Genomic DNA, 115,343 nt, shown 5'->3' with positions numbered 1-115,343 from the left:
GCGCCTTCCCGCTCGACGCCGACGGCCTGCGGGACATGTACGCCGCCGCGCTGCGCCTGGCGGAGCCCGTATCGCTCCCGTCCCGCCTCGCCCTTTACGTGATGGTCGGCGAGTGCGACCCGCTCAACGCCGGGCTCACCCTGTCGGACCTGCTCGTCCGCCGGTACCGGCGGGCGGGGCTGACCGACGTCACCTACCGCACCTATCCCGGTGCGCGGCACCACCTGCTCAACGAGATCGGCAGCGACGAGATCACCGCTGATCTCGCCGCCTGGATCAGCCGGTTCACCGGCTGAGGGGAGATCGGCCATGCGGTCCCACTGGGAGCCCCCATGCTAGAAGTATCCGGCCTCACCGTACGTTTCGGAGGCATCACCGCGCTCGCCGGCGTCGGCTTCACCGTGCAGCCCGGCCATATGGTCGGCCTGATCGGCCCGAACGGCGCGGGCAAGACGACCCTGTTCAACTGCCTGACCCGGCGCTACCGGGCCGACGCGGGGACGGTCGGGTTCGCCGGCACCGACCTGCTGTCGGTGCCGCCCCACGCGATCGTGTCGCTCGGCATCGCCAGGACCTTCCAGAACCTGGGGCTGTTCCCCCAGATGTCGGTGCGCGACAACGTCCTGGTCGGCGCGCACGGCCGGGCGCGCGCGGGGTTCCTGTCGGCGGGCCTCCGGCTGCCGTCGGTGCGCCGCGAGGAGGCCGCGCTCCGCGCCGAGACCGACGCGCTGCTGCGCCGGCTCGACCTCGCCGACGTCGCCGGGCATCCGGCGACCGGTCTTCCGTTCGGGACGCTCAAGCGCATCGAGCTGGCCCGCGCCCTGGCGGCACGGCCGCGGCTGCTGCTGCTGGACGAGCCCTGCAACGGGCTCAGCCACGGTGAGGTGGGCGAGTTCGCGACGCTGCTGCGGGAACTGCGCGCCGAGCGGGACCTGACGGTGATCGTGGTCGAGCACCACATGGGGTTCGTCATGGGGACCTGCGACCGGGTCGTGTGCCTGGAGTTCGGGCGGAAGATCGCCGAGGGAACGCCGGCCGAGGTGCAGAACGACCAGGCGGTCCGGGACGCGTACCTGGGGAGCGCGGCATGACCGGGCGGGACGACGGCACCTTCCTCAACGTCGCGCGGCTGCACGCGGGGTACCGCGCGGGCCGGGTGCTGCACGGCGTCGATCTCGGCGTCGCCGAAGGGGAGATCTGCGCGATCCTCGGCCCGAACGGCGCCGGCAAGACGACGCTGCTGCGCGCGCTGTGCGGGATGATCCGCACCGAGGGCGTCCTCCGCCTCGCCGGCGCGGACCTGCCGCGCCGCCGGCCGGAGGCCGTCGCCCGGCTGGGCGTCGCGCACGTCCCCGAAGGCCGCGGCACGTTCGCGCCGCTGACCGTCGAGGAGAACCTGCGGCTGGGCGCCTACACCCGCCGCGGCCGCACCCGGATCGCGGCCGACATCGACCGGGTCTACGGCTACTTCCCCGTCCTGAAGGAGCGGCGCGCGCAGGCCGCCGGGAGCCTCAGCGGCGGCGAGCAGCAGATGGTCGCGATCGGCCGGGCGCTGATGTCGCGGCCGCGGCTGATCCTGCTGGACGAGCCGTCCCTCGGCCTGGCCCCGCTGGTCACCCGGGAGCTGTTCCACATCGTCAAGACCGTCAACGAAGAGGAGCGCACGACCGTGATCCTGGTCGAGCAGAACGCGCATCTCACCCTGGAGTTCGCGCACCGGGCGCATGTGCTGGAGACCGGGCGGATCGTGCTGTCCGGCTCGGCGCAGGAGATCCGCGACGACGAGCAGACCGCCCGCGCCTACCTCGGAATCGGGGTGGGCTAGCCATGGCGGGATTCGTGCAGCAGGTCATCGAGGGGCTCGGCACGGGCGCGATCTACGCCGGCCTCGCGCTGGCCCTCGTCCTCATCTACCGGTTCACCGGCATCGTGAACTTCGCCCAGGGCGAGCTCGCGATGTTCTCGACCTTCATCGCCTGGCAGTTCGTGCACGCCGGGGTGCCGTTCTGGGCGGCCCTCGCGCTCACGCTGGCGATCTCGTTCGCGGGCGGCATGCTCATCGAGCGGGTGCTCATCCGGCCCGTCGAGGGCGCCCCGGAGCTGACCCTGGTGATCGTCACGCTGGGGCTGTTCCTGCTGGTGAACGCGGCGGCCGGGTGGATCTGGTCGTTCCTCATCAAGGACTTCCCGAGCCCGTTCCCGGGCGGCGCGCTGCGCGCCGGCGGCGTCGCCCTCGGCTACTCCACGCTCGGCGTGCTCGGCGTGGTGGCCGCGGTCATGGGGCTGCTCTACCTGCTGTTCCGCTACACCAGGATCGGGCTGGCGATGCGCGCCGTCGCGAGCAACCCCGAGTCGGCGCGGCTGTCGGGGATCGGGGTGAGCCGGATGCTGGCGCTCGGCTGGGGGCTGGCCGCGCTCGTCGGCGCGGTGTCGGGGGTGCTGGTCGCGCCGGTGCTGTTCCTGGAGCCCAACATGATGGGCGGCGTCCTGATCTACGCGTTCGCCGCGGCGACGCTGGGCGGCTTCGACAGCCCGGTCGGCGCGGTCGCGGGCGGGCTGATCGTCGGCGTCGCCGAGACGCTCGCCGGCGCCTACGTGCACGCCATCGGCTCCGATCTGAAGGTCGGCGTCCCGCTGGCAGTGATCATCATCGTCCTGCTGTTCCGGCCGCAGGGACTCTTCGGACACGCGGCGGTGGAACGCGCATGAGCAGCACGCCCCTTTCCCTGAAGTCCTCGCCGGCCTCCGGCGGCCTCGCCCGCCACTGGCGCTGGGCCGCCCTGGCCCTGCTCACCGCGGCGGCCTGCGCCGCCCCGTTCCAGCTCGCGCCGTTCCGGGTGTTCCAGCTGACGATGGTCCTGGTCTACGCGATGGCGCTGCTCGGCCTGAACCTGCTGGTCGGGCACGCCGGGCAGATCTCGCTCGGGCACGGCTGCTTCTTCGCCCTCGGCTCCTACGCCGCGGCGATCATGATGGACCGCTGGGACGTCCCGTACCTGCTGACGCTGCCGGCCGCGATGGCGGTGACGTTCGTGCTCGGCTTCGCCCTCGGCGTCCCGACGCTGCGGTTGCGCGGCCTGTACCTGGCGCTGGTGACGATGACCATCGCGATCTTCCTGGTGCCGCTGCTGAAGCGGTTCGGGTCGCTCACCGGCGGATCCATGGGCCTCACCCTCGCCCACCCGGAGCCGCCGGCCTGGACGGGCCTGGCGCGGGACCAGTGGCTGTACCTCCTCGCCCTGGCCATCGCCGCGGCCTGCGGCCTGGTGGCCTGGTCGCTGCTGCGGTCCCGGGTCGGGCGGGCGCTGCACGCCCTGCGCGACAACGAGTCCGCGGCCGAGGTCATGGGCGTCCGGCTCGCCCGGTACAAGACGCTCGCGTTCGCGTGGAGCGCGATGTTCGCCGGGGCCGCGGGCGCGGTGAACACCTGGGTGATCGCGTTCGTGTCGCCCGACTCGTTCACCGTCAACCTGTCCATCATGCTGCTCGCCGGCATCGTCGTCGGGGGGCTCGGCTCGACGGCCGGGCCGCTGCTGGGCGGGGCGTTCGTGATGTTCGTGCCGACGTTCTCGCAGGGCCTGAACGAGGCGGCGCCCAACGTCGTCTTCGGCGTCCTGATCATCGCGGTCATGTACCTCGCCCCCACCGGGCTCGCGGGCCTGGCCGGCCGCGCGGGCCGTTTCGCCGCACACATCCAACGAAAGAAGTGAGCCCCATGTCCGACAAGACGCTGCGTGCCACGACGATCCGCTGCACCGCGGCCGCGGCCGCGCTGCTGCTCGCCGCCACCGCGTGCGGCGGCCGGGGCGCGGACGGCGCCGCCACCTCCGCCGAGGGCGCGTGCAAGGGCCAGCAGACCACCGGCATCACCGCCAAGAGCATCAAGCTCGGCGGCATCTACCCGCTGTCGGGCCCCACGTCCGCGTACGGCCAGATCCCCAAGGGCGTCAAGGCCTACTTCGACTACGTCAACGCCGAGAAGGGCGGCGTCAACGGCCGCAGGATCGACTTCACCGTCCGCGACGACGGCTACCAGCCGCCCAAGTCGGTCGAGGAGGCCCGCCGCCTGGTCGAGGAGCAGCATGTCTTCGCCCTGTTCCAGACGCTCGGCACGCCCACGTCGGCGGCCGTGATGCAGTACGCCAATCAGCAGAAGGTGCCGCAGGTGTTCGTCTCCAGCGGCGCGTCCAAGTGGGGCGCCGATCCGGTGAAGCACCCGTGGACGATCGGCTGGCAGCCCAGCTACTCCTCGGAGGGACGGGTCTACGCCCAGTACCTCAAGAAGGACAAGCCGCAGGCCAAGGTCGCGATCCTCTACCAGAACGACGACTTCGGGAAGGACCTGCGCAGCGGGTTCACCGACGAGATCAAGGGCAGCGGCGTGACGGTGGTCGCCGAGCAGAGCTACGAGGTCACCGACCCGAGCATCGACCCGCAGATGCGCCTCCTCGCCGGTTCCAAGGCGGACGTGCTCCTGGACATCACGACGCCCAAGTTCGGCACGCAGGCGCTCGCCGCCGACGCGAACAACACCGGCTGGAACCCGGTGCACATCATCAACAACGTCGCCTCGTCCGCGACGGTCCTGAAGCCCGTCGGGTTCGACCGGGTGCAGAACATCGTCTCCGCGGCGTTCCTCAAGGACCCCTCCGACCCGCAGTGGGGCGGCGACGCGGAGATGAGGCTCTACAAGGACAAGCTGGGGAAGTACGCGCCGGGCCTGGACTCCTCGAACGCCTTCTACAGCCTGGGCTGGGCCTCGGCGAGCGCCATGGACAAGGCGCTCGGCGCGCTGAAGTGCCCGACGAGGGAGGGCCTGATGGAGGCGGTCCGCGACCTCAAGGACGTCCACTCCGACCTGCTCCTGCCCGGCATCGCGATGAACACCACCCCGCAGGACGGCTACCCGCTGGAGACGCTGCAGCTCCAGCGGTTCAAGGGCGAGCGCTGGAACCTGTTCGGCGAGGCCATCGACACCCGGAAGGCCGGCTGATGAAGCTGACGAGCAAGAGCGTCCTGGCGGCGGGGATCGCCGCGGTCCTGTCGGCCGGCGTCCCGCAGGGCCCGGCCCTGGCCGGGACCACCGGCGCGCCGGTCGTCCACACCGACAAGGGGGCGCTGCGCGGCGCGACGACGCCGGCGGCCGACCGGTTCCTCGGCGTCCCCTACGCCGCACCGCCGGTGGGGGAGCTGCGCTGGAGGCCGCCGCGGCCGGCGGCCCGGTGGCGGGGCGTGCGCGAGGCGACGGCCTTCTCGCCCCGCTGCGTCCAGAAGACGACGGCGCCCACCTCCGAGGACTGCCTCTACCTGAACGTCTACACGCCCAAGGGCGCCTCGCGGAGCGGACGCCGCTACCCGGTGATGGTCTACATCCACGGCGGGGGGTTCGTGTCGGGGGCGGGCGGCAACTACGACCCGGCCAAGCTGGTCGAGCAGGGCACCGTGGTCGTCACCCTCAACTACCGGCTCGGTGCCCTGGGCTTCCTGGCGCACCCGGCGCTGGCCGCCGCCGACGGCTCCACCGGCAACTACGGCCTCATGGACCAGCAGGCCGCGCTGCGCTGGGTCCAGCGCAACATCGGCCGTTTCGGCGGGCAGGCGGGCCGGGTCACCGTCTTCGGCGAGTCGGCCGGCGGCGACAGCGTCCTCGCGCAGCTGACCTCACCCGGTTCCGCCGGGCTGTTCTCCGCCGCGATCAGCCAGAGCGGCGCCTACAACCTCAGGCTCCAGACGCGCGCGAGCGCCGAGTCCGACGGCGCGGCGCTCGCCGCCGCGGCCGGCTGCCCCGGCGGGCAGGCGGCCTGCCTGCGCGCGCTCCCGCCGTCGGCACTGCTCGGCAGGCAGCAGCCGCTCATGTTCCTGCAGACCGACGGCGCCGTCCTGCCCCGGTCGCTGGACGAGGCGTTCCGCACGGGCGCCTTCCACCGGGTCCCCGTGGTCAACGGGACGACGCACGACGAGTCCACCTACTTCGTCGCGACCGGCTACGACCTGGCCGGGCAGCGCGTCACCCCGGACACCTACCTGGCGGGCATCCAGGGCATGACCGGCGTTTCGGCCGCACAGGCCGCGCGGGTCGCCGAACGGTACCCGCTCGGCCGCTACCCGAGCCCGGCGTCCGCGCTGGCCGCCGCCGCGACCGACGCGAGCTTCGCCTGCCCCGCGCGCGAGCTCGACGGCTGGCTGTCCGAGCGCGTCCCGACCTACGCCTACGAGTTCAACGACCGGAACGCGCCCCAGCTCTACCTGCCGCCGGTGTCCTTCCCCTACGGCGCCTCGCACGCGTCGGAGCTGCAGTACCTCTTCGACGTGGGCAACGCGGTCTTCCCGGCACCGCTCGCACCGGACCAGCAGAGGCTGGCCGCCACCATGCGCAGGCACTGGACCGGCTTCGCCAAGAACCGGCGGCCCGCCGGGAGCGGGGAATGGCCCGCCTTCTCCGCCGCCGCACCGCACATGATCTCCTACGTCCCGCCCGCGCCGGGACGGGTCGCGGACTTCTCCGCCGAGCACAACTGCGACCTGTGGTCCGCGCTCCGATGACCGCTCAGCGCTGCTCGGTGAACCACGCCGCGATCTGAGCGCGCTTACGGAAGCCGAGCCTGTCGAGGATGTTCTGGACATGGGTGTCGGCGGTCCGCTGGGAGATCACCAGCTTGGCCGCGATGTCCCGGTTGGACAGCCCCTCGGCGACCAGCCCGGCGACCTGCCACTGGCGCCCGGTCAGCGATCCCGGCCGGGCGCCGGCGGCCGGTTCGCCGGCGCCCGCCGGATCGAGCGCGAACCGCGCCGCCTCCTCACCGCTCATGCCGCGCCCGGCGGCGAACGCCCTGGTGAAGCGTTCGCCGCCGAGCGCGGCCAGCGTGCTCGCCTTGTGCGCGCGGTGCGGGCCGGACACGGCGATCTCGGGCGCCGACCCGATCGCCTGCCACAGCGACGCCGCCGCGCCGAACAGCGTGGCGGCCCGGGCATGCTCGCCCTTGCGGTCGGCGATCCAGGCCAGATTGTCGAGCAGGTACGCGGTCCCCGACCCCGCACCGATCTTCATGAGATTGCGCAGCGACGCGCGGGCGAGCTCCTCGGCGACCCCGGCGTCGCCCCGCTCGACCTCCAGGTAGGCGAGCCCGAACTGGGCCATGGCGCGGTACCGGGTCTCGCCGCGGGCCTCGCAGAGCTCCAGCATCCGGTGCAGCGCCCGCCTGCCCTCGGCGACCTCTCCCTTCCGGTAGCCGCTGGAGACCCCGTAGATCCAGAGCGGGTGCAGTTCCCGCCGGACCTCCCCGTGCGCCCGGAAGGCCGCCGCCGCCTCGGCGGCGAGGTCGGCGGCGCTCACGTCCGTCCTGAGCTGCGCGACCAGGGCGCGGACGTAGGTCAGCAGGGCGCGCTGCAGCTCGCCCGGTGCGCCCGCCGCGAGCCGGTCGGCCTCGGCGAGCCGGTCGGCCGCGCCGTCCAGATCGAGGACCCAGGCGGAGTGCAGCGCGCAGAACGCCAGCGCCCGCGGCCGGTCGGGATGGTCGGCCGGCGTCGCGGCGAGCGCCCGGTCGAGCCACTGGCGGCACTCCAGGCTGTGGCCGAAGAACGTCCAGTACTCGTCCAGCCGGGACGCGATCCGCAGCACCGCCCCCGCCTCGCCCGGCTCGGTCAGCGACCACTCCAGGGCCGCGCGCAGGTTCGCCTGCTCCAGCCTCAGCCGGACGATCCAGCGCAGCTGCTCCGGCCCGGCCCAGGCCGTGTCCGCCGCCGCGGTCAGCCGGTCGATCCAGTCACGGTGCCGGCCGGAGACCGCGGGCCGCTCGCCCGCCGCGTCCAGGAGCTCGTGGCCGCGCTCGCGGATCGTCTCCAGCATCCGGTAGCGGACGATCTCGCCCTGCCCTTCCCGCAGCAGGACGGACTTGTCGAGCAGGCCGTCCACGGCGTCCAGCACCTGGTCGGGGGCGAGCCCGGGGCCCGCGCACACCTCTTCCGCGGCCGGCAGGTCGAACGTCCCCGCGAACACCGACGCCCGCCGCCAGACCGCCTGCTCGGTCGGCGAGCACAGCGAGAAGCTCCAGTCGATGGTGGCGCGCAGCGTCCGCTGGCGTTCGGGCGCCGTGCGCGGGCTGGAGGTCAGCAGGGGCAGCCGCCGCGACAGCCGGTCGGCCAGCTGCCAGGGCGACAGGGAGCGCAGCCTGGCCGCCGCCAGCTCGATCGCCAGCGGCAGCCCGTCCAGCTGCCGGCAGATCCGGACCACCGCGGCACGGTTGTCCGGGGTGAGGGCGAAGCCGGGCAGGATGGCCGAGGCGCGCTCCACCAGCAGCCGGACGGCGTCGTAGCGGGCGAGCTCGGTGAGCGGCGGATCGGCGTCGTCCGGCGGCACCGCGAGCGGCTGGACCTGCAGGACCCGCTCGCCCCGCACACCGAGCGACTGCCGGCTGGTGCCGAGGATCGCCACCCGCGGGCACTCGTCCAGGACCGCCGAGACGAACGCGGCCGCCTCGTCCACCACGTGCTCGCAGTTGTCCAGCACGAGCAGCGCCGCCCGTTCCCGCAGGTGGTTCAGCACGAGCCGCAGCGCGGGCTGCCCGGACCTGTTGTGCAGGCCGGACCGGGTGGCGACCAGGTCCGCCAGCAGCGCGCCGTCCCGCAGCTCGGTCAGATCGATGAAGACGGCGCCGCCGGCGAACCCGCGGGCGGCCTGCGCCGTGACCGCCTCGGCGAGCCGGGTCTTGCCCACCCCGCCGAGACCGGTCAGCGTCACCAGCTGCCCGGCCCGCAGCGCCGCCCGCACCTCGGCGGCCTCGCGCCGGCGGCCGACATAGCTGGTGGCGACGCGCGGCAGGTCCATGACACCAGCACGGTAGCCGATACCGATCTGCCCCGCTAGCGCGGTAACAGCAGGTCAGTCCGGGTTTGGCGTGGCGTGCCGCGCGTGCAGCAGCAGGTGCATGTCCAGCTGGACGCCGGGCTCGTAGAGCCCGTCGCCGAACAGCGACTCGAGCTTGCGGAGCCGGTAGCGGACGGTCTGCGGGTGGACGTGCAACCGCGTCGCCGCCGGGCCGGCGCGGAAGTGGCACTCCAGCAGCGCCAGCAGCGTCACCTCCAGCTCCCGGCGCAGCGACGGCCGGACGGCGGCCAGCGGCGCCAGCCGGTCGGCGGCCACGAGGTCCACCAGGTCGGCGCCCCACGATGTCATCAGCCGCGACAGGTGGTCGGCCGATCGGACCGGCCGGTCGTCCGGCCTGATCCGGCCGGACCTGACCAGCGCCAGCGTGCGGCGCGCCCACCGCAGCGAGCACGCCGCGTCCGTCACGCCGACGGTCGGGCCGATCGCCGCCGCCCAGCCGAGCAGGTCGGCCTCGAGCCGCCGGTGCCGCCCGGGACCGCCGGGGTCGGGCACGATCAGGCACGGCTCGTCCAGATGCAGGCCCGGGAGCGCGTCGGCCGGGACCACGGGCCACCCGTCGGCCGATCCGGACGGCCGCAGCGCGACGACGGCGACGGTGCGCGGCATCGGCCAGCCGGCCTGCCGCGCCGCCTGCTTGACCTCGGCGAGCCCGGGACGGGGGCCCAGCAGCAGATCCAGGAGCTCGCGCCGGCGCCTCTCGTCCTCGGCGAGCCTGCGCGCCCGGAAGCCCCCGTGCCCGGCGATGACGGCATCGGCGATGCGGTCGGTGCAGGCGAACGCCGACTGGGTGACCTTCCCGATCGTGCTGATCCCCACGCGGAAGCCGAGCCGCTCGGCGTGCTCGGTCAACCGCGCGATCGCTATCCCGGCGGCCAGCCTCGTCGCGGCGGGCAGCACGTCGAAGGAGCGTCCCTCGCCCGCCTCGCGGACCCCGGCCTCGCGTGCCCGCAGCAGGAACTCCTCGGACGGAGGGCCCGGCTCGGCCAGCAGGTCGACGAAGTGGTCGATCAGCTCCTCCATGAACGAGTCCAGATACCCGGCACCGCCGAGTTCCGGCATCCGCCTGCGGACCCGGACCGTGACCTCCGCCGCCACTTCCGGCACGCACGAGCGGAGCGCTCGGTCGAGCGTGGCATCCCCCTCAATGATCGTCACTTCGCCGCCTCCTCGTCCGCACGTCCCGCTGCAGCGCAAGGATCGGCCGAGCGGCCCTCTCCGCACTATCCGCAGAACTACGTAGCTACGGGTGCCCCCTCCTGGACGGCCTCGGTATCCGTAAGGCCCGAGCCGCCGCGGTGGCCGCCCTGGATCAGTGCGCGAGGACCTTCAGCGGGTCGTTCCCAGCCGCGGACGAACGGGCGAGCCAGGCGCTGCTGGAGTGGCGGATCTCTCCGGCGCCGGACCCGAGGCCGGACAGCGCCGCCGCCCACCCCAGGAGGGCCAGGGGACGGTGGGGCAGGCGGTGACGGTGAGGCCGGAGGCCGGGCAGGACTTCGCCCGCCCAGCCGCCCCGGTCAGCGGTGTTTGATGCCGCTTTGCGCGTAGGGGGCGAGGATCGGCCCGGTGACGGGCACGTCGCCGAGGGCCTGGTCGACGGCGGTCAGCAGGTCCTCGTCCAGTTCCACCCCGGAGGCGGCGGCGTTCGCGTGCACCTGCTCGGGGCGGGAGGCGCCCGTGATCGCGGAGGCGACCTCATTACGGCGCAGGACCCAGGCCAGCGCCAGGGTGGCCATGCTCATCCCCGCCTCCTCGGCGATCGGCACCAGGCGCTGCACCGCCCGCAGGGTCGCCTCGCTGTAGACCAGGTCCTGGGACACCGCCATCTCCGCGCTGGCGAACCGGCTCCCCTCGGGGACGGGCCGCCCGGGCTTGTACTTGCCGGTGAGGACGCCCTGGGCGAGCGGCGACCACACGATCTGCGAGATGCCGTTGGCCGCGCACAGCCCGAAGACCTCGGCCTCGGGGGCCTGCCACAGCATGGAGTACTGCGGCTGGGAGGACACGAACAGCCCGGGCCCGGCGATGTCGATGGCGGCCTGGATCTGCTCGGGGGTCCACTCGCTGAAACCGAGATAGCGGGCCTTGCCCTGCTCGACGACCTTCTGGAGCGCCTCGACGGTGTCCTCGATCGGCACGGCGGGATCGAAGCGGTGCGCCTGATAGAGATCGACGTGATCCGTCTTCAGCCGGACGAGCGAGGCGTCGATCTGCTTGGCGATCTGCGCCGGGGACAGGCCCCGGTCGGCCGGGTCGTCGGACATCTGCCCCCAGACCTTGGTGGCCAGGACGTAGGAGTCCCGAGGCCGGCCCGAGAGGATCTCGCCCCAGGCCGTCTCGGCGGCGCCCCGCCCGTAGACGTTGGCGGTGTCGAAGAAGTTGACGCCCGCCTCGAACGCGGCCTCGGTGCAGGCGCGGGTCGCGTCCGCCTCGATGCCGCCGGAGTAGGTGAGCCAGGACCCCAGCGAGATCTCCGAGACCTCGAGGTCCGAACTGCCGAGTGTGCGGTAGCGCATGGTCGCTCCCTTGCGTCGATGAGCCAGGTACGGCCGTCCTGCGCGACGGCCGGAGGCACGGTTCTTGTCACTCCTCGACGATCTTGAGGAGGTATGACCGTTATGTGATACTTCCTGTGATCACTTGCCGCCATGTTCGGGCGGCTCGACCACGAGGAGACGCCGACACCGATCCCGCCCTGCAGCGCCGGAATCCATCAACGATCTCATCACCCACCGACGAACCCCTGTTGTTGCGTAGCCGATGCGATTGCCAGTTTCCACGCGAGCAGTGAGGGATGCCTCCATGTCGATCGACGCACAAGCGCCCACCTTGTCAGCGGCCGCGCGGCCTTCGGTGCGTGAGGTGCCGCTCCGGCGCGTCATGTCGCTGGTGCGGCGCGGGGGACCGCTGGGACTGCTGGACGAGCTCGGCGAGGCGCAGGGTGAGATCACCCGGCTGCGGCTCGGCCCGTTCACCCCCTACCTGGTCACCCGGCCCGAGCACCTGCAGCAGATCCTGCGCACCAACGCCGGGAACTACCCGCGCGGTGCGGCGATGTGGCAGGCGCTGGGCCGGCTGACGGGCGACGGGATCGCGGGCGAGGGGCCGCAGTGGCACGCCAGCCGCGAGATCCTGCGGGGCGCGTTCTCCGGCAGCCAGCTGGCGCAGGCCGGTGAGCAGATGAGCGATTCGATCGTCGCCGCGGTGGAGGAGATGGCGGCGCGCAGCGGCCCCGACCGCCCGGTGGACGCGGGCGTGGAGATGACCCGGGTGGTGCAGCGGGTGGTCGACCCGGTGTTCTTCGGCCGGCTCATCCCCGAGGGGGAGGGCGACCGCCTGGGGGAGGCGATCGCGACCGCCATGGGTTCCCTGCTGTGGCGGATGGCGATGCCGTTCGTGCCGCACGCGATCCCGCTGCCCGGCGACCGGGCGTTCCGCCGCGCCACCCGGACGGTGCACGAGATCCTGCGGCCCGTGGTGGCCGCCGCCCGGAGCGGCCCCCGGGACGGCCAGGACGTGGTGACCCGCCTGTCCAACGGCGTCGGCGCGGACGGTGCGCCGCTGACCGACGACCAGGTGTGCCAGGACATCATCGCGCTGTTCGTCGCCGGCTCGGAGTCCAGCGCGATCGGGCTCACCTGGATCTGGGCGGCGCTGGCGGCCCATCCGCAGGTGGCCGAGCGGGTGCGGGCGGAGGTCGACCAGGTCATCGGCTCGGGCCGGCCCGGGCGCGAGCACGTGCGCAGGCTCGGCTACACCCAGCAGGTGCTGCGCGAGGTGATGCGGATCCACTCGGTGGGCTGGGCCGTCCCGCGCATGGCCACCGAGGACGACGTGCTGGGCGGAGTGCCGATCCCGGCCGGGTCCACCCTGGTGGTCTCGCCGTACCTGACGCACCGGCTGGCCGAGTTCTGGCCCGACCCGCTGCGCTTCGATCCCGGCCGGTTCGAGCGCGACCAGGTGCAGCGCCGCCACCCGCTGGCCTACCTGCCGTTCGGCGACGGCGTCCACAAGTGCCTGGGGGAGGCGTTCTTCTACCAGGAGGCCACGTTGATCGTCGCGGCGCTGCTGAGTCGATATCAGGTCAAGGTCGCCGATTCCGTCATGCCTAAACTGTCCCTGACGCTGCAGCCGCGCGATCCGGTGCGGCTGATCGTCACACCACGCTGATCCAGGCCCCGAGGAGCACCCATGGCCCCCTCCGCCCAGGGTCCGTCCGAAGCCGGCCGGCCCGGCGCGCTCAGGACGCGGCTCGAACGGGACCTGCGGGCCTGTATGGCCGAGTACCCGGAGCTGTTCAACGCCGCCCGCTTCCCCGACCGCCCCTTCCGCGCCATCGCCGACCTGGTCGCCCGGGCGGTCTCGGCGGCGGGGCCCGGCTGCACCCTTGAGCAGCTGCGCGTCCCGGCGCGGGCATCGATGTGGGTGCTGGCCGCCGACGCGCTCATCCACACCCAGTCGGTGTACCTGACCGAGATCCTCGCCATCGTGCGGCGGTGCATGGAGGTCGCCCACGGCGCCGAGCCCGGTCCCGACGACCCGCTCGCCCGGTTCCTGGCCGACCTGTACCGCGAGACGGCCGCCACCCCGGCCTTCGCCGAGCCGGGGCCGGTGGGGGCGGCGCTGGGCTCGGCGTGGCGCGAGGAGCTGCGGCGGATGCTGCACGCCATGGCGTGCGAGTGGGAATGGAAGGCGCTGCGCGGCATCGTGCTGGCGACCGAGCGCGACACCGGGCGCGACGCGGTGGACCGGCAGGTCGGCGGCCTGCCCCCGGTCACGCTGGAGGAGTACCTGCGCATCGCCCCCAACATGGGCACCTCCTGGGTCAACCTCACCTACTGGATCACCGTCGGCGATCCGCGTTCGCTGCGCCACCTGCCCCCGCTGCGCAGGGCCAGCGAGCTGATCCAGCAGATCCTGCGGCTGGCCACGGACCTGGCCAGTCACCGCCCGGGCCGGCTGTCGACCGAGGTGCACGCGCTGTTGCTCGCCGACGCCGGCGTGGTCCGCACCCGCGCCCGCGACCTGAGCCTGGAGGCGGACCAGATCCTGGGCTCGCTGGCCGCCGGCTGCCCGCGCAGCGTGGCCTACCTGCGCTGGCAGCTCGACTACGGCGCGGGACGCTACGGCGCGGTGCCGGATTACCGCGGCCAGCTCACGTACTGACCGCCGGATCGGTATCCGATGTTCAGCGGCATAACACCGGTTACACGATCTTTGGAACCCGGCCGTTGCTAAAGTGCTGCCGTGCTTTCGGCGGTCCAGGAGGGATGCCGTGCCCGTCGGCCTTGAGGACGGGCGCGCACCTGCGACCCGTTTCCCCCCCGCCCTCGTGAACGACTCTTGAGGATTTGTTGATGCGTCTGCGCAAGGACCGTCCCGCCCGAAGCCTGGGGCTGCGCTGGAAGATCACGGCGGTACTGCTGTCCCTGGCCGCGCTGTGGGGGTTCGCCGCCTGGGTGACCGTCCAGGACGGTGTGGACCTGCTGCAGACCAGCGAGGTCGACGACACCGCCGGCCGGCCGACCAAGACGCTGATCACGGCGCTGCAGGACGAACGGCGCCTGTCGCTGGTGCACCTGGGCAACCCCAAGGCGGGGCGGGCCCAGGAACTCACCGCGCAGCGGGCCCGCACGGACCAGACGATCGAGCAGTGGCGCCGCAAGTCGGCCCAGGCCCCCGGCCGCGTGATCCGGCACATCGCCGAGACCCGCAGGCGCCTGGAGACGCTCGACCGCGTGCGCGGTGCCATCGACATCAGATCGGCCTCCGCCGCCGACGCCGCACGGGAGTTCAACAGCACCATCGACGCCGCGTTCGGCATCCTGGCCGTCAACGCCGACGTCGACGACAACGACACCGCGGCCGACGCCCGCGGCCTCATCGCGCTGACCCGCGCCCGCGAGCTGCTCAGCCGCGAGGACGCCTTCCTGGCCGGCGTGCTCGCCCAGGGCCGGTTCGGCACCGGCGACGTCGCCCGCTGGACGCAGACGGTCGGCGTGAGCCGCCAGAGCATGGACGAGGCCACCGCACAGCTGGCGCCCGGCGACCAGGCCCGGCTGCAGGAGTTCATCTCCTCGCCCGCCTACACCGGCCTGCGCGCGACGGAGGACCGGCTGCTGGCCGCCAAGGGCCGGTCCGCCGCCCGGCCGAACCTCACCGCGGCGCAGTGGCAGGTCACCACCCGAACGGTCATGGCGCAGCTGGACAAGATGATCGACATCGGCGGTGACGCGGTCGTCAAGCGGGCCCAGCCGGGCGCCTACGGCGTCATCGCGCGGCTGGCGATCGTGGCCGGCCTCGGCGCGGCCGCGGTGCTGTTCTCCATCGTGCTGGCCCTCACCACCGCCCGCTCGCTGCTCGCCCAGCTGCGCCGGCTGCGGCTGGCCGCCGACGATCTGGCCGACAACCGGCTGCCCGCGGTGATGCAGCGCCTCAGCCACGGCGAGAAGGTCGACGTCGCCGCCGAGGCGCCGGGGCTGCGGTTCGGCGACGACGAGATCGGCCAGGTCGGCCAGGCCTTCAACCGCGTGCAGATCCAGGCGATCCAGGCGGCGGTGGGCCAGGCCGAACAGCGCCTCGGCTTCCGCGAGACGCTGCAGAACCTGGCCCAGCGCTCCCAGGTCCTGATCGCCCAGCAGCGCAGCGTCATCGACCGGATGGAACGCCGCAAGGACCTGGCCCGCGACGAGATCGCCGACCTGTACGAGACCGACGAGCTGAACACGCGCATCCAGCGCTACCTGGAGAACGTGCTCCTGCTGTCGGGCGGCCAGCCGAGCCGCGGCGTGCGCCGCCCCATCGACCTGTTCGACGCGATCCGCATCGCGCTCGGCCAGGTCGAGGGCTACCACCGGGTCAAGGTCCGCCAGCCCGCGCGCCGGTTCTGGCTGAGCGGCCGCGCCATCGACGTCACCCGCCTGCTGGCCGAGCTGATCGAGAACGGCCTGACCTACTCCGGCCCCGACACCCAGGTCGAGATCGACGTCCAGGAGACCAGCAACGGCGTCGCCATCACCATCGAGGACAAGGGCCTCGGGCTCTCCGAGGAGCAGCTCGCCGAGTACAACCAGATGCTCAGCCGCCCGCCGGGGTTCGAGAACTTCCCCACCCGGCTCGGCCTGTTCGTCGTCGCCTACATCGGGCAGCGCCACGGCGTGCACACCACGCTCAAGCGCTCGGCGTTCGGCGGAGTGCTCGCGGTGACGCTGCTGCCCTTCGAGCTGTTCGAGACCGCGGAGCAGGACGTCCCCGCCGCCGTCACCGGCCCGGTGAACCTCACCCCGCGCGACGGCTACGACGGCGCCGTGGCCGTGCTGCCGCACAACCGCACCTCCACCGCGGCGCTGCGCGCGGTACCGCCCATCGAGGCCCTGGACGCCTTCGCCCCCCAGGCCGTCGTCCAGGACCAGACCCGCGTCGAGGCCCCCCGCCAGGAGCCGGCCCCCGGCGTGCCGGCGCCGGCCGGCCCCGAGGAGCCCGCCGACGCCGCGGACGGCTTCACCCCGCACGGCCTGCCGGTCCGGCAGCCGCAGCAGAGCCTGAACCCGGCGCTGCGCGACGAGCCCGCGGGCGAGGCCGAGCAGGCCGAGAGCGACGACCGCACCCCCGAGCAGGCGCTGCGGATCATGGGGGCCTTCCAGCGCGGCACCCAGGCGGGCCGTGAGGCCGCCGCCCGCCCGGCGGACGAGCACACGGACGCGCCCGCGGCACCGGACCGCGAAGCCGGCACCGAGCTGTAGGACATGGCGGCGGAGGGGGACCGGTGACCGACGACGAGCACGGGCCGCTGATACGGCAGTACATGCGCGCGGCCCGTACTCATGTCGAGCCCGATCACGAACCGCTGGACCTGCTCACCATGGTGGCCTCCACCATGGCGCCGGGCGCCCTGCAGGACGAGGTCAAGGTGTACCGGGACGCCGGGGGCGTGGAGCGCGAGCACGCCTTCGGCCTCAGCCCCGACCACCTCACCCTGCTGCGCTGGTGCCACACCCCGCAGAGCATCGCCGACCTGGCGACCCGCCTCGCCCGCACCGGTGATCCCGGCGGCAGCCTGTCGGCCTCCTTCGGCGGCCCGATCGCGGTCCGCGCGCTCGTCGACGACCTCCTCGGCCGGGGGCTGCTGGTCATCGGGCCACCCGACGAACGGGACCTGCTGGACCCGCGCACCTACCGTGCGGTCCTCACCGCCTTGACCGACCTGTAGTCCCGGTGGCGCCTCAGTGGTGGCCCCAAAAGTCCGCCCCGCCGTAGAAGCCGGCGCAGAAGTCCATCTGGCGCTCCATGTACGCGCCCAGGACCGGCTCGTCCTCGCGCATCCGCCCGATGAGGCCCCGGGCTTCGCCGGTCAGGGCGGCGAGGCGCTGCTGCACCTGCTCGCGGTCCTCGTCCAGCAGCAGGACGTTCAGATCGTTGGTCCGCACGTCGCGCTCATAGGTCCCCAGGTCGTTGAGCACCCGGATCACCCGCTGAACCGCGGCGCTGGCCTCCCGGACCCGCTCGACGTCGCCCTCGCCGCCGCCGGTGATCCAATGGGCGGTCAGCACGAAGGAGAAGCCGAGATTGTCGGCATTGGCCAGATACTCGGCAACGGTGGGGTAGGCGCTGCGGCCCTGGGCGGACGCGGACGCCCAATCCCACTCGCGTGCCATGCCCTGCAGCATCCGCTCCAGGTCCTCAAGCCACACCGGCGCGAGCCTGGAGTAGGCGGGAGCCGCGGCGAGCTCGTCACGCAACCCGGCCAGGGCGTGGGCGAGCTCGTCCCCGGGGGCCGGCGCGTCGCCCTTGGCGGCGGCCAGGCACCGCGCGGCGACGGCGTCGACCTCGGCCCGGGTGGAGGCATCGCGGTCGATCGCCTTGTCCAGGGCGAAGGCCCACAGCGCCAGCAGGTTCGCCATCCGCAGATCCGCCGCCGGCAGGGCCGGCCCGCTGAACGCCGAGGCCAGTGACAACGTGTCGAACAAGGTGGCGTCGAACGCGTTCGCGTCCCCGTACAGGCCCGGATAACGGCGCGCCCAGGAGATCATCCCCCGCGCCCCTTCGCCGGCGGTGGCGCACACCCGCCCCGCCGCGAGCGCGGCGCCGTACCCACCGTCCGCCTGCTCGATGTCATAGGTCACTGATGTTCGCCTCTCGCCGACGTGCATGAGCGTCCGGTGGCGTTTCGCCTGGTTGCGAGTATTGCGTGGCCAGAAGTAACGATCAAGAAGTTGCGCCGCCGGCGCCTCATGCCCACGCGGCCGCCCCCGGTGACAGCAAGCACCGCCCCGAACAGTGCCGACAGATCAAACCCAAGGCCCCTGGCCAGTCGTAACGCGGGTCAGACCACCGCCCGAGGCGGCACCCTCACAGTCGTAGCGGGTGGCCACCGCGTACCGGGCCCGGTCATCGGTCGCGCAGAATGCCGGTGGCCGACTTGGCCGGCCGGACCGGACGCCGAGACGATCCAGGACCGGGGTCGGCGCGATGTTCCCAAGGAGGGAGATCGTCGCAGGCCACGAGCTGCCCGGCTGCTGGCCGCTTCCAGCCATCCCCGCCTTGAACTAAGGACCATGGGCGTGTCGACTAACTATGTGGCCGGGAGGTTGAACCCTCGGGCTCTCAGACGAGATAAAAGATCAGGCGATCGGACTGCGGAGGGGCATATGGCGACAGGTGAGATGGTCGCCGGGTTGGTGGGGGCCGTTGTGGGCGGGGGTGCCGCGCTCATCGCGCCATGGATCACCGGCCGGATGCAGAAGCGGAGCCGCGAGCGGGAATGGGAGCGCGAAGCCGCTCTGCGGGAGCAGGAGAACTCGGCACAGCGCCTTGAAGACCTCACGGAGCAGGCCGCTCATATGCGGGCGTTCTCAGCTCGTGCCATTGACGCGATCCGCGCCGCGGCCGAGCGCGTCAGTGCAGGATACGAAGAAGGCCTCTTGGCGCAGCCGGATGATCTCCGCGAGTTCCACTACGACACCGGGCATTTCGCCATTCACCGCATCGGTTCCAAAGACGCCTATGAGGCATACCGAAATCTGCTGAACTGCATGGACGAGGTCTGGGGCGATCTGGCCGCTGTGCAACGCGCCAGCCTGCTCGTGCCCGCAGAACAACGGGCAGCGCTGCTTGCGACCGCCGCCGAGCTGGGCCCTCGGTTCGCTGAACTCCGCGAACTCAGGAACGTCATGATGGGGCACATGCACGAGGTCCTCCAGGCGCACGGCGGCGCCCTCCTGGGATACGACCCAAGCCCCTCACCGCCAAGCCCCTGAGCAGCCGAGTATCCGACGCTGACGGGGGGATCTCGGTGGGACGTCGATCGGCCGGCGGGACGCCACGAGCAGGGCCGCGGAATGCGCTGCCGGTCGAGGAAACCCTGGAGCGCTGTTGGAGGTCGGGGCTGTGGTTCGCGACCAGGCGGATGCTGAGCGCAGATCCGTTCGACGTTGATCGCGGTCGCGGTGAGGACGTGGGCTTTGCCCATCTGGGCAAAGCTGCGGTGAGTACCCGCTCGCCTCGTCCTGGCAAGGTCCCGGCGACCGAGTGAACCTGCCGCATGGTCCCCAAGGGCGAGAACGACACCCAAGGCGGTGACACCAACAAGTTCTTCGACGCCAACCGGGTGTGGCGCAACCCGACCGGCAAGGCCGCCGAGGCCAAACATCGTGCCGGCCGGCCGACGGCCACATGAAACAAGGGATTCCTTTATGGCGGATCCGCTTCCGCTGAACGTCACCACCCGGCAACGCGACCTGATGACCGGTCACCTGGACAACCCTGAGCCTGCGCGCCAACGGGCATCCGGCCGAGGCGACCAATACCGGACCATGCTTCACCAGTTGTGGGCGTCCACCACGCCTGCCCTCACCGGCAGAGGAGCACGCCCGATCTCCTCGGTTGAGCTGTGGCGTGTCGCCCCTATGCGAGGCCGCACAAGAGCGACATGCCACGACTCAACGCTTGCGATGACGGACGGTTAGGGGAGGGTGGGGATCCTCGGGTCGCTGTCGGTCCAGCCGGCCCGCAGGTACAGCACCTTTTCGACCTTGCCGGGGACGTCGGGAGCGGTGCGCGACGTGCTCAGCACGAACGAGGAGTCCGGGTCGATGATCACGGTGTCGGCGACGCCGCGCCGGACCTGCACGTGCAGCCCGAATCCCTTGCGTCCGCGCTCGTCGGTGACCTCGCCCATGGCGGTGACGCCGGGCATGGTGGCGAGCATCCGGTAGGCGCCCGCGCGCACCTTCGGCGGTGCGGGAACGAAGCTGAGCAGGTCGGTCACGCAGTTCTTCACGACCTCGTCCGCGGTCCGGCCCGCGGTGGGGTGGTTGCGCGGGATCGCCCGCTTCAGCGCGCCCCTCAGCTCGCCGGGGTCGGCCGGCAGCGCCTGGACCTGCTTGAACGTCATCTCCCTGTCGCAGACCAGGAAGGTCTTCGTCCCGGTGTCCTTGGTGAACCTGGGGGAGATCGGGGCCGGGTCGGGCGAGCCGTCCCGCCGGAAGGCGGGCGCGTCCTTGGCGGTCATGGGCACGGCGCCGAGTCCCCGGTATCCGGTCCAGGAGCGGCCGTCCGGGCGGCTCCACTGCCCGATCAGCTGCCGCCCGAGCATCCAGTAGCCTCCACGCTCGTTGTGGAAGGCGCGCGACTGCACCCTCAGGACGTGCCAGTACTTGCCGGTGGCCGGTGCGGCCTCGGCGTGCCCGGCGGCGGTGAGCAGAACGGTCGTCGCCGACATCGGCTGCGTGGCGGCGGGCCCGCGGCCGGGATCGGGCGCGCGCGGGGTGGTCCCGGACGACAGGACGACCGTCGCCGTGACGGCGGCGGCGGTGGCGGTCAGGCCGAACCCGCTCCACAGGGCGGGACGGCGCCAGGCGCGGCGCGCCGGCCGCTCCGGCTCGCGCATCCCCTTGAGGAGGCGATGGCGGACGGCGGTCTCGGTTTCCGGCGTGGGCGGCTCGTCCAGCATCGTGGCGATCATCTGGAGTTCGTCCATGGTCACAGTCCTTCCGTGCAGGCGGGCAGTGCGGCGCGCAGCCTTTTGCGCGCCCGGTTCAGGCGGGAGCCGACGGTGCCGTACGGGATGCCGAGGACGTCGGCGATCTCCTCGTGGGTGAGCTGGGCCAGGGCCTTGAGCAGCACGACGTCGCGGTCCTTGGCCGACAGCGCGGCGAGCGCGCGGGCCAGCGACGGCTGGAGCCGTTCGGCCGACACCGAGGCCGCGACCCGGTCGTCGTGGCCGCCGGGGTGGCGGTCCACGCCGACCTGAGCGAGCGCCTGGTAGCGGCGGGTCTCGGTGCGGCGGTGCTGGGCGATGAGATTGGTCGCGATGCCGAACAGCCAGGGCCGGACGGACCCGCGGGACGGGTCGAAGGCGGCGCGGCTGCGGAACGCGGCGAGGAAGGTGTCGGCCACGACGTCGTCGGCCGCCTGCGGGCCGAGGCGTCCGGCGACGTAGCGATGGATATTGGCGTAATACCGGTCGTAGACGGCGGTGAAGCGGTCGCCGTCACGGACGGACGCGGTGAGCAGTTCCGCGTCCGTCGGGGCCGTGTCGGGTGGGGCGGTCAACCTGCCGCCCCTTCCGTTGAGTCCAGCATGGGCACCTCCGGGAGGATGGTCGTCACTTCTACTTCGCTCGCCTCCCGGATCGCTTTCACGCGGGCTCGCCAACCCCTCTCTCACCGCCGACGCGGTCGCACTGAAGGCCCGCGAAGCAGCCGAGGCCGCGCCGTCCCCGAGCCGGAAACCGCTGCCGATGCACTCTGGGCCATCGGTGTCCCAGGTGACGTCGTTGACCCAGCGCAGGCCGCCCGGCCGCTGCCTATGACCCACTCCTGCCCAACGAGTCCTACCGCCTCGCCCAAAGCCAGGCCCGAGCCACACGAACCGCTTCTTCCTGACCACCGGCAACGCAAGCGCTGTCACTTCTCACCGGCAATCCCAGGCTCCAAGATCGCTAGTGCTGCCCGAACACCCCGTCGAACGCTGTCGCAGATCACCTACGAAGCCAGCCCTTTGAAGCCGGCGATCAGCGAGGGGGCGGGCTCGGTCGAGGAGATGGCGTGCTGTTGAAGAGCACGGTGATCAAGCCGGCAGGTCGTCAAGGTGTCGGTTCGGCGATTTCCTGAGTGCCGATGACCGCGAGAAGGTCGAGCCGGCCGGCACTGTCCGTACCGGCCGCGGGAGTGAACCACAGCAGGCGCTGCCGGCCGTCCTCGCTGAACAGATTGAGGCAGTTGACCTCGATCACGCCGAGCGCGGGGTGGTCGAGGCGCTTGCGGTCGTCCCGCCGGAACGCCACGTCATGGTCGGCCCATAGCGCGGCGAATTCGGAGGAGGCGCCGAGCAGCGAATGGATCATCGAGGTCGCTTCGGTGTCCTTCGCGTCCCTGCGCGCGGCAGCAGCCCGTAGATCCGCGACGAAGGCACGCGACTGGGCTTCGTGATCGGATTCGGGGTAGAGACGTCGGGCATCGGGCTCGGTGAACCACCGGTGGAGGAAGCTGGCCCGAGCCCCTCGGAAACCGGACTGGTCCCCGACCAGGGCCACCGCGGCCGGGTTCTGCACGAGGGTGACGTGCAGGTCGGTGATGACCTGTGCCGGTGTCGACGCCAGCCGGTCGAGGAGATCGAGCATGCCGGGGTGCACGTGCGAGGCCGCTCCACCCTGTACGGGCACCGGGCGGTCCGCCAGGTGGAACAGGTAGTCGCGTTCGTCGGCGCTCAGGCGCAGGGCCCTGGCCAGCGCGGCGATCATTTGCCCGGACGGTTGGGACCCGGCTCCACGCTCGAGCTCGTTGTAGTAGTCCACCGATGCTCCGGCGAGCTGGGCGACCTCCTCGCGGCGCAGCCCGGGAACCCGGCGCCGGGGCCCGGCCGGGAGCCCGATGTCGGCCGGGCGGATGCGTTCACGCCGCGAACGCAGGAAAGCTCCCAGCTCGGTGTACTTCGCAGAACTCATGCCCTCCATTCTGTGCTCGGCCGGGCCGGTGGCCCAGGGGATGACGTCCCCTGGTTGCGCCGGTCAGAGCGGTGCATCGTGAAGACCATGACCACCAACCACCAAACTCATGAACCGGTGCCCGCGCGGGTCGCCGTCGTTACCGGAGGGTCACGCGGCATCGGCCGGTCGGTCTCCCGCAAGCTCGCCCAGGACGGCCTGGCCGTCGTGGTGAACTACGCCCGCGACGCGGCTGCCGCCGAGGAGACGGTGGCGGCGATCACCGCTTCCGGCGGGCAGGCGGTCTGCGTGCAGGCGGACGTGGCGGACGAGAGCGCGGTCGCCACGGTGTTCGACCGGGCGGAGCAGGAGTTCGGTGGCGTGGACGTCGTCGTGAACTGCGCCGGTCGGCTCGCTCTGTCGCCCATCGCCGAGCTCGACCTCGCCGTACTCGACGCCGTGCACCGCACCAACATCCGCGGCACTTTCGTCGTCGCCCAGCAGGCGGCCCGGCGCCTGCGTGCGGGCGGCTCCTTCGTGGGGTTCTCGACCTCCGTGGTCGGCACTCAGTTCCCCGGGTACGGCGCGTACGCGGCGAGCAAGGGCGCCATCGAGGCGATCACGCTGATCCTCGCCCGCGAGCTGCGCGGACGGGACGTCACCGTGAACACCGTCGCTCCCGGGCCCACGGCCACGGACATGTTCCTCGACGGCAAGACGGCCGAGCAGATCGGCCGGCTCGCCAAGGTCCCGCCGCTGGAGAGGCTGGGCACCCCGGAGGACATCGCCAACGTGGTCGCGTTCCTCACCAGCCCGGAAGGGCACTGGGTCAATGGCCAGATCCTGCGGACCAATGGGGGCATGGTGTGAGCGTGCGGCCGAAGGTCGTGGTGATCACGGGCGCATCCAGTGGCTTCGGAAACCTCACCGCACGCGCCCTGGCCGAGGCCGGCCACATCGTGTACGCCGGGATGCGCGCCACCACTGGCCGCAACGCACCCGCCGCCGCCACGCTCGCCCAGGTCGAGAAGGACCGCGGAGTGCAGCTCACCGCTGTGGAGATGGACGTCCAGGACCAGGAATCGGTCGACGCCGCCATCGACCATGTGATGGCCGAGCAGGGACGGGTCGATGTCGTGGTGCACAACGCCGGCCACATGGTGCTCGGACCGGCCGAGGCATTCACCGTCGCCCAGCTCGCCGGTGTCTACGACGTCAATGTGCTGTCCACACAACGGGTGAACCGCGCGGTGTTGCCGATCATGCGCCGCCAGGGACAAGGGCTGCTCGTGTGGGTCGGATCCACCTCGACCCGCGGCGGACATCCGCCTTTCCTGGCACCTTACTTCGCGGCCAAGGCCGCGATGGACGCTCTCGCCGAGAGCTACGCCGCCGAGCTGATCAAGTTCGGCATCGAGACCACCCTCGTCGTCCCCGGCGCCTATCCGAGCGGCACCGACCACTTCGCTCACGCCGGCGCACCGGCTGATACCGCCCGTTCCGCAGAGTATGAAGAGCCTTACGGCCGGCTCAGGGACACGATGGTCGAGGCCCTGAGCCGCATCTTCCCGCCGGGACGTGAGGCCCGGGAAGTGGCTGACGAAATCGTCCGCGTCGTCGGACTGCCCCATGGGGAACGACCGTTCCGCACCCATGTCGATCCCAGCCGCGACGGTAGCGAAGTGGTCTCCACCATGTACGACCGGATTCGCGCGGAGTTCTTCCACCGCGTCGGCATCGACGAACTGCTCACTCCGCGCGCCAGCCTCTGACCACGCCGGCACCAGCCGAGGGACGGCCATCGGCCTTCCCCCTCGAACAAAGACTTCCGACCCCACGGAAAAACCCACTCGAAGGAGAAAGACCCATGCCTTTCGCCAACTTCAAGGTTCCTGCGGGCACCATCACCGCCGAGGACAAGAAGAAAATCGTCGAGCGCACCACCGACCTGTACGCGGAGATCTTCGGTGAGCGGGCCCGTCCCACCACTGTCGTGCTCATCGACGAGGTCGTCGACGGCGGCTGGGGCGTCGCCGGCAACGTCCTGACCGCCGCCATGCTCAACGGCGACGCCTGACACCGACCATTAGCGTGGGGGCCCGGCGCAGCGCGCCGGGCCCCCACGCGGCCACTGGTCCGGGCCGCCCCGAACGCAACGAGGCTCCGGTTGAGCGGGACGACTGAACCACCGGAGCGCGTGTTCAGCAGACGCCCGCTCTTCGGAACATCTCGATCGACCGCATGGAGGTTCCCCATGGAGACCATGAAGTACAGCGACCTCGCCAAGCAGGGGCGCTTGCCCTGCTGTGTGATCAAGGTCGGCAGCCGCTACCGCGTCCCCACCGCCGAGTTGCTCGCGCTGCTCGGTGCCTCCCTGCCGGCCGGGGGAGTGTCGCCGGAGCGATGAGGCGACGCGCTGCGGGACGAGTTCAAGTGGCGTGCCGGGGGTTGCCGTGAGGTGACATCTCGTAGGCCTCATGTCCACTTGATCGCGTCGGATCCCAGTGATGAACGAGTGATAAAAGATCAAGGCCCTGGTCATCGCGAGGATGATCAGGGCCTTGACCTGGGGTTATGTGGAGCGGGTGACGGGAATCGAACCCGCGTAGCCAGTTTGGAAGGGGTAAATCCCGTCCAGTATCTTCACCTGCCGATCAAGGTGTTCCCTTGCTAAAGTGCAGGTCAGAGCCACAATTCCCCTGCCAGTCCCTGGCGGCCCGTATCGCCCTGTCACTCATGATCCAGTGACAAACGAGTGACAAACGATCTCCGTTTGCGAGGTGCTCGAAATGGGCTTCACTCGTCGGCGTCCCGGCAAGGACGGCCGAGTCGGCTACCAGGCTCTCTACGATGACGCGCGCGGCGTCCGCCAGACCGCCGGTACCTTCACCACCCGCAAAGCAGCCGACAAGGCGTGGCAGCGCGCCGAAGCCCGCATCGCCGAAGGCAAACCTGGGGATCCACGCCGGGGCAAACAGACCTTTCGCACCTACGTCGAAGACCGCTGGCTGCCCAACCACCGAATGGAGGCGACCACCCGCCAGGACTACGTCTACGCGATCAAGGCGCACATCATGCCCTACTTCGCGGACATGAAGATGCGCGACATCACCTCGGAGACCGTCCGCGAGTGGATCACCCACCTCAAGCAGAACGGCGTCTCCGCCCACCGGATCAAGTACTGCAAGACCTCGATCCTCAACGCCATCTTCACCACGGCCGTCAACGACGGCGTGATCATCTACCACCCCAGCCGCGGAGTAGCCACCGACCCCGTCCCCGAGAAACCCCGACGCACGATCACCCCGGAGCAGTTCGACCTCATCTACAACGCGCTTCCCGACGCCGACGCTCAGCTCCTCGTCGAGACCGACATCGAGAGCGGCCTGCGCTGGGGCGAACTGACCGAACTCCGCGTCAAGGACCTCGACACGCGAACCCGCGTCCTGACCGTCAGCCGCGCCGTCGTCGAACTCGTCCCCGAATACCACCCCGAGGGCAAGCGCTTCCTCGTCAAGGAATACCCCAAGGACAAGCGCACCCGCCGCTTCAAGCTCAGCCCCCAAATAACCACCAAGCTCAAAGCTCACATCGAAGCCCAGAACCTAACCTCGAACGACCTCCTCTTCGCCCGCCGTCACACCCCTCCCAAGCCACCCCTCCACCTCGTGGAACCAACCGACCCGACCTTCACTGCTCCCAACGGCCGCACCTACGCCCATGGCACGATCACCGCCTACAACCTAGGCAAATGCAAGTGCGACCACTGCCGAGGCGCCTATGCCGCCTACCGCGCGTCCCGCCGCGCTAAGGGCAAGGACAACCCCCGCAAGCCTCGCGTCGTCGACACCGACCCGCACATCTCCGCGAACTGGTTCCGCAAGCACTGCTGGCACCCCGCCCGCGACGCCGCCGCCCTCGACTGGTCACCCCGCATCCACGACCTACGCCACGCCCACGCCTCATGGCTCCTGGCCGGCGGCGCAGATCTCCAGGTCGTCAAGGAACGCCTCGGCCACCGCAAGATCTCCACCACCGAGCGCTACCTTCACACTCTCCCCACTGCCGACGAGACCGCCCTCGAAGCCCTCAACAAGATCCGCAATACCTTCGCCATCACAGACCTCGACCTCCAAGGCCAACTCCAGGAGGCCCAAGCCAAGATCGCCCAACTCCAAGCAGCCCTCGCCGACCAGCTCCTAGTCGAGCGCGCTAACCCCACCCGCAACCTGCGTTCGCTGTAGTGGACCATCCGACCATCCGACCATCCGACCATCCGACCATCCGACCATCCGACCATCTGCCGTCCGCCCCGTAGGGCATGATCTGGATCGACTTCGGAACCTCAAGTACCCATGAAATCCCTGGGAGGTTCCGAAGCGGAGACGACCGCAGTCGGGCATAAAACGGGCAGCCACTATGGCGAAGGGTGGGTACAAGCGGTAATCATGCCTGTTCAAACAGGCCGACACCGGCCCTCACGGACCGGTCCTCATTGCGGGTACGTATGCCACGTTCTGGCCCGGCCCGGGTGTGGCCGACACCGGCCCTCACGGACCGGTCCTCATTGCGGGACCCAGACCGAGGCACAGGCGATCGCCGAGACCCCCCGACACCGGCCCTCACGGACCGGTCCTCATTGCGGGCGCAAAAAGGTGTGGCGCGCGCTGCGCGCACTCCACCGACACCGGCCCTCACAGACCGGTCCTCATTGCGGGCTCTACGACGCCTACAAGGCCGTGCCCAAGCGCATCCCGACACCGGCCCTCACGGACCGGTCCTCATTGCGGGCGGGCGTGCTTCAACACTGTGGACATGGACAACCCCGCCGACACCGGCCCTCACTGATCGGTCCTTATTGCGGGAGGTGCCCGCTCATACGACGGGTCGACATGTGCGGCCGACACCGGTCCTCACGGACCGGTCCTCATTGCGGGTGGGTGGGCGGCGTCACCCAGGCTGTTACCACGACCCAGTCGACACCGGTCCTTACGGACCGGTCCTCATTGCGGCATGGAGATGAACGCGAACGCATAAATGCAGGCGGCGCCGACACCGGCCCTCACAGTCCGGTCCTCATTGCGGCAGGCCCGCGCCGCGCGGGCACTCCTGCTCGGCGGTGCCGACACCGGCCCTTACGGAGCGGTCCTCATTGCGGCCACATGTCGAAGACGGCACCTTCGGCCAGGCACCACCGACACCGGCCTTCGCAGACCGGCCCTCATTGCGGCTGTGCCGCGAGAGTGTCCTGGCGGGGGGAATTGAGTTCCCGACACCGGCTCTCGCCGACCGGTCCCTCTTCACAGTTGAAACCAACGGGCTTGGGCTCCAGGTGACGACGCCTTCTGCGTGAAGTTCGCTAAAAGTGTCGGCAGTGTGGCGTAGCGTCTCGTCGTGTGATCGACGCCATATTGAGCGGAGATGGTCTGATGGCTTCACGAATGGTTGAGCGGCTGCTGGCGGCCGTGGGTGAAGATCGGGTGGACGCAGGGATTGCGATCCACGGTGTGTACCGGGCAGCCGCCGACGACAAGATCATGCCGCCGACGTTCCCCGACGGGCCCTATCTCTTGGAAAAACGCCGCGTCGACGGGCAGCCGCGCGAGACGGTCGTGCTTGACCAAGTGCCCTCGCAGGCCAACCGGATTGAGGAAGCCCTTCTTGCCGCACGAGACAAGGGACGGATCGAACTTCCGCTCTTCGAGCTCCAAGCCGAGACAAGCCGCGGGCTGGTGCGGCTGACCTCGTTGGAGTTCCCACATCGCTACGCGGACGCCTACCTGCGCGACAGTCACGTGGACGGTGTTCGCTTCGACCGGAGCCCTGCCGGGCAGCGGCTGCGGCAGGTGTCCGCCGAAGACTCGCGTCCGCTGTTCGAGCGCGATCCCGGATCACTCATCTTCGGCGCCTGGGACTCGCACCGGAAGGGGCGGTGGCCTAAGTTCGCCCGGCTCTACACATCCACCATGTTCGGCCTCGACCCCCAGGAGGGCGAGCGCCGCAGCATGCGCAAGGACCCGATCAACATGTCCGGAGCCATCGACGACAAGACCAAGGCCGAAGGCGATTGGAAGTTCATTCCGATCAACGAGAAGTCGAAGGGCAAGCGACTCAGCGAGATCGGCCATGGCCACGTGCTCGGCAGCGTGCCCCCAGGCGGGATGTCCATCAGCGAGGCACGCCGGGACGCGTGGATCTCGCTCGCTGGCCTGGAGCGGCTGCGTTTCGGCGACGTCCCGGACGAGACGGCCTGCCTGGCGAGGGCGACGCTGCTCGCCCTCGCGATCGCCGGTGACCGGCTCTGTTTCGTCCGGCCCTCGGCTTGGCTGCGATCGGGCTGTGACCTGGTGCGCGTGCGGGAGACGCTGGCGTTCGAGCAGGACGGCGGCGCAGTGGAGGAGTTCTCTCTGACCTCTGCCGAGGCGATCGAGGTCTTCCATGAGCTGCGTGACCGGACGGCCAAGGCCGGCCTGGTGATGGCCTCCGACACGATCCTGCTGACGCCGATACCGAGCCTGGCCGAGGCGATCGAGCATGCGGTGACCAAGGCGACCGGCGAGGAGTGATCGGTGCCGTTGTCGATCGTGGTGGACCTGCGCGATGGCCGTTACGACGCCGCTGGACGGCGCCCCGACCAGGCTGAGTGGCCGCCTCACCCGGCAAGGGTGTTCTGTGCCCTGATGGCGTCCGCGGTGCACGACGAGCACTTCCACGCCCTGCGCTGGCTGGAGGCTGCCGGGACACCGGAGGTATGGGCCTCGGAGGAGCATACGACCGTACGACGCGACGGTTACGTGGTGGCCAATGCCACCGACAAGAAAGCGACCAGTCAGCATGCCCTGGGCCGTTCAGGCCGGAAGAAGACGCGCTTCAGCGCCGAGCCAGCCTGCCCCCGGTTCGCCATCGTCTGGCCGACTGCGACCCCGCCGCCTGAGACCCTCGGCACCCTGTCCCGGTTGGCGCGTAACGTCCCCTACCTGGGACGTTCGACGTCATCGGTCGTGCTCCACGTCTCTGACGCGGCCATCCCCATGCAGGATGAATGGGCGCGCTTCGTCCCTGCCCGCATCGGCGATTATGCGGAGTTCTCCTTCCGCGCGCCCTACCAGGGTTACGTTGACCGTCTGCGTGAACTGCACGAACGCGGAGACCGCTCCTGGAACGCCGATCAGGAGGTTCCCTACACACGCCCCGGAGCCGTCCCACCCGAGCCGCCGGCTCGGTCGCCCTTCAACGAGATGCTGGTCTTCGGCTTCCCGGCGGGAAGGGTGAAGCCGCCCGGCGACTCGCTGCTGGCGGTCACGTCCCTCCTGCGGGCGGCGGTCATGGCGCGGATCGGCACTGACATCCCCGCCGAGATCTCCGGGCACGGTGCGGACACCTCTGCACACGCCGCCTACCTGGCGCTGCCGAACGTAGGCAACCAGCATGCCGACGGCCGCTTGCTCGGCATCGCCGTCGCCGTTCCCGAAGAGCTGTCCCGCAACGCCTACGCGCGACTTTGGGGCGCGCTGATCGAACGCCCGCTACGGCGGCTGACGACCGACGGCGGACGCAGCCTGGACGTCGAGTACCTGTCCACCACCGCCCTGTCCTGGGGGCTGAAGCCCGAACGCTGGACCGCCGCAGACAAGGGCGGCTCCCGCACATGGATCACCGCCACACCGATGATGCTGGACCGCTTTCCCGGCCGCAGGCGGGCTGACGACGGCATCCTTAAAGACATCCACCGCTCATTGACCGCCCTGGGCTACCCCGACCCGGTCGAACTCGAGTTCTCGCCCGCCTCGATGGTCAAAGGGGCGCTGCACCGCCCCCGGCGCGACAGCATGCCGCCGAACCGGCCGATCAAGCCGATGGTCCACGTGAAGGTGACCTTCGACCGCCCGCTCATCGGCCCCTTCCTGCTCGGCGCGATGCGATATCTCGGGCTCGGGCTGTTCGTGCCCGCGAAGGAAGAGTGATGAGCGACCTGACTCCCGCCGACTTCACAGCCTTCCTGCAAGAAGTGCACGGACACGCACCGTTCCCATGGCAGCAGGCACTCGTGGACGAGGTCCTCCGTGCGGGTCGCTGGCCGGACGTCCTCAACGTCCCGACCGGGCTGGGCAAGACCTCGGTCATCGACGTCTTCGCCTTCGTCGCCGCGGCCCGACCCGACATTGCGCGCCGCCGGCTGTTCTTCGTCGTGGACCGCCGTCTCATCGTGGATGAGGCGTACGAGCACGCCACCCGCCTTGCCGAAGCGCTGACCGAACGCGCCGGCTCGTGGAGCGCACGCGTTGCCGAAGCCCTCATTCAGGACGGTGACTCCGTGCCGCTTCAGGTCACCCGGATGCGCGGCGGCGTCACCTGGTCATGGCGCTGGCTGGAACGCCCTGACCGGTTCGCCGTGGTCGTCGGCACCGTCGACCAGGTCGGCAGCCGCCTGCTGTTCCGCGGCTATGGCGTCAGTGAGCACCTGCGTTCCATCGATGCCGCGCTGGTCGGTACCGACAGCCTCATCGTGATCGACGAAGCGCATCTGGCCGAGCCCTTCCGCCGGACGGTCCGGACTATCCAGGCGCTGGAATCCGCCGACAGCGCCCCCACTGTCGTCACGATGTCCGCGACCATCCCCGACGAACCGTCCCTGTGGGTGCACAGCATCAGCGAGGACGACGAACGCCATGAACATGCCGGCAAGCGCCTGCACGCATCGCGTTACCTCCATTTGCTGGCCCCTACCGTCACCAAGAAGAGCGCGATGACGGTCCTACCGCGGACCATGGCCGACTGGGCGCGCCGACTGGCCGGGCCGGACGATTCGGGTCATGTGATCGGCGTCATCTGCAACACCGTGGCGCGTGCCCGAGCCGTTTTCGACCTTCTTGACGGTGCCGTTCTGCTCACCGGCCGCATCCGCCCGATCGACCGCGACTACTTGCTCCAGCGGTATTACGACCGGCTCCGTGCGGGCCGCCGCCGCGAACCGGGCGAGCCGCTGATCGTGGTGGCGACTCAGACGATCGAGGTCGGCGCGAACGTGGATTTCGACGCGATCATCACGGAATCAGCGGCACTGCCGGCGCTCATCCAGCGGCTTGGACGGCTCAACCGACTCGGCTCGCTGCCGGTAAGCCACGCCTTGGTCGTCCACGACACCAGCGTGGGTCAGGACGATCCGGTCTACGGAACCGCACGCGCCGCGACGTGGACATGGCTGACCGAGCAAGCGCCGCTGCTTCCTGCCAAGGCGAAAGAGCTCGCCGAAGGTCTCCTTGTTTCACCCGTGGCGCTGCGCAACCTTCTTTGGGACGTGGACGAGAGTGCGCAGGCGGACATGCAGCCGGCCGCGCCCTACATCCCCCATCTCACGGCGGAAATCCTCGACGTTTGGACCAGGACGTCACCCGTCCCCCGACCGGACCCCGCTGTACCGCCCTTCCTGCACGGCATCGACCACGGCCGCCCTGACGTCTCCATCGTCTGGCGTGCAGGACTGCCCGCGGACATCACTGAATGGGAGACCGCCTTAGCCGCGGTGCCTCCCACGGCTGAAGAGACGCTCGCGGTTCCCCATGTCGCCGCCCTCCGCTGGCTCACGGGTATAGCCGACACGAGCACATCCGACCTGGAGGGGCAGGCGGACGACAGCGAGACGACTCCGGCGGAAGATCTCGTCGCCGTCCGCTACCTCGGCCCGGCCGATCCGCCGATCCCCATTGCACCCGACGATCTGCGTCCGGGCGATCTCATCGTCGTCGCCGCTGAGCGCGGTGGCTGCGACCGGTACGGCTGGAACCCCGCTTCCACCGTGATGGTGACCGACGTCGCCGATCTCGCCGAACGACGCGGACGCCCCCTACTACGGCTGCGGCCAGAGCTGAAAATCACGCTGCGCGAATATGAAGAGGCGCTGCTGCCGGGCTTCATCGGGTTGCTCGACCTCCTGCAAAGTCCGGGCGATCAGCCCCCAGCACGTGCGTTCAAGGATGGGCTGCCGGGTGTTGGAGATGAGGAGACCCCCTTCGCGAGGAACCTGCGTCGTCTCAAGGCAAGCTGCACGGTGATCCCGCAGTACAGCGCCAACGATGGCCGGTTGGCAGCGGTGATCCTGGCAACCAAAGGAGGGGAGTTTCGCAGCGACGAAGGAGCGCTGGACTCGTCGGCCACCGCCCGCCGCCAAGTCGGCCTGATGGAGCATCAGGAAGATGTAGCCAAACAGGCGGCACAGTTCGCCATCAACCTCGGTCTTCCCGAGGAACAGCGAACCGCCGTGGAGAAAGCCGCGTTCATGCACGATGAGGGCAAACGCGATCCCCGCTTCCAGGCGATGCTCTATCAACGTCCACTACGGGCACAGCCGGATGACGCGCCGATCCTGGCCAAGTCCGGCATGGACCCGGCCGACCGCGCCGCTTTCCGCTGCGCCCGTCGCTTGGCCGAGTACCCCGGCGGCCTGCGGCATGAGGCGTTCTCGACGCGCGTCGCCCAGCAGCTCGACCAGCCCAGTGACCTGGTGCTGCACCTGATCGCCACCCATCACGGCCGGGCCAGACCACTGCTGCCACCGATCGACGACCCGGCCCCGCAACCGGTGCAGATCGGTGATCTAACCAGTACGGACCACAGCATCGACTGGGCCGCGCCGGAACGCTTCGCCGCGCTCAACCGCACACACGGACGCTGGCGGCTCGCCTTACTGGAAGCCATCGTCCGCCTGGCCGACATCTGGTGCTCCGAGCGAGACGGTGGCGAGGTTCTCGATGCCGGCCGTTGAACTCCCTGCACTTGATGGCCGGGACCCGCTGGGCTTCCTGGCCACCCTCGGCCTGCTCCACCTGCTGTCAGCCGAACTCGACGGCCAAGCCGAGCTCTCCTTCTCCGACTTCACGGGCCGAGCGGTGCTGCACAGCCCCCTGATCTCCATCGAGGAGATCACCGCCGTCCTCGTCAAAATCGTTGACCGGGCCGGTGACGACACGGCCATTGTCGGCGTAGACGACCGCTTCCCGCTCCGGCGTCCCGATCAGTCCGCCGCCCGCGCGGCGAAGGAGGCCGGAGGCGAGAAGGATCCGATGCGCGTACCACGGGACCAGTACCCCGTGCTCGCTGCGAAGGTCGCCGAACTCGGTGAAGAGGCTGGCCGCTGGCTCACCCACCTGGTCACCGACCTAGCTGTGGACGGCAAAGGACAGGCCGCCCTCACTCCGTATTGTGCGCCAGCGGGGAAGCAGAGCTTCCGATCGTTCTTCGCCACCCCCTTGCAAGAGGTGAGGAAGAATGCCAGCGGCTACCTTCGCGAAGCGCTGACAGGCTGGCGCCGCATCGACAACTTCACCGGTGAGTACCTCGACTATCGAGTTATTCGCGACGCCGCGGACCACCCCTTGGGCAAGTCCACCGAATCGGGAGTGCCTGGCGCCACGTGGCTGGCCACCCAATCCCTGCTGCTGTTCCGCCTGACCGGCGACGGCAATCGTGTCGCCGCGACGTTGTGGCACCGCCACGGTCGCCGCCAGGTGATGATCTGGCCGCTGTGGTCACAGCCGTTGAACGTGTCCGCCGTGATGACCCTGCTTGAGCACCCGGCCTTGGCCCCTGACCCCGAACCGCCGTTGGCTCTGTCCAAGCACCCTCTCCAAGCCCTGGGCGTCTTCGCTGTCGCGGCGACAGAGCGTAGACCTCTCCGGGAGACCAAGTCCGCCGGCGTCCTGCTGCCCATCCCCATCACATGGCGGCAGAGAACCGAAGTGACGAGCAGTTCATAGTCCCTGCGCGGAACTCACGAAGATCAGATAATGGTTCGGAACCCCAAGCGCCCATGAAATCCCTAGGAGGTTCCGAAGGACGAACAGTATCTCTGGGGGACGAGTCGCCCATCATAGGGAAGCGGATATGACTCCGCAGGGTAGTCATGCCTGTTCAAAAGCCGTGTCACTGGCCCGCAGGGGCCAGCCCTCATTGCGGCGACGACGACGAACTGCGCGCCGCGGTCACCGCCGTCGGTGTCACTGGCCCGCAGGGGCCAGCCCTCATTGCGGCATCGCGAACCTGACCACGCTGTCCGACCGCGGTTTCGTGTCACTGGCCCGCAGGGGCCAGCCCTCATTGCGGCACGCAGATTTACGAGCAGCTTGTAGAGGCGAACAAGCAGGTGTCACTGGCCCACAGGGGTCAGCCCTCATTGCGGCCGGTCGGTCAGGGTGCCGCCGTAGTCGACGGCCACGCGTGTCACTGGCCCGCGAGGGCCAGCCCTCATTGCGGCGTCCTGACCGCTGTCGCGTTGCTGGGTGTCACTCCGCGTGTCACTGGCCCGCGGGGGCCAGCCCTCATTGCGGCGCGCTACGGTGGGAACGTGTCGGGGTACAGGCACGTGTCACTGGCCCGCGGGGCCAGCCCTCATCGCGATCGCGAGACCAAGACGGACCAGCTCAGCGTACTGCTACGCGTCACTGGCCCTCGGGGGCCAGCCCTCATTGCGGCGTCTCCATGCGGGTCCCCGAGCCCGTCATCGTCGACGGTGTCACTGGCCTGCAAGGGCCAGCCCTCATTGTGGCCACTTGCCAACCAGCCATGCCGAGTAGTACGTGATCGTGTCGCTGGCTCACGAAGACCAGTCCTTATGGCGAAGTCCGCGATGAGTTCGGAGTGAGAGATCGCCGCGGTAGTGTCACCGGCCTTTGTTTGGACGATCGGCAGGCATAGAAGCCTGTGCGATGCCACCTGACGCCCCGCTGGCTCTTATTCGGCAGCAACGCGACGCAGTAGCCAGTTTGGGCGGCAAGTGCTACTGGCACTTAGTCGGTCATCTTTGTGACAGCCAGGTCGTCAGTGACTCGTGTCCGACCTGGCGGAGGCAGAGCCGAGCAAGCGCTGCAAGTCATAGGCGGTTGTGGCGGCGACGACGTGTCCGTAGGTCAGCGGCAGAGCGATGAAGTGGTGGGTGTAGGTGCCGTAGATGATCGCCCAGTCGGGGTAGCGGCGGTCGAGTTCGGCGGCGGTCTCCTCAGGAGTCATCGGTGACGTCCCGGGGGAGGGGGCCGAGTCGGGCCCAGACGGTCTTGCCGCGGGCCGGAGTCGTCGTGCAGCCCCAGGCCGTCGAGAGTTCGCGGACGATGTGCAGGCCGCGGCCGCTGGTCGCGCTGCTGTCGTCGATCTGCTGTTCGCGGGGTTCGCCAGGGGCGTCGTCCCACACCTTGATCTCGATCTCGCCAGATGGGTGGAGGATGAGCAGGAGGGCGATGGTGGGGGCGCGCAAGGCGGCGTTGGTGACCAGTTCGGAGGCCACGAGTTCGAGGTCGTCGCAGAGGGGCTGCATGCCCCACGCCTGTGCGGTCAAGGTGGTCAGTGTTCTTGCCAGGCGCGGGGCGAAGCTGTTGTCGCTGAGCAGGGCGGCGAAGCTGGGTCGGTCTGTGGGCTGGTGAAGAGGGAAGTGGCTCACGGCTGGTCCTTGGTGCAAGGCGCGGCACGGGTGGTGACGTCGTGCAGGTCGCGATGACCGTAAGCCGGGGGCGTTGCGGGAACCCCAACTCGCAGTTGGGGTTCGCCTCAGAGGAGTTGGAGGCGGCGGGCGAGGTCGAGCAGCCGGGCGTCGGGCCGGCGGCTCAGCGAGGCGAGCGAAGCCATGATGATCTCGCGGACGATGGGGTTGTAGAGGATCGTCTCCGCTGATGCGTGCTCGGATTCGTACAGGGAGTGCAGCGCGGCGGCCAGCTCGCCGCGGGTCCAGTGCCCGCGGGCGAGGTCGAGTTTGTGCTGTGCCTGCCGGTTCGTGGAGAGGACGCGGGACTCGTCGATGCTGTTTGCCCGGGTAAGCCCCGACTTTGCCTTGCCGCTCTCGATATCGATGGCTACCGCGTAGATCCCGACATTGCCTTCGCTGAACATCGTCAGGTTGTTGTGGTGGCTCGGGCCGAGACGGTCTGCTGCTTCGGCGGCGCGGTCCCAGAGGCGCCACGCGTCCGCAGGGCGGTTGTCGCGCGCGTATCCGATCGCCGTGAACAGGTAGAGGCTGCCGCACAGTGACAATGCATCAGAGGATCGGTTGCTCAGCGGCTGAAGATGACTGGTTGCCGAGCCGGTGATGTCCTCCACCTCATCGAAGCGGCCGCCGGCGAGCGCCGCCATGCAGGACGTCCAAGCCGAGACGCCCAGGAGGAGCGGGTCGTCAGCCTCCTCGGCGGCGACCATGGCACGGTCGGCGGCGCGTACGGCCAGTTCAGGCTCACCGACGCAATACAGGAAGCGCTGAGCCATCTGGAAGACCTCGGCCAGCAGCGCCCAGGTGCGGCGGCGGCCCGGCTCAGGAGTGGCACGGTGAAGGTCGATGGCATCGCGCAGCAGGTCGGGCACGATGATCCCGAGCGCTGTGTAGGGAGTACGCGATCCGTGCCAGGCGTGCCACGCCTGAGCGATGCGCTTCTCCACCTTGCGGATCTCGGCGGGCAGGCCGGGACGCGAGGCGCCGGGCAGCGTGGGTGCGGACAGGATGCGTCGCACCAGCGGCACGGCTTGATGGGTCGGGCGTCCTTTGGGAAGAACCGCGAAGGTCAGGACGCCTAGTTTCTCACCGACCAGGGAGCCCAGGTCGGTGACGCCCAAGACCTGTGCCAACTGCATGACGGTGGACAGCTTGTCCAAGGGCTGCTCGCCACGTTCGACCTGGCGCAACCACTCAGGTGAGCGGCCGCAGAGTTCGGCGCAGGCTCCGACTCCGAGGCCGCGTCGTAGGCGGAGGGCGCGGACGCGCAGCCCTACCCGGCGGTCAAGGTCGTCCTTCTCGTCAGCCATCTGCCTGGCTTTCGCTTCTGCGTATCCGCTGTCTCACTCATTGTTATCCGGATGCGGTGGTCTGGGTGGTCTTTTGGAGCGGGTGGGCGCAGGTTCGTGGCAGGGTGGTGCCGGAGTGGCGAGCGAGGGAGGGCCTCGTGTCCGACGGGCCGGTGCTGTATGTGATCGCGTGCGGTGGGCGTCCGGGCGCTGACCTTCCGGACTTCGTTCGGCGGTTGCAGAGCGAAGGCTGGATTGTGTGCGTCATTGCCACACCGTCCGGGACGAAGTTCGTTGATGCCGAGAAGCTGGCTGCGATCACCGGATACCCGGTGCGGTCGGACTACAAGCGACCCGAAGAGCCTGATGTGCTGCCGTCGGCCGATGCCTTCGCGGTCGTTCCCGCGACGTTCAACACGATCAACAAGTGGGCGCACGGCACGAGCGACACGCTGGCCCTCGGGCTGCTCAACGAGGCGATCGGGCTTGAACTGCCGATTGTGGCTGTGCCGTGGCCCAACGTGGCTTTGGCGCGTCACCCGGTCTTCGCGAGGAGCGTTGCCGAGTTGCGAGCGTGGGGCGTGGACGTCTTGCTGGATGTCTCCTGGCTGCCTGCTCCTGACTCTGGTGAGGCCGGGAAGGGGACCTTCCCCTGGGCGGAGCTCCATCAGAAGCTCTCGGCGGTTCGGCTGAGCCTCGGCTAAGCCTGCTTGCGGCCAGATTTTACCTTTGCCGCACGTCCTGGCACCTATTGGCACTTGATGACGGTGCCGAGTGGCCGAGCGCATTTACTGACATCTTCGATTGCGGCATTTGTGTGCCTGGTGAAAGGCTGCAAGATAGTCGGTGGGGTGCCACCTATTGTGGATAACTCCGTGTTCGGTTATCCATTGGTTGGACAAGACCGAGCGCGGTCTTGCTTGACGGGTGGGAGGTCCATGGCACACGATGACGATCATCAGTCCAGGTCACAAGGGCTGGAGCGGCGGGCGAAGCTGCGCGACGGGCGGAAGCGGACGCGGGAAATGCGCATCCGCGTCAGCAACGAAGAGCACGGCGAGATCAGGGCGGCCGCCACGCAGGCGGGAATGGCGTACAGTGCTTTTATCGTGAGGACCGTCCGGGCGGCGATCCGCGATCAGAAGCCGATCGACGGCGCGCTCTTCGAGCTGCACAAGGAGCTGCGGAACGCCAGCCGTCAGGTGAACGCCGTCGGCGTCAACCTCAACCAGCTCGCGCGTTTCGCCAACACGCACGGTACGACGCCCGAGGCGCTGGCCTGGCTGGCGGAGTACTGCTTCCGAGTGGTGCGCGAGGCCGAAGCGGTCATCATCAGGCTGGGCCGGCGGCTGCCTTGATCGGCAAGGTGACCAAGGGTGCCGACGTCCGCAACCTGATCCACTATCTGTACGGTCCGGGCAGGAGGAACGAGCACGTCGATCCGCATCTCGTCGCGGGATACCGGCACCCGATGGCGTTGGAGCCGGACATCGCACCGAACGGACGACGGGACCTCCGGTCGGTCGTAGATGCCCTTCGGTCCCCGGTGGAGACGATGCGCCATACGCCGCCGGCCAGTCCTGTCTGGCATTGCTCGCTGCGGAGCGCCCCGGACGACCGCTTCCTGACAGACGAGGAGTGGGCCGACATCGCCGAAGAGGTGATGCACCGGACCGGGATCGCGCCTCGCGGAGACCCCGATGCCTGCCGGTGGATCGCGGTCCGCCATGCGGACGACCACATCCATGTGGTGGCGACGCTCGCTCGGCAGGACGGCCGCAGAGCCGACATCCGCAAGGACTACTTCAAAGTGCGGGCCGCGTGCCAGGCCGTTGAGGTTCGGTACGGCTTGTCGCGGACCGCGCCTGCGGACCGGACCGCCGCGCCCCGTCCGACCCGGGCAGAGACCGAGCGGGCGCAACGTGAAGGACTGCGGGAGCCACCGCGCGGTGAGCTGCGCCGCCGAGTCGCAGCGGTGGCAGCCGGGGCGGCGGATGAAGAGATGTTCTTCACGGGCCTGCGCGAGGGCGGGCTGCTGGTCCGGCTGAGGTACAGCGCACGTGAGCCTGAACAGGTCACCGGCTACGCGGTCGCATCGCCCGACTACCGAAGTGCTGTGGGCAGGACGGTCTACTTCTCGGGTGGAAAGCTCGCTCCGGACCTGACGCTTCCCAAGCTGCGCCGCCGCTGGGCCGGCCCGTCCGGTATCAGACGGACGCTGGGCCGCGAGATGAACCACGCCGAGCGGGCCGCCATGTACCGGGACGCGGCGAACGTGGTCGCGGGCGCCGCCTGGAGAATGCGGGCGAGCGACGATCCGCTTGCGCAGGCCGACATCGCCTCGGCGGCCTCAGACGCCTTGCATGTGGTCGCGGCGTTCACGGGTGATCGACGACTGGCCGCAGCGGCGGACTCGTACGACCGCGCAGCTCGCGAGCCGTACGGATGGCGCGTGCCCCGAACTCGGACGGGCGAGGAGCTGCGCGCTGCCGCGCGGGGCATGGCGGCCTGTTTGATGCGGGCCGCGACTAGCGGGCGCAGGCGGCCGGATTGGACCGTCGAGCTGCTGATGCTCATCGGCGCGCTGGCTGTGCTGGTCGGGGCGGTGGCGTTCTTCCGGCTGGCGCAACAGCGGACGGCTCAAGCCGCGGCGGCCTCGCGTGCCGCCGATGAGCTGGAGGACATCAGTAAGAGCATGCAACCGACGCTCAGGCACGTGGCAGGGCCGAAAGCGGCGGTGCAGCTCGCCGCCAGGGACTTTCCCATGCCGTTCGGTGGCACGCCCTCGGCCGGGGAGTCGGCTTCACGTCCACAGCGTGGCGCAGTTCCGGACCGACATAGCCCCAGTAGGCGATGACGCGCGAGCCGTGCGAGGCGAAACACGCAGGGGTAACGATCATCGTGAATGGAGAGTTACGGAGCGTAGACATCGTCAAAGGGCTTCAGCTGTCCTGATGCTCTGCTCACAGGAAGGAAGCCGCATGGTTCGATCGATCTCTCTCGACCATGGTGCGAGTTCGACGCGCCACAAGGAGTACGCCGGTGAACCACGAGCACAACGCCCTCGGTGGCTTGATCCATGACATCTTCGGCCTGCCCTCTTCGAAAGGGCAGGGAAGCTCCGCGCTGGCCGCCGCCAGCGTTCGGCACGCCGCGAAGGCGGGCGGCCAGTGAACCTGATGAGCCAGGAAGAACTCCTCGCCCTGCCGACCACGACCAGCATCGAGATCGCCGCGCGAGCGATCGGGCTCGGCCGCACACGCGCCTACGAGCTGGCGCGGTCGGGTGACTTCCCCTGCAAGGTGATCCGCGTCGGGACGAGCTACCGTGTCGTCACCGCTGACCTCCGCCGCCTGCTCGGTGTCGAGGCGCCCGCCGCGTAGCGCGCCGGCCCAAGCCGGAAGAGCCGGGCTCCCGCATCAGCGGGAGCCCGGCTCTCGCCTCCGCACGACTGGTTCACCGCATGCTGTCGGCCTGTGATCGTCGGGGTCGGAAGATGAACCGGGATGCCCGCTGATCGCGTCAGGTTCGGGTGACAAACGAGTGACAAATGATCTTGAGCTCTGATCATCTTCACGGTGATCAGGGCTCTGACCTGCGGAAACTGTGGAGCGGGTGACGGGAATCGAACCCGCGTAGCCAGTTTGGAAGACTGGGGCTCTACCATTGAGCTACACCCGCGAGGGACCTGGACGGCCGGTGGAGCCGGCTCGTCGATCACCAAGCCGTAGCGTACAGGGTTTCGTGCGCGCTCGCGTTCCGGTTTGTTCCGGCCCGCTGTGCGCGGGGCCCCGGGACGTGCGGTCCCGGGGCCCCGGCCCTGCGTCGGGCTGGCCGGATTCGAACCGGCGACCCCCGCCACCCAAAGGCGGTGCGCTAGCCAAACTGCGCTACAGCCCGCAGCGCGCGCCAGTCTAGCCGCTCGGGATGATCTGTGCGGCGACCACGGGTTCCGGCGTCTCGCCGGGACGTGGGGTGGGTAGGCGTGAAGGGGGAGCACTCTGGCGGGGGGAAAGATGAAGGCTGTTCAGTATCGCGAGTTCGGTGCGGTTCCGGAGGTCGTGGACGTGCCCGAACCCGAGGCGGGGCCGGGGCAGGTGCTGCTGAAGGTGACCGCCGCCGGGGTCTGCCACTCCGACATCGCGGTGATGGAGACGCCCCCGGGCGCACTCGGCTTCGAGCTGCCGCTGACGCTCGGGCACGAGGGCGCCGGCACCGTCGCCGCGCTCGGCGCCGGCGTCACGGGCCTGCGCGTCGGCGAGCCCGTCGTGGTGTACGGGCCGTGGGGGTGCGGCCTCTGCGCGATGTGCGCGCAGGGCAAGGAGAACTACTGCACTCGCGCCGCCGCGCTCGGCATCCGCCCGCCCGGCCTCGGCGCGCCCGGCGCGATGGCCGAGTACATGCTCGTGGACGACCCCCGCCACCTGGTGCCGCTCGGTGACCTGGACCCGGTCGCCAACGTCGCGCTCACCGACGCCGGCCTGACGCCCTACCACGCGATCAAGAGGGCGCTGCCGGGCCTGCTGCCCGGCAGCAGCGCCGTGGTGATCGGCGCCGGCGGCCTCGGCCACATCGCGATCCAGCTGCTGTGCGCGCTCAGCCCGGCCCGGGTGATCGCGCTGGACGTGTCGCCGGAGAAGCTGGAGCTGGCCCGCGCGGTCGGCGCGCACGAGACCGTCATGTCGGACGAGCAGGCCGTCATCGGGGTGCGCAAGCTGACCGCCGGCCTCGGCGCCCAGGCGGTGTTCGACTTCGTCGGCGCGCCGCCCACCGTCGCGATCGCGACGGCCGTCGCGGGGCTGGAGGCGGACGTGGCGATCGTCGGCCTCGGCGGCGGCGCCGCGCAGGTCGGGTTCGGCATGCTCGCCTACGACGCGGCCGTCCGCGCCCCCTACTGGGGCAGCCGGAGCGAGCTGATCGAGGTGCTGGACCTCGCCCGCGCGGGCGAGGTGGGCGTGCATGTGGAGACCTACGGCATCGACGAGGCGCCGAAGGCCTACGAGCGGCTGCACGCCGGCCGGGTGAACGGCCGCGCGGTCATCCTGCCGGGCGGCTAGAGGGCGGCGGTGCGCCGGTCGAAGTCGGCGCGCGAGGCGTCGATCTCGTCCAGGTGCACCTCCGCCCAGGAGACCAGGGAGTTGACGGCGGTGAGCAGGGTGAGGCCGAGCGGGGTGAGGGCGTAGTCGACGCGCGGCGGCGTCACCGGCGTGACGGTGCGCGAGACGATGCCGTCGCGCTCCAGGCCGCGCAGGGTGACCGTGAGCATCCGCTGGCTGATGCCCTCGATGCCGCGGCGCAGCTCGGAGAAGCGGTACGGGCGCTCGCCGAGGCGGGCGATGACCTGCAGCGACCACTTGTCGCCGACGCGGTCCAGGATCTCGCGGGCGCGGCAGGCGCCCGGTTCCTTGGCCAGGGCGCGGGGTGTGTCCGGCATGGTTATCTCCAGGTGACCAACGCAGAAAATAGTGCCTTCTTGTGCCCGGCGGGCGGGTCTCGCAGGATGAAAGCGGTTCCGAAAGAGAACCTGCTTACTCCGCATAACCACTAGGAGACACGATGACCGCCGAACTTGTCGAGATCCCCGGCTACGTCGCCGGCACCTGGACCATCGACCCGGCCCACTCCACCGTCGGGTTCACCATCCGCCACCTGGCGATCAGCAAGGTGCGCGGCCGGTTCGGCGAGGTGCGCGGGACGATCGTCACCGGCGCCACGGCGCTGGAGTCCAGCGTGACCGCCGAGATCGACCTGGCCTCGATCGACACCGGCAACACCCAGCGCGACGAGCACGTCCGGACCGGCGACTTCCTCGACGTCGAGCACTTCCCCACGATGACCTACCGCTCCACCGCGCTGCGTCCCGACGGCGGCGACTTCGTCCTGGAGGGCGAGCTGACCCTGCGCGGCCGGACCCGGCCGGTCGAGCTGAAGCTGGAGCCCGGCGGCTTCGGCCCCGACCCCTTCCGCGCCGACGGCGGCGGCGCGCGGGCCGGGTTCACCGCGACCGGCGAGATCGACCGGCTGGAGTTCGGCGTCGGCGACGGCACCACCATCCCCGGCAGCGGCGGCCTGTTCCTCGGGCAGAAGGTGCAGATCGTTCTGGAGATCGAGGCGGCCCTAGCCGAGTAGGTCCGGCAGCTCGGCCAGCGAGGTGATCCGGGGGACGTCCGCCGCGCCGCCGCTGCCGGGCCGGTCGAGCCAGACGCCGTACAGGCCCGCCTCGGTGGCGCCGACCGCGTCGGTCGCGAGCCGGTCGCCGACGTAGGCGACCCGCTCAGGGGGCAGGCCGAGTTCCGCGCAGGCGGTGCGGAAGATCTCCGGAGCGGGCTTGGCGGCGCCGGCGGTGCTGGAGGCCAGCAGGTACGGCAACGCGCCGGCGAGCCCGAGCCGGCGCAGCTTGCCGCGCTGCTGCGGCTCGTACCCGTTGGTGATCACGCCGAGCCGGCGCCCGGCCAGCGCGGCGAGCGCCGGCTCGACGTCGGGGAAGGCGCGCCAGGCCGCCTCGTAGCGCGGGACGTACTCGGCGGCGAACCAGGCGTCGGCGCGGGCGGCGTCCCACTCGCCGAGGCCGAGCTCGCGGGCCAGCCGGGTGATCCGGTACCGGCGCTGGTCAGGCCAGGTGAGCTCGCCCGACAGGTAGCGGTCCACGCTTTCGTCGACCAGCTCGGTCCAGCGCGCGGCGAGCCAGGCCGGGCCGCCGGGGAAGGCGCCGGTGATCGCCGCCGCGGCGGCGCCGCCGTGGTCGAGCAGGGTGTCGTCCAGGTCGAACAGTACCGCGTCGATCGGCATCGGCGGCCCCCTTCCCTGGTCGATCAGAGCACGACGGGATAGGTCAGCGCCAGTTCCTCCGCCGGGACGCCGCGGATGCCCCAGTTGGGCTTCGGCATCTCCACGATCGTGATCTCCAGGTCGTCCGCGGCCAGCTCCAGCGCCGGCAGCAGCCGCGCGTACAGGTCGCGGACCAGCGCGCGCTTGGCGTCGTCGCTGCGGCCGGTGAAGCAGAGGATCTCCACGATCAGGTAGCGGTCGCCGCGCTGCGGGCAGATCCAGTCCTCGGCCTCCAGCAGCAGGAAGCGGTGGAAGCGCTTGTCGGCGGGGAGCTTCCAGGTCTCGTGCAGGGAGTGCTGCAGGAGGTCGGAGACCTCGCGCTGCCGGCCGGCCCACGCGTCGCGACGTCCGTAGATCTTGATCTGCGTCATGGCGGACGATCCTAGGAGGAGCCGAACCAGCCGGGTGTGTCCAGGCGCCACAACTCGGCGGGCGTGACCGCGCGCAGGTCCCGTTCCAGGGCGCGCAGCCGCTCCATGCCGAGCGTCTCGGCCCACTGGTTCCGGACGCGCTCGAAGCCGCGCGCGGAGCGGTCCAGGGCGTCCACGCCGTGCCCGGTGAGCCGGACGATCTTGCGCCGGGCGTCGTGCGGGTCGCGGGTGCGCTCCAGGTAGCCGAGCCGCTCCAGCGAGTCGATCATCTTGCCCGCGGCCTGCTTGGACACCCCGAGCCGCCGGCCGAGCTCGACGGCGGTGGCGCCCTGCGGCCCGATCGCCTGGAAGACCGTGCCGTGCAGCGGTTTCAGGTGCGGGTGGCCCTGCTCGGCCAGTTCGGCGTGCACGTCGTCGACGATCGTGCGGAAGGCCAGCAGCAGCCGCAGCGGCAGCTCGAAGCCCGGGGGATCACTTGACATGAAAGACAACCTCGTTGACTATATGGACAACCACGTTGACCATCTTAGCGGAGGAGTCCCCTCATGCCCGTGATCCGCGACACCGACCGCCGCCGCACCGAGACCCCGAACGGCGTCATGACCACCGTCGCCTCGCCCACCCAGGGCGGCACCGCCGCGCTGGCCGTCTGGCACGTCGACATGCACCCCGGCGCCACCGGGCCGCGGCACCTGTTCGACGCCGAGCAGGTGTGGACCTTCCTCACCGGCGCCGCCTCCGTCGAGCTCGGCGGGGAGACCCTGACCGCCGGCCCCGGCGACACCCTGCTGCTGCCCGCCGACGTGGAGCGGCAGATCACCGCCGGCCCGGACGGCTTCACCGCCGTCGCCGCCTGCCCGGCCGGCGCCCTGGTCTACAACCCGCCCGGCGTGGCGGGCGAGCCGTGCGACATCGCGCCCAAGCACGACGAGCGGATCATCGCGCCCTGGACCCGCTAGACCCCGCTCCTCTCCCCGCCGCGGCCCGGTTCGCGCCGTGAGGCGACAACCGGGCCGCGCACCCGGAACAATGCACAGCGACATCCAGGGGAGAAAGCGAATCGAACTCGTGACAGCGATCAACGACCAGACCGCCATCGACCAGGCCGCGGCCCCGCCGCCGGTCACCCAGCGGATCGCCGCGGAGCTCGGCGTCCGGGAGGCGCAGGTGCGCGTCGCGGTGGACCTGCTCGACGGCGGCTCCACCGTCCCGTTCATCGCCCGCTACCGCAAGGAGGCGACCGGCGCCCTCGACGACGCCCAGCTGCGCGCGCTGGAGGAGCGGCTGCGCTACCTGCGCGAGCTGGACGAGCGGCGGGACGCGATCCTGGAGTCGATCGAGTCGCAGGGCAGGCTCACCGCCGAGCTGCGCGCGCAGATCATGACGGCCGACTCCAAGGCCCGGCTGGAGGACATCTACCTCCCCTACAAGCCCAAGCGGCGCACCAAGGCGCAGATCGCCCGCGAGGCCGGCCTGGAGCCGCTCGCCGAGCTGCTGCTGGCCGACCCGTCGCAGGACCCGCAGGCCGCCGCCGCCCGCCACGTGGACGAGGGCAAGGGCGTCGCCGACGCCACCGCCGCGCTGGAGGGCGCCCGCGCCATCCTGGTCGAGCGGTTCGCCGAGGACGCCGACCTCATCGGCGCGCTGCGCGAGAAGATGTGGACGAGCGGCCGCATGGTCTCCAAGGTCCGCGCGGGCAAGGAGGAGGCGGGCGCCAAGTTCGCCGACTACTTCGACTTCGCCGAGCCCTTCACCAAGCTGCCCTCGCACCGCGTCCTCGCGCTGCTGCGCGGCGAGAAGGAAGAGGTCCTCGACCTCGACCTGCAGCCGGAGGAGCCGTCGGAGGACCCGCTGGCCCGCTCCTCCTACGAGGTGGAGATCGCGCGCCGGTTCGAGATCCGCGACCAGGGCCGTCCGGCCGACAAGTGGCTGGGCGACGCCGTCCGCTGGGCGTGGCGCACCCGCATCCTGGTGCACCTCGGCATCGACCTGCGCACCCGGCTGCGCCAGGAGGCCGAGGACGAGGCCGTCCGGGTGTTCGCCGCGAACCTGCGCGACCTGCTGCTCGCCGCGCCCGCCGGCACCCGCGCCACCATGGGACTGGACCCGGGCCTGCGCACCGGCGTGAAGGTCGCGGTGGTGGACGGCACCGGCAAGGTCGTCGCCACCGACACGATCTTCCCGCACGAGCCGCGCCGCAAGTGGGACGAGTCCATCGAGACCCTCGCCCGGCTCGCCCGCGCGCACAACGTCGACCTGGTGTCGATCGGCAACGGCACCGCCTCGCGCGAGACCGACAAGCTCGCCGCCGACCTGATCGCCCGGCACCCCGACCTGAAGCTCACCAAGATCATGGTGTCGGAGGCCGGCGCGTCGGTGTACTCGGCGTCGGAGTACGCCTCCCGCGAGCTGCCCGGCATGGACGTCTCGCTGCGCGGCGCGGTGTCCATCGCCCGCCGGCTGCAGGACCCCCTCGCCGAGCTGGTCAAGATCGACCCCAAGTCCATCGGGGTCGGCCAGTACCAGCACGACCTGTCGGAGGTGAAGCTGTCGCGCTCGCTGGACGCCGTCGTCGAGGACTGCGTGAACGCGGTCGGCGTCGACGTCAACACCGCGTCCGCGCCGCTGCTCACCCGGGTGTCGGGCATCGGCCAGGGCCTCGCCGAGAACATCGTCGCGCACCGCGACGCGCACGGCCCGTTCCGCAGCCGCCGCGGCCTGAAGGACGTGCCGCGCCTCGGCGCCAAGGCGTTCGAGCAGTGCGCGGGCTTCCTGCGCATCCCCGGCGGCGACGACCCGCTGGACGCCTCCAGCGTGCACCCCGAGTCCTACCCGGTGGTGCGCCGCATCCTGGACTCGGCCGGCAGCGACATCAAGGGCCTGATCGGCAACACCGCCGTGCTGCGGTCGCTGAAGCCCGCCGACTTCGTCGACGGCACCTTCGGGCTGCCGACCGTCACCGACATCCTCGCCGAGCTGGAGAAGCCCGGCCGCGACCCGCGCCCGGCGTTCCGGACCGCCACCTTCAAGGAGGGCGTGGACAAGCTCTCCGACCTGGAGAAGGGGATGCTGCTGGAGGGCGTGGTCACCAACGTGGCCGCGTTCGGCGCGTTCGTGGACGTCGGCGTGCACCAGGACGGCCTGGTCCACATCTCCGCGATGTCGGACAAGTACGTCGCGGACCCGCGCGACGTCGTCAAGCCCGGCGACATCGTCCGGGTGAAGGTGCTGGACGTGGACCTGCCGCGCAAGCGGATCTCGCTCACGCTGCGCCTGGAGGACGAGCCCGAGGGCGGCCGCGAGCGCCGTCCCGAGCCCCGCCAGGGCGGCGGCCGCGGCCAGGAGCGCCGCAAGGGCGGCGGCCGCGGCCAGAACGGCGGCGGGCGGGCCGGCCAGAACGGCGGCGGCCGCCGTGACCAGGGCGGCGGCGGTGGCGGCGCGGGCGGCGCGATGGCCGACGCCCTGCGCCGAGCCGGCCTCGACCAGGGCCTGCCCCGGCAGGACCGCAAGGGCCGTTAGAACGCCGAGGCCCCGCCGCCCGTGACCGGGCGGCGGGGCCTCGCGTACGGCTCAGCGCGCAGGCGGCTCGTTCGGGCCCTGCTGGCCGGGCTGCGAGCGCTGCGGCGGCGGCCGGTACTGGCCGAGCGGGTCCTGCGCGTACGGGCTGCGCGGCGGCGGGACGCCCCGCGACGACGGGTCGATCGGCGGCACGTCCATCGGCGTCGGCGCCGCCGCCAGCCCGTGGTCCAGCCGCGACAGCCCCGAGGTGGGACGGGCGCGCGGCGGCCCGCCGAACGGGTCCTGCGCGGGCGGCACCTCCTCGACGGTGTACGCCTCGTGCGCGGCGAGCGGCCGGTGCCGCGGGAACTGCACCACCGCGGCCACGCCGATCGCCAGCCCGGCGACCCGCAGCAGCGCGTGCAGCCCGTTCGACGGCCACGGCTCCCCGTACAGGAACGAGCCCATCAGCAGCAGGTAGGTCTTGGCGCTCACCGTCATCACGGCCGCCACGATCGTCACCCGGCAGCGCTGGAACGCGGTGACCAGGACGCCGAACCCGATCGCCGCGGCCAGCACGGTGATGTAGGGGTAGGGCGTGCTCAGGATGCCCAGGCCCAGGCCGCCGTGGTCGCTCCAGCCCTTGATCGCCAGCTCCGCGGTGCCGATCGGGAAGCCCGCGCTGAGGCCGTAGGCGATACCGGTCACCGGCCGGGCGTGCCGCCCCTCGGGCCGGTAGTCGTCGAAGATCAGCACCAGCAGGGGCACCACCACCGACGGGATCAGCGACACCGCCAGCTTCCACGCCGGCACGCTCACCGCCCTGATCGGCGGCGGGGTGCCCACCGACACCACCAGCAGCACGATGCCCACGCCGATCAGCGCCAGGCTGAGCCACTCGCGCGCGGTGAGCCGGTCGCCGAAGAAGAGCATCGCGATGACCAGCAGCGGTACCACGCCCGACATGAAGATCGGGACCGCCACGCCCAGGGAGAGCTCCGACAGCGCCAGGATCTGCAGGCTGAGCCCGCCGAGCACCAGCGCCAGGGCGACCAGGAAGACCCAGCTGGTGAGGATCGTCCAGATCATGTGCAGGATGCGGTTGCCGCGCAGCTCCGGCATCCGGTCCGCCGCCAGCTTGAAACCGGCGAACCCGACGTAGTAGAGCGCGGTAGCACCAAAGGCCGCAACTATCCCGTTCATCCCGGAAGAGTATGGGGGACACGGTGCCGCATGTCACACCCCCAGGTCGGAGCGTGATATCGCGGCGCACCCGCACCGGCGCCCCGCGAGGGGCAAAGCGCGGCCGATGTCCGCAGGAAGCTTCCGGACCCCATAGACTTGGCGCGCATGGCGCGGTGCCGTTCTTCGGCATGCCCGCGCCGGTCTGAGAGCCAAGAGAGATCTACTGGCTGAGATACGCGTCGAACGCCGCGGCCGAGACAGCGCCCGATCAAGGAGACACACCCCAGTGAAGACCGATGTCGAGGAGCTGACCCCCACCAGGGTCAAGCTCACCGTCGAGGTTCCGTTCGACGAGCTCAAGCCGAACCTCGACAAGGCGTACAAGGAGATCTCGCAGCAGGTGCGGATCAAGGGCTTCCGCCCCGGCAAGGTCCCCGCCCCGCTGATCGACAAGTACGTCGGCCGGGGTGCGGTCCTGCAGGAGGCCGTCAACGACGCCCTGCCCGAGCTGTACGGGCGCGCCGTCGAGGAGTCCGAGATCTTCGTGCTCGGCCAGCCCGACGTCGAGGTCACCGAGCTGAACGACGGCGAGCAGTTCGCCTTCACCGCCGAGGTCGACATCCGGCCGAAGTTCGAGGTGCCCGACTACGACGGCATCGAGGTCGTCGTCGACGACGCCGAGGTCACCGAGGAGCAGGTCGAGGAGACCCTCGGCAACCTGCGCGAGCGCTTCGCCTCCCTCACCACCGTCGAGCGGGCCGCCGCCGAGGGCGACTTCGCCACCATCGACCTGGCCGCCGCCATCGACGGCGAGGCCGTCGAGGACGCCGCCACCAGCGGCTACTCCTACGAGGTCGGCAGCGGCTCGGCCATCGAGGGCCTGGACGAGGCCGTGACCGGCCTGTCGGCGGGCGAGAACACGACCTTCACCGCGCCGCTGGCCGGCGGCGAGCGGGCCGGCGAAGAGGCCGAGATCACCGTCACGGTGCAGAGCGTCAAGACCAAGGACCTGCCCGAGGCCGACGACGAGTTCGCCCAGATGGCCTCGGAGTTCGACACGATCGAGGAGCTGCGCGAGGACGTGCGCACCCGCCTCGGCCGCCAGGTCAAGCTCCAGCAGCTGTCCGACGCCCGCGACAAGGCGCTGGAGGCCCTGCTGGCCAAGGTCGAGATCCCGCTGCCCGACCAGGTCGTCCAGGACGAGATCGACCGCCGCTACCAGCAGCTCGACCAGCAGCTCCAGATGGCCGGCCTCACCAAGGAGGCCTACCTGGCCGACGAGGAGAAGTCGGAGGAGGAGTTCGACGCCGACGTCCGCTCGGCCGCCGCGCTCGCGGTCAAGGGCGGCTTCGTGCTCGACCAGCTCGCCGTCCAGGAGGAGCTGAACGTCGAGAACGAGGAGCTCAGCGAGTACGTCGTCACCCAGGCGATGCAGATGGGCGTGGCGCCGCAGCAGCTGGCCCAGTACCTCACCGAGAACAACCAGCTCCCGGCGATCGTGTCGGAGGTGCTGCGCAGCAAGGCGCTGAACCTGGTCGTCGAGCACGTCACGATCAAGGACGAGTCCGGCAACGTGATCGACCCCGAGGCCGTGCAGCGCGAGCTGAACGGCGCCGCGGGCGAGACCGTCGAGGCCGCCGGCGAGGAGACGGCCGAGGAGGCGCAGGAGATCGCCGACGCGGCCGCCGACGCCGCCGCGGCCGACGAGGCCGACGCGCAGGCCGCCCAGGAGGCCAACGCGGCCGCCGAGGCCGCCGCCGACGCCGAGGACGCCAAGGACGCCAAGAAGGACGCCTGAGCGCCCTGACATCCGGCTCGCGACGCCCCGCATCCACCCGGTGGATGCGGGGCGTCCCCTTTGCGGGAAGGTTCATGCGCGGGTACGCCCCTGGCGAAAAGGCGGCCCTGCGGGCTTAAGCGGGTCCTGGGGCGCGTTAATGTCCAATCATCCGTACCGATTAAAGGACCGGAGGAACACCCGGTGAGCATGCCTCCGACTTTCGAGTCGTCACAGGTCCAGGCGCGGGTCGCCGAGGCGCCCCTGCTGCCCCTGGGCGACCAGCTCTTCCAGCGGCTGCTGCGCGAACGCATCGTCTTCCTCGGCCAGCAGGTCGACGACGACATCGCCAACCGCATCTGCGCCGAACTGCTGCTGCTGGCGGCCGACGACGGCAAGCGCGACATCACGCTCTACATCAACTCGCCCGGTGGCTCGGTCACGGCCGGCATGGCGATCTACGACATCATGCAGTACGTGCCGAACGACATCGTGACGGTCGGCATGGGCCTGGCGGCCTCCATGGGGCAGTTCCTGCTCTGCGCGGGCACGCCGGGCAAGCGCTACGCCCTGCCGCACGCGCGCATCATGATGCACCAGCCGTCGGGCGGCATCGGCGGCACGGCCTCCGACATCAAGATCCAGGCCGAGCAGATGCTCTACGTCAAGAAGACGCTCGCCGAGAAGATCGCCGAACACACCGGCCAGTCGCTCGACCAGATCGAGCGCGACTCCGACCGCGACCGCTGGTTCACCGCCGACGAGGCCAAGGACTACGGCCTGGTCGACCACGTGGTGCTCAGCGCCAACCAGGTGCCCTCCGCGGGCCCCGTCTCCTGACGACCCGAAGACATACGGAGGCACTGAAGTGAGCGAGCTGATCCGGCCCCAGATCCAGGCGGGCGGGACGCCCATGCCCCTGGACAACCGCTACATCATCCCGTCGTTCGTCGAGCGCACCACGTACGGGGTCAAGGAGATGAACCCGTACAACAAGCTGTTCGAGGAGCGCATCATCTTCCTCGGCGTGCAGATCGACGACGCCTCGGCCAACGACGTGATGGCCCAGCTGATCACGCTGGAGTCGATCGACCCCGACCGCGACATCAGCATCTACATCAACTCGCCCGGCGGCTCCTTCACCGCCATGACGGCGATCTACGACACGATGCAGTTCGTCAAGCCGGACGTGCAGACGGTCTGCATCGGCCAGGCGGCCTCGGCCGCCGCGGTGCTGCTGGCCGCCGGCACCCCCGGCAAGCGGGCGGCGCTGCCGAACTCGCGGATCCTGATCCACCAGCCGGCGACCGAGGGCACCTACGGCCAGTCCAGCGACATCGAGATCCAGGCCCGCGAGATCATGCGGATCCGCGAGCTGCTGGAGGACATCCTGTCCAAGCACAGCGGCAAGAGCCTGGAGGAGGTCCGGCACGACATCGAGCGGGACAAGATCCTCACCGCGGCCGAGGCGAAGGACTACGGTCTGATCGACGACGTCTTCAGCAGCAGGAAGCGTAAAGCCGAGGTAGTGTCGTCCTGAGACGGCAGAAGGATCCGGGTGATCCCCGGCCCGGTCGTCGTACTTCCGGGCCGGGCACCTACCTCGGGTCCTGTCCGCCGTGACAGGACGGGATCCAAGTAGGACGCCCTAGGGGCTTACCTAGTCCGTTGGAGGCGGTAACGTCGAATCCAACGTCGAGAGCCTTCGGGACGCAACCGAGCTGCGCCGCAACCTCTCAGGCGGGCGGCCCCACGAAAAGGAGACAGTTGGGTGGCACGCATCGGCGACGGTGGTGACCTGCTGAAGTGCTCGTTCTGCGGAAAGAGCCAGAAGCAGGTCAAGAAGCTCATCGCGGGTCCGGGCGTGTACATCTGCGACGAGTGCATCGATCTCTGCAACGAGATCATCGAGGAGGAGCTCTCCGAGACCTCCGACCTCAAGTGGGACAGCCTGCCCAAGCCGCGGGAGATCTACGAGTTCCTCGACGGCTACGTCATCGGGCAGGAGACGGCGAAGAAGGCCCTTTCGGTCGCCGTCTATAACCACTACAAGCGCATCCAGTCCGGTGACACCGGCCGGGACGACGCGGTCGAGCTGGCCAAGTCGAACATCCTGCTGCTGGGCCCCACCGGATCTGGCAAGACGCTGCTCGCGCAGACGCTCGCCAAACTCCTCAACGTCCCGTTCGCGATCGCGGACGCCACGGCGCTGACGGAGGCCGGATACGTCGGCGAGGATGTCGAGAACATCCTCCTGAAACTGATCCAGGCGGCCGACTACGACGTCAAGAAGGCCGAGACCGGGATCATCTACATCGACGAGGTCGACAAGATCGCTCGCAAGAGCGAGAACCCGTCGATCACCCGGGACGTCTCGGGGGAGGGCGTCCAGCAGGCCCTGCTGAAGATCCTGGAGGGGACCACCGCGAGCGTGCCGCCGCAGGGCGGCCGCAAGCACCCGCACCAGGAGTTCATCCAGATCGACACCACCAACGTGCTGTTCATCTGCGGTGGCGCCTTCGCCGGCCTGGAGAAGATCGTGGAGTCGCGGGTCGGCAAGCAGGGCATGGGCTTCGGCGCGGTGATCCGGTCCAAGACCGAGTTCAGCGAGTCGTCGGCGCACCTGGCCGAGGTGATGCCCGAGGACCTGCTGAAGTTCGGGATGATCCCGGAGTTCATCGGCCGGCTCCCGGTCATCACCAGCGTGCACAACCTGGACCGCGAAGCGCTGATCAACATCCTGACCGAGCCGAAGAACGCGCTGGTGCGCCAGTACCACCGCCTGTTCGAGCTGGACGGGGTCGACCTGGAGTTCACCGACGACGCCCTGGAGGCGATCGCGGACCAGGCCATCCTGCGCGGGACCGGCGCCCGGGGCCTGCGCGCCATCATGGAGGAGGTCCTCCTGTCGGTCATGTACGAGGTGCCGAGCCGGGTCGACGTGGCCCGGGTCGTCATCACGCGCGAGGCCGTCCTGGAGCACGTCAACCCCACCCTGGTGCCGCGCGAGCGCAGCAAGCGCGAACCGCGGGAGAAGAGCGCCTGACGGTGTGAACGTGGTGCAGCCCCGGCCGGATGCCCATCCGGCCGGGGCTGCACGCGTATCTGCGGAACTTTCGTCCCGGACGAACCTCGGCCACCGCGAGCGCGTCCGGAGGCTGCAGCGGGAACCGAAGCCGAAGGCGAGGTTCCCGCTGCAGATCGCGAAGCGATGCAGCGCTCGCCAAAAAGCCGGTTAGGCCGAGCCGCCAGGCGAGGCCGTAGGCCGGATTTTACGGAGTACCAGCGTTCTTCGTGGTCTCGCCGAGGCCGGCCTCGCGGGCCAGGACGATCGCCTGGGCGCGGTCGGCGACGTGCAGCTTCATGAAGATGTTGGAGACGTGGTTGCGGACCGTCTTCTGGCTGAGGAACAGCGTCGCGGCGATCTCGGCGTTGCTGCGGCCCTGCGCGATCAGCTCCAGCACCTCCCGCTCCCGCTCGGTGAGCTGGGGGAAGGCGGCCTGGCGCGGGTCGGGCATGTCGGTGAAGTAGGTGAGCACCCGGCGGGCGATCTCGGGGCCGTAGATGGCCTCGCCCGCGGCGACCGCGCGCACCGCGCGGGCGATCTCCTCGGCGCCCGACTCCTTCAGCAGGTAGCCGCGGGCGCCCGCGCGCATCGCGGCGAAGACCGAGTCGTCGTCGCGGAACATCGTCAGCACCAGCACGCCGATGCGCGGGCTGGTCCGGGTGATGGTGCGGGTCGCCTCGATGCCGTTGCCGCCGGGCATGTGCAGGTCCATGACGACGACGTCGGGCTGCAGCTCGGCCGCGAGCCGCACGGCGTCGGGGCCGCACTCGGCCTCCGCGACGACGTCGATCCCGCCGAGGGCCTGCAGCAGGCCCTTCAGGCCCTGCCGGAAGACCGGGTGGTCGTCGGTGATGAGGACCCGGATGGCATCGGTGCTCGTCGCCTCGCGTCCGTTTGCAGTCATGTTCGCCCGCCTTTTCCGTTCGGGGGCCGATGATACGGGGGAACGGCCAGCGGCAGGCGCGCCGAGACGATCGTCCCGCCGCCGGTGCGGGAGTTGATGACGCAGCCGCCGCCGACCTCGGCGGCCAGCTCGCGCATGGTCGCCAGGCCGCCGCCGGGCAGGGCGCGCAGCGGCTCGGGCAGACCGACGCCGGAGTCGGCGACCATCAGGTGCAGGTCGGCGCCGCGGCTCAGCAGGACGAGCGCGGTCGCGGCGCGCGCGTGCTTGCGGATGTTGGCGACGGCCTCGGAGACGATCCAGTACGCGGCGACCTCCACCGCGGCCGGCAGCCCGTCGGGATCGCCGTCGAAGCGGACGTCGACCCGGTCGCAGCAGCCCTCGGCGAGCGACTCGATCGCCGCGACCAGGCCGAGGTCGTCCAGCGCGGGCGGGCGCAGCCCGTGGGCCAGCTCGCGGATCTCCCCGACGGCGCCGGCCAGGCGGTCGCGCAGCTCCGACAGGACCGGCTCGATCCGCTCGGGCTCGCCGGCGAGGGTGAGCCGCGCGGCGTCCAGCGACATCGCCAGGCTGGCCAGGGTCGGGCCGAGGTCGTCGTGCAGGTCGTGGCGGAGCCGGCGGCGCTCCTCCTCGCGGGTGGCGAGGATGCGCTCGCGGGACCGCTGCAGGTCCGAGGTCAGCCGGAGCAGGTGCGGGATGCTCGCCAGGTGCGCGGCCGCCGCTCCCGCGGCGAACGCGCCCGCCAGCCCGGCGGCGCGCCCCAGTAGCGCTGCCCGCATCCCGCACCTCCTTCCGCCGTGGCCTCCAGCCTGGCGGGCGGGATGACCCGGTGTCAGGTGACAGGTGTCCCGATCACGGCGGGAACCGTTCGCCGCTCCGCTGCGTCGTCAGTCCTCCACGTCGGCGCGGATGCGCCGCATGATCGCGGCGACCGTGGTGGAGTCCCAGGTGCGCGACGTCGACAGCGTGCTGCCGTCGGGGACCGGCATGACGGTGCCGATCGAGGTGCCGGTCTCCCAGGCGCAGATGGCGCTGGAGTAGCTGCTGGAGGAGGTGACCGGGTTGCGGATCGTGGTGCAGACGGCCTTGCCGTCGCCGCCCGCGTCCGAGATCGGCAGCGTCAGCGTGTTGATCTTGCCTTCGACCTCGAGGTCCACCGCCGAGCGGAACCGCGAGTACAGGGTGTCGTCGTCGAACCCGGTGCCGGTGCCGCCGACGAACAGGTACTTCTCCGAGCCGCTGCCGTAGACCGCGGACTGGATGTTGCGGGCCCGGTACAGGGTGGTCCGCATGATGATCGAGCGCTGCGAGCTGATCTGCGACGTCGACTTGGTCTCGGTGTAGGTGTCGCGGGTCATGCCGCCCGCGACGGAGGGGGTGGAGATCTCGTGCTTGGCGTTCAGGCCGATCACCACCAGGACCACCACCACGATCAGCGACAGCACCACGATGCCGCCGACGACGAGCCCGGCGATCAGGCAGCCGTTGGACGAGCGGCGCGGGGGCGGGCCATAGGGGGCCGCCCCGTAGCCGTAGGGGGCGCCGGGCGCCGGCGGGGGGTTCCAACCGCTCACTTGCTCTCCTTGGTCGGCCGGGCGAGCGGCAGGGGGCTGGGCTCGGCCGGCGGGCTTGGATCTTTGACGCACACCGAAGGCGGCGCGTGCCACCGTCCGGATCCCCGTAGAATCCGGTCCCGTGACTCAGCCCAGCATGGAGCGCGGCCCGGGCGCCGCCGACGTCGACCTGCCCACCCAGTACCAACCGGCTAACGTCGAGGGCAGGCTTTACGAGCGCTGGGTATCGGCAGGTTACTTCACCGCCGATCCGGGAAGAAAGCCAGGTTCGCCCGCCTACTCGATCGTCATCCCGCCGCCCAACGTGACCGGCTCGCTGCACATGGGCCACGCACTGGACCACTCCATCCAGGACACCCTGGTCCGCCGCCGCCGCATGCAGGGCCACGAGGTGGCGTGGGTGCCGGGCATGGACCACGCCGGCATCGCCACCCAGAACGTGGTGGAGCGCGAGCTGGCCAAGGAGGGCCTGTCCCGCCACGACCTCGGCCGCGAGGCGTTCGTGGAGCGGGTGTGGCGGTGGAAGGGCGAGTCCGGCGGCCGCATCCTCGGCCAGATGCGCCGGCTCGGCGACAGCGTCGACTGGTCCCGCGAGGCGTTCACCATGGACGACGCGCGCGCCCGCGCCGTCCGCACCATCTTCAAGCGGCTGTTCGACGACGGCCTGATCTACCGCGCCGAGCGCATCATCAACTGGTGCCCGCGCTGCCTCACCGCGCTGTCGGACATCGAGGTCGAGCACGCCGAGCGCGACGGCGAGCTGGTCTCCATCCGCTACTCCGACGAGGTCGTGGTCGCCACCACCCGCGCCGAGACGATGCTCGGCGACACCGCGGTGGCCGTGCACCCCGAGGACGAGCGCTACAAGCACCTGGTCGGCACCGAGATCGAGCTGCCGCTGACCGGCCGCCGCATCCCGGTCGTGGCCGACGAGCACGTCGATCCCGAGTTCGGCACCGGCGCGGTCAAGGTCACCCCGGCGCACGACCCGAACGACTTCGAGATCGGCCGCCGGCACGCGCTGCCGTCGATCTCGGTGATGGACGAGCGCGGCGTGATCACCGCGCACGGGCCGTTCGAGGGCCTGGACCGGTTCGAGGCGCGGCCCGCCGTGGTCGCCGCGCTGCGCGAGCAGGGCCGGATCGTCAAGGAGATCCGCCCCTACGAGCACTCGGTCGGGCACTGCCAGCGCTGCGCCACCGTGGTCGAGCCACGGGTGTCGCTGCAGTGGTTCGTCAAGGTCGAGCCGCTGGCGCGGGCCGCCGGCGACGCCGTCCGCGACGGCCGCACCACGATCCACCCGCCGGAGATGGCGCCCCGCTACTTCGAGTGGGTCGACAACATGCACGACTGGTGCATCAGCCGCCAGCTGTGGTGGGGGCACCGCATCCCGGTCTGGTACGGGCCGGACGGCGAGACCGCCTGCCCGGGCCCGGACGAGGAGCCGCCGGCCGGCTGGACCCAGGACGGCGACGTGCTGGACACCTGGTTCTCCTCGGCCCTCTGGCCGTTCTCCACCCTCGGCTGGCCGGACCGGACCGCCGACCTGGAGCGCTTCTACCCGACGTCGGTGCTGGTCACCGGCTACGACATCCTGTTCTTCTGGGTCGCCCGGATGATGATGTTCGGGCTGTACGCGATGGACGGCGTGGTGCCGTTCGAGACCATCGCCCTGCACGGCATGGTCCGCGACCAGAACGGCAAGAAGATGTCCAAGTCGTTCGGCAACGTCGTCGACCCGCTGGACTGGATCGACCGCTACGGCGCCGACGCGACCCGCTTCACGCTGCTGCGCGGCGCCAACCCCGGCGGCGACGTCCCGGTCGCCGAGGACTGGGCGCAGGGCTCGCGCAACTTCTGCAACAAGCTGTTCAACGCGACCCGGTTCGCGCTGCTGAACGGCGCGCACACGCGCGGCGCGATGCCGGCGGAGATCTCCACGGTCGACGCCTGGATCCTGTCGCGGCTGCAGACCGTCATCGCCGAGGTCGACGGGCACCTGGAGTCCTACGAGTTCGCCAAGGCGTGCGAGACCCTGTACCACTTCGCGTGGAACGAGGTCTGCGACTGGTACGTCGAGCTGGCCAAGGTCCAGCTCGCCGACGAGCGCGGCGACGCGACGCGCCGGGTGCTCGGCGAGGTGCTGGACAAGCTGCTGCGGCTGCTGCACCCGGTGATCCCGTTCGTCACCGAGGAGCTGTGGACGTCGCTCACCGGCGCCGAGACCGTCGTCACCGCGGCGTGGCCCGTCCCCGAGGACGCCTGGGCCGACAAGGACGCCGAGGCGGTCGTGGAGTCGCTGCAGCGGCTGGTCACCGAGGTCCGCCGGTTCCGCGCCGACCAGGGCCTGAAGCCGGGCCAGAAGGTCGCCGCCGCGCTGGAGTGGGGCGGCTCGCCGCTCGCCCACCACGAGGAGGCGGTCCGCTCGCTGCTGCGGCTGACCGCGCCGGGCGAGGGCTTCGCCGCCACCGCCTCGCTGCCGGTCGAGGACGCGGTCGTCCGCCTGGACACCGCCGGCGCCATCGACGTGGTGGCCGAGCGCAAGCGCCTGGACAAGGACCTGGCGGCCGCCCGCAAGGAGGTCGAGCAGACCCGCAAGAAGCTCGGCAACGAGGCGTTCATGGCGAAGGCCCCGGAGGCCGTCATCACCAAGAACCGCGACCGCCTGGCCCAGGCCGAGGCCGACATCGAGCGCCTGCAGGCGCAGCTGGCTGTGTTGTCTTGATCCTCGTCAAGGGGCCTCGCCTGGCGGCTCGGCCCCTTGACCGTGCTTTGGGCGAGTGCGAATCGCTTCGCGATCGGCCTGGGCGGGGCTCGTCTCCGGCGTCGCCCCGCCCAGGCCGGTAGCGCACTCGCGTGACTATTGAGGTCGCCGGCGCAAAACCCTAGGATCCGTCCGATCGGGACGGTCTGACGAGCCAGGAGTGCCATGGGCGATGCGCCGACCGGGCTGTCCGAACCCTCGCACGACGAATCGGCAGGCCCGGCCTCCTCTCTGTTCGCGTCCGCACCGCCCTGGTGGTCGGCGGAACCGGCGGCGGTGGCGTCCGGGCCCCACCTTGTCGTGACCGACGAGCCGCAGTGGGTTCCGGCACCACAGCCACCGGTGGGCGAGCCGCAGCCCGTCCCGGCACCGCGGCCACCGGCGGCCGAGCCGGGCTCCGTTCCCCTTCCGGTGCCGCCGGTGGGAGAGGCCGCGCCCGCAGGGCGGCCGGGCCTGGTCGTCGCGCTCGGCGTGGTGCAGGCCCTGGTCCTGGTCGCCGGGGTCGGTGCCGCCGTTCAGGTGCATCTTCGCGGCGAACCCGGCTATCGGATCACCGCCCCGGCAGCCGCCGGGGGCCTGCGCCGCGTCCCCGACAGGCCCGTCGCCAGCGCCGCCTATCCGTTCGTCGCGCCCGTCGTTCGCGCGACCGGCCTGCCGCGGACGACCGCCGTCTACGCCGGCGGGAACGGCCGCAGCCTGCTGTTCGTGGGCGGGACGGGCGCGATCGGCGATCCGGCCGCGTTCCTGGAGCGGCTCCGTCCCCGCACCGTGATCACCGAGCACCGCGCCGACCCCGGCGCGCCCGGCGGGCAGGCGGTGTGCGGCCGGTTCGCGGTGCTGGCGAGCGTCCACCTGTACTGCGTGTGGGCGACCGACGGCTCCTACGGCGTGCTCGCCTCCAACGTCCCGGCGCGCGGGACACGGCCCGGCGAGCTGTCGGAGCTGCTGCCGAAGTTCCGCGCGGCGGTGGAGAAGCGGCATTAGGGGGAGAAGAGCCGTTCGGTGTCGGCGTCGGCCAGCTCCAGCACCAGCCCGATGAAATAGACCGTGCCGAGGGCGACCACGCGGCGGCCGAGGCCGTCCAGCGTCAGGTCGGCGGCGTCGACCGTCCGCCAGTCCGCCGGCAGCGGCCGGGTGAAGCGCAGGTGCGCCTGCGGCAGCCGGACGAAGGTGACGGGCAGCCCGGCCAGCTCGGTGATCGCCCCGTCCACGTCCTTGTGGTCGGGCAGGCACACCAGGACGTGGTCGATCCCTCCCCAGCGGGCGCGGGCGGCGGCGAGCGCCGCCGCGATCCCGGCGCGGTCGATCGCGGCGTCCGCCAGCACCTCGGCGTCCGCCGTGGAATGCCAGGACAGCCGCCCGGGCAGGGTGAGCGTGCCGAGGACCTGGCGCACCCGCGCGGCGGGCGGGACCGGGATCCGGCACACCTCCAGCAGGCGCAGCGCGGCGGCGTGGCCGAGCTCGGCGGCCGCGCGGGCGAGGCCGGCCGGCAGCAGGTCCGCGGGGACGCCGCCGGGCGGCGCCGTCTCCACCGGCAGGCCCGCGATGCCCCGCACGGTCTCGGCGAGCACCCCGGCGACCTCGCCGGTCTGCGGCGCCGACAGCACCGCGCGGGTGGCGGGCGCGACGACCCCGGCCTTCTCGGCGGCGATCTCACCGACCGTGTCGCCGAGGACGCCGATGTGCTCGCGGAAGACCGGGGTGACGGCGGCGACGGCGGGCGGGAACAGCGAGACCTCGTCGGAGCGGCCGCCCATCCCGGCCTCCAGCACCAGCACGCCGGCGCCCGCCTGCCGCGCGTGCAGAAGGCCCGCCAGCGTGAACAGCCCGGCGGGGGACAGGTAGCCGCCGGCCGGGGCGGGCAGGGCGTCCATGGCGTCGGCGAGCCGCCCGGCCAGGCCGGCCAGCTCACCGGGCGTGACGGCCCGGCCGTCCACCCGGATGCGGTCGCGGGCGTTGCGGAGCCCCGGGCTCGTCACCGTGCACACGCGCAGCCCCGCCGCCGCCAGCGTCGCCGAGGCGTAGGTCGCCGCGGTGCCCTTGCCCTTGGAGCCGACGACGGTGAGGACTGGACGCCCCGGATCCAGCACGTCCAACCGCCCGGCCAGCGCGCGCGCTCGCTGCACGCTGCGCCGGTCTCCCGGACCGCGCGCCTCCCACTCCCGGAAGAAGACCTCGTCCCCGCTCACTCGTCCGCCCCCTCGGATCGCGCAGCAGTGCTGTGTCCATTGTCCTTCCGGCGGTTCCGCAGGGTGGTGCGAGGCCTGTGAGCACCGAGAGTAGGCTGGCGAGGGCCAATTTCCGCAGCCATGGAGCATCGTGAACCAGTCAACCGAGCCGCTGGACTACCGCGGCGCCGTGAGCGCGATCATGAGCCGGGGCGTGGAGTGGGAGATCGACCCCACCCTCGACCGGATCCGCGATCTGGTGGACGTGCTGGGCGAGCCGCAGCGCGCCTACCCGGTCGTCCATGTGTCGGGCACCAACGGCAAGTCCAGCACCGCCCGGCTGATCGAGGCGCTGCTGCGCGAGCGCGGGCTGCGCACCGGGCTGTTCACCAGCCCCGAGGTGACCACGCTGCGCGACCGGATCGCGATCGACGGGGAGCCGCTCTCGGAGGAGCGCTTCGTCGAGGCCTACCAGGACGTGCTGCCCTACGCGGAGCTGGTCGACGCCAAGGGCGCCGGCCGGGTGTCGTTCTTCGAGCTGCTGACCGCGATGGCCTTCGCCGCCTTCGCCGACGCGCCGGTGGACGTGGCCGTCGTCGAGGTCGGCATGGGCGGCACCTGGGACGCCACCAACGTCGCCGACGGCGTCGTCGCGGTGGTCACCCCGATCGGCCTGGACCACACCGCCTACCTGGGCGACACGATCGAGGAGATCGCCGGGGAGAAGGCCGGGATCATCAAGCCGGGCGCGGTCGCGGTGCTGTCCCAGCAGCCGGTGGCGGCGGCCGAGGTGCTGCTGCGCCGGGTCGCCGAGACCGGCGCCGCGGTGGCCCGCGAGGGCATCGAGTACGGCGTGCTGAGCCGCGAGGTCGCCTTCGGCGGCCAGCAGATCGAGCTGCGCGGCCTGCACGGCGCCTACGGGGAGATCTTCCTGCCGCTGTTCGGCGAGCACCAGGCGAGCAACGCCGCGACGGCCCTAGCCGCAGTGGAGGCGTTCGCCGGCGGCGCCCCGACCCAGGGGGAGGCCAACCTGGAGGCGGCGACCCGGATCGCCCCCGGCGAGGAGTACCACGAGGGCGGCGAGGGGCAGCTGGACCCGGCGCTCGTGCGCAGCGGGTTCGCCAAGTCGGCCTCGCCCGGCCGGCTGGAGGTCGTGCGGACCGGCCCGACGGTGGTGCTGGACGCCGCGCACAACCCGGCCGGGATGGCCGCGACCGTCGCCACGATCACCGAGTCGTTCAACTTCACCCGGCTGGTCGGGGTGTTCGCCGCCGCCGCCGACAAGGACATCGCGGGCGTGCTGGACCAGCTGGAGCCCGTCCTGGCCGAACTGGTGGTCACCCGCAACTCCTCGCCGCGCTCGATGCCGGCCGAGGAGCTCGCCGAGCTGGCCGGGGGCATCTTCGGGCCGGAGCGGGTGCACACCGAGTACCGCCTGGACGACGCCATCGACCGCGCCATCGGCCTGGCCGAGGAGACCGGCGAGTTCCAGGGCGCGGGCGTGCTGATCGCCGGCTCGACGGTCACCGTCGGCGACGCCCGGACGCTGCTGCGGGTGGAGGGGCGCAGGTGAGGGGCCCGCGCGCGCTGCTGGCCACCGTGCTGGTGTGCGAGGCGATCGTGATCGCGCTGGCCATCCCGGTGGCCGTCGCGGTGCTGAAGGTGGACGGCGGCCTGGCCGGGCTGGTGTGCGGGGGCCTGGCGGTCGTCTGCGTGCTGATGGCCGGGCTGCTGCGGTTCCCGTGGGGGGTGGCGGCCGGGTCGGTGCTGCAGGTCGCCGTCATCGCGACCGGGTTCATGGTGCCGACCATGTTCGGGCTCGGCATTCTTTTCGGGGTGCTGTGGGCGGGTTCCATTTGGCTCGGACGCAAGGCGGAAAAGGCGCAGGCGCGCTAAATTCCCGGGGACGGTCCGAAGTTCCGCCCGCCGATATCGGCAATTCGCATTAATTGCTCGATCCGGGCAATTGTGACGGCGGACGGCAGCCTCCGAAGGAGAGCGCGGTGTCCTCCCACGCCGAGTCCCCGCCCGAACCGCCGCCGGCGGCGTTCCCGGAACCACCGGACCCGTCCCGCGCGCCGGGCCGGGCCGCCGCGCTGGCCACCGCGCTGCTCGTCCTGACCGCGCTGCCCGCGATCGCGCTGGCGCTCCCCGACACCAGCCTGAACGTGCTGGCGGACGCGGGCGCCCGGCTCGGCCTGGACGACGCCGGCCGGCGCGCGCTGCTGCGCGCGTCCGGCCTCACCCTGCCCGCGCTGGTGGTGGCGGTGCCCGCCGGGGCCGTCGCGGCCCGCCGCCTCCCGGCCCGCCTGACGCTGCTGGCCGGGCTGGCCCTGCTGCTCGGCGGTGTGCTGGCCGCCCCGCTCGCCGACTCCGTCGCGCTGGCCGGCACGGTGCGCGCGGCGCAGGGCGCGGGCGCCGGGCTCGCGCTGCCCGCCACCCTGGTCCTGGTATGGGAACGCCGCAGCCGCCTCCTCGCCGCGGTCTGGGCGGGCACCCTCGCCGCGGCGCTGCTCACCGCGATGCCGCTCGCCCTGCGCGCCGTCCCGGCGGGCGGGCACGGCACCGACTGGCACACCGCCCTCGCGCCCTTGCCGTGGCCCGCCGCCGCCGCGGTCGCCGCCGCCCTCGCCTGCCTGGCGGCGCGCACCACCGCCGCGCCGCCGCTGTCCGCGCTCCGCCACGCCGAACGCGGCCTGCTCGTGCTGCCGATCGTGCCCGCCGCCGGCCTCGCGTTCCTGGCGGTGCTCGCCGCCCACCGCTGGTCGCCGGGCGGGCAGCTGGCCGTCGCGGCGATCACGCTGGTCGCCCTCGCCGGGCTCGCGCTGGCCGGCGGCGGCGACGCCATCGCGGGCAGCCCGCACGGCTGCGCCCCGGCGATGCTCACCGCCGGGCTGCTCGGCTACCCGGTGGCGGGTCCGCTCGCCGGCCTCACCCAGGACGGGGCGGCCTGGGCACCGCTGCTGCCGTTCGCCGCCGGCGGCGCGGCCGCGCTGCTCGGCGCGCTGCTCACCGTGCGGCTGCCGCACACCGCCCTGCGCGGCGCCGTCCTCACCGGGCACGGGCTGATCGTGGCGGCGGTGCTGCTCGCGCTCGCCACCGCCGCCACCGGACCGTCCGCGCTGACGGTGCTCCCGCTGCTGCCACTCGGCGCGGGCCTCGGCGTCACGCTCGCCGCCGCCCTGCGCGACACCGGCGTCGCCGCCGCCCTGTTCGGCCTCGCCCTCTGCTTCCCCGCCCTGCTCACCGGACAGCTGATGGTGCTGTCACTGCAGATGGGACGGCTGCAGCGCGTCCGCCCCGAAACCGTCGCCGAGCAGGCCCACGCGCTGACCGCCGGATACCGCATGTGGCTGGTCGCGGCGGGCGTGACGGCCGGGCTGCTCGCCGCCGTCTGCGCCCGGACCGGCGCGCGGCACCCCGCCGCGGCGGCTCCGGCGCCACAGGATGGGTAAACTCCGTCCGCGAAGGTGCGCCGGCCGCCCGCGGCCACGCCCCCGCCCACGGCGGGGCGCGCGCCACTCTCATCCACCTGTCTGAGGAGAAACACCCGTGTCCGAGCGCACTCTTATCCTGGTCAAGCCCGACGGTGTCCGCCGCGGCATCGTCGGCGAGGTCGTCTCCCGGATCGAGCGCAAGGGCCTGAAGCTCGTGGCGCTGGAGCTGAAGCACCTGCCGCGCGAGACCGCCGAGGCGCACTACGCCGAGCACTCCGCCCGCCCGTTCTTCGGCGAGCTGGTCGAGTTCATCACCGGCGGCCCCCTGGTCGCGCTGGTCGCCGAGGGCCCCCGCGCCATCGAGGCCTTCCGCGCGCTGGCCGGCGCCACCGACCCGGTCGCCGCCGCCCCCGGCACCATCCGCGGCGACTTCGCCCTGGAGATCGGCGAGAACATCGTGCACGGCTCCGACTCGCCCGACTCGGCCGAGCGCGAGATCAAGCTGTTCTTCCCCGAGCTCTGACCCTGCGGGGGCGACCCCACGCCCCCGGACCCCTGCGGGGTGAACCGCGGGCCCGGGCTCTTTCGCAGGGCGCGGTGGGCGGGCATCACGTTGGTCGTTGTGCGGGACACGCGGGCCGGATCTTCCGGCCCGCGTGTCTTTTATGCAAACAACCCCTGCTGAGCCGGTGTTTTTTGATCGCGTTCCGGCGGCGGGGTGTCTGCCTTGGGAGGTGTGGGCACGTTACGATGGACACGCCGCTCTGCACGCCCGCCAACATGAAGGGCCTCCTTTCTTCATGGGTAACAAGCTGTCTTTTCTTGGCCGTGACATGGCGGTCGATCTCGGCACCGCCAACACACTGGTCTACGTGCGCGGGCGCGGCATCGTCCTGAACGAACCCTCGGTAGTCGCCATCAACACCAACACGGGCAAGATCGTGGCGGTGGGCATCGAGGCCAAGCGGATGATCGGCCGCACGCCCGGCAACATCGTCGCCGTCCGCCCGCTCAAGGACGGTGTCATCGCCGACTTCGACGTCACCGAACGGATGCTGCGCTATTTCATCCAGAAGGTGCACAAGCGCCGGCACTTCGCCAAACCGCGCATCGTCGTCGCGGTCCCGAGCGGTATCACCGGTGTCGAGCAGCGCGCGGTCAAGGAGGCCGGCTACCAGGCCGGAGCCCGCCGCGTGTACATCATCGAGGAGCCGATGGCCGCGGCCATCGGCGCCGGGCTGCCCGTCTACGAGCCGACCGGCAACATGGTCGTCGACATCGGCGGCGGCACCACCGAGGTGGCCATCATCTCGCTCGGCGGCATCGTGACCAGCCAGTCGGTCCGGGTCGGCGGCGACGAGCTGGACCAGGCCGTCATCTCGTTCTCCAAGAAGGAGTACTCCCTGATGCTCGGGGAGCGCACCGCCGAGGAGATCAAGATGGCGATCGGGTCGGCCTATCCCGGCGGCGAGGACGAGCCGCACGCCGAGATCCGCGGCCGCGACCTGGTGTCCGGGCTGCCCAAGACCGTGGTCATCTCCGCCGAGGAGGTGCGCCGCGCGATCGAGGAGCCGGTCAACGCGATCGTGGACGCCGTCAAGACCACGCTGGACAAGTGCCCGCCCGAGCTGTCGGGCGACATCATGGACCGCGGCATCGCCCTCACCGGCGGCGGCGCGCTGCTCAAGCACCTGGACGAGCGGCTGCGCGAGGAGACCGGGATGCCGATCCATCTGGTCGACAATCCGCTGGACTCGGTGGTGCTCGGCACCGGCAAGTGCGTGGAGGACTTCGACTCGCTGCGCCAGGTGCTCGTCCCCGAGTCGCGGCACTGAATCACCCCCCCTCGCTCTAGGAAACGGGAGGTCGGTGGGTGAAGGACACCCGGCGGACCCGGACGGTCCTCGGTGTGCTGCTCGTGGTGGCGCTCGTGATGATCACAGTCGACTACCGGGGTGGTGACGGCTCCCCGCTGCGCGGTCTGCGCAGCGTCGGGGCGGCCGTCTTCGGCCCGGTGGAACGCGCGTCGGCGGCCGTGGTGCGGCCCGTCGGCAACAGCTTCGACGCGATCACCGACGCGCCCGGCGAGCGGCGCCGGGCCGACCGGCTGGAACGCGAGAACCAGCGGCTGCGCGAGCAGCTGCGGTCGGGCCGGCTGGACGCCGGCCGGGCCCGGCAGCTCGACCGGCTGCTCGGCACCGCCGGCATCGGCGGCTACAAGATCGTCGCGGCGCAGGTGATCTCCGCGGGGCAGGGCTTCGAGGACACCGTCACCATCGACGCCGGCAGCCGCAGCGGCGTGCGGGCCGACATGACCGTGATGAGCGCGGACGGCCTGGTCGGCCGCGTCACCCGGGTCGGCCCGGCCACCGCGACGGTGCTGCTGGCCACCGACGTCACCTCCACGGTCGGCGCCCGGCTGGAGGACTCCCGCGAGATCGGCGTCGTGCAGGGCCGGGGCCGCCGCGGCCTCGGCAACGGCGGCCAGACCCCGCTGCGGTTCCAGCTGCTGGACGCCAACGCGCCGATGCGGGTCGGGCAGCGCCTGGTCACGCTCGGCTCGCAGGGCGAACGGCCCTACGTGCCGGGCGTGCCGATCGGGGTGGTCGAGCGGATCGGCCGGCCCGAGGGCGGCCTGACCCGCGTGGCCTACCTGCGCCCGTTCGCGGCGTTCACCAGCCTGGACGTGGTCGCGGTGGTCGTCGCACCGCCGAAGTCCGACCCGCGCGACGGCGTGCTGCCCCCCAGGCCGAAGCCGTCGCCGACGCCCTCGGCCTCGCCGTCCGCGTCGCCGTCCGGGTCGCCGTCGCCGAGCGCCAAGCCGTCAAAGAAGCCGGACCAGGGGGACTAGTCATGCTGAACCCGCCCGAGCCGTCGCCGGTCGGACGCAACCTCACCGCCGTCGTCGTGGTCGTCGTGGCGCTGATCCTGCAGGTGTCGGTCGCCAACCGGCTGCCGCTGCCCGGCGGCGTCACGCCCGACCTGGTGCTGCTCACCGTGGTCGCGCTGGCGCTGGTCAACGGGTCGCTGACCGGCGTGGTCGCCGGGTTCGGCGCGGGCCTGGCCGCCGACATCATCCCGCCCGCCGACCACACCCTCGGCCGGTACGCGCTGGTGTACTGCCTGATCGGGTACGCGTGCGGGCTCGCCGAGGGCGAGATGAAGCGCCAGTCGATGGTGCCGTTCCTGGCCGTGGCGATCGGCGCCCTCGCCGGCACCGTGCTGTACGCGCTGACCGGCATGCTGCTCGGCGACCCGCGCGCGAACTGGACGATCGTGGCGCGGATGGTGCCGCTGCAGGTGCTGTACGACGTGGTCGCCAGCCCGTTCGTGGTGTGGTCGGTGCTGCGCGTCACCCGCCGCTACGAGCGCGGCGAGCGCGGCCGCAGGGACCGCTTCGCCCTGCCGGTCGCCCGCTACCGCGCCATGGCCGGCCGGGGAACGACCCGGTGAACCCGCGCACCCACTTCCGGCTCATGGTGCTGTACGTGCTGGTGGCGGCGATGATCCTGGTCCTGCTGGGCCGGCTGTGGACGCTGCAGGTCCTCGGCGGCGCGCACTACCGGCAGGTCGCGGCCGAGAACCGCACCCGCGACATCGTCGTGCCAGCGGTGCGCGGCCTGATCCTGGACGACCAGGGCCGCCCGCTGGCGCGCAACCGCACCGCGCTGGTGATCTCGGTGGACCGCACCACCCTGTCCCGGCAGAAGGACCGGGGCCGGGCGGTGCTGGACCGGCTCGCCGGCGTGCTCGGCACCACCCGCGCCGCGCTGGAGCTGAAGACCCGGCTGTGCGCCCCGGCCGTGCAGCGGCCGTGCTGGCCCGGCTCGCCGTTCCAGCCGATCCCGGTGGAGGACCGCGCCGACCCCAAGCGCGCCCTGCAGATCATGGAGCGGCAGGAGGAGTTCCCCGGCGTCTCGGCGCAGCTGCAGGCCGTCCGGGAGTACCCGGCGCCGTCCGGCGCGACCGCCACGCAGACCATCGGCTACCTGCAGCCGATCACGCAGGAGGAGATGGACCGCAGCAAGGGGCTGCGCGTCACCGGCTACAGCGGCGTCGACCTGGTCGGCCGGGACGGGCTGGAGGGCAGCTACGACGCCGACCTGCGCGGCGAGCCGGGCCTGCGCCGGGTGCTGGTCGACAGCCAGGGCCGCGTCACCGGCACCGCGCACGAGCGTCCCCCGGTGCCCGGCGGCAACCTGGTCACCAGCCTGAACGCGCAGGTGCAGGGCGCGGCCGAGAAGGCGCTGCAGAACGCCATCAAGAGCGCCCGCACCGCCGGGCACCGGGCCGACGCCGGCGCCGCGGTGGTGCTGGACGTGCGCACCGGCGGGGTGGTGGCGCTGGCCAGCTACCCCACCTACGACCCGTCGGTGTGGACCGGCGGCATCTCCCAGGACAAGTACGACGCGCTGCTCGGCAAGAAGAACGGCGAGCCGCTCATCTCCCGCGCCACCCAGGGGCAGTTCGCGCCGGGCTCCACCTTCAAGATCTCCTCGGTGTCGGCGGCGGTGGCCGACGGCTACGACCTGCACGGCACCTACTCCTGCCCCGGCTCCTTCAACGTCGGCGCCCGCGCCTTCCGCAACTTCGAGGGCCAGGGCCACGGCGACATGAACCTGCACACCGCGCTCGTGGTCTCCTGCGACACGATCTTCTACCGGTTCGCCTACGAGGAGTGGCTGCGCGACGGCGGCATGAAGCCGAAGCAGAACCCCAAGGACCCGATGGCCCACATGGCCCGCAAGTGGGGGTTCGGGTCGCGCACCGGCATCGACCTGCCGAGCGAGGTCAGCGGCCGCATCCCCGACCGCGGCTGGAAGAAGAGCTACTGGAACTCCACCAAGGACTCCGACTGCAAGGCCGCCAAGACGGGCTACCCGCAGGTGGAGAAGGAGGACCCGGCCCGCGCCGCCTACCTCAAGGCGATGGCCGTCGAGAACTGCACCGAGGGCTACGTGTGGCGCGCCGGCGACGCGGCGAACCTGTCGGTCGGGCAGGGCGACGTGCTGGTCACGCCGCTGCAGCTCGCCCGCGCCTACGCCGCGCTCGCCAACGGCGGCCGCCTGGTCGTGCCGCGGCTCGCGCAGGCGGTGATGCGGCCGGACGGGACGCTCGCCCGCCGCATCCAGGCGCCGCCGGCGCAGAAGCTGCCGGTCGACCCCAAGGTGCTGGCCTACATCCGCGGCGGCCTCGCCGGGGTGCCGAAGGAGGGCACCGCGCGCGGCGCGTTCGCCGGGTTCGACTTCAAGCGGGTCGAGGTGGCCGGCAAGACCGGCACCGCCGAGGTCTTCGGCAAGGACGACACCTCCTGGTTCGCCTCGTTCGCCCCGGTGAGCAATCCGCACTTCGCGGTGGTGGCCATGGTCGCGCAGGGCGGCACCGGCGCCTCGACCGCCGCGCCCGCCGTCCGGGAGATCTACGAGGCGATGTACGGCGCGAAGGGCAAGGAGCCCATCCTGAAGAACGGCGAGCTGCCGTCCGGGCTGCCCAAGGTGCGCTTCGACAGCAACGGGACCAGCCCATGAACAACACCATCGGAACGGTCGAGGGGTACGCCACCGGACTCCCGGCCTGGCGGCGCGCGCTGGCCGGCCTGCGCCGCCTGGACGGGACGATGCTCCTGGCGGTGCTGGCGCTGTCGGTGATCGGCGCGCTGCTGGTGCGCTCGGCGACCTTCCCGCTGCTCACCGAGCAGGGCAAGGACCCCGACGCGTTCGTCAAGCGGCACATCCTCAACCTGGTGATCGGGTTCGGCCTCGGCGGCCTGACCACCGTGCTGGACTACCGGCTGCTGCGCGCCTACGTGCCGATCCTGTACGGGCTCGCCTGCGTCGGCCTGCTCGCGGTGCTGACGCCGCTCGGCTCCACCATCAACGGCTCGCACTCGTGGATCGTGCTCGGCGGCGGCTTCCAGGTGCAGCCCTCGGAGTTCGCCAAGGTCGGCCTGGTGGTGCTGCTCGCCATGATCCTCGGCGAGCCGCGCGACGGCGAGGTCGGCCCGGGCCGCCGCGACGTGCTGCTCGCGCTCGGGCTGACCGCCCTCCCCGCCGCGCTGATCATGCTGCAGCCCGACCTCGGCACCACACTGGTGTTCATCGCGGTCGTGCTCGGCATGCTGGCGATCTCGGGCGCGCCCAAGCGGTGGCTGGTCGGGCTGGTCGGCGGCGGCATCGCGACGGCGGCCCTGGTGCTGCTCCTCGGCCTGCTCAAGCCCTACCAGATCGCCCGCTTCACCGCGTTCCTGGACCCCTCGGCCGACCCGCGCGGCGCCGGCTACAACGCCCGGCAGGCCCTCATCGCGGTCGGCTCGGGCGGGATGTCGGGCAAGGGGCTGTTCAACGGCGAGCAGACCGGCGGGCACTTCGTCCCCGAGCAGCAGACCGACTTCATCTTCACCGTCGCGGGGGAGGAGCTCGGCTTCCTCGGCGCCGCCGCGATCGTGCTGCTGCTCGCGGTGATCCTGTGGCGCGGGATGCGGATCGCCACCCAGGCCGCCGACCTGTTCGGCACCCTGGTGGCGAGCGGCGTGGTGTGCTGGCTGGCGTTCCAGACGTTCGAGAACATCGGGATGACGATCGGCATCATGCCGATCACCGGCCTGCCGCTGCCGTTCGTGTCCTACGGCGGCTCGGCGACCTTCGCCAACATGATCGCCTTCGGGTTGCTGCAGGCCGTGCACGTGCGGCGCCGGCCGTTCGACTGACCGGCCGCCGGCGCGGCGGCGGTACTGTGGAGGGTCTATCTCCCACAGCCCACCCTTGGAGGCCCTCGTCATGCCTGTTGAGTCGATCTTCCCGCGTCTGGAGCCGCTGCTCCCGCGCGTGCAGAAGCCGATTCAGTACGTCGGCGGCGAACTGAACTCCCAGGTCAAGGACTGGGACTCGGCGCAGGTCCGGTGGGCGCTGATGTACCCCGACGCCTACGAGGTCGGGCTGCCCAACCAGGGCGTGCAGATCCTTTACGAGATCCTGAACGAGCGCGAGGGCACCCTGGCCGAGCGCACCTACTCGGTGTGGCCCGACATGGAACAGGTGATGCGCGACAACGGCATCCCCCAGTTCACCGTCGACGGGCACCGCCCGGTCGCCGCGTTCGACGTGTTCGGCGTCTCGTTCTCCACCGAGCTCGGCTACACCAACCTGCTGACGGCCCTCGATCTGGCCGGCATCCCGCTGGAGGCCGCCGACCGCACCGACGAGCACCCGATCGTGCTCGCGGGCGGCCACGCCGCGTTCAACCCCGAGCCGATCGCCGACTTCCTCGACGCCGCCGTCCTCGGCGACGGCGAGGAGATCGCGCTGGCGATCACCGAGGTGATCCGCGAGTGGAAGGCCGAGGGCGCGCCGGGCGGCCGGGACGAGCTGCTGCTCCGCCTCGCCGCGTCCGGCGGCGTATACGTGCCGAGGTTCTACGACGTCACCTACCTGCCCGACGGCCGCATCCAGCGGGTCGCGCCGAACCGGCACGGCGTGCCGTGGCGGGTGGCCAAGCACACCGTCATGGACCTGGACGCCTGGCCCTACCCCAAGAAGCCGCTGGTCCCGCTCGCCGAGACGGTGCACGAGCGGTTCAGCGTGGAGATCTTCCGCGGCTGCACCCGGGGCTGCCGCTTCTGCCAGGCCGGGATGATCACCCGCCCGGTCCGCGAGCGCTCCATCACCACCATCGGCGAGATGGTGGAGACCGGGCTGAAGGAGTCGGGCTTCCAGGAGGTCGGCCTGCTCAGCCTGTCCAGCGCCGACCACTCCGAGATCGGCGACGTCGCCAAGGGCCTGGCCGACCAGTACGAGGGCACCAACACCTCGCTGTCGCTGCCGTCCACCCGGGTCGACGCCTTCAACATCACCCTCGCCAACGAGTTCTCCCGCGGCGGCCGCCGCTCGGGCCTCACCTTCGCGCCCGAGGGCGGCTCGGAGCGGATGCGTCGGGTCATCAACAAGATGGTCTCCGAGGACGACCTGATCCGCACCGTCACCACCGCCTACGAGAACGGCTGGCGGCAGGTCAAGCTGTACTTCATGTGCGGGCTGCCGACCGAGGAGGACGAGGACGTCCTCGCCATCGCCGGGATGGCCAAGCGCGTCATCCAGGCCGGCCGCGACGCCACCGGCCGCCGCGACATCCGCTGCACGGTGTCCATCGGCGGGTTCGTGCCGAAGCCGCACACCCCGTTCCAGTGGGCCGCCCAGTGCGACCACGAGACCGTGGACCGCCGGCTGAAGGCGCTGAAGGACGCGCTGCGCGGCGACAAGGAGTACGGCCGCGCCATCGGCCTGCGCTACCACGACGGTCAGCCGTCGGTGATCGAGGGGCTGCTGTCGCGCGGCGACCGCCGCGTCGGCAAGGTCATCCGCGCGGTCTGGGAGGACGGCGGCCGCTTCGACGGCTGGACCGAGCACTTCTCCTACGAGCGCTGGACGGCCTGCGCCGCCAAGGGGCTCGCCGATGAGCCGGTCGACCTGGACTGGTACACCGTCCGCGAGCGCGAGGAGGTCGAGGTGCTGCCCTGGGACCACCTGGACGCCGGCCTGGACCGCGAGTGGCTCTGGCAGGACTGGCAGGAGGCCGTCGACGGGACCGAGGTCGAGGACTGCCGCTGGACGCCCTGCTACGACTGCGGCGTCTGTCCGACGATGGGCACCGAGATCCAGATCGGCCCGACCGGCCGCAAGCTGCTCCCGCTCAACGTCGTCTGACCGCTTACCCCAGGGCGGGCCCCCGCGGCGCGGGGACCCGCCCTGTCACCTCTCCTCGGTCTCCCGCAGCCGCTGCGCGAGGGTGAGGAAGACGAAGAAGTTCGGCGTCCACCGCACCAGCGCGGTGGTCAGGGCGCGCCACCGCCCGGCGACCTTGATCCGCACCACCCCGTCATGGATCTTCACGTCCTGGACCTGCGCCCACGGCACCCCCTTCTGGCCGGAGCCGACCTCCCGCGCCGTCAGCCAGATGTCGCCGAAGGTCAGCCGCTCGCCCGCCCGGAGCGCGGCGACGGCCCGGGGCAGCTGGGCGGTGGTGACGCCCTGCTGGATCGCCGGCCCCCACTCGTCGGGGGCGGTGAACATCCCCGTCAGGTGGAACCGCCGCCCGCCGGTGTCGGTCAGTGTGTAGGTGTACGAGGTGATGCCGCTCTGAGTGTGCCGGACGATGTCCTGCAGCACGCTCGTCCGGTCGTAGCGGACGACGTGCAGCTCCCCGCGCATGGCACAGGTGAGCCCGTGCTCGAACAGGTCGAGGCGCGCGCCCTCGTACCCGGTGGGACGAGGCCACGACATGACGTACACGAACGTCGCGACCCCGACCGGAACGGCGAGCATGACCGCCGGCACGCTCTGCCCCGACAGGAACAGCGCGAGCACGCCCACGGCCCCCAGTGCGAGCACCACGGCCCCGATGATCCGGGCACTCGGGTTCAGCGGCGGCGCCTGCTTCGCCGGATAGGCCGCTCGATGCAGGCCGAGGCCCTCCCTTGCCGCGGCGTCGGCGGCTCTCCTGGCGGACTGCCCGTCATCATGGACGCGCGTGCTCTGCTCGCTCACCTTCACCCTCCGCTCGCCACCGAAACGCCCACCACCGTGTAACAGACACTCATGTCTGTCAATGGGCTGCGCTCAAGATCACCCCATCGCCATCCCGCCGCCACCACGCCGTAATCGGCGGCCCCCCGGCGATCGGCGTTGCCGCTCGCGCCCGCCACGCCGAGAATGAGTCCGCCGCGAGGCGATCGGATGCCTGGCGCTTTGTGAGGAGTCGGCCTTGGCGGTGGATCGGTGAACAGCGTCTTTGTCTTCCTGGAAGAGGGGCGCCGGATCACCGACTTCCTTGAGCCGGCATCGCCTGCCGTCGATGGGATCGAGCCCGTTGACGCCAGCAGGTGCCTCCAAGGTAGGTGACTGGCATGTCTTCCTCGACGTGAGCGAGGAATGGGAAGAGCCTTTCGAGGATGCTGAACCCAGGGTGATATCAGCGCTGACCGGCCTGAGCGCGCGGACTCGAGGTGACCTTCTCCAAGGGGCAGCGATACCTGCTCGATGTCCTGGAAGCGGTCAGTCGCACGCTGCGCTTCCTGGTCGCCGACGATTACGATTTCGTCGGTGACGGCGAGCGGTTCGTGGAGGCCGGGAGGATGAACCAGATAGTGGGTCTAAGGGAAATGGTCGAGAGAGGGATGGGGCTCCCTGAAATCTTGGCGGACCTTGGTGCACGAGAGGACTTTCGGCTGTCTTCGGTGAGCTTCCTTCAGCAGGTGCAGTTGGAACTCGGGATACCGTTCACCCGGACCAGGCATCTCTACGAGTTCTTCGACCCTGATTTTCGGCCACTTGCTGACTGGAGTGAATTGGAGCAACGCTGGCATGACCTTCTGGCAGGGACTTGGCCGTAGCGCCTAAAGCTGATCCCGCAGAGGCGCGATGATCGATTGAGGTTTGATCGCGAGACCGGTTCCAGGGAACCCCGGCCTGTTCGCGTTCCTGCGGTTGCATCGGAGCGGCCGAGCCCGCCCGCCGCGGCGGCCCGCGCCTGGCGCGGAAAGCGGAATGGGAACGCGTGGCTCGGATGGCCGTGCGAACCGGCCGGAACATCGCGCGGCGGCTGGCGCTGAGTGAAGGCGATGCGCTCGCTGAGGCCGCAGCGCGATTGATCGAGGCGATGGACGCCGATGAGTGAGGCATATATTTGAGCAGTACATTCCATGAATAAACGGTTAACGGTCATCTGTCGACCGCTTTACGTGAGCGGTCGGGGCGGGGGTGATGTTTCAGGGGGATGAAAAATCCCGCCCGGGGTGGAAATGCGAAGTGGGTTGGACTAGCTTCCTGACTTGATCACCGATCATGGAAAACCGCCTTGTTCGGTGCGCGAGTGATCCTGCCTGTTCTGACGTTGTCCCCCCGCGGCAAGAGGAAGCGATCGTGCAGAAGCGTCTCTTACCGGTTCCGGCCTGCCCTTTCTCCTCGTCGGCGGCCGCATCCGGCACGCACGTGCGACGGTCCTTTCCACGGCGCGGAGCCGGTGACATCTCCCAGGCCGGGGCACACGGGTGAGACATCGCACGCCACCTGCCGGCCGGGCCCGGCGCATCGCGGACGGCGTTCATCGGACGGGCTACCGGGCGCTCGCGGTGTTCGCCGCCCTGGCCGCCCCGCTACGGCCTCGCGCCGGCAGCCGTGTCACGGCGCTCGGCAAGGCGCTGCTGGTGGTCTGCGGGCTGTCGCTGGCCGTCGGGTCGAGCGGTGACGCCCTCAGCCTGAAGGCCCGGTACAGCTCCGCGAACAATCACCACGCCGCCAAGAAGCCCAAGCAGCGCTGGGGCTCGGCCACCGGCCAGCCGCACATCGTCAAGTCCGGCGCCAACCGGAACATCCCCTCGACGCTGCGCTCGAAGTATCCGCAAGGGCGTCCGCAGGCCGTGCAGGCAGCTGCCGGGCGTCCGCGCAACTCCGCGACCGTCGGATCGGCGCCGCGTGCCCGGGCCCAAGGGTTCGACGCGGCCAAGAGCCGGGAGCTGCCCGAACGCCGCGACGCCCGCCGGCGCTCCTATCTCAACGCCGACGGCACCGAGACCACCGAGTTCTCCACGACGCCGATCAACTACTGGGACCGGGCCCGCAAAGCCTGGAGCCCCATCGACCCGGCCCTGGTCCCCGGCGACGGACAGCAGGGCTGGCGCAACAAGGCCGACGCCGTGGATCTCCGCCTGGCCCCCCGCGCCGACACGCCCACCCTGGCCTCGCTCGCGCTGGACGCCGACCACGCGGTCGCCTTCGGGCTGGCCGGAGCGCAGCCCGCCGCGGGCCGTGCCGAAGGTGCGGCCGTCACCTACGGCGACGCGCTGCCGGGCGGCACCGACCTGCGCCTTCAGTCCACCCCGGGCGGCCTCAAGGAGACACTGACCCTCCGCTCGGCGGACGCGCCGCCGAGCTACGTCTTCCCGCTGGCGCTCAAGGGCCTGACGCCCAAGCTCGACCACGGCCAGATCGTCTTCACCGACAATGCGGGCAGGCAGCGGGCCACCATTCCCGCCGGCTACATGTGGGACTCGGCCGCGAAGCCGGAGACCTCCAAGGGCGTCACCTACAGCCTGGTGAAATCCGGTGCCGGAGTGGCGCTGCGGATGGACCTGGACGCCAAGTGGCTGCGCGACCCCGCACGCCGCTTCCCGGTCTCGGTGGACCCCAGCGTCGCCTCCGGTGCGGCCGACTCCAGCCTCGTCGTGCACGGCGGTGATTCCAGCTCCGGCGACAACGAGCTGCTGGTCGGGCGCAAGGACGGCGCGGCCGCCGCGTCCTACATCAGGTTCGGCGGCCTCGCCGACCAGCTCAAGTACCACACGATCTTCGGTGCGCAGCTGCAGGTCGTGAACTTCGACGCCCCCTCCTGCTCGCCGCGCAAGGTCACCGTCCATCCGGTGACGCAGTCCTGGTCGTCCGGCGGGAGCTACAGCTACCCCGGACCGGACGTCGGCGGCGCCCTCACCTCGCAGTCGTTCGCCTACGGCTACGTGAAGCTCGGCCAGTCGCATTCGGCCTGCCAGCCCAAGGGCACGTTGTTCGACCTCGGGGCCGGCGGCCGCAAGCTCGTCCAGGGCTGGGTGGACGGCGGCGCGAACAACGGCCTGTCGCTGCGCGCCTCGTCCAGCGACGACACGGCCTGGAAGCGGTTCGCCGGCACCGGCACCGCCAACCCGCCCCGGCTGTACGTGACGCACAGCCCCTACAACGCCAAGTACGCCATCCCGAACCCGGTGCCGCAGCCGCCCGTCCTGCAGAACCAGGCCGGCAAGGTCAAGATCACCGTCACCAACCTGAGCGCCGAGACCTGGACGCCGAGCACCTATTACCTGGCCTACCGCGCCTATGACGCCGCCACAGGGAAGGCCGTCACCCAGCAGCGCGCCGCGAGCCTGCCGGGCAACCTCGCCCGGGGCGCCCGCACGACCCTCGACGCGACCATCCAGCCGCTGAAGGAGGGCCGGTACTTCCTGGACTTCACCATGGTCCGCAGCGGAGGCAAGGTCTTCACCGACGAGCAGGTCCCACCGGGGCGGATCGTTCTGCAGGTCTTCAACGTTCCACCGGTCTTGCAGGAGCTGTTCCCTCCCAACGGCTACCAGGCGCAGACGCTGGCGCCGCAACTGTGGGCCAGAGGCCTGGACATCGACGCGCCGGCCGGGCAGACGCTCAAGTACAAGTTCGAGGTGTGCGACCAGGACAGCGCGGGCAAGCCGGTGAACTGCACCAGTTCCGCCTATCAGGACAGCCCCGCGTGGACGCCGCCGGCGGGGCGGCTCGTCTGGAGCAAGTCCTACCAGTGGCGGGCCTTCGTCAAGGACGCCACCACCGAGGTGCCCTCCCCGTACGCGACGCTGCTGACCAACGTGCCGCAGCCTGCGATCACCTCCAACATCGCAGGCTCCCCCTACGCCTCGCAGGATCGCGAGTTCGACCCCCAGGTCGGCAACCTCTCGACGTCCGCGGTGGACGTGCCGGTCGCCACGGTGGGGCCCGACCTGACTCTGGCGCGCACCTACAACAGCCTGGACCCGCGGCGGGCCTCTCCGTTCGGCGCCGGCTGGACGACGCGCTACGACATGCGGCTGACCGAGGACAAGGACGGCACCGGCAACGCGGTCATCGCCTATCCCGACGGCCAGGAGGTCCGCTTCGGCAAGAACCCGGACGGCTCCTACGCCGCCCCGCAGGGACGCACCGCCCTGCTCACCTTCGACGGCACCAACTTCAAGCTGCGCGACCGGGGTTCCACGACCTACCAGTTCTCCGGGACCGGCCGCCTCAGCAGGATCACGGACGCGGGCGGGCGGTCGCTGGTGCTCACCTACAACCAGCAGGACGGCCGGCTGGCCAAGGTGCAGGTGTCCAACAGCCAGACCAACACCGCCGGGCGCGCCCTGTCCTTCACCTGGTCGGGCGACCACGTGGCCACCGTCAGCACCGATCCCGTCAACGGCGCGCCGCTGACCTGGAACTACACCTACACCGGCGACCTGCTGACGAAGGTGTGCGCGCCGGGCTCGGTGTGCACGAACTACGAGTACGCCCAGAACTCGCACTACCGCACCGCGGTCCTGGACGACCGGCCCGAGTCGTACTGGCGGCTCGGCGAGTCGGAGGGGGACGCGGCCGGCAGTGAGATCGCCGTCAACCTCGGCAAGGACCGCGGCGCCTACAAGAACGTCACCCTCCTGACGCCCGGCGCGCCGCAGTCCTCGGGCAACACCGCGGCCACCTTCAACGGCTCCTCCTCGTCGGTCGACCTGCCCAAGGGCATCGTGAAGAAGAGCCGGGACGCCGCGATCGAGCTGTGGTTCAAGGCCAACCCCACCGGTACGGGCGGCCCCCTCATCGGCTACCAGGACAAGGCGCTCGGCACCGCCGCGACCAAGGGCGTGCCGCTGCTCTACCACGGTTCGGACGGCAGGCTGCGCGGGCAGTTCTGGAACGGCACCATCGCGCCGATCACCTCGTCCAAGACCGTCAACGACGGCAAGTGGCACCACGTCGTGCTGTCGTCCATGGGCGCCACCCAGACCCTGTACCTGGACGGCGCCGTCGCCGGCACGACCACCAACCCGGCGTCCACCGACATCAGCGCGCTGACCTACAACCAGATCGGTGCCGCCAACGTCCACTCGCCGGCGTCCTGGCCGGGCTGGGGCGGCAGTGCCGAACGCCACTACAACGGCGCCATCGACGAGGTCTCCGTCTATGCCCACCCGCTGGGCGCGGCGGCCGTCGCCGACCACTACGGCTACGGCGCCGCCGCCGCCGACCAGCTCACCAAGGTCACCACCCCGGGCGGCCGGACCGCGGTCGAGGCGGACTACGACAGTGGAACCGCCCGCATCACCGAGTACACCGACAGCGACGGCGGCACCTGGAAGATCGGCGCGCCCGCCGTCTACGGCGGCGACACCGATCTGCGGCGCGGCGTGGAGGTCCGCGACCCCTCCGACCGCCCCTACCTGTACGAGTACGACGCGCTGGCCGGCCGCATGATCCGGTCGGGAACGCCGACCGGGCTGGGCATCAAGGACGAGGACAAGGCCGACCCCACCCCGAGTTCCCCGCAGACCTCGCCGCCCTCCACCATCTGCTCCACCCCCGATCCGGGCGACCCGCAGTTCTGCACCACGATCCCGGGCACCGCCAACGGCCCGGTGTTCGAGGGGCACAATCTCGACGGCATGGCGATCCGCACCTTCGACTACGACGACCGCGGCTATCAGAAGACGATCACCAATGAGAACGGCGACTCGGTCTACCTGACCTATGACGACCGCGGGAACGTCGTCACCAAGAAGACCTGCCGGACCAAGGACGAGTGCTACACCGAGTACACCACCTACCCGGCCGCGCCGACCGACCCCTTCGATCCGCGCAACGACCTGCCGACCGAGAAACGCGACGGCCGCTCCTCCGGGCCGACCGACAACCGGTACCGGACCACCTACACCTACCACCCGACCGGGCAGCTGGTCTCCCAGACCGGGCCCGACGGGGCCACCGTCAAGCACACCTACACCTCCGGCGCCGAGAGTGCGGTCGGCGGCGGCAGCATGCCCCCCGGCCTCCCGCTGACCACCACCGATCCCCGGCAGGCCGTCACCAAGTACGCCTACTTCCAGAACGGGGACCTGGCCCGCGTCACCGAGCCGTCCGGTCAGATCACCACGTTCACCTACGACGCCCTCGGCCGAAAGATCTCCGAGACCGCGACCAACGACGCCTATCCCAACGGCGTCACCACGACCTACGCCTACGACGCGCTGTCGCGGCCGACCGTCACCACCGCGCCCGTTACGACCGACGCGGTGAACGGGACCAAGCACCAGACGCGCACCGTCACCACCTACGACGCCGACGGCAACGCCCTCACCACGGAGGCGAGCGATCTGCTCGGCGGCGACGCGCCGCGCAAGACGACCTACGAGTACGACGAATACGGGCGGGTCGAACGCGTCACCGACCCGGTGGGCGGCGAGACCTCCTACGGGTACGACCGCTTCGGCAACAAGACCTGGATGGTCGACCCGCGCGGCAACCGCTACGAGTACGGCTACACCGCCCGCAACATGATCGCCGAGGTGCGGCTGCGGGACTGGGACGGCGACCCGGACGGCGCCGGCGACCCGGGCAAGGGCGACTACCTGGTCGTGGACTCCTACGCCTATGACTTCGCCGGGCGGATGGTCCGCAACACCGACGCTATGGGCCGCCGCGTCGAGTTCGCCTACTACAACGACGACCTGCCCAAGAGCAAGACGCTCACGAACTACCACGCCCCCGACGGCAGCGTCCGCGACTACGTCCTGGAGAGCCAGACCTACGACGGCGCGGGCAACCTGCTGCGGCAGACGACCGCGAACGGGACGACCGTCACGGACAAGAGCATCAACCCCAACGGGACCGTCGCCGCCGTCGTCCAGGACCCCGGCGGCCTGAACAGGCGGACCGCGTTCGCCTACGACCTCAACGGCAACGTCACCAGGACGACGACCAGCGGCGCCGTGTCCAACGTGCCGTGGATCGTCTCCACCGCCCCCGAGGTCGTCGACATGACCTACGACCTGTCGGGCAACCTCACCAAGCAGATCCAGACCTCGGGCACCACCACCAGGATCACCTCCTTCACCTACGACCAGCGCGGCCTGCAGACCTCCCGGACCGACCCCCGCGGCAACGTCGACGGCGCCGACAAGGCCGCCTACACGACCACGTACGGCTACGACGAGCTGGGCCGCCAGGTCAGCCTCACCGCGCCCAAGGTCTCCGCCGAGAGCAACGGCGGCCCCGCCCAGGACGTCACCCCGGTGCAGGCCGTCGGCTACAACGCCTACGGCGAGACGGTCGCGACCAAGGACGCGCTCGGCAACGTGACCCGGACGTCCTACGACGTGCTCGGCCGGCCGACGGAGACCACCTCGCCCACCTATACCCCGCCCGGATCCAGCACACCGATCACCCCGACGACGCGGCAGAAGTACGACGCCGCCGGCAACGTCGTGGAGAGCATCGACGCCGAACAGCGCTCCACCCGCTACACCTACGACCGCCTCGGCCGGCTGACCAAGCGCGACGAGCCGACCGGGACCAACGGCGACCGGGCCGTATGGAACTACACCTACACCCGGACGGGCGAGGTCCTGTCGGTCACCGACCCCAACGGCGCCCGCGTCGAGACCACCTACGACGACATGGACCGGCAGCAGACGGTCACCCAGGTCGAGCGGCGCCCGCAGCTCGACAACTTCACCACCCGCTACGTCTACGACGAGGCCGGCAACCTCGCCTCCACCACCAGCCCGACCGGGGCCGTCAGCACCGCCGCCTACAACGCGGTCGGCGAGCCCATCGAGGCCAAGGACCCGTCGGGCGTCACCACCAAGTTCGGCTACGACTTCACCGGCCGCAGGGTGCGCACCACCGACGGCCTCGGCCGCACCTCGCGCATCGACTACGACGACTTCGGCCAGGTCGCGGGGGAGTACGACCTCAAACCGGACAACACGGTGCTGCGCGCCCAGACCTACCGCTACGACGCGACCGGGAACCTCATCGCGAGCACGGACCCCGAGCAGCGCACCACGACCTACGACTACGACGCCGGAAACCGGCTCATCCGGCAGGTCGAGCCGGTCGACGACACCAAATCGATCACCACGTCGTTCGGTTACGACGCCGCGGGCAACCGGACCCGCTACACCGACGGGCGCGGCAACTCCACCGTCTTCACCGTCAACACCCTGGGGCTGCCCGAGTCGGTCGTCGAACCGTCCACACCGTCCCACCCGTCCGCGGCCGACCGCACCTGGACCGCCGCCTACGACATCAACGGCGACCCGGTGAAGACGACGGCGCCGGGCGGCATCACCCGCCAGCGCACCTACGACGACGCGGGCCGGCTGGTGAAGGAGACCGGCGGCGGCGCGGCCACCACCGACCGCGTCCTGTCCTACGACCAGGCCGGACGCCTGATCAAGGCCGACGCCCCGGGCGGCACCAACGTCTTCGGCTACAACGACCGCGGCGCGCTCATCACCGCCGACGGCCCGTCCGGCAAGGCCGCCTTCGCCTACGACGGCGACGGCCGGCTCACCAGCCGCGACGACCGGGCCGGCAAGTCCACCTACGGATACGTCAAGGGACGGATCGCCACCGTCACCGACGGGATCACCGGCGTCACCCAGACCCTGGGATACGACGCGGCGGGCATGCCGAAGACGATCGACTACGGCGCGGGCCGCATGCGGACCTTCGGCTACGACGACTACGGCCGGCTGTCGTCGGACGTGCTGAAGAACGGCGCCGGGGCCACGGTCGCCTCGATCGACTACGACTACGACAAGGACGACCGGCTCACCGGCAAGAAGACGGTGGGCACCGCCGACGCAGGCACCAACACCTACACCTACGACTTCGCGGGCCGCCTCACCTCCTGGAAGAACGGCGAGAAGACCACCCCGTACGAGTGGGACGACTCGGGCAACCGCACCCGCGACGGCCCGAAGACCGCCACTTACGACGCCCGCAACCGGCTCCAGTCCGACGGCGACTACACCTACACCTACAGCCCGCGCGGCACCATCGACTCCAAGACCAGCTCGGGCTACACCGAGAAGTTCACCTTCGACGCCTTCGACCGGCTGATCTCCGAAGGCACGACGAACTTCACCTACGACAGCCTGGACCGCACCGCCTCCCGCAACGGCACCGACTTCGCCTACGCCGGCACGGAGGACGACCCGGTCTACGACGGCACGACCTCCTACGCCCGCGACCCCGCCGGCGAACTGATGGCGATGGCGCAGGGCACCGCCAAGCGCCTGGCCTTCAGCGACAAGCACGGCGACGTCGTCGGCGACATCGACCCGGCGGACACGACGCTGACCGGCCTCACCGAGTCCACCGCCTACTCGCCCTACGGCCAGGTCATCGCCCAGACGTCGGGCGGCAACCTCGGCCAGATCGGCTACCAGGGCGACTGGACCGACCCCTCGACCAAGCAGGTCAACATGGGGGCGCGCTGGTACGACCCGTCCAGCGGCACGTTCGACTCACGCGACAGCGTGGACTACTCCAGCGGCGACTCGGTCTACGCCAACCGCTACACCTACGCGGCCGGCTCGCCGATGACCCTGGACGACGACACCGGCAACTGGCCGTCCTGCGGCTGGTGCAAGAAGGTCGGGGGCTGGGTCAACCGCAACATCGTCCAGCCGATCTACAACAACGTCATCAAGCCCATCTACAACTACGTCATCAAACCGGTCATCGGCGCCGCCAAACGCTTCGGCGGATGGGTCAGCAAGAAGGTCAGCCAGGCCGTCAACTACGGGCGCACGCTCTGGAACAATGCCAAGAGCCTGGCATCGGACTGGGCACAACGGGCAGCACGCGCCAAAGCCGCAGCCGTGGCCAGAGCCAAGGCCATCACGGCCAAGGCCAGAAGCGCGATCCACTACGCCGCCACGCACAGCACCCTCGACGTCCTCAAGGCGGCGGTCAAACCCCTCTACACGGGCCTGAGCAAGCTCGTCTCGATGACGCCGCACCTGCCGGCCGGGCTGACCTCGTTCGTCAAGAACATCATCAAGGACTCGGCCAAGGCCGTCGGCCAGCTCTACCAGGCCGCCGTCAAGCAGGCGGGCGCCGTCATCCACGAGGTCTCCAACGCCGCCCACGCGGTGTCGCAGTTCGCCCAGAACCACGTGGCCGACATAGCCGGCATCGCCACCGGCCTCATCGTCGGCGCGGGCTGCGGCGCCGCCATCGGCTGGACGGGCGTCGGCGCGGTGGCCTGCGGCGCCCTGGCCGGCGCGGCGGGCTCCCTCGTCCACGACCTGGTCGAGGGCGGCCACTCCTGGAAGGAGATGGGCCTCAACGCCCTGAGGGACGGGGTCATCGGCGGCATCACCGGCGGCCTCGGATCCATCGGGGGCGCAGGACTGAAGGCGGGCCTCGGCGTCGTGCTCAGAGGCGGCGGCCTGCGCGCCGGCGGCCAAGCGGCCCGCTCAGCTGCCGGCGCGGAAGCCCGAGCCATAGGCAACGGCCTTCTCAGACGCTGCAGCAACAGCTTTGCCTCAGGCACTCCGGTCCTCATGTCCGACGGCAGTACGAAGAGCATCGAGGACATCAAGATCGGCGACAGGGTCGTCGCCACCGACCCCACGACCGGCAAGACGACGACCCAGCCGGTCACCGACACCATCGTCGGCTCGGGTGAGAAGAACCTGGTTCAGATCACCGTCGACACCGACGGCAAACGGGGCAAGAAGACCGGCGTCGTCATCGCCACCGACGGCCACCCGTTCTGGGTGGCGAGCCTGCGCAAGTGGCTGAAGGCCGACGAGCTCAAGCCCGGGATGTGGCTGCGCACCAGCGCCGGCACCCGTGTCCAGATCACCGCGATCGCCAAATGGTCAGAGCAGCGGCGCGTCTACAACCTGACCGTCGACCACACCCACACGTACTACACGTTGGCGGGCGCCGCACCGGTGCTCGTTCACAACTGCGGCGGCTTCATCGGGCCCCTGGACCATGTCGCCCTCGGAAGACGTGAATATGATCTTAAGGGTTTCGCGGAGAAAGTCGGTGCGCGCCATCTCCTCGGAGCGAGGAGTGATTCGTGGAAGGACGAGGTGAAGGCGGCGATCGCCAGATCCTCGCGGGGTGAGGGGAACATCTCGTTCATGCTCGACGGGCTTCCCGGGGCGAACAGGGGAGCGGAAAAGGCGCTGGCCGCTGCGAAAGCCGCCCAACCGCATAGTCTGCTCGACACTCAGTGGGAGTTGCTGGAGGTCGATGCGGCGGGGATGATGGACCGGGTCAACTTCTACCGGTTCAACCGCCGACTCAACGACTGGGCGCCGCTATGACGAGCACTCCGACGATCAGTGGAAGCCTGCCGCTCGTCCTCGAGGGTCGGTTCAAGCCTTGGGCGATCGGTGCCGGGCACAGCAAACTGCTCGTCCGGGGCTTCGCGGGGGATCCTGAAAGCGAAGAAGCTCCGAAGGTGATCGACATCCTCTTTCAGGATGTAGCGTACTTTTCGCTCGCTGATCTCTATCTCGGTCTCAACTTGCGGGTGGCCGATCCCGAAGTGATGCAGCGAGAGGAGCGAAGGGTCGCTGCAACGTGGCGCCGTGGAAGGATGTTCCTTCTAGGGGCGGCGCTCGCCTCGGACTACGTGGTCGCCGGCGTGGTGTTCTGGGCTCACATCTCGGGTGGAGGTGGCTCTCCCAGTCCGCTCCTTGCGGAGGAGATAGGCCCAGAGGAGGTCAAGGGGAATATCTATCGTTTTTAAATTATCTCATTTTGGGGAGGGGGCGATGGTGGACGCCTGGCGGCGTCCTGTCGGTCGGTCGATGGCGTACCTGTATTGCGCTGTTTTTCTATGCGGTCAGAGCATCGCCCGGGTACTGCCTCCTGGTGTCGGACCGGCAATCCAGGGAACGGCTCAGGTCGAGCGGCTGCTAAGAGTGGCGAGAGCTCCGGGGGGAAGCGTCGAGCCGACATGGTCGCGGTGTTCGAATAAGGGCCGGTCGAGGTCATGTGCAGCAGAAGATTTGCCGTCGGTTCTCTGGTTGGTGAACTATTTATAGGTTCATGTTGGGATATTTCGCCCAGTGTTCACTTGTGATCACCTGTGGGCGGCCGGGATTTGAGTGATCTTCCTTTCGAGGACCCCGAGGGCGGGTCCGTCGATAGGTGAGGTCATGCGACAACGAATACACAAGGTCCTTCTCGCGCTGGTCATGGCCGTTGTGGCGGCCTTCGGCGCGGGGATTCCGGCTGCTGAGGCCGGTCCGTCCCAGCGGGTGGCGCCGGCGGTGCCGGCTGCGGCGGGACAGTTCCATTCCGCTCGGGCGCAACTGCTGAGCGGTGCGAGCATCGCCGCCAGTGCGACCCTGACGGTGAAGGTCGCCGGGGTGGGCGGGCTGCCCGCTTCCGGGCTGGACACGGTATGGATCGACTTCGCGGTCAAGGGCACCGGGAGCGCTGACGGGGCACTGGTCCCGTATCCCTCTGACGGGACCCGGCCGGGTGTCTCGGGGAGCCTGTACGAGGCCGGTGGCTACAACCACGACCTGTTGCCCGTGAAGGTAGGCGCCGACGGTGCCATCAAGATAGGCAACTTCGGCAACGTTCCCACGGCTGCGACCGTGTACGCCGTCGTGCACGGCTACACGCTGACCAGTGCCGGGACGACGGCCGGCTCCACCTTCACGGCCCTGTCCCCGGCGCGCGTGCTGAACGGGGTGACGGTGCCGGCTCAGGGCTCCTACACCTTCTCGCCGCTCGGGCAGGGCGGCGTGCCCTCCTCCGGCGTGTCCGAGGTGGTCTTCACGCTGACCGGCTCGGCCACCGCGGCGACGCGGCTGACCGTGCACCCCTCCGACACCGGCAACCAGGTCGGCACCGACCTGACCCTGTGGGCCGGCAACTACCGCGACAACCTGGTGATCGGCAAGCTGGGCCCGGACGGGAAGGTCACCATCGGCAACCTCGGCACGACGGCGGCCAAGATCTGGGCGGACGTGTCGGGCTACTACGCCTCGCCGCAGGCGTCCCTCGCCGGGGGCGTCGAGCGTCCGCTGACCCCGGCCCGGGTCCTCGGCCCGGTGAACGTGGCGGCCAACGGCACGTACGCGTTCGCCCCGCTCGGCAAGGGCGGTGTGCCCGCCACCGGCGTCTCCGCGGTCGGGCTCAACATCTCGGTGCGCAGCGCCGACACCGGCTACGTGAGGGTGTACCCCTCGGGCGAGACCCCGCCCGGCACCCGGACGGTCGGCTACCCGACGGCCGACCGGTACAACGCGGGCTTCGTCAACGCCAAGCCCGGCGCCGACGGGAAGATCATCATCAGCAACCCGAGCCCCTCGGCGGTGTCGGTGTCCCTGGACGCCTACGCCTACTTCGTCCCCTCCACCGGATGCACCTCGGCCCCGGCTCCGGCACGGGCCGCCGCGTCGCTCCCGGTGGAGTCCTTCTCCGCCACGAACGTGCTGCAGCGGTCGGCACAGCAGGGCACGAGCCTGGGCATGATCGAGTACGTCTACACCGACAACATCGGCCGCCTCATGCACGGCCGGCAGGACCCCGACTCCTTCAACTCGCTCCAGTGGACGGCGATCTCGGGCAACGAGGCGTTCACCGGCACCCCCGGCATGGCCGAGCAGGCCGACGGCCGCCTGCAGATCGCGGCGCACAACACCAGCGGCGACGTGTGGACCAGGCCCCAGAAGACCGGGGACCTGTTCGAGTGGGGCGACTGGGCGGACGTCCCGCAGGCCATGGCCTCGCACGCCACCCTCGTCCGCCACGGCGACACCCTGGTGGCCTTCGCCGTGGACGGCTCGGGAGTCCTGTGGGCGCTCCCGCAGAAGGACGCGAACGGGACCTACGGCTCCTGGGTGCGGCTGGGCTTCAGCGGGCTGACCGGCACCCCGGCCGCGATCGAGGTGGGCAACGGCGTCCGGGTGTTCGCCCTCGACTCGGCGGGCGACCTCAAGACGGCCCTCTACACCGGCGGCGTGCTGTCGCAGTGCGCCAGCCTCGGCGGTTCCGGTCTGAAGGGGACGCCTTCCCTGGTGAAGTACCCGGGCGGGAAGGTCCGCATCTTCGCGCGGTCCTCCGACGACTCGATCGTCACCAAGATCCAGGATGACTCGGGCGACTTCCCCGCCGCCTGGGACCAGGTCGGCACGTTCAAGGCCGCGGGTTCGCCGAGTGCCCTGCTGAGCCCCGCGGGCAAGACCGAGGTCGTCGCCCGTGCCGCCGACGGCCGCCTCTGGAGCTCCGGTGAAACGGCGCAGGCTTCCGGGACGTGGCGTGACTGGGTGCAGGCCCAAACCTCCGATGACACGTTCAGCGCGGCCACCGATCCGGTCGCCTTCACCTACACCAACACCTCGGGGCCGACCTGGGGGTTCGTGGCCCGGGACGCGGATCAGCGCAGCCGCCTCTACTACGTCGATGCGGCCGGCAGTGCACTGGCCAAGAGCGCACTGGCCTTCCGCAAGGTGACGCTGCCCGCTCCGCCACCGGCTAAGTGATGTGCCGGGCCGGTCTGCTTCCGGCAGGCCGGCCCGGACCACGGCGTTCGTACAGGGTCAGGGTGAGGCCGCCGAACTTCTGGGTGCCGCCGTGGGTGAAGCGCTTGTCCGCCTGCAATGCCTTGAGGTCGCGGCGGGGGAGCGGGGAGCGGTAGCGGTGTCCCGGCGGGGGGACCTCGACGACCCAGATGCGTGATTCCTTGTCGAGGAAGGCGCGGAAGCGGTCCAGCGGCAGGTCGGTCGGGCCGGGGGAGTGCAGGCGTGTGAAGGCGTCCGCGTAGGCCGTCACGAACTTCTCGCGATAGGCCGGGATGAAGACGACGGCGTCGCCGGGGCGTGCCTGCTGCCGCAGGAGGGCGGAGAAGCTCCGCAGGTCGTCCGGACGACTGTGCGGCTCGCGCAGGGCCAGTTGCGTGGGCACTGTCAGGGCTGCGGCGCAGGTCAGGGCGGCCAGCGCCGCCACTTGGCCATATCGGAGCCGCCGCGTCAGGAGCTCTAGCCCTGCGCCGGCCGCCAGGGCCAGGCCGCACACGCAGTACAGGACGTAGCGCGGGTGGTAGACGGGGTGGGCCAGCGAGATCGCGATGGACGTCAGCAGCGGGGCGATCGGCCAGGCCGCCAGCAGGACCGCGTTCCGGCCGGTGTTTCCGATGACGCCGAGGACGGCCAGTGCCACCAAGACGATCAGCAGGAGGGGGCTGCCCGTCGTCTCCAGTCCGAAGTCGTAGGGCGCCGTTGCCGGGGGCGCGCTCAGCCAGGAGACCTGGGCCCCTTCCTGGCCGCGTGCCACCAGGACCAGCGGAAGCACCATGGCGAGGGCGAGCAGTACCGAGAGGAGCCAGGCCAGGGTGTGCCGGAGGCGTTTCTCGCGGGGGAGCGCCACAAGGGCGAACAGGTGCGCGCTCAGCAGGAACAGCGCGTAGAGGTGGAACCAGCCCAGGAGGCCCATGCAGGCCCCGTAGGCGAGATACCAGCGCGGGGAGGGGCGGTCGCTCTCCAGTGCCCGCACCAGGAGGTAGGTCGCCAGGACGGCTCCGGCGCTGACCAGGGCGTACTGGCGGACCTCCTGCGCGTACCGGCTGGTGATCGGCAGCAGGCCGTAGAGCAGGCCGCCGTACAGGCCGGTCGCCGGGGATATCAGGCGGCGGCCCAGGACGGCGATTCCGGCGGAAGCCGCCGCCATGGCCAAGACGGAGGGCAGGCGGGTGGTGATCTCGTCCGTTCCGAAGAAGGTGACCAGGTGCAGGAAGGCGTAGTAGACGCCGTGCACCGCGTCCACCTCGTGCAGGAACGCCCACAGGGCGCTGAGGGAGCCGTGCCCGGCGACGACGCCGACCGACTCGTCCCGCCAGTACGAGGGCCCGTCGATCCGCCAGAGGCCGATCGCGAGGGTCAGCAGAGCCGGCAGGGGCCAGAGCGGTACGGCACGGCGGAGCGTGTCCGGCGTCCCAGCCCGTACCGGCGCACTGGTCTGCTGCATGAGGTCCCCGTCCGGCTTCGGTGATCGGCTGACGGATCACCGTGGCATCCCGCTCCCGGGAAGGCCACGGAGCTTCGGGATGTTCATTTGATGGTCCGCCCCGATTCGCGCCCCAGGGGCGCGGGTAGGTGCCCTGCTACCCCGCCGCCGGGTTCGCGCGGCGGCCGGGGCGCCCCAGGTCGTGCCTGGTGGGTGCGGTGGCGCGGCGTGCCGGTCACGGGCACGCCGGGGGGCCGTACTCTATAGGGAGACGTTTTCGACTCGACGCGAGTAGGAAGGACTACTGCCCTGGCTCCCATGCCGGAGGGTCCTGCACCGGCCCCCGTGACCCAGCGCCTGCGCGTCCGCTATGCCAAGCGGGGCAGGCTGCGGTTCACCAGCCACCGCGACATTTCCCGGGCCGTGGAACGCGCCGTCCGGCGTGCCGGGATCCCTGTCGCGTTCAGTGCCGGATTCTCACCGCACCCGAAGATCTCGTACACGGGCGCGGCGGCCACCGGGACGGCCAGCGAGGCCGAATACCTCGAACTCGGGCTCACCGAGCCCCGCGACCCTGCGCGGGTGCGAGCCGAGCTCGACGCGGCCCTGCCGGACGGCCTCGACATCGTGGATGTCGTGATCGTGCCTGCGGGGTCGGGAAAGCCGTCCGCCCTGGCGGACCGGCTGGAGGCGTCCGACTGGCGGATCAGGCTGGACGGTGTCGCATCCGACGACGCCGCCGCGGCCGTGGCGGCCTTCCTGGCCGCCGAGACCGTCGAGGTCGAGCGCCTCACCAAGAAGGGACGGCGCCGCTTCGACGCCAGGTCCGCCGTGTCCTCCCTGGAGCTGGACCGGCGTGCCACGGAGGCGGCGGATGCCCCTTGTGCGATACTTCGCATGGTTGTGCGGCACACCACACCCGCCGTACGGCCCGACGACATCCTCACCGGACTGCGCCAGGTCGCCGACCTCGCGCCGCCGTCACCGCCCTTGGTGACCAGGCTGGCGCAGGGGCCCCTGGACGCGGCCACCGGTGGTCTCGCGGATCCGCTGGATCCCGACCGGGAGACCGGCACGCCGGCCGGCAACGACGCCGGCGCGGCGGACGGCCCTGCGCACCCGCAGCCCGGGGGCGCCGCGAGCACGGATGCCGTCAGCGCCCACCGCTAGGGCCGAAGCCGGTGGCGGCCTCTGGCCGCCCACGGAACCGGTCCGCAGGGACGGCGGGCGCACCCCCGACGACTTCGTCGTCATGCCCGGACCGTTGTCCGGGCGTGGCGGCACCGACGACTGACGGAGCGCTCCCGTGCGGCGCACCGGGCCGGACCGCCTGCGGGCGGGGCGGCGCGGCCTGCGCCCGGGAGCCTGACGGGAGATTGCCCGCATGCTTGATAACGAAGCCGATTCGGCCACGCCCGAAGGCACCGACCAGGCCGCCCAGAGCGTCCGCCCGCCGCGCCGCCGCGCCGCGAGCCGCCCCGCCGGGCCGCCGCCCGACGTGGACGACACCCCCGCGGTGATCACCGCGGCGGACCTGGCCGCGCCGGCCCCGCAGGAGGAGGCCGGGCCGGCCAAGAAGCCCGCCCGGACCCGCGCCACGCGGGCGAAGAAGGCCGCCGAGCCCGAGCCGGCCGCCGAGACCGAGGCCAAGACCGAGGCGGCCGAGCCCGCCGAGCCGGTGGTCAAGAAGACCACCCGCACCCGTAAGCGCGCCGTGGCGCCCGCCGGGCCGCCGCCCGAGCCCGCCGACGAGCCGGCGCCCGCCGCCGCGGCGCCGCGCGTCCCGGCCGTGCCGCCGGTCCCGGCCGTGCCCGCCGTCCCGCCTGCGGCCCCCGCGGCCGAGGACGAGGACGAGGAGGCCGCCGGCGGGGTGCCCTCGGTGACCTTCCAGCCGCCCATGGTCGTCTTCCAGCCGCCGCAGCCGACCGCGGCGCCGCCGGCCAAGCCCCGCAAGGACGAGCCGAAGGCCGCCGAGCCCGAGGCCGACGAGGCCGACGAGGACGCCGCCGACGAGGACGACGAGTCCGACGACCGCCCGTCGTCGCGGCGCCGCCGCCGCCGGGGCGGCCGCGGCCGTGGCCGCAACGGCCGCGAGGGCGGCGAGGACGACGCCGAGGACGGCGACGAGCCCGAGGCCAAGGAGGCTCCGGAGGAGCCCGCCAAGGCCGATAAGAGCGATAAGGGCGACAAGGGCGGCCGGCCGGCGAAGGCCAAGGAAGCCAAGGAGGCCAAGGAGCCCGTCAAGGAGCCCGCGAAGGCCGAGCAGGCCGACGAGGCGGGCGACGAGGACGACGACGAGGAGGGCGGCGGCACCAGCCGGCGCCGCCGTCGCCGCCGTCGCCGGACGGGCACCGGCGAGGACGGCACCACCCCCGACGACCCGCCGAACACCGTCGTGCACGTGCGCGACTCGCGCACCGTCGAGGACGAGGTCCAGTCGGTGCGCGGCTCCACCCGCCTGGAGGCCAAGAAGCAGCGCCGCCGCGAGGGCCGCGAGCAGGGCCGCCGCCGCCCGCCGGTGATCACCGAGGCCGAGTTCCTGGCCCGCCGCGAGTCGGTCGAGCGCGAGATGGTCATCCGCCAGGAGGGCGAGCGCACCCAGATCGCCGTCCTGGAGGACGGCGTGCTGGTCGAGCACTACGTCAACCGCGCCACCCACCAGTCGTACGTGGGCAACGTCTACCTCGGCAAGGTGCAGAACGTGCTGCCCTCGATGGAGGCGGCCTTCGTCGACATCGGCAAGGGCCGCAACGCGGTGCTGTACGCCGGCGAGGTCAACTGGGACGCCACCGGCCTGGAGGGCCAGCCGCGCCGCATCGAGGTCGCGCTGAAGTCCGGCCAGTCGGTGCTGGTGCAGGTCACCAAGGACCCGATCGGCCACAAGGGCGCCCGCCTGACCAGCCAGGTCTCGCTGCCCGGCCGCTACCTGGTGTACGTGCCGGACGGCTCGATGACCGGCATCAGCCGCAAGCTGCCCGACAAGGAGCGCAGCCGCCTCAAGGCGATCTTGAAGAAGGTCATGCCCGAGAACGCCGGCGTGATCGTGCGGACCGCCGCCGAGGGCGCCACCGAGGAGGAGCTGGCCCGCGACGTGTCGCGCCTGGCCGCGCAGTGGGACAACATCCAGCGGACGGTGAAGACCGCGTCCGCGCCGTCGCTGCTGTACGGCGAGCCGGACCTGACGGTCCGCGTCGTGCGCGACATCTTCAACGAGGACTTCACCAAGCTGGTCGTGCAGGGCGACGAGGCGTGGGACACCGTCGCCGAGTACGTGCAGTACGTCGCGCCGCACCTGGAGGACCGGGTGGAGCGCTGGACCGGCGAGGGCGACGTGCTCGGCGCCTACCGGATCGACGAGCAGATCGCCAAGGCGATGGACCGCAAGGTGTGGCTGCCGAGCGGCGGCTCGCTGGTCATCGACCGCACCGAGGCGATGACGGTCGTCGACGTCAACACCGGCAAGTTCACCGGGCAGGGCGGCAACCTCGAGGAGACCGTCACCCGCAACAACCTGGAGGCGGCCGAGGAGATCGTCCGCCAGCTCCGGCTGCGCGACATCGGCGGCATCATCGTCGTCGACTTCATCGACATGGTGCTGGAGAGCAACCGGGACCTGGTGCTGCGCCGGCTGGTGGAGTGCCTGTCGCGGGACCGTACCAAGCACCAGGTCGCCGAGGTCACCTCCCTCGGCCTGGTCCAGATGACCCGCAAGCGGGTGGGCCAGGGCCTGCTGGAGGCGTTCTCGGAGACCTGCGACTCCTGCAACGGCCGCGGCATCCACGTGCACCTGACGCCGGTCGAGCCGAAGGCCGACAAGGCCCCCGCCGGCAAGGAGAACGGCTCGAACCGCCGCCGCAAGCGCAAGGGCGAGGTGGAGAAGGCCGTCGAGGACAAGCTCGCCGCGCAGGAGACGGCCAAGAAGGAGCAGGCGCAGGACGAGCCGGCCCCGCAGGCCGCGGTGGAGGCCGCCGACGCCGCCGCCGAGGTCGCGGGCGCCGGGCCGGGGCCGCTGGAGGCCGTCGAGCCGGTCGCGGCCGACCTGAACGGCGCCGAGGCGCCCGCCGAGGCCGGCTCGGGCAAGGACGCCGACGAGGCCGCCGCCCGTCCCGCCCGCCGCCGCACCCGCCGTCCCGCCAAGGCCAAGGCCGAGGCCAAGGGCGACGACGGCTCCGGCGACCGCGCCGGGGTGGCCGCCGAGGTCGCGGCCGAGTAGCACGGGGCCGGATGCCCCGCGCAGGACGCGGTTCGCGTTCTCCACGGGGCATCCGGTACCCTTGACTGTCGGCGCGCCATCGGCGCGTCTTCCAGACCTGCACCGGGGCCCGCAGGGTTCACCGGTGCGTCCCCCCGCCGATCCGGTGGGGTCAGCAGAGAGCGCCAGAGGGTCCTCCCTTTGGTGTGCCGCTCTCGGCTCCGGCCGGGGGTAGGCCCCCGCCCGGGGGCTGGGTAACCACGCGTGGGACCGGTTCGCTCCGGAAGCACGCGCAGACTGAAGGGTTCCGCGGTGTACGCGATTGTCCGCGCAGGCGGCAGGCAGGAGAAGGTGGCCGTCGACGACGTGCTCACCGTCGACAAGCTCTCCGGCGAGGCCGGTGACACGCTGAAGCTCCAGGCCCTCCTGGTGGTCGACGGCGACAACGTCGTCTCCAAGGCGGCCGACCTCGCCAAGTACGAGATCACCGCCGAGATCCTCGGCGCCGTCAAGGGCCCGAAGATCAACATCATGCACTACCGGAACAAGACCGGGTACAAGCGGCGGATGGGTCACCGTCAGCCCTACACCGAGGTCAAGATCACCGGTATCAAGGCCGGGAAGTAAGGGAGCTGAACCATGGCACACAAGAAGGGCGCATCGTCCAGCCGTAACGGACGCGACTCGAACGCCCAGCGCCTGGGTGTCAAGCGCTTCGGCGGCCAGCAGGTGAACGCCGGCGAGATCATCGTCCGCCAGCGCGGCACCCACTTCCACCCCGGTCCCGGTGTGGGCCGCGGCGGCGACGACACGCTGTTCGCGCTCGTCGCGGGCGCGGTGCAGTTCGGCCGGTACCGCGGCCGCAACGCCGTGAGCATCGTCGCGCCGGCGGAGTAATCCGCCTGGCAGTGACGTTAGAGGTAGCAGGGGCGGACCGATCCGGTCCGCCCCTTTGCTCTGTTCCCGGACATTTCCGGCGGAGCGCAGCAGCGAGACGAGGAGACAGACCGTGGCAGCTGGAGCCGGCGCCGGCGCGCAGTTCGTGGACCGGGTGGTCCTGCACGTCCAGGCGGGGCATGGCGGCAACGGCTGCGCCTCGGTCCACCGCGAGAAGTTCAAGCCGCTCGGCGGCCCCGACGGCGCCAACGGCGGCCGCGGCGGCGACGTGATCCTGGAGGTCGACTCCAACGCGGCGAGCCTGCTGGACTACCACCGCCGCCCGCACCGCAAGGCCACCAACGGCCGGCCGGGCCAGGGCGGGCACCGCACCGGCGCCAACGGCGGCGACGTGATCCTGCCGGTGCCCGACGGCACCGTCGTCAAGGACGCCCGCGGCGAGGTGCTGGCCGACCTGGTCGGCGAGGGCACCCGGTTCGTCGTCGCCGAGGGCGGCCACGGCGGGCTCGGCAACGCCGCCCTGGCCACCGCCAAGCGCAAGGCGCCCGGGTTCGCGCTGCTCGGCGAGCCCGGCGAGGAGCGCGACGTGGTGCTGGAGCTGAAGAGCGTCGCCGACGTGGCGCTGGTCGGCTTCCCGAGCGCGGGCAAGTCCTCGCTGATCGCGGCGCTGTCCGCGGCCAAGCCCAAGATCGCCGACTATCCGTTCACCACCCTGGTGCCCAACCTCGGCGTGGTGAGCGCGGGCGAGCACACCTTCACCGTCGCCGACGTGCCCGGCCTGATCGAGGGCGCCAGCGAGGGCCGCGGCCTCGGCCTGGAGTTCCTGCGCCACATCGAGCGCTCCTCCACCCTCGCGCACGTGCTGGACTGCGCCACGATGGAGCCCGGCCGCGACCCGGTCAGCGACTTCGAGGTGATCGAGAACGAGCTGAAGGCCTACGACCGGGTGCTCGGCGACCGGCCGCTGTCGGACCGGCCCCGCATCGTGGTGCTGAACAAGGTGGACGTGCCCGACGCCCGCGAGCTGGCCGAGATGGTCCGCCCCGAGTTCGAGAAGCGCGGGCTGCGGGTGTTCGAGGTGTCGGCCGCCTCGCACGAGGGCCTGCGCGAGCTGTCGTTCGCGATGGCGGCGATGGTGGAGGAGTTCCGCGCCGCGCTGCCGCCCGCCGAGCCGACCCGGATCGTGCTGCGGCCCGCCCCGGTCGGCGGCGACGCCGAGTTCGAGGTGAAGCGGACCGGCGACAACGAGTACCTGATCACCGGCGCCAAGCCGGTGCGCTGGCTGCGCCAGACCGACTTCGCCAACGAGGAGGCCGTGGGGTACCTGGCCGACCGGCTGGCCAAGCTCGGCGTCGAGCAGGCGCTGGCCAAGGCGGGCGCCGAGCCGGGCGCCACCGTGCTGATCGGCACCCAGGAGGAGTCGATCGTCTTCGACTGGCAGCCGGAGATCTCCGCCGACGCCGAGGGCGGCACGGGCCCGCGCGGCACCGACCGCCGCCTGGACGGATACCTGTAGCCCGCCCCTCTTCGCATCCCCCCGGAGCCCTGATGAGCAGCAGCATCCGCACCGAGATCGCCAAGGCCAGGCGGATCGTGGTGAAGGCGGGGTCGTCCTCGCTCACCACCCCGCAGGGCACCATCGACGCCCACCGCATCGACGCGCTGGTGGACGTGCTGGCCGCGCGCCGCGGCGAGGGCGACGAGGTCGTCTTCGTGTCCTCGGGCGCGATCGCGGCCGGCCTCGGCCCGCTCGGCCTGGCCGGCCGCCCGTCCGAGCTGGCCCTGCAGCAGGCGGCGGCGAGCGTCGGGCAGGGGCTGCTGTTCGCCCGCTACACCTCCTCGTTCGCCCGGTACGGGCTGACCGCGGGGCAGATCCTGCTGACCGCCGACGACATGATGCGGCGCTCGCACCACCGCAACGCCCAGCGCACCCTCGGCGAGCTGCTGGCGCTCGGCGTGGTGCCGATCGTCAACGAGAACGACACCGTCGCCACCGACGAGATCCGGTTCGGCGACAACGACCGGCTCGCCGCGCTCGTCGCGCACCTCACCCGCGCCGACGCGCTGATCCTGCTGTCGGACGTGGACGCCCTGTACACCGGCGACCCGCGGCAGCCCGGGGCGCGCCGCATCGACGAGGTGCGCGGCCCGGCCGACCTGGCCGGGGTGGAGCTCGGCGCGTCCGGCCGGGTCGGCACCGGCGGCATGATCACCAAGGTGGAGGCGGCCCGGATCGCGGGCGTCCCGGTGGTGCTGACCAACGCCGCGCAGGCCGCGCAGGCCCTGGCGGGCGAGGCGGTCGGCACCTACTTCCACCCGCAGGACGCGCGGCGCATGTCGTCGCGGCACCTGTGGCTGGCGCACGCCACCACCGGGCAGGGCCGGGTGGTGCTGGACGACGGCGCGGTCGAGGCGATCGTGCAGCGCCGCACCTCGCTGCTGCCGGCCGGCGTCACCGGCGTGCAGGGCGACTTCGCCGCCGGCGACCCGGTCGACCTGTGCGGGTCCGACGGCGCGGTGGTGGCGCGCGGCCTGGTCAACTACGACGCCGCGGAGATCCCGGAGCTGATGGGCCGCTCCACCCGCTGGCTGGCCCGCGAGCTGGGCCCCGAGTACGAGCGCGAGATCATCCATCGCGACCATCTGGTGATCCTCACCAACAGTGGAACAGGAGCCGGTGATGAGTGAGCAGGACGCGGAACGCGAGGAGTTCCTGCGGGTGGCGCGGCGCGCCAAGGAGGCCGCCGCGCAGCTCGCGCCGCTGCCGCGGGCCGCCAAGGACGCGGCCCTGCACGCGATCGCGGACGCGCTGGTGGAGGCCGCCCCGCGGATCGTCAAGGCCAACGAGGGCGACGTCGAGCGCGCGCGCGAGGCGGGCACCTCGGAGTACATGATCGACCGGCTGAGCCTGTCGGTGGCGCGGATCGAGGCGATCGCGGCGGCCGTCCGGCAGGTCGCCACGCTGCCCGACCCGGTCGGCGAGACCGTGCGCGGCAGCGTGCTGCCGAACGGGCTGGAGCTGCGGCAGATCCGGGTGCCGCTCGGCGTCGTCGGGATCATCTACGAGGGCCGCCCGAACGTGACCGTCGACGCCGCCGCGCTCTGCCTGAAGAGCGGCAACGTGGCGATGCTGCGCGGCTCGTCGTCGGCGTTCGAGTCCAACACCGCGCTCGTGGCGATCATGCAGGACGCGCTGCGCGGCACCGCGGTCCCCGCCGAGGCGGTCCAGCTGGTGCCCGGCACCTCCCGCGAGTCGGTCAAGCACCTGATGCGGGCGCGCGGCCTGGTGGACGTGCTGATCCCGCGCGGCGGCGCGTCGCTGATCAACTCGGTGGTGCAGGAGTCGACCGTCCCGGTGATCGAGACCGGCGTGGGCAACTGCGCGGTGTACGTCGACGCCGCCGCCGACCTGGACATGGCCGTGGACATCCTGGTCAACGCCAAGACCCAGCGCCCGTCGGTCTGCAACGCCGCCGAGACGGTCCTGGTGCACGCCGGCATCGCCGACGCGTTCGTCCCGCGCGCGCTGGAGGCGCTGCGTGCCAAGGGCGTCACGGTGCACGGCGACGAGCGCGTCCGCTCCTACGGCGACGACGTCGTCCCGGCCACCGAGGACGACTACCGCGCCGAGTACCTCTCGCTGGACATCGCCGCCCGCGTCGTGGACTCCCTGGAGGACGCCGTCGCGCATATCCGCGCCTACGGCTCGGGCCACACCGAGGCGATCGTGACGACCTCGCAGCCGGCCGCCAAGCGGTTCGTCGCGCTGGTCGACTCGGCGGCGGTCATGGTGAACGCCTCCACCCGCTTCACCGACGGCGAGGAGTTCGGCTTCGGCGCGGAGATCGGCATCTCCACCCAGAAGCTGCACGCCCGCGGCCCGATGGGACTGCCCGAGCTCACCTCCACCAAGTACGTGGTGACGGGGGACGGCCACACCCGCGGCTGAAAATGTGACATTGTGTCCCTTGTTGTCACGTTGGTGAGTGTGGTCTGATTCACTGCTGTGACAGCAGAGATCAGCCGCCGCCGCGTTCTGAAGAGCGCCGCCCTCGGCGCGGGGATCGCCTCCTCCGGCCTCGTCGCGTTCCCCGCGCGCCCGGCGGAGGCCGCCGCCGCCCCGCGCGGCCCCGTCGCGGGGACCACCCTGGACCGCACCTACGTGCTCGGCCGGCCCGGCGCCGGCGGCTACCGGAAGGTGGCGGCCGCGCCGGGCGAGCCGCACCTGCTGCGCCGCGACCTCGGCGGCGCCGCGGCCCCGGGCCGCGCCGCCCGCCGCCGGGGCGTGCTCGCGTTCGGGCAGCTCACCGACGTGCACGTGATCGACGCCCAGTCCCCGGCCCGGGTGGAGTTCCTGGACCGGTTCAAGGACGGCCTGGCCGTCCTGCCGGTGGAGGGCGCCTACCGCCCGCAGGAGCTGCTCACCACCCAGGTCGCCGAGGCCATGGTCCAGGCGATCAACAAGGTCGGGCGCGGCCCGGCCACCGGCCTGCCCCTGGCCTTCACCATCAACACCGGCGACGCCGCCGACAACGTCCAGTACAACGAGCTGCGCTGGATCATCGACCTGCTCGACGGCGGCCGGATCACCCCCGACTCCGGCGACCCGCGCCGCTACGAGGGCGTCATGGACTGGGGCAACTACGACGACCGGTTCTGGCACCCCGAGGGCCCGCCGCCCGGCGCGGCGGCCGACGTGGCCATCGCCGAGCACGGATTCCCGCGGGTCAAGGGCCTGCTGGACGCCGCCCGCAAGCCGTTCGACGCGACCGGCCTGAAGTCCCCGTGGCTCGCGGTCTTCGGCAACCACGACGGCCTCATGCAGGGCAACCTGCCGCCCAACCCCCTGGTCCAGGCCCTCGCCACCGGCGGCATCAAGATCGGCGCGCCGGGCAGCGACGCCGAGGCCGCCCGCCTCGCCCGGATGCTGCGCGGCGCCGACGGCCGCGAGCTCGTCCGCCTCAGCAAGCAGGGCGGCCTGTTCCGGCAGGTCACCCCGGACGCCCGGCGCCGCATGGTGTCGCGCGCCGAGGTCGTCCGCGAGCACTTCACCACCACCGCCGCCCTGCGCGGCCACGGCTTCACCCAGCGGAACCTGCGCGAGGGCACCGCCTACTACGCCTTCGACCAGGGCGTCGTCCGGGGCCTGGTGCTCGACACCGTCAACCCGAGCGGGTACTCCGAGGGGTCCCTGGACCGCGCCCAGCTCGCCTGGCTGGAGGCCGAGCTGAAGGCGGGCAGCCGCCGCTACACCGACGCCAAGGGCAAGAAGGCCGCCCACAACGTCAAGGACCGGCTGTTCGTGCTGTTCAGCCACCACCCGATCGCGTCCCTGGAGAACCCGCTCGGCGGCGGGCGCGTCCTCGGCGACGAGGTCAAGGCGCTGCTGCTGCGCTACCCCAACGTCGTGCTGTGGGTGAACGGCCACACCCACCGCAACGAGGTCATCCCGCACGCACGCACGGGCGGCGGCGGGTTCTGGGAGGTCAACACCGCCGCGCACATCGACTTTCCGCAGCAGAGCCGCATCGTGGAGCTGGCCGACAACGGCGACGGCACCCTCTCGGTGTTCGCCACGATCATCGACTCGGCCGGCCCGGCGTCGTTCGGCGGCCGCCTCGGCGACCCGGTGCACCTGGCCGCGCTGTCGCGCGAGCTCGCCGGCAACGACTGGCAGGACGACGGCGACGCCCGGCGCGGCAAGCCCGAGGACCGCAACGTCGAACTCCTTGTCCCCGCCCCCTTCTAGAAAACGGCGAAGGGCCGCCGCGGACACCCGCGGCGGCCCTTCCGTCCGCGCTCAGCCGTCGCGGCGGTTGTTGCCGATCCGGTCGAACAGGCCCCCGGCCGCCGACGCGGCCGCGTCGGCGGCGCCGCGCACCTTCCCGATGAACGGGTCGGCGGTGCGCTCCCACGACTCCTTGTAGGAGTTGGCCGCGTTGCGCATCTCCTCGGTGACCGAGGCCCGGCCGTCGTCGTCGCGGCGCGGGTACTCGCCCGCCAGGATCCGCTGGTACTCGCCGCCGCGCGCCCACCGGTCGATCTCGGCGAAGCGGACCACCGCCTCGGGGTGCGACTGCGGCAGCAGGTTCAGGAACTTCAGCAGGCCGTCGCGGACGTCGCCCGCCGCGTCGTACTCGCGGGCCTGCTCCAGGAACGCCTCGGTGCTCATCTCCGCGAGCGCGATCCCGCCCGCCAGCTTCATCAGCACCCGCTTGCTGGCGTCCACGTCCTGGCACGCCAGCAGCCCCGCCCGGTCCGAGGACAGCTCCGCCTTACGGAACCACTCCCGCAGGCCGATGATGATGCCGGAGATGGCGATGTTCCCGAGCGGCAGCCAGGCCAGCCGGGTCCCCAGCTGCAGCAGGATCTGCATCATCGTCTGGTAGACCGCGTGCCCGGACAGGATGTGCCCGACCTCGTGGCCGACGACCGCGCGCAGCTCCTCGTCGTCCAGCAGGTCCAGCAGCCCCGTGGTGATCACCAGGAACGGGCGGTCGGAGCCGAGCGCCATCGCGTTGGGGTTCGGGTCCTGCTTCACGTAGACCTCGGGCACCTCGGCCAGGTCCAGGATGTAGCAGGTGTCGCGCACCATGTCGTGCACGTGGCGGAACTGGTTGTCGCCCACCCGGACGCTGCCGGCCAGGAAGTGCAGCCGGAACGCCCGCTCGTTGAACAGGCCCGACATCTTGCGCAGGACGATATCGAAACCCGACAGCGAGCGCAGCGCCACCAGCGCCGAGCGGTCCGCGGGGTGTTCGTAGGCCCGGGAACTGATCCCGGGAAAACGGGTGCGTGCTCGGTCCGGTGTGCTCGTGGTCATATCCGGCATGCTACGTCCGACGATCCAGCCCGGCCCGGGGTTCCCCGGGACCGGAACCGGCCCCGCCCCGCGGGGGTTGCGCCACGGCCCGCCGCGCGTTCTACTGCGGAAGGGGAGGCGCGATGTTCGATCCGGTGGCCGAGGCGATGGCGCCCGACGAGCGCGCCGACCTGCAACGCCACCGCCTGCGCGCGCTGGTCGACCGGCTGCTGGCCGCCGGCGGCGTCCAGGGCGGGCGCCTGAAAGAGGCCGGCGTCGACGGCGGCGCGGACCTGGAACTGGCCGACCTGCCCCGCCTGCCGTTCACCATGAAAAGCGACCTGTGGGACACCTACCCCTTCGGGATGCTCGCGGTCCCGCGCGACCAGGTCGCCGCCGTGCACGGCTCCAGCGGAACCAAGGGCCGCCCCACCCTCGTCGCCTACACCCGCGCCGACCTGGAACTGTGGGCCGCCATGTGCGCCCGCTCCCTGGCCTGCGCCGGCGCCGGTCCCGGCAGCACCGTGCACAACGCCTACGGCTACGGCCTGTTCACCGGCGGCATCGGCATCCACCAAGGCGCCGTCGCGCTCGGCGCGACCGTCGTGCCCATGTCCGGCGGCATGACCGGACGCCAGCTGCGCCTGCTCGCCGACCTGCGCGCCGACATCCTCACCTGCACCCCCGCCTACGCGCTGCGCCTCGGCGAGGCCGCCGCCGAGGCGGGCGTCGAGCTGCCCGCGCTGAAGGCCGGGATCCTCGGCGCCGAACCCTGGACCGAGGAGCTGCGCGCCGCCGTCCAGCGCGTCCTGCCGATCAAGGCCCTCGACATCTACGGCCTGTCGGAGGTCATCGGCCCCGGCGTCGCCACCGAATGCCTCCAGCGGAACGGCCTGCACGTCAACGAGGACCACTTCATCGTCGAGGCCGTCGACCCGGCCACCGGGGAGCCCGTCCCCGACGGCGCCCCCGGCGAGCTCGTCTTCACCACCCCGACCAAGCAGGCGCTGCCGCTGCTGCGCTACCGGACCGGCGACATCGCCTCCCTCACCCGCGACCCCTGCCCCTGCGGCCGCACCCTGGTCCGGATGAGCAAGATCCACGGCCGGGCCGACGACATGCTGGTCATCCGCGGCGTCAACGTGTACCCCACCGAGGTCGAACGCGTCCTGCTCGGCACCGGCCGCACCGGCCCCCACTACCAGCTGGTCGTCGACCGCCGCGCCGCCGCGCCCCGCCTCCTGGTCGCCTGCGAGGCCGCCGCCCCCGGCGACGACCCCGCCGCCGACCTCACCGGCGCCCTGCGCGACGCCCTCGGCCTCACCGCCGACGTGCGCGTGCTGCCCGCCGGCACCGTCCCGCGCGTCGAGGCCGGCAAGGCCGTCCGCGTCGTGACCTGGGACGACGGCGCACCACCGCTACCCGGCCTGAGCTGACACCGGCCCCGCCCACTATTCTCGTCGTCATGACGCAAAAGCGGCGCCTGGGGATCATGGGCGGCACTTTCGACCCCATCCACCACGGCCACCTCGTGGCCGCCAGCGAGGTCGCGCACGTCTTCTCCCTCGACGAGGTCGTCTTCGTGCCCACCGGCATCTCCTCCCACAAGGAGACCCAGCGCATCACCCCCGCCGAGGACCGCTACCTCATGGCCGTGATCGCCACCGCGTCCAACCCGCGCTTCTCGGTCAGCCGGATCGACATCGAGCGGCCCGGCGCCACCTACACCGTCGACACCCTGCGCGACATGCGCAAGCTGCACACCGACGCCGACCTGTTCTTCATCACCGGCGCCGACGCCCTCGCCAAGATGCTCGACTGGCAGGACACCGCCGAGCTGTTCGAGCTCGCCCACTTCATCGGCGTCACCCGCCCCGGCCACCGCCTCGCCGACCCCGGCCTGCCGGACGGCCGCGTCAGCCTGATGGAGGTCCCCGCCCTGTCGATCTCCTCCACCGAATGCCGCGACCGCGTCCGCGCCGGCGAGCCCATCTGGTACCTGGTGCCCGACGGCATCGTCCAGTACATCGGCAAACGCGGCCTCTACCGGGACTGACCCGGCCCGGCGACCGGTCCCGGGGTCATACCCTGGAAGGCGAGGGACCGACCGACACCGACACAGGGGCCCCCGGCCGCCTCCCATGAGAGGCTGGCACCGGAGACCGCCCCCTACAGGGAGGATCGCGAGCGCATCGTGACCGCATCCGACAGGGCCGCACAGCTGGTCCGCCTCGCCGCCGAAGCCGCGGGCGACAAGCTGGCCGACGACATTCTTGCCTACGACGTGAGCGACCAGCTCGTCATCACCGACGCGTTCGTGCTCTGCTCCGCCGCCAACGACCGCCAGGTCCGCGCCATCGTCGACGAGATCGAGAAGCGCCTGCGCGAGGAGGCGGACGCCAAACCCGTCCGCCGCGAGGGCGAGCGCGAGGGCCGCTGGATCCTGCTCGACTACGTCGACGTCATCGTGCACGTCCAGCACGAGGAAGAGCGCACCTTCTACATGCTCGAGCGCCTCTGGAAGGACTGCCCGACCATCGCGCTGCCCGAAGGCGTCAACGCGCACACCCGCCCCGTCGGGAGCCCGCGTGACTGACCGCGAGCCCGGCCGGCGCCGCCTCGTCCTGTGGCGGCACGGCCAGACCTCCTGGAACGTCGAACGCCGCTTCCAGGGCAAGACCGACATCCCCCTCGACGAGACCGGCGTGCAGCAGGCCGCCCGCGCCGCCCGCCTCCTCGCCGCGCTCCGGCCCACCGCCATCCTCGCCTCGCCGCTCCGGCGCGCGGCCGTCACCGCCCAGGCCCTGGCCGACGTCACCGGGCTGCCCGTCCGCCACGACCGCGACCTCATCGAACGCGACGGCGGCGAATGGGAGGGCCTCACCTCCCGCGAGATCCGCGAACGCTACCCCGCCGAGCACGCCGTCTGGCAGCCGCCCGGCGGCGAGACCAGCGCCCAGGTAGCCAAACGCGTCGGCACCGCCCTGGACCGCGCCCTCGACGAACTGCCCCCCACCGGGCTGCTCATCGTCGCCTCCCACGGCGCCGCCCTCCGCCTCGGCATGTCCCACCTCCTCGGCCTCCCCGAAGAGGTCTGGGAACGCCTCGGCGGCCTGTCCAACTGCAACTGGTCGGTCCTGTCGGAGATGCGCGACGGCGGCTGGCGGCTCGCCGAGCACAACGCCGGCACCCTCCCCGAACCCGTCCTCGGCGACGACCGCACCGACAACGGCGCCTGATTCGAACCACCCGCCCGACTCCTATACACTGGCGGAGCGCTGCGGGATGCACGTCCACGCAGCGGCGGGGCTATGGCGCAGTTGGTAGCGCGCCTCCATGGCATGGAGGAGGTCTGGGGTTCGAATCCCCATAGCTCCACTTGGAGTTAGGAGTGGTGTGCTCGCGGAAAACGCGAGCACACCACTCCTTCGTCGTTTCACCCAGGGGGCGACCCCCTGGAACCCCCGATGTGGGGGCTGCCGCCCCCACGCCCCCGCTCGCCTACGCATCGCGCGGGCCTCAGGTCGCCGCGAGGCTTTGGGCTTCGCCCTCGCCTGCTGGGGCTGCGCCCCAGCTTTGGCAGGGGGCTACCGCCCGCCCTCCCGTAAATGCGTACCGAGCAGGGGTTGGAGTGCACTAAGCTTTTCCATGTGCGGCGGACGGAACGCGAGTTCCGGGAAGCCACGCGGGGCTATGGCGCAGTTGGTAGCGCGCCTCCATGGCATGGAGGAGGTCTGGGGTTCGAATCCCCATAGCTCCACCCGCACGAGAAGGGCCGATGCGAAAGCATCGGCCCTTCTCGGTTTTCTAGCGGTGGCTGGTCGACGGGTCGCTGTAGCGCAGGACGGCTCCGACGCCGATGGCGGCGTTCGGGCCGTCGGCGGGGACCACGATCAGCTCGCCGTCGGTCGCCGCGACCGCGCGGACCAGGGCGGCGTCCGCGCGTTCCTCCACCGGGTCGGCGACGCCGAGGCGGTGGAGCTCCTCGGGGGTCGCGGCGATGTGGACCGGGTCCGGGCCGATCCAGACGCGGGCGGGGGAGGCCGGGTCGTCGTCCAGCAGCAGGCTCTCGACCTGGCCCCGGCGCGCCGCCTCCACCGTGGCGGGCAGGCCCGCGACGGCGCGTTCGGCGTGCGCCAGCTCCCGGTCGAACCGGCCGGCCACCGCGAAGATCCGCTCGGCGGCCTTCAGCTCCAGGATCCGGTCCAGTTCCTCGGCGACGCTGTCGGCGCCCCGGTCCCACTCCACGGTGTGCTCGCGGACGCCCTCGGAGATCTCCTCCAGGACCGCGGTGCGGGCCCGGACGTCGCCGGCGATGACGATGACCTCGGCGTGGCAGTCGCGGGCGGCCCGGTCCACCGCCCGGCCGACCTTCTTGGCGTTGCTCTTCCAGGTCATCTCGGCGGCCCGCTGGATCCGGGCCTGGCCGAGGTCGCCGGTGCGGGTCTTGCGGATGGGTTCGTCGTCGTCGCCGTGCACCTCCAGGTGCCGCCGGGTGCCGTCGGCGGCCACGCAGTCGATCCCGGCGCCGCGCCGGTCGACGACCGCGACCAGGTAGGGGAAGCGCTCGCCGCGCTCGGCCAGGTACGGCAGCACGTGGGGGAGCGGGCCGACGTGCGCGAGGTCGGCGCGGGGCGGGCCGGGCAGCCGCTCGGCGTGCACGACCTCGCCGTCCGCGGCGAACAGCACCAGGCCTTCGGAGCGGCGCTCGGCCAGCTCCTCCGCGACGACCTCCTCGATCGCGTGCAGGGTCTCGGCGGGGGCCCGCTGCGCCTCCAGGTCGGCGCGCAGCGCGCGCCAGCGCAGGCCGGTGGCCTTGGCGGCGTCCTCGGCGGTACGGGTCAGATCGGCGTACACCGTGGCGTACGGGCCGGGCCGGCGGTACAGCGGCTTGAGGAAAGACAGATCCATGCGGCCCGCCGTACCCCTCCCGGCACGGCCAAACTCATCCGCCGCTACTTTTCGGCGGCCTGCTGCATGCGCGCGTAGGCGAGCTGCAGCCAGTCCGATCCGGCCACCGCGGTCATCGTGGTGCCCACCATGCGGGTCGCGTCGGGCGCGAACACCATCCCGGCCGCGTAGCCCGTCGCCACCCACTGGGCGACGCAGAACGGGCAGGTCACCAGCTCGCCGATGGTGTGCCGCAGCCCGCTGCCGCGCACCTCCTCGGCCAGCTCGGCCGGGCCCGACGTGCCGTTGTAGCGGGTGAACGGCGCGCGCAGCGGGCTGGTCACCGGCTCCTTGGTGATCATCCGGCTGAGCTTGTGCGTGGTCAGCGTCATCAGGGCCAGGTCGCCGGGCCCGGGCGGCCGGGCCCGCCGGCCGCGCCGGCGCGCGAGCAGCGTGAGCGCGGCGGTGCTCAGCCCGTAGACGGCGAGGGTCGTCAGGTACGACCCGAGCGGCCGGTCGGCGCCGCGCGTGTACTGGCGCTTCTGCTCGCGGACGGTGTCGGCGACGGCGTTCATGCGGTTCCTTCACTGTCGGGTTCGACGATCAGGCAGAACTCGTTGCCCTCGGGGTCGGCCAGCACGGTCGTCGGCCAGCCGTTGTCCACGAAGGGCCCGCGCAGGACCCGCGCTCCGAGCGCGGTGACCCGGCGCAGCTCGGCGTCCATGTCGGTGACGCGCATGTCCAGGTGCATCCGGTTCTTGCCGATCTTCGGCTCGGGGACGCGCTGCAGCAGCAGCGTCGCGCCCTCGCCGTCCGGGTCGGTCAGGGACACGTAGGGAGGCTCGCTGGGGCCGCGCCGATATCCGAGGGCGGCGGCCCAGAAATCGGCCAGCCGACCGGGATCGGCGCAGTCCAGCACGAAGACCGGTCGCATGGCGTCAGTGCTTGCGCAGCGCCTTGACCAGCTCTTCCTTCGACATCTTCGAACGCCCCTCGATGCCGATCTCGCGGGCCTTCTTCAGCAGGTCCTGCTTGGACCAGTCGGTGTAGGAGCCGCTCTTGCCGCCCTTCTGCCCGACCTTGGACCTGCCCTCCTTGGCCATCGCGTTGGAGATCCGCGCGGCCTTCTCCTTGCTCTCGCCCTTCTGGCGGAGCTTGCGGTAGTCCTTCTCGTCCTTGAGCTGCGGATTGGGCATGGTCGCTCCTCTCTCTCAAAGAGCCCCTTACCCACCTGGTCCCGCCTACACGTCCACGAACGGGCGGGGCAGGTGCGGGGCGGCGATCGTCCCGCCCCGGGCGCGCAGCCGCGCCAGCAGGTCCGCGCGGGTCGCGGCGGCCCGCGCCGGGTCGTCGTCGTAGAGGTAGGTGACGGCGGGGTCGGCGAGCTGCACCGGGTGCAGGACGACGTCCCCGGCGACCAGCAGCCGGTCGTCGCCGAGCACCACCGACTGGTGGCCCGCGGTGTGCCCGGGTGTCGGCACCGCCCGCACGTCCGGCGCGAGCCGCGCCTCGCCGTCCGCGGCGTCGACCAGGCCCGCGTCCAGCAGGGGCCGGACGACGGCGTCCAGCACCGGCCCGCCCTCGCGCCGCAGCCCCGCCAGCTCCCGCTCCTGCACCAGGTGGCGGGCGTTGGGGAACAGCGGCGCCCCGGCCACCACCGCCCCGCTCGCATGATCGCTGTGCAGGTGGGTGAGGACGACCGTCCCGACGTCGCCCGGCGCGACCCCGGCCCCGGCGAGCGCGGCGGGCAGCCGGCCCGGCACCGGCGCCCAGGCCGCGGCGGGCGACCCCGCCGGCCCGATCCCGGTGTCGACCAGCGTCAGCCCGCCGCCCGGCGGCCGCAGCAGGAAGCAGTGGAAACGCAGGATCCACTCGCCGGACGGCCCGAACGCCGCGGGCTCCTCGGCCCGCATCCGCTCCCACAGCTCCGGCGCCGCCCCCGGGAACGTCTCCTCGACCGGCCGCCGCAGCGCCGGCCCCATCGGCCCCACCGCATCGCACAACGGGATCACTTCGACATCGCACACCTTCAGCACGCGGCCAGCCTCGCAGGCCCCGCCGGGTCGGGGACAATGGCTCCCGTGCGCATCGCCATCCTGGGCCCGCTCGACGTGCGGGACGACACCGGCCGACCGGTCACGGTCCGCGGCCCCCGCCTGCGCGCCCTGCTGATCCGCCTCGCCCTGGACCCGGGCCGGGCGGTCCCGGCCGACCGCCTCCTGGACGACCTGTGGGAAGGCGCCCCGCCCGCCGGCGGCGGCAACGCCCTGCAGGCCCTGGTGTCGCGGCTGCGCGCCGCGGCCGGCCCCGGCCTGGTCGAGCACGGCCCGGCCGGATACCGGCTCACGCTGGACCCCGCCGCCATCGACGCCGCCCGCTTCGAGGACGCCGTCACCGCCGCCCGCGCCGCCGCCGACCCCGCCGCCCGGGCCGCCGCCCTCCGCGACGCCCTGGACCTGTGGCGCGGCCGCCCCCTCGCCGACGTCGCCGACGCCGCATGGGCCGCCGCACCCGCCGCCCGCCTCGGCGAACTGCGCCTCGCCGCCACCGAGGACCGCATCGACGCCGACCTCGCCCTCGGCGGCGGCCCCGGCCTCGTGCCCGAACTGGAGGCGCTCACCGCCGCCCACCCGTTCCGCGAACGGCTGCGCGGGCTGCTCATGCGCGCCCTGTACGCCGCGGGCCGCCAGGCCGACGCCCTGCGCCTGTACGACGACACCCGCCGCGACCTCGCCGACCGGCTCGGCGTCGACCCTTCCGCCGAGCTCGCGCGGGTGCACCTGGCCATCCTGCGCCGCGACCCCGGGCTCACCGCCCCGGTCCGCCCCCGGCCGACGAACCTGCCCGCCGCCTTCACCAGCTTCGTCGGCCGCGAGGAGGAGACCGAGCACCTCGGCAAGCTGGTCCGCGAGAACCGCCTGGTCACCCTCACCGGGCCCGGCGGCGCGGGCAAGACCCGCCTGGCCGGCGAGGCCATGGCCCGCCTGATCGACCAGACCCCCGACGGCGTCTGGTTCGTCCCGCTCGCCCCGCTCGCCGACGGCGCCGACATCCCCGCCGCGATCCTCACCGCCCTCGGCGTCGCCGAACCGCTCCGCCTGCCCGACGCGCGCGCCCCGGTCCGCGCGCTGGACCGGCTCACCGACGTGCTGGCCCCCAAACGGCTCGTCCTGATCCTGGACAACTGCGAGCACCTGATCGAGGACGCGGCCCGCCTGACCGAACGGCTGCTGGCCGTCGCGCCCGGCGTCCGCGTGCTCGCCACCAGCCGCGAACCGCTCGGCATCACCGGCGAGGCGCTCTGCCCCGTCCCCTCGCTGCCCCTGCCGCCCCCGGACGCCGGCCCCGCCGAGGCCGCGGCCTACGCCTCGGTCCGGCTGTTCGCCGACCGCGCCGCCGCCGTCCGCCCCGGCTTCACCGTCGACGACGCCACCGCGCCCCACGTCACCGAGATCTGCCGGGAACTGGACGGCATCCCCCTCGCCATCGAGCTCGCCGCCGCCCGGCTGCGCTCGCTCACCCCCACCCAGGTCGCCGCCCGCCTCGGCGACCGGTTCCGGCTGCTCGGCGGCGGCAGCCGCACCGCGCTGCCCCGGCACCGCACGCTGCGCGCCGTCGTCGACTGGTCCTGGGAGCTGCTGGACGACGCCGAGCGCACCGCGCTGCGCCGGCTCTCGGTGTTCGCCGGCGGCGCCGCCCCCGACGCCGCCGCGGCCGTCTGCGGCCTGGACGGCGCCGGCCCCGACGAGGTCGTCGACACCATCGCCGCCCTCGTCGACAAGTCGCTGGTCATCGCCGACGGCGACGCCGACGTCCGCTACCGGCTGCTGGAGACCGTGCGCGCCTACGCCGCCGAACGCCTCGCCGAATCAGGCGAGCACGACCGCGTCCGCGCCGCGCACGCCGCGTTCTTCGTGGACCTGGCCGAACGCGCCGAACCCGAGCTGCGCCGCAGCGACCAGCTCCGGTGGGCCGACCGGCTCACCGCCGAACGCGACAACTGCATCGCCGCGTTCCGCTCGATCCTGGACGCCCGCGACGTCGCGCCCGGGATCCGCCTCGCCGCCGCCCTCAGCTGGTTCTGGTTCATGCGCGACATGGAACGCGAGGCGGGCGGCTGGGCCGTCGCCGTCCACGAGCTCGCCGGCGGCACCGCCCCGCCCGGCCTGGGCGAGCAGTACGCCATCTGCCGCTTCATCGCCACCCTCTTCGTCGAGATGAACAGCGACCCGGGCCCGTCCCCGCAGCGGCTCAGCGAGGTCATCGAGCGGATCCTGGAGACGCTGCCGGCCGCGCCCCGCCACCCGGTGCTGATCCTGGCCGGCCCCGCCGCCAAGGTGCTCACCGCCGACCTCGCCGGCGCCCACGCCGCCCTGACCGCCCTGCACGGCCACCCCGACCCCTGGATCCGCTCCGTCGCCCGCATGTTCAACGCCTACCTGGCGGTCAACGACGGCGACATCCCCACCGCCGCCCGCGACGCCGCGGCCGCCCACGACGGGTTCACCCGGCTCGGCGACCGCTGGGGCATGATGCTGGCGCTCAACGCCCAGATGCAGGTCGCGCGCGCCCACGGCGACCTCGCCGAGGCCCTCCGGCTCGGCGAGCGCGCCTACGGCTACGCCGCCGACGGCATCAACCCCGAGCACAGCTCGGTCATGCTCGTCCAGCTGGCCGCGGTGCGCGCCTGCACCGGCGACCTCGCCCGCGCCCGCCGCGACCTCGCCCACGCCATCGCCGCCGCCGAGCGCATCGGCGAGTACGCCGACGCCGCCCAGGGACTCGTCCTGCTCGCCGACATCGAACGCCGCGACGGCGACCTCGCCGCCGCCCGCCCGCTGCTGGAACGCGCCCGCGCCCTCGTCGAACCGCGCGCCGAACGCGCCGACATCGTCGGCGCCGCCGCGGTCACCTACGCCGCCTTCGGCACCCTCGCCGAACAGGAGGGCGACCTCGCCGCGGCCGCCCGCTGGCACGAGCGGGCCCTCGCCGGCTGCACCGACTCCCCGTTCGCCGGCAACCCGACGCTCGCCCGCCTCGTCGCGGGCCGCGCCGCGCTCGCCGCCGCCCGCGGCGACCACGCCCGCGCCGCCGAGCTGCTCGGCACCGCGCACGCCCTCAACGGCTACCGCGACGCGCTGAACCACGACATCGCCCGCACCGAGCGGGCCGCCCGGGACGCGCTCGGCGAGGACGCCTTCGCGGCGGCGTACGACCGGGGCCGCACCGCCACCCGCCAAGACGTCCTCGCGCTCTGACGGTCAGGTGCGGCGCGCGTACATCCGCATCGCCAGCGGGAAGGTGACCAGCATGATCCCGCCGGCCCACGCCAGCGTCCACCACACGTGGTCGCCGACCGGGCCGCCCACCGTCAGCGCCCGCACCGCGTCGGCCAGATGCGACACCGGGTTCACCTTCGTCCAGGCCTCCAGCCAGCCCGGCATCGTCGAGGTGTCGGGCACCAGCACGCTGCTGCCGAACGTCAGCGGCATCACCCACAGGAACGCGAACCCCTGCACCGACTCGGGCGACGGCGCCACCAGGCCCACCAGCACCGAGACCCAGCACACCGCCAGGTAGAACACGTACGCCAGCGCGTACGCGCCGAGCACCGACAGCGGATCGGTGTGGAACCGGAACCCCAGCAGCGTCCCGAACCCGGTCAGCACCGACATCACGATGACGAACCGCACGGTGTCGCCCAGCACCGACCCGATCAGCGGCGCCGACCGCGCGATCGGCAGGCTGCGGAACCGGTCGAAGACGCCCTTGTGGATGTCCTCGTTCAACGCCGTCCCGAGACCCATCGTGGCGAACATCGCCATCTGCGCGACCAGGCCCGGCAGCAGCTTCTGCAGGTAGGAATGCGTGTCGCCGGCCACCGCGCCGCCGAACACGTACAGGAACAGCAGCAGGAACACGATCGGCATCAGCGTCGTGTCCAGCAGCTTCTCGGGGGAGTGCCGGAGCTGGGCGATGTTGCGCCAGGCCAGCGTCAGGGAGTGCCGCAGCGTGCGGCGGGGGCTGATCCGCCGCGGCGGGTCGAAGGTCAGGGCGGTCATGGTTCTCCTCAGGGGTTCGGTCAGGGGGAAAGGGGGTCAGGCCAGGCTCTCTTCGGGAACCGGCACATCGGCGTGGTGGCCGGTCAGCGACAGGAACACCTCGTCCAGGCTCGGCATCCGCAGCGCCAGCTCGGTCACCGCCAGGTCGGCCTCGTCCAGCCGCCGCACCAGCGCCGCCATCACCTGCGACCCGGCGACCGGCGCGGTGACCAGCCCCGACGACTCGTGCGCCTCGGGACGCTCCCCGGTCAGCGCGGCGACGATCTCGGTCAGCTGCGCCACCCGGTACGGCTCGGCCGCCCGCACCGCCAGGGTCTGCCGGCCCGTCCGCGCCTTCAGCCGGTCGGGCGTGCCCTCGGCGATCACCCGGCCGTGGTCGAAGACCACGATGTCGTCGGCGAGGGCGTCGGCCTCCTCCAGGTACTGCGTGGTGAGCAGCACCGTCGCGCCCTCGGCGACCACCGCGCGCACGGTGTCCCACACCTCGTTGCGGGCCCGCGGGTCCAGCCCGGTCGTCGGCTCGTCCAGGTACAGCACCGCGGGCCGGTTGAGCAGGCTCGCCGCCAGGTCCAGCCGGCGCCGCATCCCGCCCGAGTAGGTCTTCACGGCCCGGCCGCCGGCGTCGGTCAGCCGGAACCGCGCCAGCAGCTCGTCCGCCCGCGCCCTGGCCTCGGCCCGCCCGAAGTCCAGCAGCCGCGCGATCATCAGCAGGTTCTCGCGGCCGGTCAGCTCCTCGTCCACCGACGCGTACTGCCCGGTCAGCCCGATCTTGGCGCGCACCCGCGCCGCGTCCCGCCGCACGTCGTACCCGCACACCTCGGCCCGGCCGGCGTCGGGCTTCAGCAGCGTCGCCAGCACCCGCACCGCGGTCGTCTTCCCGGCCCCGTTCGGCCCCAGCACACCGAGGACGGTGCCCTGCCGGACGGCGAGATCGACCCCGTCCAGCGCCTGGGTGTCCCCGAACCTCTTCCGCAGGCCCTCGGCCTGGATCACGTTGTTCATGCCGCCCAGCTTCGGCGGCCGCGCTGACACGGTGCTGATGCCGTGCTGACACGCCGGCCTCAGCGCGCCGCCAGCACCGGCGAACCGTGCATGACCAGCGGGTTTGAGAGATCCCGCACGCGGGTACGAGTGTCGATTTGACGGCTGTTGCGGGAGTACCTAATGTTCTTCCTGCCCCGAGGGGATGCGGGACACCGAGAGGTGGACGGCCCCAGGGGAGTCGCTCAGAGGAAAACCGGTCGAAGCTCGCTTCGACCCGATGTACTCTTGAGAGACAAGGCCAGACGGGATGCAGGACGCCGCAAGGTGGCCGGCCCGGAGCCGATCCGAGTGAACCGACGCGGGCAGGTCGAACTGCCTGCGCTGCCGCACGGATGGCGGGCATCGCCTCAGCAAGATCGACTCGACAGGGTCACTTGACAGAGACGAAGTTCCTGGTAAGTTAGAAGGGTTGCCCCGGAGCCTGGGGCCGCGCAAGCGGAACAGGCGCGGTGGGTGTCCGTTTCTTGAGAACTCAACAGCGTGTTAAAAGCCAGTGCCTTTAACGATCGAGCACAGACTCGATCACCCCGTGCTGGCTGTCCTTCGGGATGGTTGGCAGGGATTTCTTTGAGGCAAGTCGGCCACCACTTCGGTGGCCGCATTTGCCGGGATTTCGATCCTTTCAAGGTTTGGCGGTTCTAGGGTTCGCCCCCTGGGCTGTCGTTTGGACCTTAATGGAGAGTTTGATCCTGGCTCAGGACGAACGCTGGCGGCGTGCTTAACACATGCAAGTCGAGCGGAAAGGCCCCTTCGGGGGTACTCGAGCGGCGAACGGGTGAGTAACACGTGAGC

General features: G+C 71.4%; 93 protein-coding genes, 4 tRNA genes, 1 rRNA gene and 2 CRISPR repeat arrays (1 of these 100 running past the window's edge). Of the genes, 67 read left to right on the top strand and 31 right to left on the bottom strand.

The features are described from left to right. The 7 genes in view from ACRB68_RS21745 to ACRB68_RS21715 are tightly spaced (at most 36 nt apart) and all read left to right on the top strand, a layout consistent with a single transcriptional unit that may run on beyond the window. On the top strand, positions 1–296 hold the end of the coding sequence (locus tag ACRB68_RS21745) for an alpha/beta fold hydrolase (protein ID WP_153535440.1). Its footprint begins 544 nt before the window's first position; only the last 296 of its 840 coding nucleotides appear in the window; its start codon lies beyond the left edge, outside the window; it ends in the stop codon at positions 294–296. 36 nt (positions 297–332) lie between these two features. Then, positions 333–1,091, top strand: a complete 759-nt coding sequence (locus ACRB68_RS21740) for an ABC transporter ATP-binding protein (RefSeq protein ID WP_153535438.1) — start codon at positions 333–335, stop codon at positions 1,089–1,091. Then, positions 1,088–1,825 carry an ABC transporter ATP-binding protein gene (locus ACRB68_RS21735; RefSeq protein WP_153535436.1) on the top strand — a complete coding sequence of 246 codons (738 nt, stop codon included), beginning with the start codon at positions 1,088–1,090 and terminating at the stop codon, positions 1,823–1,825. Before ACRB68_RS21740 ends, ACRB68_RS21735 begins: the two co-directional genes overlap by 4 nt. 2 nt (positions 1,826–1,827) lie before the next feature. After that, complete coding sequence (locus ACRB68_RS21730) at positions 1,828–2,709, top strand: branched-chain amino acid ABC transporter permease (protein WP_153535434.1); 882 nt, start codon at positions 1,828–1,830, stop codon at positions 2,707–2,709. Further along, on the top strand, positions 2,706–3,710 hold the full coding sequence (locus ACRB68_RS21725; RefSeq protein WP_153535432.1) for a branched-chain amino acid ABC transporter permease: 1,005 nt from the start codon (positions 2,706–2,708) through the stop codon (positions 3,708–3,710). Before ACRB68_RS21730 ends, ACRB68_RS21725 begins: the two co-directional genes overlap by 4 nt. A gap of 5 nt (positions 3,711–3,715) precedes the next feature. Beyond that, on the top strand, positions 3,716–4,993 hold the full coding sequence (locus ACRB68_RS21720; RefSeq protein ID WP_153535431.1) for an ABC transporter substrate-binding protein: 1,278 nt from the start codon (positions 3,716–3,718) through the stop codon (positions 4,991–4,993). Then, entirely contained in the window at positions 4,993–6,543 is a 1,551-nt protein-coding gene (locus tag ACRB68_RS21715) for a carboxylesterase/lipase family protein (RefSeq protein WP_153535429.1), read from the top strand. Before ACRB68_RS21720 ends, ACRB68_RS21715 begins: the two co-directional genes overlap by 1 nt. Before the next feature lie 4 nt (positions 6,544–6,547). On the opposite strand, the gene ACRB68_RS21710 is transcribed toward ACRB68_RS21715, so the two are convergent. The 3 genes from ACRB68_RS21710 to ACRB68_RS21700 all read right to left on the bottom strand — a co-directional run bounded on the left by ACRB68_RS21710 (position 6,548) and on the right by ACRB68_RS21700 (position 11,397). Continuing rightward, positions 6,548–8,824: an ATP-binding protein gene (locus ACRB68_RS21710; RefSeq protein ID WP_153535427.1), complete on the bottom strand. Its 2,277-nt coding sequence runs from the start codon at positions 8,822–8,824 to the stop codon at positions 6,548–6,550. A gap of 54 nt (positions 8,825–8,878) precedes the next feature. After that, positions 8,879–10,039, bottom strand: a complete 1,161-nt coding sequence (locus tag ACRB68_RS42540) for a PucR family transcriptional regulator (protein WP_153535425.1) — start codon at positions 10,037–10,039, stop codon at positions 8,879–8,881. Positions 10,040–10,398: 359 nt separating this feature from the next. Beyond that, on the bottom strand, positions 10,399–11,397 hold the full coding sequence (locus ACRB68_RS21700; protein ID WP_153535423.1) for an aldo/keto reductase family protein: 999 nt from the start codon (positions 11,395–11,397) through the stop codon (positions 10,399–10,401). 286 nt (positions 11,398–11,683) lie between these two features. On the opposite strand from ACRB68_RS21700, the gene ACRB68_RS21695 reads away from it, so the two are divergent. The 4 genes from ACRB68_RS21695 to ACRB68_RS21680 all read left to right on the top strand — a co-directional run bounded on the left by ACRB68_RS21695 (position 11,684) and on the right by ACRB68_RS21680 (position 17,090). Further along, complete coding sequence (locus ACRB68_RS21695) at positions 11,684–13,051, top strand: cytochrome P450 (protein ID WP_153535421.1); 1,368 nt, start codon at positions 11,684–11,686, stop codon at positions 13,049–13,051. A gap of 21 nt (positions 13,052–13,072) precedes the next feature. Further along, a complete protein-coding gene (locus ACRB68_RS21690; protein WP_153535419.1) occupies positions 13,073–14,047 on the top strand; it encodes a terpene synthase family protein in 975 nt (324 codons plus the stop codon). A 191-nt stretch (positions 14,048–14,238) separates the two neighbouring features. Further along, positions 14,239–16,623 carry a sensor histidine kinase gene (locus ACRB68_RS21685; RefSeq protein WP_153535417.1) on the top strand — a complete coding sequence of 795 codons (2,385 nt, stop codon included), beginning with the start codon at positions 14,239–14,241 and terminating at the stop codon, positions 16,621–16,623. 23 nt (positions 16,624–16,646) lie between these two features. After that, entirely contained in the window at positions 16,647–17,090 is a 444-nt protein-coding gene (locus ACRB68_RS21680) for a DUF742 domain-containing protein (RefSeq protein ID WP_153535415.1), read from the top strand. 13 nt (positions 17,091–17,103) lie between these two features. Here the strand turns inward: ACRB68_RS21680 and ACRB68_RS21675 are convergent, their stop codons facing one another. Then, complete coding sequence (locus ACRB68_RS21675) at positions 17,104–18,003, bottom strand: terpene synthase family protein (RefSeq protein WP_194293407.1); 900 nt, start codon at positions 18,001–18,003, stop codon at positions 17,104–17,106. A 525-nt stretch (positions 18,004–18,528) separates the two neighbouring features. Between ACRB68_RS21675 and ACRB68_RS21670 the strand changes: the two genes are divergently transcribed. Both ACRB68_RS21670 and ACRB68_RS42110 read left to right on the top strand, forming a co-directional pair. Next, the gene (locus tag ACRB68_RS21670; RefSeq protein ID WP_153535413.1) at positions 18,529–19,137 is read left to right on the top strand and encodes a hypothetical protein; all 609 of its coding nucleotides are present in this window, start codon (positions 18,529–18,531) and stop codon (positions 19,135–19,137) included. A gap of 284 nt (positions 19,138–19,421) precedes the next feature. After that, positions 19,422–19,556 carry a hypothetical protein gene (locus tag ACRB68_RS42110; protein ID WP_268890435.1) on the top strand — a complete coding sequence of 45 codons (135 nt, stop codon included), beginning with the start codon at positions 19,422–19,424 and terminating at the stop codon, positions 19,554–19,556. Positions 19,557–19,841: 285 nt separating this feature from the next. Here the strand turns inward: ACRB68_RS42110 and ACRB68_RS21665 are convergent, their stop codons facing one another. The 3 genes from ACRB68_RS21665 to ACRB68_RS21655 all read right to left on the bottom strand — a co-directional run bounded on the left by ACRB68_RS21665 (position 19,842) and on the right by ACRB68_RS21655 (position 22,826). After that, complete coding sequence (locus ACRB68_RS21665) at positions 19,842–20,858, bottom strand: CU044_5270 family protein (RefSeq protein WP_153535411.1); 1,017 nt, start codon at positions 20,856–20,858, stop codon at positions 19,842–19,844. A 2-nt stretch (positions 20,859–20,860) separates the two neighbouring features. Beyond that, entirely contained in the window at positions 20,861–21,433 is a 573-nt protein-coding gene (locus tag ACRB68_RS21660) for an RNA polymerase sigma factor (protein WP_153535409.1), read from the bottom strand. 532 nt (positions 21,434–21,965) lie between these two features. After that, complete coding sequence (locus ACRB68_RS21655; RefSeq protein ID WP_153535407.1) at positions 21,966–22,826, bottom strand: helix-turn-helix transcriptional regulator; 861 nt, start codon at positions 22,824–22,826, stop codon at positions 21,966–21,968. An 87-nt stretch (positions 22,827–22,913) separates the two neighbouring features. Here ACRB68_RS21655 and ACRB68_RS21650 point away from each other — a divergent pair, with 87 nt between their 5' ends. The 9 genes from ACRB68_RS21650 (at position 22,914) to ACRB68_RS21610 (ending at position 34,558) form a co-directional block, all read left to right on the top strand. Continuing rightward, entirely contained in the window at positions 22,914–23,675 is a 762-nt protein-coding gene (locus ACRB68_RS21650) for an SDR family oxidoreductase (RefSeq protein ID WP_153535405.1), read from the top strand. A gap of 2 nt (positions 23,676–23,677) precedes the next feature. Further along, positions 23,678–24,577, top strand: coding sequence for an SDR family oxidoreductase (locus ACRB68_RS21645; RefSeq protein ID WP_207709787.1), 900 nt, complete (start codon positions 23,678–23,680; stop codon positions 24,575–24,577). A 95-nt stretch (positions 24,578–24,672) separates the two neighbouring features. Next, the gene (locus tag ACRB68_RS21640) at positions 24,673–24,882 is read left to right on the top strand and encodes a 4-oxalocrotonate tautomerase family protein (protein ID WP_153535401.1); all 210 of its coding nucleotides are present in this window, start codon (positions 24,673–24,675) and stop codon (positions 24,880–24,882) included. Positions 24,883–25,059: 177 nt separating this feature from the next. After that, positions 25,060–25,212: a hypothetical protein gene (locus ACRB68_RS21635; protein ID WP_153535399.1), complete on the top strand. Its 153-nt coding sequence runs from the start codon at positions 25,060–25,062 to the stop codon at positions 25,210–25,212. A gap of 382 nt (positions 25,213–25,594) precedes the next feature. After that, the gene (locus ACRB68_RS21630) at positions 25,595–27,049 is read left to right on the top strand and encodes a tyrosine-type recombinase/integrase (RefSeq protein ID WP_153535397.1); all 1,455 of its coding nucleotides are present in this window, start codon (positions 25,595–25,597) and stop codon (positions 27,047–27,049) included. A gap of 221 nt (positions 27,050–27,270) precedes the next feature. Next, a CRISPR array of direct repeats spans positions 27,271–27,891; the repeat unit is 37 nt; unit sequence CCGACACCGGCCCTCACGGACCGGTCCTCATTGCGGG. 310 nt (positions 27,892–28,201) lie between these two features. After that, positions 28,202–29,371, top strand: coding sequence for a type I-G CRISPR-associated RAMP protein Csb1/Cas7g (cas7g, locus tag ACRB68_RS21625; RefSeq protein WP_328594556.1), 1,170 nt, complete (start codon positions 28,202–28,204; stop codon positions 29,369–29,371). Between the two features lie 3 nt (positions 29,372–29,374). Next, positions 29,375–30,769: a type I-G CRISPR-associated protein Csb2 gene (gene csb2 / locus ACRB68_RS21620; RefSeq protein WP_153535395.1), complete on the top strand. Its 1,395-nt coding sequence runs from the start codon at positions 29,375–29,377 to the stop codon at positions 30,767–30,769. After that, complete coding sequence (cas3g, locus tag ACRB68_RS21615) at positions 30,769–33,567, top strand: type I-G CRISPR-associated helicase/endonuclease Cas3g (RefSeq protein ID WP_153535393.1); 2,799 nt, start codon at positions 30,769–30,771, stop codon at positions 33,565–33,567. The genes csb2 and cas3g overlap by 1 nt, the downstream gene beginning before the upstream one ends. Continuing rightward, positions 33,554–34,558 carry a type I-G CRISPR-associated protein, Cas3-extension family gene (locus ACRB68_RS21610; RefSeq protein WP_153535391.1) on the top strand — a complete coding sequence of 335 codons (1,005 nt, stop codon included), beginning with the start codon at positions 33,554–33,556 and terminating at the stop codon, positions 34,556–34,558. Before cas3g ends, ACRB68_RS21610 begins: the two co-directional genes overlap by 14 nt. Positions 34,559–34,721: 163 nt before the next feature. Continuing rightward, a CRISPR array of direct repeats spans positions 34,722–35,129; the repeat unit is 37 nt; unit sequence GTGTCACTGGCCCGCAGGGGCCAGCCCTCATTGCGGC. Between the two features lie 489 nt (positions 35,130–35,618). Here the strand turns inward: ACRB68_RS21610 and ACRB68_RS21605 are convergent. From ACRB68_RS21605 to ACRB68_RS21595, 3 genes are all read right to left on the bottom strand, one after another. Beyond that, positions 35,619–35,807, bottom strand: a complete 189-nt coding sequence (locus tag ACRB68_RS21605; protein ID WP_153535389.1) for a hypothetical protein — start codon at positions 35,805–35,807, stop codon at positions 35,619–35,621. Continuing rightward, positions 35,797–36,231 (bottom strand): ATP-binding protein, encoded by a 435-nt coding sequence (locus ACRB68_RS21600; RefSeq protein WP_153535387.1) that lies wholly within the window; start codon positions 36,229–36,231, stop codon positions 35,797–35,799. Before ACRB68_RS21600 ends, ACRB68_RS21605 begins: the two co-directional genes overlap by 11 nt. 107 nt (positions 36,232–36,338) lie before the next feature. After that, positions 36,339–37,580 carry a helix-turn-helix domain-containing protein gene (locus ACRB68_RS21595; RefSeq protein WP_153535385.1) on the bottom strand — a complete coding sequence of 414 codons (1,242 nt, stop codon included), beginning with the start codon at positions 37,578–37,580 and terminating at the stop codon, positions 36,339–36,341. Positions 37,581–37,717: 137 nt separating this feature from the next. Here ACRB68_RS21595 and ACRB68_RS21590 point away from each other — a divergent pair, with 137 nt between their 5' ends. The 5 genes from ACRB68_RS21590 to ACRB68_RS21575 all read left to right on the top strand — a co-directional run bounded on the left by ACRB68_RS21590 (position 37,718) and on the right by ACRB68_RS21575 (position 40,942). Beyond that, positions 37,718–38,263, top strand: a complete 546-nt coding sequence (locus ACRB68_RS21590) for a flavoprotein (RefSeq protein WP_328594554.1) — start codon at positions 37,718–37,720, stop codon at positions 38,261–38,263. A gap of 234 nt (positions 38,264–38,497) precedes the next feature. Next, positions 38,498–38,917: a plasmid mobilization protein gene (locus tag ACRB68_RS21585; RefSeq protein WP_194293405.1), complete on the top strand. Its 420-nt coding sequence runs from the start codon at positions 38,498–38,500 to the stop codon at positions 38,915–38,917. Next, positions 38,914–40,416, top strand: coding sequence for a relaxase/mobilization nuclease domain-containing protein (locus ACRB68_RS21580; protein ID WP_153535381.1), 1,503 nt, complete (start codon positions 38,914–38,916; stop codon positions 40,414–40,416). The genes ACRB68_RS21585 and ACRB68_RS21580 overlap by 4 nt, the downstream gene beginning before the upstream one ends. Positions 40,417–40,601: 185 nt before the next feature. Further along, on the top strand, positions 40,602–40,733 hold the full coding sequence (locus ACRB68_RS42105) for a hypothetical protein (protein ID WP_268890434.1): 132 nt from the start codon (positions 40,602–40,604) through the stop codon (positions 40,731–40,733). Positions 40,734–40,738: 5 nt separating this feature from the next. Further along, a complete protein-coding gene (locus ACRB68_RS21575; protein WP_153535379.1) occupies positions 40,739–40,942 on the top strand; it encodes a hypothetical protein in 204 nt (67 codons plus the stop codon). A gap of 224 nt (positions 40,943–41,166) precedes the next feature. On the opposite strand, the gene ACRB68_RS21570 is transcribed toward ACRB68_RS21575, so the two are convergent. Both ACRB68_RS21570 and ACRB68_RS21565 read right to left on the bottom strand, forming a co-directional pair. Beyond that, positions 41,167–41,240 (bottom strand) — tRNA-Gly (locus tag ACRB68_RS21570). Between the two features lie 144 nt (positions 41,241–41,384). Next, positions 41,385–41,459 (bottom strand) — tRNA-Pro (locus ACRB68_RS21565). 116 nt (positions 41,460–41,575) lie between these two features. On the opposite strand from ACRB68_RS21565, the gene ACRB68_RS21560 reads away from it, so the two are divergent. Then, entirely contained in the window at positions 41,576–42,616 is a 1,041-nt protein-coding gene (locus tag ACRB68_RS21560; protein WP_153535377.1) for an NAD(P)-dependent alcohol dehydrogenase, read from the top strand. Here ACRB68_RS21560 and ACRB68_RS21555 read toward each other — a convergent pair. Then, a complete protein-coding gene (locus ACRB68_RS21555) occupies positions 42,613–42,993 on the bottom strand; it encodes a winged helix-turn-helix transcriptional regulator (RefSeq protein WP_153535375.1) in 381 nt (126 codons plus the stop codon). The two genes, ACRB68_RS21560 and ACRB68_RS21555, sit on opposite strands and share 4 nt — an antisense overlap. A gap of 122 nt (positions 42,994–43,115) precedes the next feature. Between ACRB68_RS21555 and ACRB68_RS21550 the strand changes: the two genes are divergently transcribed. Further along, positions 43,116–43,688, top strand: a complete 573-nt coding sequence (locus ACRB68_RS21550) for a YceI family protein (protein ID WP_153535373.1) — start codon at positions 43,116–43,118, stop codon at positions 43,686–43,688. Here the strand turns inward: ACRB68_RS21550 and ACRB68_RS21545 are convergent. From ACRB68_RS21545 to ACRB68_RS21535, 3 genes are read right to left on the bottom strand one after another with little or no spacing between them, the layout of a single operon-like run. Then, positions 43,677–44,348, bottom strand: coding sequence for an HAD family hydrolase (locus ACRB68_RS21545; protein ID WP_153535371.1), 672 nt, complete (start codon positions 44,346–44,348; stop codon positions 43,677–43,679). The genes ACRB68_RS21550 and ACRB68_RS21545 overlap by 12 nt on opposite strands. Positions 44,349–44,371: 23 nt before the next feature. Further along, a complete protein-coding gene (locus tag ACRB68_RS21540) occupies positions 44,372–44,758 on the bottom strand; it encodes a tautomerase family protein (protein ID WP_153535369.1) in 387 nt (128 codons plus the stop codon). A gap of 11 nt (positions 44,759–44,769) precedes the next feature. Continuing rightward, positions 44,770–45,240, bottom strand: a complete 471-nt coding sequence (locus tag ACRB68_RS21535) for a MarR family winged helix-turn-helix transcriptional regulator (RefSeq protein WP_153535367.1) — start codon at positions 45,238–45,240, stop codon at positions 44,770–44,772. Positions 45,241–45,303: 63 nt separating this feature from the next. On the opposite strand from ACRB68_RS21535, the gene ACRB68_RS21530 reads away from it, so the two are divergent. Both ACRB68_RS21530 and ACRB68_RS21525 read left to right on the top strand, forming a co-directional pair. Then, positions 45,304–45,717 carry a cupin domain-containing protein gene (locus tag ACRB68_RS21530; protein WP_153535365.1) on the top strand — a complete coding sequence of 138 codons (414 nt, stop codon included), beginning with the start codon at positions 45,304–45,306 and terminating at the stop codon, positions 45,715–45,717. Positions 45,718–45,826: 109 nt separating this feature from the next. Continuing rightward, positions 45,827–48,277 carry a Tex family protein gene (locus ACRB68_RS21525; RefSeq protein ID WP_407924300.1) on the top strand — a complete coding sequence of 817 codons (2,451 nt, stop codon included), beginning with the start codon at positions 45,827–45,829 and terminating at the stop codon, positions 48,275–48,277. A gap of 51 nt (positions 48,278–48,328) precedes the next feature. Here ACRB68_RS21525 and ACRB68_RS21520 read toward each other — a convergent pair whose 3' ends face one another. After that, on the bottom strand, positions 48,329–49,459 hold the full coding sequence (locus ACRB68_RS21520) for a DMT family transporter (protein WP_194293404.1): 1,131 nt from the start codon (positions 49,457–49,459) through the stop codon (positions 48,329–48,331). Between the two features lie 268 nt (positions 49,460–49,727). Here ACRB68_RS21520 and tig point away from each other — a divergent pair, with 268 nt between their 5' ends. The 4 genes from tig to clpX all read left to right on the top strand — a co-directional run bounded on the left by tig (position 49,728) and on the right by clpX (position 54,264). After that, positions 49,728–51,239 (top strand): trigger factor, encoded by a 1,512-nt coding sequence (tig, locus tag ACRB68_RS21515; protein ID WP_328594551.1) that lies wholly within the window; start codon positions 49,728–49,730, stop codon positions 51,237–51,239. A 189-nt stretch (positions 51,240–51,428) separates the two neighbouring features. Next, on the top strand, positions 51,429–52,058 hold the full coding sequence (locus tag ACRB68_RS21510; RefSeq protein ID WP_153535359.1) for a ClpP family protease: 630 nt from the start codon (positions 51,429–51,431) through the stop codon (positions 52,056–52,058). A gap of 73 nt (positions 52,059–52,131) precedes the next feature. Next, a complete protein-coding gene (locus ACRB68_RS21505; RefSeq protein WP_153537525.1) occupies positions 52,132–52,758 on the top strand; it encodes an ATP-dependent Clp protease proteolytic subunit in 627 nt (208 codons plus the stop codon). 231 nt (positions 52,759–52,989) lie between these two features. Then, positions 52,990–54,264, top strand: coding sequence for an ATP-dependent Clp protease ATP-binding subunit ClpX (clpX, locus tag ACRB68_RS21500; protein WP_328594549.1), 1,275 nt, complete (start codon positions 52,990–52,992; stop codon positions 54,262–54,264). A 226-nt stretch (positions 54,265–54,490) separates the two neighbouring features. Here the strand turns inward: clpX and ACRB68_RS21495 are convergent, their stop codons facing one another. The 3 genes from ACRB68_RS21495 to ACRB68_RS21485 all read right to left on the bottom strand — a co-directional run bounded on the left by ACRB68_RS21495 (position 54,491) and on the right by ACRB68_RS21485 (position 56,760). Further along, complete coding sequence (locus tag ACRB68_RS21495) at positions 54,491–55,189, bottom strand: response regulator transcription factor (RefSeq protein WP_153535357.1); 699 nt, start codon at positions 55,187–55,189, stop codon at positions 54,491–54,493. Beyond that, the gene (locus ACRB68_RS21490; RefSeq protein WP_153535355.1) at positions 55,186–55,965 is read right to left on the bottom strand and encodes a sensor histidine kinase; all 780 of its coding nucleotides are present in this window, start codon (positions 55,963–55,965) and stop codon (positions 55,186–55,188) included. The genes ACRB68_RS21495 and ACRB68_RS21490 overlap by 4 nt, the downstream gene beginning before the upstream one ends. A 108-nt stretch (positions 55,966–56,073) precedes the next feature. Beyond that, complete coding sequence (locus ACRB68_RS21485) at positions 56,074–56,760, bottom strand: hypothetical protein (protein ID WP_153535353.1); 687 nt, start codon at positions 56,758–56,760, stop codon at positions 56,074–56,076. A 136-nt stretch (positions 56,761–56,896) separates the two neighbouring features. Between ACRB68_RS21485 and ACRB68_RS21480 the strand changes: the two genes are divergently transcribed. Together ACRB68_RS21480 and ACRB68_RS21475 are read left to right on the top strand one after the other, a co-directional pair. After that, the gene (locus tag ACRB68_RS21480; protein WP_153537521.1) at positions 56,897–59,485 is read left to right on the top strand and encodes a valine--tRNA ligase; all 2,589 of its coding nucleotides are present in this window, start codon (positions 56,897–56,899) and stop codon (positions 59,483–59,485) included. 459 nt (positions 59,486–59,944) lie between these two features. Beyond that, positions 59,945–60,508, top strand: a complete 564-nt coding sequence (locus tag ACRB68_RS21475; protein ID WP_153535352.1) for a hypothetical protein — start codon at positions 59,945–59,947, stop codon at positions 60,506–60,508. On the opposite strand, the gene ACRB68_RS21470 is transcribed toward ACRB68_RS21475, so the two are convergent. Continuing rightward, entirely contained in the window at positions 60,505–61,713 is a 1,209-nt protein-coding gene (locus ACRB68_RS21470; RefSeq protein WP_328594548.1) for a folylpolyglutamate synthase/dihydrofolate synthase family protein, read from the bottom strand. The two genes, ACRB68_RS21475 and ACRB68_RS21470, sit on opposite strands and share 4 nt — an antisense overlap. A gap of 181 nt (positions 61,714–61,894) precedes the next feature. Here ACRB68_RS21470 and ACRB68_RS21465 point away from each other — a divergent pair, with 181 nt between their 5' ends. The 10 genes from ACRB68_RS21465 (at position 61,895) to ACRB68_RS21420 (ending at position 73,828) form a co-directional block, all read left to right on the top strand. Further along, positions 61,895–63,265, top strand: coding sequence for a bifunctional folylpolyglutamate synthase/dihydrofolate synthase (locus ACRB68_RS21465; RefSeq protein ID WP_153537519.1), 1,371 nt, complete (start codon positions 61,895–61,897; stop codon positions 63,263–63,265). After that, positions 63,262–63,588 carry a DUF4233 domain-containing protein gene (locus ACRB68_RS21460; RefSeq protein ID WP_328594547.1) on the top strand — a complete coding sequence of 109 codons (327 nt, stop codon included), beginning with the start codon at positions 63,262–63,264 and terminating at the stop codon, positions 63,586–63,588. The genes ACRB68_RS21465 and ACRB68_RS21460 overlap by 4 nt, the downstream gene beginning before the upstream one ends. A gap of 107 nt (positions 63,589–63,695) precedes the next feature. Further along, positions 63,696–65,147 (top strand): hypothetical protein, encoded by a 1,452-nt coding sequence (locus ACRB68_RS21455; RefSeq protein ID WP_153535348.1) that lies wholly within the window; start codon positions 63,696–63,698, stop codon positions 65,145–65,147. Between the two features lie 97 nt (positions 65,148–65,244). Then, the gene (ndk, locus tag ACRB68_RS21450; RefSeq protein ID WP_328594546.1) at positions 65,245–65,652 is read left to right on the top strand and encodes a nucleoside-diphosphate kinase; all 408 of its coding nucleotides are present in this window, start codon (positions 65,245–65,247) and stop codon (positions 65,650–65,652) included. A 277-nt stretch (positions 65,653–65,929) separates the two neighbouring features. Then, positions 65,930–66,964, top strand: a complete 1,035-nt coding sequence (locus ACRB68_RS21445) for a rod shape-determining protein (protein WP_153535346.1) — start codon at positions 65,930–65,932, stop codon at positions 66,962–66,964. A gap of 38 nt (positions 66,965–67,002) precedes the next feature. Further along, positions 67,003–67,980 carry a rod shape-determining protein MreC gene (gene mreC, locus ACRB68_RS21440; RefSeq protein ID WP_328594545.1) on the top strand — a complete coding sequence of 326 codons (978 nt, stop codon included), beginning with the start codon at positions 67,003–67,005 and terminating at the stop codon, positions 67,978–67,980. 2 nt (positions 67,981–67,982) lie between these two features. Continuing rightward, positions 67,983–68,582 carry a rod shape-determining protein MreD gene (gene mreD / locus ACRB68_RS21435; protein WP_153535344.1) on the top strand — a complete coding sequence of 200 codons (600 nt, stop codon included), beginning with the start codon at positions 67,983–67,985 and terminating at the stop codon, positions 68,580–68,582. After that, positions 68,579–70,657, top strand: a complete 2,079-nt coding sequence (mrdA, locus tag ACRB68_RS21430; protein ID WP_328594544.1) for a penicillin-binding protein 2 — start codon at positions 68,579–68,581, stop codon at positions 70,655–70,657. Before mreD ends, mrdA begins: the two co-directional genes overlap by 4 nt. Then, positions 70,654–71,835, top strand: coding sequence for a rod shape-determining protein RodA (gene rodA / locus ACRB68_RS21425; RefSeq protein ID WP_153535342.1), 1,182 nt, complete (start codon positions 70,654–70,656; stop codon positions 71,833–71,835). Before mrdA ends, rodA begins: the two co-directional genes overlap by 4 nt. Positions 71,836–71,905: 70 nt before the next feature. Further along, complete coding sequence (locus tag ACRB68_RS21420; RefSeq protein WP_153535340.1) at positions 71,906–73,828, top strand: TIGR03960 family B12-binding radical SAM protein; 1,923 nt, start codon at positions 71,906–71,908, stop codon at positions 73,826–73,828. A gap of 45 nt (positions 73,829–73,873) precedes the next feature. Here ACRB68_RS21420 and ACRB68_RS21415 read toward each other — a convergent pair whose 3' ends face one another. After that, on the bottom strand, positions 73,874–74,668 hold the full coding sequence (locus ACRB68_RS21415; protein ID WP_153535338.1) for a DUF6585 family protein: 795 nt from the start codon (positions 74,666–74,668) through the stop codon (positions 73,874–73,876). A 458-nt stretch (positions 74,669–75,126) separates the two neighbouring features. On the opposite strand from ACRB68_RS21415, the gene ACRB68_RS21410 reads away from it, so the two are divergent. The 4 genes from ACRB68_RS21410 (at position 75,127) to ACRB68_RS21395 (ending at position 89,205) form a co-directional block, all read left to right on the top strand. Then, entirely contained in the window at positions 75,127–75,513 is a 387-nt protein-coding gene (locus ACRB68_RS21410; protein WP_153535336.1) for a hypothetical protein, read from the top strand. 657 nt (positions 75,514–76,170) lie between these two features. Continuing rightward, positions 76,171–86,025 (top strand): LamG-like jellyroll fold domain-containing protein, encoded by a 9,855-nt coding sequence (locus tag ACRB68_RS42100; RefSeq protein ID WP_153535334.1) that lies wholly within the window; start codon positions 76,171–76,173, stop codon positions 86,023–86,025. Beyond that, entirely contained in the window at positions 86,022–86,453 is a 432-nt protein-coding gene (locus ACRB68_RS21400) for a hypothetical protein (RefSeq protein ID WP_153535333.1), read from the top strand. The genes ACRB68_RS42100 and ACRB68_RS21400 overlap by 4 nt, the downstream gene beginning before the upstream one ends. Positions 86,454–86,865: 412 nt before the next feature. Continuing rightward, positions 86,866–89,205 (top strand): hypothetical protein, encoded by a 2,340-nt coding sequence (locus ACRB68_RS21395; RefSeq protein WP_153535331.1) that lies wholly within the window; start codon positions 86,866–86,868, stop codon positions 89,203–89,205. On the opposite strand, the gene ACRB68_RS21390 is transcribed toward ACRB68_RS21395, so the two are convergent. Next, positions 89,198–90,685 (bottom strand): glycosyltransferase family 39 protein, encoded by a 1,488-nt coding sequence (locus ACRB68_RS21390; protein ID WP_153535328.1) that lies wholly within the window; start codon positions 90,683–90,685, stop codon positions 89,198–89,200. The genes ACRB68_RS21395 and ACRB68_RS21390 overlap by 8 nt on opposite strands. 297 nt (positions 90,686–90,982) lie before the next feature. On the opposite strand from ACRB68_RS21390, the gene ACRB68_RS21385 reads away from it, so the two are divergent. The 8 genes from ACRB68_RS21385 to ACRB68_RS21350 all read left to right on the top strand — a co-directional run bounded on the left by ACRB68_RS21385 (position 90,983) and on the right by ACRB68_RS21350 (position 101,502). Beyond that, positions 90,983–91,834 (top strand): TIGR03936 family radical SAM-associated protein, encoded by an 852-nt coding sequence (locus ACRB68_RS21385; RefSeq protein WP_153535326.1) that lies wholly within the window; start codon positions 90,983–90,985, stop codon positions 91,832–91,834. Between the two features lie 214 nt (positions 91,835–92,048). Next, the gene (locus ACRB68_RS21380; RefSeq protein ID WP_153535324.1) at positions 92,049–94,877 is read left to right on the top strand and encodes an Rne/Rng family ribonuclease; all 2,829 of its coding nucleotides are present in this window, start codon (positions 92,049–92,051) and stop codon (positions 94,875–94,877) included. A 291-nt stretch (positions 94,878–95,168) separates the two neighbouring features. Continuing rightward, positions 95,169–95,483: a 50S ribosomal protein L21 gene (gene rplU / locus ACRB68_RS21375; RefSeq protein WP_328594543.1), complete on the top strand. Its 315-nt coding sequence runs from the start codon at positions 95,169–95,171 to the stop codon at positions 95,481–95,483. A gap of 12 nt (positions 95,484–95,495) precedes the next feature. Next, positions 95,496–95,753: a 50S ribosomal protein L27 gene (rpmA, locus tag ACRB68_RS21370; protein ID WP_153535322.1), complete on the top strand. Its 258-nt coding sequence runs from the start codon at positions 95,496–95,498 to the stop codon at positions 95,751–95,753. A gap of 112 nt (positions 95,754–95,865) precedes the next feature. Further along, the gene (obgE, locus tag ACRB68_RS21365; protein ID WP_328594542.1) at positions 95,866–97,269 is read left to right on the top strand and encodes a GTPase ObgE; all 1,404 of its coding nucleotides are present in this window, start codon (positions 95,866–95,868) and stop codon (positions 97,267–97,269) included. A gap of 32 nt (positions 97,270–97,301) precedes the next feature. Next, positions 97,302–98,441, top strand: a complete 1,140-nt coding sequence (gene proB, locus ACRB68_RS21360) for a glutamate 5-kinase (RefSeq protein ID WP_153535318.1) — start codon at positions 97,302–97,304, stop codon at positions 98,439–98,441. Further along, the gene (locus ACRB68_RS21355; RefSeq protein ID WP_153535317.1) at positions 98,434–99,702 is read left to right on the top strand and encodes a glutamate-5-semialdehyde dehydrogenase; all 1,269 of its coding nucleotides are present in this window, start codon (positions 98,434–98,436) and stop codon (positions 99,700–99,702) included. The genes proB and ACRB68_RS21355 overlap by 8 nt, the downstream gene beginning before the upstream one ends. Before the next feature lie 57 nt (positions 99,703–99,759). Then, positions 99,760–101,502: a TIGR03767 family metallophosphoesterase gene (locus ACRB68_RS21350; RefSeq protein WP_328594541.1), complete on the top strand. Its 1,743-nt coding sequence runs from the start codon at positions 99,760–99,762 to the stop codon at positions 101,500–101,502. 51 nt (positions 101,503–101,553) lie between these two features. On the opposite strand, the gene ACRB68_RS21345 is transcribed toward ACRB68_RS21350, so the two are convergent. Continuing rightward, positions 101,554–102,576, bottom strand: coding sequence for a M48 family metallopeptidase (locus tag ACRB68_RS21345; protein ID WP_153535315.1), 1,023 nt, complete (start codon positions 102,574–102,576; stop codon positions 101,554–101,556). Between the two features lie 122 nt (positions 102,577–102,698). Here ACRB68_RS21345 and ACRB68_RS21340 point away from each other — a divergent pair, with 122 nt between their 5' ends. From ACRB68_RS21340 to ACRB68_RS21315, 6 genes are all read left to right on the top strand, one after another. Then, complete coding sequence (locus ACRB68_RS21340; RefSeq protein ID WP_207709786.1) at positions 102,699–103,991, top strand: phenylacetate--CoA ligase family protein; 1,293 nt, start codon at positions 102,699–102,701, stop codon at positions 103,989–103,991. 29 nt (positions 103,992–104,020) lie between these two features. After that, positions 104,021–104,611, top strand: coding sequence for a nicotinate-nucleotide adenylyltransferase (gene nadD, locus ACRB68_RS21335; protein ID WP_153535313.1), 591 nt, complete (start codon positions 104,021–104,023; stop codon positions 104,609–104,611). 138 nt (positions 104,612–104,749) lie between these two features. Then, positions 104,750–105,151, top strand: a complete 402-nt coding sequence (rsfS, locus tag ACRB68_RS21330) for a ribosome silencing factor (RefSeq protein WP_328594540.1) — start codon at positions 104,750–104,752, stop codon at positions 105,149–105,151. Then, a complete protein-coding gene (locus ACRB68_RS21325; RefSeq protein WP_328594539.1) occupies positions 105,144–105,794 on the top strand; it encodes a histidine phosphatase family protein in 651 nt (216 codons plus the stop codon). Before rsfS ends, ACRB68_RS21325 begins: the two co-directional genes overlap by 8 nt. 66 nt (positions 105,795–105,860) lie before the next feature. Continuing rightward, a tRNA-Ala gene (locus ACRB68_RS21320) sits at positions 105,861–105,933 on the top strand. A gap of 309 nt (positions 105,934–106,242) precedes the next feature. Continuing rightward, positions 106,243–106,315: transfer RNA gene (locus ACRB68_RS21315), tRNA-Ala, on the top strand. Between the two features lie 47 nt (positions 106,316–106,362). On the opposite strand, the gene ACRB68_RS21310 is transcribed toward ACRB68_RS21315, so the two are convergent. From ACRB68_RS21310 to ACRB68_RS21290, 5 genes are read right to left on the bottom strand one after another with little or no spacing between them, the layout of a single operon-like run. Continuing rightward, positions 106,363–107,466 carry a baeRF2 domain-containing protein gene (locus ACRB68_RS21310; protein ID WP_153535309.1) on the bottom strand — a complete coding sequence of 368 codons (1,104 nt, stop codon included), beginning with the start codon at positions 107,464–107,466 and terminating at the stop codon, positions 106,363–106,365. A gap of 44 nt (positions 107,467–107,510) precedes the next feature. Next, on the bottom strand, positions 107,511–108,020 hold the full coding sequence (locus ACRB68_RS21305) for a DUF1360 domain-containing protein (protein WP_153535307.1): 510 nt from the start codon (positions 108,018–108,020) through the stop codon (positions 107,511–107,513). Then, positions 108,017–108,379 carry a VOC family protein gene (locus ACRB68_RS21300; RefSeq protein WP_153535305.1) on the bottom strand — a complete coding sequence of 121 codons (363 nt, stop codon included), beginning with the start codon at positions 108,377–108,379 and terminating at the stop codon, positions 108,017–108,019. Before ACRB68_RS21300 ends, ACRB68_RS21305 begins: the two co-directional genes overlap by 4 nt. A 4-nt stretch (positions 108,380–108,383) precedes the next feature. Beyond that, positions 108,384–108,641 carry a DUF7218 family protein gene (locus ACRB68_RS21295; RefSeq protein WP_153535303.1) on the bottom strand — a complete coding sequence of 86 codons (258 nt, stop codon included), beginning with the start codon at positions 108,639–108,641 and terminating at the stop codon, positions 108,384–108,386. 45 nt (positions 108,642–108,686) lie between these two features. Beyond that, positions 108,687–109,427, bottom strand: coding sequence for an MBL fold metallo-hydrolase (locus ACRB68_RS21290; RefSeq protein WP_153535301.1), 741 nt, complete (start codon positions 109,425–109,427; stop codon positions 108,687–108,689). A gap of 99 nt (positions 109,428–109,526) precedes the next feature. Here ACRB68_RS21290 and ACRB68_RS21285 point away from each other — a divergent pair, with 99 nt between their 5' ends. Beyond that, positions 109,527–112,703: an AfsR/SARP family transcriptional regulator gene (locus ACRB68_RS21285; protein ID WP_407924299.1), complete on the top strand. Its 3,177-nt coding sequence runs from the start codon at positions 109,527–109,529 to the stop codon at positions 112,701–112,703. 3 nt (positions 112,704–112,706) lie between these two features. Here the strand turns inward: ACRB68_RS21285 and ACRB68_RS21280 are convergent, their stop codons facing one another. Beyond that, positions 112,707–113,507, bottom strand: a complete 801-nt coding sequence (locus tag ACRB68_RS21280; protein WP_153535297.1) for an ABC transporter permease — start codon at positions 113,505–113,507, stop codon at positions 112,707–112,709. A 36-nt stretch (positions 113,508–113,543) separates the two neighbouring features. After that, a complete protein-coding gene (locus ACRB68_RS21275; RefSeq protein WP_153535295.1) occupies positions 113,544–114,509 on the bottom strand; it encodes an ATP-binding cassette domain-containing protein in 966 nt (321 codons plus the stop codon). Between the two features lie 713 nt (positions 114,510–115,222). Between ACRB68_RS21275 and ACRB68_RS21270 the strand changes: the two genes are divergently transcribed. Beyond that, positions 115,223–115,343, top strand: a 16S ribosomal RNA gene (locus tag ACRB68_RS21270); the annotation flags it as partial.

Source organism: Actinomadura macrotermitis, from assembly GCF_009604375.1.
In the GTDB taxonomy this organism is placed as follows: Bacteria; Actinomycetota; Actinomycetes; order Streptosporangiales; family Streptosporangiaceae; genus Spirillospora; species Spirillospora macrotermitis.
The sequence above is the reverse complement of the archived record's forward strand: the minus strand, read 5'-3'. Positions and strand labels throughout refer to the sequence as shown.

Coding starts and splice junctions, on each gene's coding strand:
- ACRB68_RS21310 (WP_153535309.1), bottom strand. CDS start 107,466: ATGGATCTGTCTTTCCTCAAGCCGCTGTACCGCCGGCCCGGCCCGTAC.
- ACRB68_RS21445 (WP_153535346.1), top strand. CDS start 65,930: ATGGGTAACAAGCTGTCTTTTCTTGGCCGTGACATGGCGGTCGATCTC.
- ACRB68_RS21305 (WP_153535307.1), bottom strand. CDS start 108,020: ATGAACGCCGTCGCCGACACCGTCCGCGAGCAGAAGCGCCAGTACACG.
- ACRB68_RS21520 (WP_194293404.1), bottom strand. CDS start 49,459: ATGAACGGGATAGTTGCGGCCTTTGGTGCTACCGCGCTCTACTACGTC.
- ACRB68_RS21585 (WP_194293405.1), top strand. CDS start 38,498: ATGGCACACGATGACGATCATCAGTCCAGGTCACAAGGGCTGGAGCGG.
- ACRB68_RS21545 (WP_153535371.1), bottom strand. CDS start 44,348: ATGCCGATCGACGCGGTACTGTTCGACCTGGACGACACCCTGCTCGAC.
- proB (WP_153535318.1), top strand. CDS start 97,302: ATGAGCAGCAGCATCCGCACCGAGATCGCCAAGGCCAGGCGGATCGTG.
- ACRB68_RS21395 (WP_153535331.1), top strand. CDS start 86,866: ATGCGACAACGAATACACAAGGTCCTTCTCGCGCTGGTCATGGCCGTT.
- ACRB68_RS21560 (WP_153535377.1), top strand. CDS start 41,576: ATGAAGGCTGTTCAGTATCGCGAGTTCGGTGCGGTTCCGGAGGTCGTG.
- ACRB68_RS21610 (WP_153535391.1), top strand. CDS start 33,554: ATGCCGGCCGTTGAACTCCCTGCACTTGATGGCCGGGACCCGCTGGGC.
- ACRB68_RS21480 (WP_153537521.1), top strand. CDS start 56,897: ATGGAGCGCGGCCCGGGCGCCGCCGACGTCGACCTGCCCACCCAGTAC.
- ACRB68_RS21530 (WP_153535365.1), top strand. CDS start 45,304: ATGCCCGTGATCCGCGACACCGACCGCCGCCGCACCGAGACCCCGAAC.
- ACRB68_RS21650 (WP_153535405.1), top strand. CDS start 22,914: ATGACCACCAACCACCAAACTCATGAACCGGTGCCCGCGCGGGTCGCC.
- ACRB68_RS21655 (WP_153535407.1), bottom strand. CDS start 22,826: ATGAGTTCTGCGAAGTACACCGAGCTGGGAGCTTTCCTGCGTTCGCGG.
- ACRB68_RS21290 (WP_153535301.1), bottom strand. CDS start 109,427: ATGGGGCCGGCGCTGCGGCGGCCGGTCGAGGAGACGTTCCCGGGGGCG.
- mreD (WP_153535344.1), top strand. CDS start 67,983: ATGCTGAACCCGCCCGAGCCGTCGCCGGTCGGACGCAACCTCACCGCC.
- ACRB68_RS21700 (WP_153535423.1), bottom strand. CDS start 11,397: ATGCGCTACCGCACACTCGGCAGTTCGGACCTCGAGGTCTCGGAGATC.
- ACRB68_RS21735 (WP_153535436.1), top strand. CDS start 1,088: ATGACCGGGCGGGACGACGGCACCTTCCTCAACGTCGCGCGGCTGCAC.
- ACRB68_RS21665 (WP_153535411.1), bottom strand. CDS start 20,858: ATGGACGAACTCCAGATGATCGCCACGATGCTGGACGAGCCGCCCACG.
- rpmA (WP_153535322.1), top strand. CDS start 95,496: ATGGCACACAAGAAGGGCGCATCGTCCAGCCGTAACGGACGCGACTCG.
- ACRB68_RS21380 (WP_153535324.1), top strand. CDS start 92,049: ATGCTTGATAACGAAGCCGATTCGGCCACGCCCGAAGGCACCGACCAG.
- ACRB68_RS21595 (WP_153535385.1), bottom strand. CDS start 37,580: ATGGCTGACGAGAAGGACGACCTTGACCGCCGGGTAGGGCTGCGCGTC.
- ACRB68_RS21630 (WP_153535397.1), top strand. CDS start 25,595: ATGGGCTTCACTCGTCGGCGTCCCGGCAAGGACGGCCGAGTCGGCTAC.
- ACRB68_RS21710 (WP_153535427.1), bottom strand. CDS start 8,824: ATGGACCTGCCGCGCGTCGCCACCAGCTATGTCGGCCGCCGGCGCGAG.
- ACRB68_RS21695 (WP_153535421.1), top strand. CDS start 11,684: ATGTCGATCGACGCACAAGCGCCCACCTTGTCAGCGGCCGCGCGGCCT.
- ACRB68_RS21275 (WP_153535295.1), bottom strand. CDS start 114,509: ATGAACAACGTGATCCAGGCCGAGGGCCTGCGGAAGAGGTTCGGGGAC.
- ACRB68_RS21300 (WP_153535305.1), bottom strand. CDS start 108,379: ATGCGACCGGTCTTCGTGCTGGACTGCGCCGATCCCGGTCGGCTGGCC.
- ACRB68_RS21280 (WP_153535297.1), bottom strand. CDS start 113,507: ATGACCGCCCTGACCTTCGACCCGCCGCGGCGGATCAGCCCCCGCCGC.
- ACRB68_RS21635 (WP_153535399.1), top strand. CDS start 25,060: ATGGAGACCATGAAGTACAGCGACCTCGCCAAGCAGGGGCGCTTGCCC.
- ACRB68_RS21505 (WP_153537525.1), top strand. CDS start 52,132: ATGCCCCTGGACAACCGCTACATCATCCCGTCGTTCGTCGAGCGCACC.
- ACRB68_RS21340 (WP_207709786.1), top strand. CDS start 102,699: ATGTTCGATCCGGTGGCCGAGGCGATGGCGCCCGACGAGCGCGCCGAC.
- ACRB68_RS21390 (WP_153535328.1), bottom strand. CDS start 90,685: ATGCAGCAGACCAGTGCGCCGGTACGGGCTGGGACGCCGGACACGCTC.
- ACRB68_RS21575 (WP_153535379.1), top strand. CDS start 40,739: ATGAGCCAGGAAGAACTCCTCGCCCTGCCGACCACGACCAGCATCGAG.
- ACRB68_RS21740 (WP_153535438.1), top strand. CDS start 333: ATGCTAGAAGTATCCGGCCTCACCGTACGTTTCGGAGGCATCACCGCG.
- ACRB68_RS21685 (WP_153535417.1), top strand. CDS start 14,239: ATGCGTCTGCGCAAGGACCGTCCCGCCCGAAGCCTGGGGCTGCGCTGG.
- ACRB68_RS21690 (WP_153535419.1), top strand. CDS start 13,073: ATGGCCCCCTCCGCCCAGGGTCCGTCCGAAGCCGGCCGGCCCGGCGCG.
- ACRB68_RS21670 (WP_153535413.1), top strand. CDS start 18,529: ATGGCGACAGGTGAGATGGTCGCCGGGTTGGTGGGGGCCGTTGTGGGC.
- ACRB68_RS21540 (WP_153535369.1), bottom strand. CDS start 44,758: ATGACGCAGATCAAGATCTACGGACGTCGCGACGCGTGGGCCGGCCGG.
- ACRB68_RS21555 (WP_153535375.1), bottom strand. CDS start 42,993: ATGCCGGACACACCCCGCGCCCTGGCCAAGGAACCGGGCGCCTGCCGC.
- ACRB68_RS21490 (WP_153535355.1), bottom strand. CDS start 55,965: ATGCGGGCAGCGCTACTGGGGCGCGCCGCCGGGCTGGCGGGCGCGTTC.
- cas3g (WP_153535393.1), top strand. CDS start 30,769: ATGAGCGACCTGACTCCCGCCGACTTCACAGCCTTCCTGCAAGAAGTG.
- ACRB68_RS21715 (WP_153535429.1), top strand. CDS start 4,993: ATGAAGCTGACGAGCAAGAGCGTCCTGGCGGCGGGGATCGCCGCGGTC.
- ACRB68_RS21510 (WP_153535359.1), top strand. CDS start 51,429: ATGCCTCCGACTTTCGAGTCGTCACAGGTCCAGGCGCGGGTCGCCGAG.
- nadD (WP_153535313.1), top strand. CDS start 104,021: ATGACGCAAAAGCGGCGCCTGGGGATCATGGGCGGCACTTTCGACCCC.
- ACRB68_RS21345 (WP_153535315.1), bottom strand. CDS start 102,576: ATGACCACGAGCACACCGGACCGAGCACGCACCCGTTTTCCCGGGATC.
- ACRB68_RS21730 (WP_153535434.1), top strand. CDS start 1,828: ATGGCGGGATTCGTGCAGCAGGTCATCGAGGGGCTCGGCACGGGCGCG.
- ACRB68_RS21640 (WP_153535401.1), top strand. CDS start 24,673: ATGCCTTTCGCCAACTTCAAGGTTCCTGCGGGCACCATCACCGCCGAG.
- ACRB68_RS21725 (WP_153535432.1), top strand. CDS start 2,706: ATGAGCAGCACGCCCCTTTCCCTGAAGTCCTCGCCGGCCTCCGGCGGC.
- ACRB68_RS42110 (WP_268890435.1), top strand. CDS start 19,422: ATGGTCCCCAAGGGCGAGAACGACACCCAAGGCGGTGACACCAACAAG.
- ACRB68_RS21295 (WP_153535303.1), bottom strand. CDS start 108,641: ATGCCCAATCCGCAGCTCAAGGACGAGAAGGACTACCGCAAGCTCCGC.
- ACRB68_RS21420 (WP_153535340.1), top strand. CDS start 71,906: ATGCCTGTTGAGTCGATCTTCCCGCGTCTGGAGCCGCTGCTCCCGCGC.
- rodA (WP_153535342.1), top strand. CDS start 70,654: ATGAACAACACCATCGGAACGGTCGAGGGGTACGCCACCGGACTCCCG.
- ACRB68_RS21465 (WP_153537519.1), top strand. CDS start 61,895: ATGAGCCGGGGCGTGGAGTGGGAGATCGACCCCACCCTCGACCGGATC.
- ACRB68_RS21605 (WP_153535389.1), bottom strand. CDS start 35,807: ATGACTCCTGAGGAGACCGCCGCCGAACTCGACCGCCGCTACCCCGAC.
- ACRB68_RS21550 (WP_153535373.1), top strand. CDS start 43,116: ATGACCGCCGAACTTGTCGAGATCCCCGGCTACGTCGCCGGCACCTGG.
- ACRB68_RS21400 (WP_153535333.1), top strand. CDS start 86,022: ATGACGAGCACTCCGACGATCAGTGGAAGCCTGCCGCTCGTCCTCGAG.
- ACRB68_RS21720 (WP_153535431.1), top strand. CDS start 3,716: ATGTCCGACAAGACGCTGCGTGCCACGACGATCCGCTGCACCGCGGCC.
- ACRB68_RS21495 (WP_153535357.1), bottom strand. CDS start 55,189: ATGACTGCAAACGGACGCGAGGCGACGAGCACCGATGCCATCCGGGTC.
- ACRB68_RS21385 (WP_153535326.1), top strand. CDS start 90,983: ATGCCGGAGGGTCCTGCACCGGCCCCCGTGACCCAGCGCCTGCGCGTC.
- ACRB68_RS21355 (WP_153535317.1), top strand. CDS start 98,434: ATGAGTGAGCAGGACGCGGAACGCGAGGAGTTCCTGCGGGTGGCGCGG.
- ACRB68_RS21535 (WP_153535367.1), bottom strand. CDS start 45,240: ATGTCAAGTGATCCCCCGGGCTTCGAGCTGCCGCTGCGGCTGCTGCTG.